This window comes from Pseudonocardia sp. ICBG601 (genome assembly GCF_020496245.1).
The window spans coordinates 344,803-460,145 of record NZ_JAHLJA010000002.1; the positions used below are offsets into that span (position 1 = coordinate 344,803).

Here is a 115,343-nt window from a genome sequence, read left to right on the forward strand (position 1 = left end):
ACGGACGACGGCGGTGTGCCGGAGCGGCCCTCCGGCATCCGGGCCGGATGAACCGGTCCCGGCCCGTGCCGGAGCGGCGGTCAGTGGAGGGCGGCGTCCAGGTCCCGCGGCAGCGACCGGGCCGGGGCGGCCAGCCCGGTGAGCGCGGCGGGGGAGAGCAGCTCGTCGACCCGCGTGGCGTCGAGCAGCCCCCGGGCCACCGCGATGTCGCCGACCGGGCGTCCGGTGGCCAGCGACTCCTTCGCGATCTCCGCACTCGTGGCGTACCCCAGCGCGGGGGACAGCGCCGTGACGATCCCGACCGACCCGCGCACGCCCTGCTCCAGGTGCTCACGGTTCGCGGTGATCCCGTCGACGCAGCGGTCCGCCAGCGTCCGCGCCGCGGCCTCCAGGTGCGAGGTCGACCGCATCAGCCCGTAGACGATGATCGGTTCGAAGGCGTTGAGCTGGAGCTGCCCGGCCTCGGCGGCCATGGTGACGGTCAGGTCGTTGCCGATGACCTCGAACGCCACCTGGTTGACCATCTCGGGGATGACCGGGTTGACCTTCCCCGGCATGATCGACGACCCGGCCTGGGCCGGCGGCAGGTTGATCTCGGCGAACCCGACCGACGGGCCCGACGAGGTCAGGCGCAGGTCGTTGCAGACCTTGGACAGCTTCACCGCGACCCGCTTCAGGACGCCGGAGACCTGCACGAACGCCCCGCAGTCCTGGGTCGCCTCGATGGGGTCGCCCGCCGGGACGACCTCCTCGCCGGTGATGTCGCGCAGGTGCGCGCAGGCCACCCGGGCGTAGTCGGGGTGGCCGTTGATGCCGGTCCCGATCGCCGTGCCGCCGAGGTTGCTCTCGCACAGCAGGGCGGCCGCCTCACGCAGCCGCGCACAGTCCTCGCGCAGCATCGTGGTGTAGGTGTGGAACTCCTGGCCCAGCGTCATCGGGACCGCGTCCTGGAGCTGGGTGCGCCCCATCTTGACGACGTCGTGGAACTCCTCGGACTTGCGCGCGAACGCCGCGGCGAGGTGTTCCAGACCGGCGACCAGCTCGTGCAGGTGGGTCAGGATGCAGAGCCGGATCGCCGTCGGATAGACGTCGTTGGTCGACTGGCCCAGGTTGACGTGCGTCAGCGGGTCCAGCTCGGCGTAGTCGCCCCGGGCGTGCCCGAGCAGCTCCAGGGCCCGGTTCGCGACGACCTCGTTGGCGTTCATGTTGGTCGAGGTCCCCGCCCCGCCCTGGATCGGGTCGATCGGGAACTGGTCGGCCAGTGCGCCCGCGCGCAGCTCCCGGCAGGCCGCGACGATCGCGTCGGCCCGGCGCCCGTCCAGCCGCCCGAGGTCCCGGTTGGCCAGGGCGGCCGCCTCCTTCACCGCGGCCAGGGCCTGCACCAGCCGGGGGAAACCACCGACCGTCTCGCCGGTCACGGCGAAGTTGGCGACCGCCCGTGCGGTGTGCACCCCCCAGTAGGCGTCCGCGGGCACCTCGACCGTGCCGAGGGAATCCCCCTCCGTACGCGTCATCGCGTTCATGGCTGCTCCCCACTCTTGACAACGGCTGCCAGACTACTCAATGTTGGATGCGAAGCGCAAAGCTCAGAGTGCAATATACTGCACGCAAACAACAGCGAGGAGTCACAATGGCCGTGTCCCCGACGCCGTCGACGCCCCAGGAACCACCGCAGCCCCGTGCCGGCCGCGGCTCCGTGGCCGCGCGCGTGCACTGGCGGTTCTGGCGCTACCCGATCGGTGTCCAGTCGCTGATCGCGGTCGCCCTCGGAGCGGCGATCGGCTGGGCGTTCCCCGTCGTCGGCGAGGGGTTGAAGATCCTCGGTGACGCGTTCCTGAACGCGGTCCAGATGGTCGTCGTCCCCCTGGTGTTCCCGCTGATCGTGCTGGGCATCTCGCGGATGGAGTCGGTCAAGAAGGTCGGCCGCATCGCCGGCAAGTCGATCCTCTACTTCGAGATCGTCACCACGGTCATCCTGCTGCTCGCGGTCGGCCTGGCGAAGGCGTTCGACCTCGGCGTCGGCGCCCCTACCTCGGGTGGCGACGCGGCCGCGGTGGGCAACCTCCAGCAGGGCGTGGACTTCCACGAGCTGCTCCTGCACGCGATCCCCAAGAACGTGTTCCAGGCGTTCGCCGAGGGCAACCTGCTCGGCGTCATCGTGTTCGCGACGCTGGTGGGCATCGCACTGGCCGCGCTCGGGGAGAAGGGACAGCCGGTCAACGACGTCCTCGACTCCTTCGCCGGGGCCATGTTCAAGGTCGTCGGCTACGTCATCGCGTTCGCGCCGCTGGGCGTGCTCGGGTTCATCGCCTACGACGTCGCGCACTACGGCTTCGGCAACCTGGTGAGCCTGCTCGGCTTCGTGGGCGTGGTCTACCTGGGGCTGATCCTCGTCCTCGGTGTCGTCTTCCCGGTCATCGCGGCGATCTACGGCGTCCGCTACGTCGCGATGCTGCGCTCGATCGGCGACCTGGCCGGGCTGGCGTTCGTCACCCGCAGCTCGGAGGCGGTGCTGGCGCCGCTGCTGGGCCGGCTCGAGAAGTTCGGGGTGAGCCGCTCGACCTCGTCGTTCGTGGTCCCGCTGGGCTACTCCTTCAACACCGACGGGTCGGTGCTCTACCAGGCCGTCGCCCTCGTGTTCATCGCGAACGCCTTCGGTCTCGACACCTCCTGGGGCAGCCTGCTGCTGATGGTCGGCGTGCTCGTCGTGCTGTCGAAGGGCATGGCCGGGGTCGCCTCCGCGTCGGTGGTCGTGCTGCTCGCCGCGAGCACGACGATCGGGCTGCCGCCCGAGGGCGTGGCGCTCCTGCTGGGCGTCGACTTCATCGTCGACATGGCCCGTACCGGGGTGAACGTCGTCGGCAACTCGCTGGCCGCCGCCGTCATCGACAAGTCGGAGATCCGGGGCGCCCGCCGCCGCGGTGAGCCGCTGCCCGCCGACCTCGACGCGGCCGCCGCGGCCGACGCCGACCCGGCCGACGGGTCCCCGGGGGTCGCTGCCGGCGGACCCGCACCGTCGGCACCGGCCGGGGCCGACGAAGGGCGCCCGTCGCCGGTCACGGCGGACCGTGCGGGGGCACCCGCCCCGGACGAGCGGGTCGACGCGACCCAGGGGGCGCAGCGCTGATGATCGCCCCGGAACGCGCCCCGCGCGCGACCGGGCCGGGGACCGCCCCGGCTCCGGTCGCGGCGCGGGGCCCGGCCGGGCCCGGCGCGCCGGACGTCCCGGTGATCGGGATCCTGGGCGGCATGGGCCCCGCGGCCACCGCGGACTTCTACACCAAGCTCGTGGACGCGACCCCCGCGTCGCGGGACCAGGAGCACCGTCGGGTCGTCATCTGGTCCGACCCGACGGTGCCCGACCGGACCGAGAGCCTGCAGGGGCGTGGCCCCGACCCGCTGCCCTGGCTGCGCGCGGGTGCGGAGAAGCTGCAGGAGGCAGGCGCGACGCACATCGCCATCCCCTGCAACACCGCCCACGCGTTCGTGCCGGCGCTGCTGCAGTACGTCGACGTCCCGGTCGTCCACATGATCGACGAGGTCGCCCGGTCCCTCGCCGGCGCGGCGCCACCCGTCCGGTGCGCGGGCCTGCTCGCGACCGACGGGACCGTCGGGACCGGGCTCTACCAGGACTGGCTGCACCGCAGGGGGGTCGAGGTGATCGTGCCCGACGCCCGCGACCAGCGGGCCGTGATGACGGCGATCCTGTCGATCAAGGCCGGTCGTCGCGGTGCGGCCGAGACCGCGGCCCTGGCCGCGGTCGCCGACCGGCTCGCCCGGGCCGGTGCGGAGGCGGTCGTGGCCGGGTGCACGGAGATCCCGCTGTGCCTGGCCACGACCGACGTCACGGTGCCGCTGCTGGACCCGGCACGGATCCTGGCCCGGGCGATGGTGGCGCTGACGGCACCGATTTAACGTGCCGTTGATATACTGTGTGCTGCATGCAGATCGTTCCCGTCCCGCGTCGCCTGCTCAGTGACGAGGTGTTCGCGCGGCTGCGCGACGCCATCGTCCACTTCGAGCTGGCGCCGGGGGAGAAGGTCCGCGACACCGAGCTCGCCGAGCGGTTCGGCCTGAGCCGGACCCCGGTGCGGGAGGCGCTCAACCGGTTGGCGGACACCGGGCTGGTCGAGGCCAAGCCCGGTGTCTACACCCGCATCACCCCGCTGGACCGGACCGACGCCGAGCGCGCGCTGGCGGTGCTGAGGTCGCTGGACACCCTGGCCGTCGGCACGGCGGTACCCCGGATGACCGCGGCCGACCTCGAGGAGATGCGTGCGGCCAACCGCGACTTCGAGCGCGCGGTGGACACCGACGACACCGACGCCGCCCTCGACGCCGACGACCGCTTCCACGGCGTGCCGCTGCGCGTCGCGGACAACCCGACGCTGACCCGGATCGTCGAGCAGCTGCACCCGCAGATCCACCGGATCCTCTACCGGAAGTTCTCCACGCTGCTGGGCGGCCGGAACACCATCGAGCACCACGACGCGTTCGTGGACCTCTGCGCCTCCGGCGACGGCGCGGCCGCCGCGGCCTCGTCGGGGCAGCACTGGGAGCGGCTCGGCGGCCACATCACGGAGCTGTTCGCGACCAACCAGCTCGGCTGACCCGGGTGCCGGCGCGGTACCCGCCACGCCGGCACCGTGCCGGTCACCCGCCGTCGGTGCGGGGTGTCTGCACCAGGCGCACCGACCGCCTGCGGTCGACGAACTGACCCCGCCCGGGCGGCAGGGTGCGCGGCCGCACCGTCCCCAGGAAGCGCCCCTCCTCGCGCGGGCAGGACAGCAGCAGCGCGGGCGAACCCAGCTCCCACATCCGCCGGATCCCGGCGTTCATCATCGACCGCGACGCGCCACCGGTGCTGCGGGCGATCACCAGGTGCAGGCCGATGTCGGCGCCCTGGGCGAGCAGCGGCACCAGCGGCTCGAGCGCGCCGGCGCCCATCCCGCCCTCCATCAGCTCGAAGTCGTCGACCAGCACGTAGTAGCGCGGGCCGGTCCACCAGTCCCGGCGCGGCAGCCGGTCCGGGGTGATGTCCGGTCCGGGGACCCGGGCCCGCAGCGTCTCCCCGACCGTCCGCAGCGCCGTGGTCAGGGCGTCGACGCCGACCGAGTAGTCCTGCTGGTACTCCTGCCCCACCGCGTCGTAGAGCTCGCGGCGCACGTCGCCGAACACGATCCGGACGTCGTCGGGGGTGTGGTGGGCGGCGACGCTGCGCGCGATGTGGCGCAGCAGACCCGTCTTCCCGGTCTCGGTGTCGCCGTAGACCAGCAGGTGCGGGCTGGTGTCGAGGTCCCACCACTGCACGCCGAGCCGGGTCTCCTCGACGCCCAGCGCCATCCGCATCTCGGCGGTGGCGCTGACCGCCGTCGGTGCGGGCAGGTCCGCGGGCGCGAGCCGCCCGGGCAGCAGCCGTACCGGCGGGGCGACCGGTGCCCGGGGCGTGGTGAGGGCCTCGGTGAGCTCGACGGTCGCCTCGGACAGGTCGTCCGTGGCACCGGACCCGTCGATACGGGGCAGCGCGGCCAGGAAGTGCAGGCGGTCGCGGGTGAGACCGCGCCCCGGCCGTCCCTCCGGGACGGTCGCCGCCACCCGGCTCCCGACCTCGGAGTCGACCGGGTCACCCAGACGCAGCTCGAAGCGCGTGCCGAGGACGTCGCGCAGCCAGGGGCGCATCTCCGCCCACCGGTTGGAGGCGATGATCAGGTGGATGCCGAAGCCGAGCCCGCGCGCGGCCAGCTCCTGGAACCGCTCCTCCAGCTCGTCGTAGTCCTGACGGACCGTGTACCAGCCGTCGACGACGAGCATGACGTCGCCGTAGGGGTCCTCGTCGAGGAAGCGGCCAGCGCGCCGGGCCCGCCGGTAGGTCGCCATGGAGTCGATGTTGTGCTCGGCGAACAGGGCCTCCCGCCGGGCCAGCAGGTTGGTCACCTCCAGCACCGTGCGGGTGACCCGGTCCCGGTCGAGCCGGTTCGCGACCGAGCCCATGTGCGGCAGCCCGGACAGCGACGACAGCGTGCCGCCGAAGTCGAGGCAGTAGAACTGCACCTGCGCGGCGGAGTGGGTCAGCGCCAGCGACGAGATCACCGTGCGCAGCAGGGTGGACTTGCCGGTCTGCGGCCCGCCGACGACGCCGACGTTGCCGCCGGCCCCGGACAGGTCGGCGGTCAGCAGCTCGCGCCGCTGCTGGGCCGGCAGGTCGATCAGCCCGACCGGGGCGCGCAGGGTGCCCGAGTCCAGGGCGCCGACGGCGCGCAGCCCCAGCTCCGGGTCGTCGACCAGCGGGGGGAGCAGCTGGTCCAGCGCGACCGGGACGACGAGCGGCGGCAGCCACACCTGGTGGGCCCGTGGCCCGATCCCGGTCAGCCGCCCCAGCAGCACGTCGATCATGGCGCGGGTCTCGGTGGGCTCCTCGGGCTCCGGTTCGTCGGCCTCCGGGAGGGCCGGCGGCGGGAGGTACTCGGTGCCGAAGGCCACCACCTGCTGCTCGACGTCGTCGCGGCGCCGGCGCCGCCGGGCCGGGCGGTAGGTCGCCGAGGAGTAGGCGCCCTTGAACCGCAGCAGGGTCTGGGTGTCCGGACGCAGGTAGCCGTTGCCGGGTGCGGAGGGCAGCTCGTAGGCGTCCGGGACACCGATGATGCTGCGGCTGTCCCCGGCGGAGAAGGTGCGCAGGCCGATCCGGTAGGACAGGTGCGTCTCGACCTTGGAGATCCTTCCCTCGTCGAGGCGCTGGCTGGCCAGCAGCAGGTGCACCCCGAGGCTGCGGCCCAGCCGTCCGATCATGGCGAACACGTCGACGAACTCCGGCTTGGAGGACAGCATCTCGCTGAACTCGTCGACGACGACGAGCAGCGCGGGCATCGGCTCCAGCGGCGCCCCGGCGGCGCGGGCGGCCTCGTAGTCGCGACGCGAGGCGTACTCGAACCGGCGCAGGTGCTCCTGGCGGCGGTTCAGCTCACCGGTCAGCGCGTCCTGCATCCGGTCGACGAGCTCCAGCTCGTCCTCCAGGTTCGTGATCACCGCGGAGGTGTGGGGCAGCGCGTCGAACCCGAGGAACGCGGCACCGCCCTTGAAGTCGACGAGCACGAAGTTGAGGTCCTCGGAGGTGTGCGTCGTCGCCAGTGCGAGCACCAGCGTCCGCAGCAGCTCGGACTTGCCCGACCCGGTCGCGCCGATGCACATGCCGTGCGGGCCCATGCCGTCCTCGGCGGACTCCTTGAGGTCCAGCTCGAGCGGTGCCCCGGCGGCGGAGATGCCGATCGGCACCCGCAGCCGTCGCTTGGCGCCCGCCCGGCCGCTGCGGTAGCGGACCGGGTCGAAGGTCCGGACGTCGCCGAGCCCGAGCAGCGCGGCGAGGTCGTAGTCCGAGGCCAGCGGCTCCTCGGTCGTCCCGGTCGCGGTCCCGATCCGGAACCGGGCCACGGTGCGGGCCAGCGCCGCGGCCCCGGCCGGTCCCAGCCGGTCCGGGCGGCAGAGCGGCCGCGGCCGCGGGCGGCCCAGCCGGTCGAAGACCACGGTGCGGACCTCGTCCGGGTCGACCTCCAGGAACAGCGCGTCGGCGCGCTGGGTCCACGGCAGCGAGCCGCCGACGTCCAGGAGCACCGTGTTGCGGTAGCCCTCCAGCACGCAGCGGTGCTCCGGGTGCACGCCGACCCCGTCGAGGACCAGCACGACCAGCGGCTCGGTCGCGGTGACCGGGGACCCCGCCTCGAACCGCGGGCGGCCGGCGAACGCCGGACCGCCGAGCAGGTCCTCCGCCTCGGCCAGGCTGTCGGTCACGATCCGCCGCGCACCGGCGGCGTCGGGGGCGTCGGGGTCCTGGCCGTGCGGCAGCCACTTGCACCAGTCCCAGCGGTGCCGGTTCTCGTCGCTGCAGGCCACCGCGACCCGCAGGTCGGCGGGTCCGTGCGCGGTGACGAGCTGGGCCAGCATCGCGCGGGCCAGGCCGAGGACGGCCTCGTCGTCGCCGGTCATCTGGATCTGGGCGAACCCGCGGACGTAGACGGCGATCGGGGCGTTGGGGACGGTCGAGTAGGCGCGCAGGAAGCGGCGGAGCGCGTGCGCCGACAGCGGTTCCAGGTCCTCCACGGGCTTGGTCTCCGGCGGCTTGAGCGCCAGCGACGAGCGCCGGGTCCCCAGCCCGATCCGGATCTCGCCGAAGTCGTCGTGCGAGGGACGGCGCTCCCACAGCCGGTAGCCCAGCGCGATCGACCACAGCGAGCGCGGATCGGGGTGCAGCCACTTCGCGGCCGTCTGCTGGGCGGCCAGCGAGCGGCGGACCCGGCCACGCAGCTGGGTGAGGTAGCGGACGTAGTCGCGGCGCAGCCCGTGCAGCTTCTGCTTGTGGTTGACGGAGTTGCGCAGCAACCCGACCAGCATCATGCCCATGGCGGAGAGCACCATCAGGCCGCCGCCGACGTAGATCAGCGGACCGCCGCCGGGGCGGACGAACATCATCACCATGGCCAGCGAGCCGAGACCCATCGGCGCGTACATGAGCGCCGAGCTCATGCCCCCGCCCGACTCCTCGGGAACCGCGGGCGGCTCCTGGATCTCGACGGTCTCGTCGGGCACGGGGGGCTTCTGACGGCGCGCCCGTCGGGCGAACAGTTCGGTGCTCACGCGCTTCCCCTTCGTGGGTGATCTCCCCTGGAAAGCCCGGGCGGGGCCGCGGCGCCGCACGTGTGCGTGGGGGCGGACCTAGCGTTCCGGGCGGTTCGCGGTGGTCGACACCCTGGCAGGAGAGGACCCGAGGAACCGTGACGCAAGAGCAGATCCAGCATCGCACACGCAGCTCGGCCCGGCTACGTTTCGTCCTCGGTGAGAAGTCCGCGGACATCACGGTGCCGGCCGAGGTCCCGCTCGCCGACCTGCTGCCCGCGGTGCTGCCGCACTTCGGTGGCGAGGCGATCGAGCAGGGCGCCGAGCATGAGGGCTGGGTCCTGCAACGGCTGGGTGACCCGCCGTTCGACGAGGAACGCACGACCGGCGAGCTGGGCCTGCGCGACGGGGAGGTGGTGCACGTCCGGCCACGGGCCGACGGGCTGGCCCCCATCGACTACGACGACGTCGTGGACGGCGTGGGCGAGCAGGTCCGCACCCATCCCTGGTCGTGGAACGACAGCCGGACCCGGGCGATGCTCAGACTCCTGGCGGCACTCGCCCTGCTGACCGGGGTCCCGCTGGTCCTGCAGGTCACCGTCCCGGCGCTGGCGCTCGCGCTGGCCGGGGCCATCGCGGTGGTACTGCTGGGAGCGGCGGGGCTGGTCGCGCGCAGTGGCGTCGGGACGGTGCCCGCGGCCGGGCTGGCGGGCGTCGCCGTCTGCTACGCCGCCACCGCCGGTGTGCTGCTGATCCGCCTCATCGAGCCGGGCGCGCCGGTGATGACCGTGGTCGCCTGCGCGGCCGCGCTGGGCCTGATGGCGCTCGCCATCGGGACGGCGCTCGTCGCGGACGGCGCGCTGCTGTTCGTCGGGGCCGCGACGGCGGGCCTGGTCACGGCCGCGGCGGGCCTGGCCGGGGCGCTGGGCGGGGTGTCCGCGCCCAAGGCCGCGGCGATCGCGGTGGTGCTGTCGCTGGTGGCCGGGGTGTTCGTCCCCTCCACCGCCTTCCGGCTGTCCGGCCTGCAGCTGCCGCTGCTGCCCGGGGAGCCCGAGCAGCTCTCCGACGACGTCGAGCCGGTGCCCTACGCGCTCGTCGTCGAGCGGGGGACCGCGACGGTCGGGTACACCGCGGCCCTGCACGTCGGGCTGGGGGCGGCGCAGCTCGTGCTGCTGCCCCTGGTGCTCGTCGAGGCCACCGTCTGGGCGGTGGTGTTCGTGCTCGTCGTCGCGGCGCTGATGGCGCTGCGCGCACGGCACCTGGACTCCGTGGTGGCCCGGTGGGCGGTGCTCGCACCGGTGGTCACCGCGCTGGTGGTGTGCGCGGTCGGGGTCGCCCCGGTCCTGTCGCCGACCGCGCGGGTGCTGGGGCTGTGGCTGCCGGTGCTCGCCGCGGGCGCCCTGCTCGCCGTGGCGGCCGAGCGGCTGCCCGGCCACCGTCTGCGGCCGTACTGGGGGCGGGCCGTCGAGATCGTCGAGTCGCTGACGGCGGTCGCGGTGCTCCCGCTGCTGCTGCAGGTGCTGGGCGTGTTCGCCTGGATGCGCGGACTGGCGGGCTGAGCAGGTGCAGTCGCGTCGGGACCAGGTCCAGGCCTACTTCTACGTCGTCGGGCGGATGACCTCCGCGGTCACCCACGGACGGCCGGACGTCGTCCGCCCGCCGGGGCGGCGGCTCAGCACCGGGTTCGCCATCGGGGTGCTGGTCGCCGCGGTCCTCTGCGCCGGGTTCGGCGTGTACGGGCTGTTCAAGCCGGGTGGGAACACCTCGTGGCGGACGGCGGGCGCGATCGTCACGGAGAAGACCTCCGGGGCCCGGTTCGTCTACCTGAACGGGACGCTGCACCCGGTGCTCAATCTGGCCTCGGCACGGCTGGCGACCGGGTCGACCGCGGCACCGACGTCGGTGTCGGCGGCGTCGCTGGCCGGGACCCCGGTGGGGGCGCCGATCGGCATCCCCGACGCGCCGGACTCGGTGCCCGCCGCGGCGTCGCTGAACCGGTCCCCGTGGACGGTGTGCGCGAGCCCGCCGGCCGCGGGCACGGTCGGACCGCCGACGCTGTCGCTGCTGCTCGGCGCCCCGGCCGGTCCCGAGCCGGCGGACGACGAGGGGCTGCTCGTCGCCACCCCCGACGGCCAGGAGAGCCTGGTCTGGCAGGGCCGGCGCTACCGGCTCGGCGGGGCGGGCGTCGCCGCCGCCCTCGGCTACGACGACGTCGCCCCGGCACCCGTGCAGCCCGGCTGGCTGGCCGCGGTCCCGGCCGGACCGGACCTGGGCGTCCCGGCGGTGGGCACCCCCGGCGCGCCGGGGCCCACCATCGCCGGGAAGCCCAGCCGGGTCGGGCAGGTGTACCAGGTCAGCAACCCCGCGCTCGCCTCCGACGACCTCTATCTCGTCCGTGCCGACGGCGTCGCCCCGCTCAGCCGCACGATGGCCGCGCTGGCGATGTCGGGTGGCGGCAGCACGGTCCGCGTGGGGCCCGCGGACATCGCGGCGGTGCCGCGGTCGGCCGGCCCGGAGCTGGGTCGTGACCTGCCCCCGGTGCCGCCGCGGCTGGTGGTGACCCATCAGGAGGACGTCCCCTGTGTCCGGGTCGACGTCGCCGATCCCGACGCCCCGGTGCGGATCGGGACGCTGCCGGCGGCGGCCGTCGCGGCGGCCACCGTCCCGGCCGGGACGCACACCCCGGGGCTGCAGGCCGACCGGATCGGCATCCCGGCCGCGTCCGGGGTGCTCGCCCGGGTGGCGGCCGCGCCGGGAGCCGCGCCCGGGGCGGCGTTCCTCGTCACCGACATCGGGGTGCGGTTCCCCGTCGCCGACGACGAGGCGCTGACCGCGCTCGGGATGCAGGGCGGCAGCGCCGTCGCGGTGCCCGAGCAGCTGCTGGAGCTGCTGCCGACGGGCGCGGTGCTCGACCGGGAGCCGGCGTTGCAGACCCGGTCACCGCAGTCGTGACCGCCCGCATGCGACTTGGCGGGGGAAATCCCCACCGATCCGGCGAACGGACGTAAGCCGTTACGTCGTCGGTGATCGGGACCGATTCACTTCAGGCGTCGGGAACCCGATCGACCGAACGCACCAGGAGGCTCGGCCGGACTGGGCCGGGCCCCGACCCGGAGGACGAACATGGCGCTGACCAAGGCGGACATGCCGCGGATCGAATCGACCGCGGCGCAGCACGACGAGACCGGCAACGGCGTACAGCAGCTCATCCGTACCGCCGCGTCCGAGGTCGAGGGTCAGTTCGACCCGACGTCGAGCGAGCTGGCGAAGGCGACCCACGCGGCCTGGCTCGACCTGCAGGAGTTCGGCAAGAAGGCGCAGGCGGACCTGCAGCACATGGGTGAGGCCATGCGCCGGGCCGCCACCGAGAACATGCAGACCGACGTCGAGAGCGCCGGCGGCGTTCCGCAGGCCAACTGAGCCCGACCCCTCTGACCAGGTAAGGAGTCCCTCACATGGACACCATGTTCTACCAGTACGAGCAGATCGAGGAAGCGCTCGCGGCGATGAAGCGCTCGGCGCAGACGCTGCAGGACGAGACCTCGCAGCTGCGCAGCGCGGTGCAGCAGCTGTTCGGCGCGGACTTCGTCGGTGCCTCGGCGGACCAGTACAACACCACCGCCAACGAGCTGCAGCAGCAGCTGCAGGCCAAGAACCAGTACATCGACGACCTGCACCGTCAGGTCATGGACTCGATGGAGCGCATGCGCGCGTCCGACCGCGCGGGCGTCAACGCGTTCTGATGCCCCGGCCGGTGTCGCCCCGACGGGGTGACACCGGCCTTCGGCCGTTGCGGAGAACGGAGCAGGGATGGGCGAGCACACGAAGGTCGACCGGACCGCCATCGACGAGGCGGCGGGCAAGCTCGGCAAGCTGATGGACGACATCAAGGCGTTCACCGATCTCGACCCGCACTGGCCGGACGCGGGCAAGTTCTCCGTGGCCCAGTACGTCGAGCGGCGGGTCGACGACCGGCGCAACGCCGTGATCGACCACGCGAAGCGGCTGAAGACGATCCTGGACGCGATGGAACCCTCGCTGAAGGACGTGTCGAAGCTGCTCACGGACGTCGACTCCGACAGCGCCGCCGCGGTCGGCAAGCGCATCGACCAGCTCCGCGCCGACGCGGACAAGGAGATCGTCGACCGCGCCAACGAGATCGAGCACCAGCAGCACAACTTCACCACCGACGACGAGTCGGAGGCGAGCAACACCTCCGACGGCGACGGGTACGACGACACCCAGGGCCAGATCATCACCGGTGTGCCCAAGGGCGAGGAGGGCGTGGGCAGCGTCCCGCAGGACGAGGTGCTCAACGCCCCCAGCCAGACCGAGGACACCGACCAGGACACCACCGACGAGGAGTTCCTGGACGAGTTCGAGGACGACCGGCCCGACTCCTGAGCCCGGTCGCCGCCCGCGCCGGCTCCACCCTTCCCGAGAGGACACCCAGGACCATGGCCGATCAGACCCGCGTCGACGTCGGCGCCGTCACCGCATCCGCCGACGCCGTCGGTGCCCTGCTGCCCCCGAGCTCCGGCTCCCGGGACCGGCTCGGCGCGGACTGGTCGCCCTCCGGGCCGTTCGCGGCGGCGCAGCAGCTCGACGGGGTGTCCGATGCGCGCGCCCAGGAGCTGCTGAGCTACGTCACCGCGCTCCGCACCGAGCTCGGGGAGTTCGGTGGTTCCCTCGCCGACAGCGCCCGCGACCTGGTCGACACCGACGTCGTCTCCGGCACGCGGGTGATCGACCTGCCCCGCGACGAGGGCCTCGATGCCTGACGCCGACGACTCGGACGCGTTCGGCCTCGCCGGACAGGACACCGCGCCGCCCCCGGCGTTCGACGCCGCGGGTTTCAAGACCTGGACGACGCTGCAGTTCCAGGTCGAGGGCATCGCGCCCCAGGAGGGGCAGTCCAAGCAGGTCGCCGCGTGGAAGAAGTTCGGCGACCAGTTCGAGACCGCGACCGAGCGCCTCCAGTCCATCAACGACGACGTCGCCAAGCTGGTCAAGGAGGTCGACGAGGCACTCGAGGGGCAGGCCGGTACGGCCTTCCAGGACTACGCCAACGGCGTGCTGAAGGAGAGCAAGGCCTTCGCCGCGGTCCTGGCGGACAAGAAGTACGCCGACACCGTCCGCGGGATCGGGACCGACATCGCCACCTTCCGGGACAAGTGGTGGGAGACGGTCGAACAGAGCTGGGAGGACCGTCGCGCGGCCCAGGACAAGGTGCGCGCGAAGGCGGTCTCGGCCGTGTCGCTCGCGGCGGCGGCGGGGGACTCGTCCCTGATCGCCGACGTCGTGCAGACCTACAAGAACGTGGTCCGCCGGATCGAGAACGAGTACGAGGACGAGCTCGTCACGGCACTCCAGAAGCTGCTCGGCGGGCTGGCGGACGACTACTCGACGGCGGCCGGGGACATGGCTGCGCTGGAGATCGTGCGCGGCGAGAAGGCGCGCGGGTCGAAGGAGGCCGTCGCCAAGCTCGACAAGAAGGGTGACGACGACTCCGACGACGACTCCGACGGCTCCGGGTCCGACGACGACGATGACGACTCCGAGGGCTCCGGGTCCGGGGACGACGATGACGACACCGACTCGGACTCGGACTCCGACTCCGACGGGGCCCCGCCCACCGTCGAGGAGCTGGAGCAGCAGATCGAGGACCTCGAGGAACGCGTCGAGGAGCTGGAGACCGGTGGGACCGGCGGCGGCGACGGTGCCGGTGACGGCATCGGTGGTGCCGGTGACGGCCTCGGCGACGACGAGGGCTCGGGTTCCGGCTCGGGTTCCGGTTCCGGTTCCGGCTCGGATGAGGGTTCGGGTTCCGGCGGCAGCGGTGGCGCCCACGGTGGGGGCAACGCCGGTGGCGGCGCCCGCGACAAGGCGCTGGACGACGCCCGGAACGCGGCCGGCCAGGCCATCGACGACCTGGCGGGCGGTGGCGGTACCGGCGGCGGCACCGGCGGTGGCGACCCCGGCTCCGGCTCCGGCGAGACCGGGGGCTCGGGCGGGGGCGTCCCGGCCCCCGAGATCCCCGACCTGTCGACGGGCGGCGAGGACACCGGTGGCTCCGGGGGGTCGACCGCGGACCCGCAGCGCCAGGCAGCGCTCGACCAGGCGAAGAAGGCCGCCGGCGACGCCATCGACGGCCTCCGCGGCGAGACGTCCGACCCCACACGCGACAAGGCGCTCGAGGACGCCAGGAACGCCGCGAACCAGGCGATCGACGATCTGTCGGGCAGCGGCTCCGGCGGCACCGGCGACGGCTCGACGGGCGCGGGCGGAGGTCTGACCGGCTCGCCGGGCGGCGGCTCGCCGGGGTCGGGCTCGGGCTCGGGCGGCGGTGCGAAGTCGCCGGGGTCGGGTGGCGGCAGCGGACCCGGCTCCGAGGGCGCCAAGCGCGACCAGGCGCTGGAGGACGCGAAGAAGGCCGCGAACGAGGCCATCGAGGACCTCCAGGACCCGGTCTCCGAGGGTGGCTCCGGGGACGGCAGCGGTTCCGGGGACGGCAGTGGCTCCGGTGGGGGTCCGGGCTCCGGGGACGAGGGCGGCAACCCCGCGCACGACCAGGCGATGCGGGACGCGAAGGAGGCCGCCGACAAGGCGATCGACGAGCTGCGTACCGACGACCCGGTCCGCAACGACGCCCTCGACCAGGCCAAGGAGGCCGCGAACCAGGCGATCGAGGACCTCGCCGCCGAGGGGGCCGACACGGACGGCACGGCACTGCGGCCCGACGACCGCGGTCTGCTCGACCAGGCGCACGGGGCGGCCAACAAGGCACTCGCCGAGCTGGGCCCGGACGCCACGCCCGAGCAGGCGAGGGCGGCCGTCGAGAAGGCCATCGACGACCTCGGAAACCCCACCGGCGACCCGCACCGCCAGGCGGTACTCGACGAGCTGAAGAAGACCGCGACCGATGCCCTGGGCGACGAGCCGCCCGGTCGCGTCTCGGACGCGATGGACAAGGCCTTCGAGGAGCTCGGCCAGGACGCGGCGGACAAGACCGGCCTCGGGGACGACCCGGGGGCCCGGACCGCGACCGAGGGCGACGGCACCGGCGGTGGGTCGTCGGCGTCCCCGCCGGACCTGCCGTCGGCCGAGGAGCTGATGGGTGAGTCCGGTGGCGCGGGCGGCGGCGCGGACGACGGTGCCGGTGGTGCCGGGGGCGGCCCGGAGGACGGCGCGGGTGGCGGCGGCCCGGTGTCGCCGCCGGACCTGCCGTCGGCCGAGGAGCTGATGGGCGAGTCCGGTGGCGCGGGCGGCGGCGCCGACGACGGTGCCGGTGGCGCCGGCGGCGGCCTCGGCGGTGGTGCCGGTGGCGGCCCGGGTGCGCTCGACCCGAGCCTGGCCCGGTTCGACACCGACGTCGCCGCCGAACGCGGCTTCGGTGTGCCGCCCGGCGGCGTCCCGAACGGGCAGGTGCTCCCCGCGGCCAACGCCGCGGCCGGCGGACCGATGGGCGGCGGTATGCCGATGGGTGGCATGCCGATGGGCGGTGCGGGGATGTCCCCGCAGGGCATGGGACAGGAGCGTGAGCGCGAGCCGCACACCTGGCTGCAGGCCGAGGGCGGGATCTGGGACGAGGACACCGACCATCTCGCCCCCGGTGTGATCGGACGGACCTGACCGTGACCACCCCCGTGCCCCCGGTGGACACCGGGTTCGACGCGATCGTCGCGCAGCTGCTCGCGGCCGACCCCGACGTGCTGTACCGGCGGGCGGACGCCGTCGACGCCGTCGTCGTCGAGCTGGAGACGGCCCGCGACGGGCTGCGCCGCGAGACCCGCCGCGTCCAGGAGGCGATGCTCGGCGCGACCGCGGACGGGTTCGCCGCCGAGTCCGCGTCGAAGGTGGCCGCACTGGAACGGTCGCTGGAGGCCGTCCGGACCTGGCCGCTCGCCCTGCGCGGCGCCGGCGACGAGCTCGGGCGCGCCCGCAGCGCGGCGATGTCGCTGCGCGAGCAGCGCGCCGCCTGGGCCGGTCACCCGCAGGCCGCCGAGGTCGAGGCGACGTTCGCCGCGGCGGCGCGCGCGGAGCTGGCCCGGGTGGAGACGGCCTTCGCCTCGTCGGGCGGTGCGCAGCAGCCGATCGCGGCGGTACCGGGGTCGTCGCCGGCCGGTGGGCCGACGGTGACCGCGGTGTCGACCACCGCGCCGCCGCAGCCGGAGGTGGTCACCGCGGTGCGGCCGGGGTCGGCGGGCCCGACGGCCGGGATCCCGGGGCTGACCGCACCCGGCCCGGAGGCGGCGGGCATCCGCGCGGCCGCGCTCCCGGAGGCACCCGCCCCGGTGACGGACGGGTCGCCCACGGCGCCGGGGGACGCGGCGTTCGCCCCGACGGCGTTCGCGCTCGGTGGCCAGACCCTCGGTGCCCCCGCGGCCGCCCCCTCCGGGACGCTGCAGTCCGCGCCGGTGACCCCCGCGCCGTCGACTGCCGCGCGAGCCACGGCCGTGGCCCCGTCGGGGGTGCTGGGGCGCCCGTCGGACAGCAGCCGGACCGGCACACCGGCGACGGTCACCGCGCCGGTCGGCACCCGGGCCGCCCTCTCCCCGGAGTCGCCCGGGGCCGACCCGGACCGGTCCGCCGATGGCGGTGGAACGCTCCCCGGGGGGCTGGTCGGGATGGCGGCGGGCGGCGTGCTCGGACGCGGTACGACCGAGGGCAGGACCCCGGCCGGGACCGGGCCGTCCCCCGCCACGGAGCGGACGGACGCGACCCGTCGCGGGGCAGGGCGCACCACCGGTCCGGACGCGGTCGGGGCGGTGTCGCTGCCGGAGGTCGAGGCGCTGCAGGCCACCACCTCCGGTGGCGGCCCGTCCACGCCGTCCGACCGGGTCCGCGCGGGTGCGGGCCCGCTGCCGTCGTCGGTGGGCCTGCCGTCCTCGCCGCCCGTGTCGTCGGGCGGACCGGCGGTGCGGGTGCCGACGCTGCCGGTCACCGGTGACGCGGCGGCGATCGCGACGCTGCCGGTCACGACACCCACCCCGGACCCCCGCAGCGCCGGACGCCTCCCGCTGTCCCCGGGCGCCGGGGAGGCGGGGATGCCCGGCGGGGCGCCGATGGGCGGGCCGTTCATGCCGATGGGGGCCGGGATGGCCGCCGGGATGAACCAGAACGACGACCGCGCCCGCGAGACCTCGCTGACCGCTGATCCCAGCAACTGGCAGGACGACGGGGTGCCGGGAGTGCTGGGCCGCAGCTGAGGCCCGGCCTCCACCCCGCCCGACCACACGAGGAGGAGACACCCATGAGCGACGCCACGGACCACGAGGGGTACTACGCCCGGCGGCTCGACGAGGCCTTCGAGCAGGTCGAGCAGGAACGCGCCCGGGTCGGGGAGGTCAGCCGGGTCTGGAAGGAGGAGCAGACGACGGTCGTCGCGAAGGACCGCTCGTTCACCATGACCTTCGACGGCCGTGGCGATCTCGCCGACCTCAGCTTCCACGGCACCCGGTACCGCTCGCTGGCGCCCACCGAGCTCGCGCACCTGATCGTCGGGACGCTGCAGGCGGGTCGGCTGCAGGCACTGGAGCGCACCGCCGCGATCGTGCAGGAGGGCGGTGGCGCGGAGGGGCTGGACCTGGTGGGACTGGCCACCGGGAAGGTCGACCCCTCCGAGATGATCGAGTCGCTGATGGGCTCGATGTTCGCCGAGATGGGCGTCGAGGACCCGACCCGGGGTGAGCGTCGTGGCCGATGAGACCTACGTCGACCTCCCCGGCGTCCGGCGCAACGCCGAGGGGGTGCGCCGCATCCGGAGCGACCTGGCAGGGCCGTTGGAGCGTCTGAACGCGCTCAGCGCGGAGTACGAGGGCTGCTGGGGCACCGACGACATCGGCAAGGCCTTCGGGGAGAAGTACTCCCCGGACTCGACCGAGGCCCGCGCCGGTGTCGGCGAGACGACCGAGGGGCTCGACATCTACGCCGACAACCTCGAGATCTCGGCGGACAACCTGTCGCGGCTCGACGAGGACAACGCCTCCCACGTCCCTCCCGCGTAGCGCACGCCGTCCGTCCCCGCACGACACCAACCCGATCCGGCCGCACCGCCGGGTCCGACCCTCACACGATCGGTGGAACGAGGAAGGAGGGAACCCTGCGATGCCAGGTGGGTCGACCGAGCTGCCCGACTCCCTCCAGAAGTTCTTCAAGGTCACCCTCGGGATGGAGTGGCCGGAGGGCAACGAGGGCAACCTGCGGGCGCTGAGCGGCGCCTGGGCCGACCTCGCCGCGGCACTGGAGCAGGCCGCGATCGACGCTCGGCGGTCCGGGGCCGACCTCGACGACGTCCTGCGCGGCGACACCGGGGCCGCGAACGCGAAGCTCCTCGGCGAGGACTACGCCGCCAGCCTCACCGAGCTGGCCCAGGGTGCCGACGAGTTCCGCAAGGCGACGAAGAACGCCGCGGCGGACATCCAAAAGGGCAAGATCATGTTGATCGTGATGGCCGCGATGACCCTCGCGGCCGTCATCGAGCTGCTCGTGTCGCTGTTCGGGGCGATCTTCGTCCCGGCCGTCCTCGCCGCGGCCCGGGTCGGTCTGTGGGCGCTGCTGCGGCAGATGGTCAAGCAGATGATCCAGGCGGTCGCGCGGCTCGGGCTGAACAAGGCGACCGCCCAGACGCTGCTGCGGGGCATCTCGAAGGCGCTCGCGGAGGCGACCAAGCGGGCGGCGCTCTACGGTGCGGCCGGCGCCGGGCTCATGGCCGGCCTCGACGGCCTCATCCAGGTCGGGCAGAACGAGTCGGGTGGCCGCGAGGGCTACGACCTCGACTCCATCGGGCACAGCGCGATCGGTGGTGCGATCGGCGGAGCCGGTGCGGGGCTCGCGCGCGCGGCGGCCGGGGGCGTGCGCAGCTGGAGCAACAGCGCGATGCGCAACCTCAACCGGGCCCGTCCGCCCGGAGCCCCGCCCCAGCAGCTCGCCCGCCACGTGCGCGCGTTCGGCATCCTCGGCTACGCCGGTGCGCAGATCATGACCGCGCCGGCGTCCGGCGCGGTCATCAACGCGGTGTTCGGCGAGGACTCCAACCCGTTCTTCGGTGCGATCGGCGCACTCGGCGGGATGCGCAGCCGGCCCGGCGGCGACTTCGGCCTCGCCGCGAGCAAGGTCCCCTTCCTCAACCGGGCGTCCCTGCTGGACCACATGAAGAAGGAGGGACTGCGCCCCTCGGCGACCCCGCCGCCCTGGATGGCCTCCGCCGGTCCCGACGACGTCCTCCGGATCCCCACGACGTCCGACGGGCCGGGGCCGACCACCGGTACGCGCCCGTCCGGCGACGACCCGGCGACGACCCGGGGCGACGACGGGGACTCGTCGGCGCCGTCGCGGTCGTCGGGGCAGGGAACGGAGAGCCGGCCGCCGCTGGTCATCCCGTCGTCGCCGACGGTGAGCTCGTCGTCGACGGCGACGCCGGAGTCCGTGCCGGCGACGGTGACCGGCGGATCGTCCGGCACCGCGTCCGGCCCGACGTGGGGCTCGGCCGCCGGCGCCCGGCCGGAACCGGTGTCGGAGCCTCCGGCCTCCTCCGTCACGCCCGTCGCCGGCGACACGACGAACCTGTCGACCCCGGACGGAGCGCCGGTCCCGGGCAACGGCAACACCAGCGGCAACACCAGCGGCGGCACGGGTGGCGACACGGGGGGCGGCGCTGCGGGCGGCCGCGATGCGCCGGGGAACAGCGCGCCGAGCAGCAACGTGCCGGGTAGCAATGCGCCGGGCAGCAACGTGCCGGGTGAGAGCGCGCCGGTCAGCAACTCGCCGGGCAACAACGCACCGGGTAGCAACGCGCCGGGTAGCAACGCGCCGGGTAGCAACGTGCCGGGTAGCAACGTGCCGGGTGAGAGCGCGCCGGGCAGCAACTCGCCGGGCAACAACGCACCGGGCAACAACGCACCGGGCAACAACGCACCGAGCAACAACGCACCGAGCAACAACGCGCCGGGCAACAACGCGCCGGGCAGCAACGCGCCGGGCAGCAACTCGCCGGGCAACGACGCACCGAGCAACAGCGCGCCGGGCAGCCCCGCCACGGTCGACTCCGCGCCGGGGGACAGGGCGCCGGGCACCGGGGCTCCGGAGAACAGCGCGCCGGGCAGCACGGCTCCCGGAAGCACCGCACCGGGCAACACCGCCACGGGTGGCGACGCACCGGGCAGCATCGCACCGGGAAGCGACGCGCCGCCCAGCGCCGTGCCCGGTCACGGCGCGCCGGTCGGTGCAGCGCCGGCCGGCACCGCCGCGGGCACCCCTGCCGGGGGCACCCCTGCGTCGGGCAACACCGCGTCGGGCAACACCGCGTCGGGCAACACCGCGTCGGGCAGCCCTGCGTCGGGCAGCCCTGCGTCGGGCAGCCCTGCGTCGGGCAGCCCTGCGTCGGGCAGCCCTGCGTCGGGCAATGCCGCGTCCGGCAACACCGCGTCGGGCAACACCGCGTCCGGTGGCAGCTCGACCGCGCCCCGGCCGACGTCGGACACCGCGGTCAGGAGCACCGGCGGGGAGGCACCGAACCCGGCGGCGCCGGTCAGCGAGGGCCGGGACCAGGGCTCCACGCCTCAGCGGGGCACCGTCGAGGGGGAGGGCACCGGCGGCCGCGGGACCGACGCTCCGGGCCCGGCGGCGGTGCAGTCCGACGGCGCCGCCCCGCCCGGACGGGCCACGACCGGCGACGGTCCCTCCACACCGGACGGATCCCGCGACACCGTCGGGACCCGTCCGACCGAACCCACCGCATCCACCGGGACCGTGCGCGACGCGACCACCGACTCCGCAGGCGGTCCGGTCCGCGAGCCGGTCCGGGGCGAGCAGGCGCCCACGGTGGGCGGCGACGCGCGCACCCCGGAGCTCTCCCCGTCCCGCGTCGCCGACGACACCGACGGTCGTGGGACGGGTGGCCCGGTCGCCACCCCGCAGCCGCCCGCCGCGTCGTCGACCACCCAGCCGGCCACGTCCGGGGCCGGTCGCGACACCGCCACGACCTCCGGCGGAGGGCGCACCGACGCCACCCCGTCCGGCCAGGGCTCGGGGGCGAACACCCCCCGATCCGCCCAGCAGGCGCCGTCGACCGGCACGTCGGCGGGGGAGGGGCGCACCGTCGGCGGCGAGTCCGCCACCCGCGCGACCGGTGGTGGGCGCGACGCCGCCCCGACCGCCGCCGACGGCGCCCGTTCCGCGGACACCTCCCGCTCCGGGGGATCCCCGCTCGCCCCGGCCGCCGGGGACCGGGCCACCTGGGAGACGTCGGGGTCCCCGTTCACCGACCTCGACCGCACCCCGCCCACCGCACCCGTCGAGCCCACGGTCCTGCCCGCGGCCGTGTCGTCCACGCCCGCGACCGGTACGCCCCCGCCGGTGTCCACCTCGGTCACGGCGGGGTCGACCCCGGCAGCCCCGGCCCCGACGCCCTCGTCCGCGGCCCCGACGCCCCCGGCCCCGCCGTCCTCGACCCCGGCTCCGACCCAGACCCCGACGGCGTCCCCGACGTCCGCCCCGCCCCGCACCGGAACCGACGGTGCCCCGCCGCCCGCGCCGCGCACCGACGGCGCCCCGCCGGCCCCCGCACGCACCGACGGCACCACACCGGCGCGCACCGACGGCAGCACGCCGGCCCCTGCGCGCACCGACGGCAGCACGCCGGCCCCGGCACGCACCGCCGGGTCCGGCGGGCCGGACACGACCCGGACCGGCGACCCGGCGTCCGGCGAACACCGCCCGGCCACCGCCCGCGGTGCCCGCACCCCGGAGGGGGATCCTCGCGTCCCGGAGTCCCGCCCGGCCGAGTCCGGCGGGCGCTCGCGCACCCGCGACCGCGAGGACGGCACCGTCGTCCTGCCGGTGCCGACCCCGGATCCCGCCGAGTCCGGTCCGCCCGCCCCGCGCCGCGGCGACGACGGGGGGCGGTCCGCCGCACCCGGGTCCGAACAGAGCGCGCCGGTCACACCGGTCCGGTTCCGCGAGTCCACCACCTCGATCGACGAGGACGCCCGCGGCCCGATCCGCGACGCCACCGACGCGTTCGTCCGCGACGTCCTGGCCACGCCGCCGGACCGCCGGGCCCCCGCCATGACGATCACCGGCCACGGCAACGGGACCATGCGCCGCACACCGTGGTCGATCGACGGCACCGGCACCGGCCGGGCCCGGGCCGACGCGGTGCGGGCCGTCGTCCTCGAGCGGCTCGACGAGCTCGCCCGCGAGGGCGGCCTGGGGGGCCGGGACACCTCGGAGTTCCGGGTGCTGGCGCGGACGGACGCGACGCCGCTGACCCCCGGCGCGCTGCGCGACACGAACCGGATCGCGATCATCGACTACACCACCGACGACGTCACCGGCCCCCGGTCGGAGAGCACGGTGACCTTCTCCTCGGGCCAGCACCGTCCCGGCCCGGGTGCCGACGCCGACATCGTCGCGCTCGCGGGTCAGGTCCGCGAACGCCTCCGCGACGGCGGCCCGGTGCGCGTGGAGATCGTCGGCGACGGCACCGGCCGTCCCGCGCAGCGGCTGGCGCACCGCGGCGGCGCGCTGATCGAGTCCTCCGGCCGGGTCGCGAAGACCAGGCTCGGCAGCGCCGAGAAGTGGACCCGCGACCTGCTCCGGCACCCCGCCGACGACCCCCGTCCGCCGGGGCGGTGGGTGGTCCGGCCACCGTCGGCCGGCCCCGAGGCACTCCTGGAGCAACGGCGCACCGCCGGCCGGGAGCGGGCCGACGCCGTCGCGAACCGGCTCCGCGAGCTGCTCGGCGACCACGCCGACGGGGTGCGCATCGCGACCCGGGCCGCCGTCGACCGCGCTCCGGACGGGCCGGTCGGTGCCCCGTCCCGGTCGGTGCGTGCCGTCGTCGAACAGGACGCGCAGCGCCCGCCGGAGGCGGTCGGCCGCGGCGGGCCCGCCGAGGACGGCGTGCTGCGGAACGACGGCGACGGCGCCCGTGACGGTGACGGCGGCGGCCCCCGCGACAGCGGCGACAGCGCCCGGAGCGACGCGGCCCCCGCCGGCGCGCCCGTCCGCATCCCGTTCGCCGAGGGCGCCCACCGGATCGCCCACCGCGACCGCGCAGCGGTCGAACGCGCCACCGACGCGTGGATCGACGACGTCGTCGCCGCGCGTGCGGCCGGCGGCCCGACGCCCGCCCTGGTGGTCACCGGGCACGGCAACGGGTCGCGCGACCTCGTCCGCCCCTGGGCCGACCGCACCGGCGCCGAGGTCACCGGCCGCGACCGCGCCCGCTCCGTGCACGACGTCGCCGAGCAGCGCCTGGCCGAGCGGCTGCGCACCGACCGGGCGGGCGGCCTCACCCGCGAGGACTTCCGCATCGTCTCCGGCGGCAGCGCGCGCCCGCCCGTCCCGGACGCGTCCGTGGAGCAGCGCCGCGTCGCCGTCGTCGAGCAGCGGACCGACGACGTCGCCCGTACCGACTCGGTGCACGACGTGGCCTTCGACTCCCACGTCACCCGCCTCGACGACGACGCCCGCCGCGACCTCACGACCTTCGCGGGGGAGGTCCGTGAACGCGCCCGTCTGGCCGTCGCGGCCGGGAACCCCCCGCCCCGGGTGCTGCTCGTCGGCGACGGCATGGGGCACCGCGCCGACCGGGCCCGCGGCACCGCGGAGTCCCTCGTCGGCCGGGCCGACACCGACCGGGCCGGCCGGCCGCGCAACGACGTGGCTCAGCGGCTGGCGACGGGCCGTGCGCGGGCGCTGGCCGCGGCCGTGTTCCTGCGCGGGCAGCTCGCGGACGTCCCCGGGGTCCGGATCGTGCACCGCGCCGCGGTCGACGCACCGGACGGTGTCGTGCCCCGGCCGGGCCGCGGCGTGCAGGCGCACGTCGACGCGCCGGTGCCGCGCACCGTCATGGGCGACCCGCAGGGCCGTCACCTGCAGGACGTGCCCCGCCGGGTCCACGTCCCGCTGCTGGGCGGACGGTTCACCGCCGACGTCCGACGCGCCCTGGAGATGTGGATCGCCCGGACCGGCGACCCCTCCGCCGTGCACGTGTGGGCCGACGCCCCCGCCCGCGGCCACGGTGGGCTCTCGGCCGTGTCCCGGCGCCGCCTGACCGACCTCGGGGTCACCGTCCGCGACGTCTCCACCGACCTCCCGTCCGGTACCCGCGCGACCGACCGGATCCTCAACCACCGGCTCCGCACCGGTTCCTTCAACGGGGTCGGCACGGACGTCGCGCTGTCGGTCGTCCACTCCGAGGGCGGCGTCTGGGCCGACCCGGCCGTGCGCGCCACCGGCGACGGCCCACCCGCCCCGCTCCCCGCGACCATGCCCCGCATGCCCGGCGGCGTCACCGACGGCGAGCCGCTGTTCCCGCTGCTCACCGGCCGCGTGGACGGGCTCGACGGTCCCGGTACCGGGCTGCTCGTCGCCCCACCCGGCTCGGCGCTGCTGCAGACCCTGCTCAACTCCGACCGGCTCGGCGAGGACGGGTTCCTCACGGGCCGTCTGCAGGAGCACCTCGACTCCCGCCCGGTGGACCTGACCGCGCGGGCCGACCGCGGCACCGAGGCCGACCTGCGCACCGACCTCGGCTCCGGCCGGTTCCGTGGCGACGACCACGTGCTGTCGCCGTGGACCGGCCGCGACGTGCCCGCCCCGGCCGCCGCGCCCCGCTCGCTGCTGCGGGTGCAGTCGGTGGGCCCCGAACAGCGGCGCGCCGTCGCGGACCTCATCGCGTCGATGGTCCCGGGCGCATCGGCACGGCGGTCGGGGACGGCGACGTCGTCGCAGCTCGACGCGATGCTCACGCACCGGCCGTCGGCGCTGCACCAGGGACTGCCCTTCGAGGTCGAGGTCGGCGGCCGCCGCTACGAGGCCGTCGTCGCCGTGGACCACGACCCCGGCCGCCGGGGCCACGGCCCCGACCCCGCCGCGACCGACGGCACCGAGCAGATCCGGCGCGGCACCGACAACCTCGTCGAGGGCCGCTACGACGACAGCAGCCGCGCCGTCCCGATCGCCGGCTCCGGCGGCTCGCTCGCCGGGTACGGCGGTGCCGTGGTCACCGTGACCGGGGGCGACACCGTCGGGCACCGGACCCGCAAGACGGTCAACAACGACGTCGGCTACGACGCCAAGCACACCCCGGCCGCCGACGTCCCGGTCCGCTTCACCGTCACCCTGCGCGACGAGTCCGGCGCCGTCGTCGGGCCCGGACCACGCGTCCTGGACGGCACCGCCACCGGATGGTTCGACCAGCCGACCCCGAACGCCGGCGCCCGCCCCGCCGTCGAGCTCGGTCCCGGCGCCGGGCCCGCGCTGTCCAACGCCGCGGTCCTCGACGTCCGTGGACCCGGCCCGGACGCGGTCCTGGCCGCGCTGGCCGACCAGCTCCCGCCCGGGCTGCTGCAACCGGGGTCCCCGGGCCGCAACCGGCTGCTGCACTTCCTGTCCGACAACCACCTCGCCCACCACTACGAACGGTTCACCACCGGCTGGGTGCGCTCGGACGAGCTGCGCAACCCCGGCGGGCCACCGGTGTATGTCGAGTCCCGGCTGGTGCCGAAGAAGGGGTCGTGGCTGGCCGAGCTCGACGGCAAGACCACCAAGCAGCAGCGCATCGACTGGGGCGTCGAGGGCAGCAGAAGCTCCCGTCTCGGTGTCTCCGGGGAGATCCGCGGGGGCTGGCGGTTCTTCCCGAAGGTGGCCTTCCTGCACCTCGGCCCGTACCTCGGGGTGGGCTGGAACCGCAGCCGCGGCTGGGCGGCCACCCACATCGGGGCGTCGCGGCGCAACGTCGACCAGAGCTCCCTGGGCGCCTACGAGGTCGAGTTCGTGCGCGAGACCAGGGTGCGGTGGGGGTCGACCAGCCCCGTCGCACCCCCGGCCCGGACGCCGGTGGAGCTGGTCCTCGCCGACTCCCCGCACAACGCCCGCGACGCGGGACTGCCCGTCACCGACACCGTCCGCGACGCCCGCAACACCGATCGCCGGACCGACACCCTCCCGCCCTACCTGGCCGCGGGCCTGGGCATCGGCCGGGGACACATGCACTCCCTCGGCGACGCACCGACCCGGCTGCGCGAGCGGATCGACCAGATCATCGCCTCGGTCGGCGGCCCGTTCGCCGACCTCGCCGACGGCGACGGGAGCCACCGCGCGTCGACCAGCAGCTCGACGGTCCGCGACCTCGGTGAGACCTGGCGGATGCTCGACCACAACACCACCCAGACGCTGCTGGGCACCAGCGCCGACTCTCTCTACGACGGCGGCGTCGACCTCGTGCTGGCGCGCAACCGGTTCCGCCGTACCGAGTACCTGCACCTGAGGATCACCGCCGAGATGCTCGACGTCGGCGACGAGGGCCCGCTCGACGGGATCAGCGTCAAGACCAGCGCCGGCAACCGCACCGAGTCCGTCAGCGGTGCCGCCACCGGGATCGAGGGGACGCTGGGGCTGCGGGCCGGGCTCGGGTTCGAGGCCGGCGCGGTCTACCCGGGCCTGGGGGCACGGGCCTCGGCCGGTCTCGGCCACAGCGACGGCGGCGCCGGCGGCACCATCACCGGCCGGCGCGCGGTCGCCGGTCCCGCCGGGACCTCGCACCGGGTCACCGGCGAGAACCTCTACACCATCACCGCGGAGCGGTTCAGCGAGACCAACGCGTTCGGGCGGCTCACCGGCATCGGTGCGCCCGGTCGGCACGTGAGCCCCCGGACCCCGGTGGTGCTGCCCGACGGCCCGCCGATCCGGGAGCCGTTCGCGCTGGACGTGCCGGCCGACGAGATGCTCACCCCGGGTACGCCGCCGGAGGCCCAGGGCATCCGCAGCCGGCCGCGGATCACCATGGACAGCCCGGTCGGTGCCCGGCGCCGGGACTTCGCACAGACCCTGCTGGCCGACAGCACCTTCACCTGGGTCGGTGGGGTCAGGGAGCGCCGCACCGCCGCCGAGGCCGCGCTCACCGCCGCCGCCGGGGGAGACGCGGTACTGGGCCGGCGCGGGACCGAGGACGGCCGCGCGCTCGAGGCCGTCCTGGCCCCGCAGCGGGTGTCCAACGACCGCGGGGTCACCGAACGCGGGCTCGCCACACCCGAGCAGGTGCACAAGCGCCGCTGGCGGGACCGGCGCGGCACCGTCGTGTCCACCCTGGGCCTCTACGACCTGCGGGTCGTCGACGTGCGGCACGCGCCGCCGACCGGCCGCGCCCGCAGCGAGGTCGTCTACGGCGGCTACGTCGCGTCCGGCTCGTCGTCGAACGCCCGGGGCGCCCAGGGACGGGCCGGGTTCGAGGTCAACGACTCGTCGCTGACCGCCCAGGAGCTGGAGCAGTCCTCGCGCCACCCCACCGGGTCGGGCGGGATCCACGGCGGCTACCAGGCCGGCGCCCGCGACACCGGGGCCCAGGGGACCCTCGGTGCGCGCGAGACGTTCAACGACGGGTCCGGTGGCCGGTCGTTCGTCGTGAAGGCCCGTGGCGTGGTCACCCACCGGGCGACGTCGTGGGAGAGCAACCAGCTCCTCGACACCGTGCACACCCCCACCCGCCGGACCGCCATCCGCTACGTCGACCTGCCCGACCACGTGTTCCTGTCCGTCGGCGAGGAGCAGATGCGGGTGTGGGGCCTGCTCCCGCAGGAGGAGAACCGCCCGCACCAGGCACCGGTGGACCTGCAGGTGCCGCCGACGCTGCGCGGCGACGACCCCGTCGCCGGTCTGGGCTGGCCCACCGACGAGGGGCTGCGCGCCCCGCTGGCCGACATCAACGACCAGCTCCCCGGGCACTTCGCCGGCCGGCTCGACGCCGACGAGGTCGCGCTGCTGACCGAGCGGCTCACCGATCCGCAGCGGGGCATCTCCGCGGCCGACCTGAAGGGGCTGCACAGCAGTCTCGGCGGGGACGGGGTGCCGTTCAGCGCCTCCCGGCGGGGCTTCCTCGTCCACCACGACCTGTCCGGGCACCTGTCGTTCGTGCCGGACACCACCCCGGGTGCGACGCGCGTCGAGCAGGTCGTCCACGACGGGCACGCGCCCAAGGTGGAGCAGTACTTCGCCGACCAGCGCTCGTCGACGTCGGTACGCAGCTCCGGACCGGTCGCCCAGTTCGGCGGCACCCTCGGCGGCCGTGGCGGCAGCGGTGGCGAGGACCCGTACTACGGCGGCGGCTCCGGTGGGCTCGCCGCGTCCTCGTCGCGGACCGACGTGCACACCGACACCACGGCCGACACCGTCCGGACCTGGCGCTTCCTCGGCTACGACGGGCCCACCGCGATCATCGGGCAGACCGGTCGTCTCTCGCTGACCGTCACCCGCGACGGCGAGACCATCCCGGGCCCGACGTCGGCGCCGTTCACGCTCCGCCACCGGGTGCCCGCGGCGTTCCTGTCGTCCCTGCCGGACCTGCCGCAGCCGCCCCCGGACCAGACCCGCCGGGCCGGACCCGGTGGTGACGCGCTGCGGATCGACCCGGACACGGCGATGGGCATCATCCGCACCGACGCCGTGGCGATCAGCCGCGCGGTGCAGGACCACCTCGCGACGGTGGACGTGCCGGACGCGTTCCGCCGGCCCGGCGAAGCGGGCCGTCACCAGCTCGACGTGCTGTTCTCGCCCGAACACCTCGACTCGTGGATCCCGCCGATGCTGAAGGGCTCGGCGGCGCTCCCGCCGGTCGTGCACCCCACCCAGGTGGGCGTGACGCTGACCCCGCGGATCACGGCGACCCCGGTGTCGCTGCACACCGACGGGGTGTCCTCGGCGATGAACCTCGGCGCCGAGTCCAACTTCCACATCGGGACCCAGACCGCGTCGTCGCAGACCCACTCCGGTGACGTCGTCGGCTCGGTCGTCGGGGAGGGCCGCGACGTCGGCAGCAGCCGCGGCGACGCGCGCGCCGACGGCGCGGCCGGAGCCTCCACGAGCAACCGCGGCGGCCAGGCACCGTTGATCGGGCGCGAGCACGAGACGAAGCTCGGCGACCCCGTCCGGCTGCTCGGCGGCCGGTTCGACTACCGGATCGAGCTGGAGCTGAACCGGCCGGGCCGGGCCCCGGAGACGTTCACGGTGCCGACGGTGACCGGCACCGGGATGCGGCTGTTCCTGCCCGAACGCCACGCCGCGGACCTGCTCGGACCGATGCCCGAGACGGTGCGCACCGCGATGGAGCAGGAGAAGACCCGCGCCGGCGAGTGGCGGGCCGCCGACACCGCGCTGGTGGAGCTGCAGCGCCGGAACGACCAGCTGTGGCTCGACGCGGGCCCCGGCGGCCGCGCCACCCTGGCTCGGGACCGGGCCGCCGAGATCGCGGCGATCGACGCCGACCGACGGACCGCCGCCACCCGGTTCGACGAGGCGGCCCGGGCCTGGGCGCAGGCCAAGACCGACCTCGACCGCCGCGTCCGCGAGTGGGTGAGCCCCGGTGCCGGTCGCGACGACGTCGTCCCGCCCCCGCCCGTGCGTCCCGCCCCGCCGCCCGCACCGCCCGCACCGCCTGCCCCGGCGCCGCCGCAGCGTCCGGCCGCGGCCGCACCGGCCCCGTCGCCGGTCCCCGAGGGGATGCCCCCGGCGGTGCCGCACCCGTCGGTGCCCGAGGCGCCCACCGACGCCCAGGCCGCGGCGATCGGCCAGGCCCTGCAGGTCTACGACCGGCCGTCCGGCCCGGACGAGGTGCGCGAGGCGTACGCGCAGTGGCGCGGGCGCGGCGAGCCGATGCCGCGCGGGGGCGACTGGTCGCTGGCCGCGGCCGTCGCGAACCCGGACCTGGTCGGTGACGGGCCGGGTGCCCGTGCGATCGGCGTCGAGGCGGAGTTCCTCCGCCACCGGTTGGTGAACCTCGCGGAGTTCGTCGCCCCCGGTGACGAGCTCGCCGGGTCCACGGCCCTCACGGCGGTGGCCGAGATCGGCCCGTCGGGCATGACGCTGGAGCTGGTCACCCAGCCGGCCGGCCTCCTCGACGGCGACGTCGGCCGGGTGCCGCTCGAGGAGAGTGCGGCGGCGCTGGACCGGGTGCTGCAGCGGCTGGCCGCCCTGACCGGTCCCGCGCCGCTCTCCACCATCTTCCCGTCGCCGGAGTACCGGCTCTCCTCCGACGCCGACGGGGTCCGGGTCGAGCCCCTGACCGGGTCCGGCGGGGTCACGGTGTCGCCCCACTACACCGCCGGGACCGCCGTCGCCGGACTCGCGGACCTGCTGACCTGGCTGTCCGGCCGGTCGGCGGCGGTCAACGTGTTCCCGGCCCACGCGGCCCGCCTGCACCTGGCGGACGGGCTGGAGCTGGGCCGCCGTGTGGCCGAGGAGATGGTGACCGACCCGGCGTTCGCCGACCGGCCGCCGCACACCCTGGCCGCGACCCGGACGGCCGTGCACGGCACGGTCGCCGCCCTCTACCTGCAGTTCGCGGCCATGTCCCAGCGCCTGCACGCCGACGGCGGAGTCGCGCTGACCAAGAACTTCTCCGCGTTCAACCTGCGGCACTTCCCCGACCACGTCGTCGAGGGCACCGGCCCGGAGGGCGCCGCCTGGCTGCACCGCAACACGGGCCCGGTGATGGAGCGGTTCGCCTCGACGTTCCGTGCCCTCGACCCGCAGGGACACCGTCGGGACCCCGACCCCGGCCTGCTCGACCGCAGGCTCCCCCCGCGCCGCATGAACGACTCCGACCCCAGCACCGCGACCCTGCGCGACTGGCTGTACGGCGGGCTCAGCGACGACCCGCAGCGCCGCCGGGTGGGCCCCGACGAGGCGCTGGGGATCAGCACCACGCTGCCGGAGCTCGACCACAACCGCGCCGCGGACGGCACGCCCCGGCTGACCCCGCCCGCCGCCGTGGGGGAGATGCGCCACGAGGGGCCGCGCACCCAGCGCGACGGCGGGTCGCCGTTCGCCGGTCCCCAGGACCTGCAGACCGGCATCCGCGAGATCGGTACGGCGAGCCGGGAGGCCTACAGCGCGGCCGAGGCGCTGCTCGCCCAGGCGTCGATCGCGGCGACGCCGTTCGCCGCCCCGGGGACGTGGGCCCCCGCCCTGCGCGGTGAGAGCCTCGGCGCCGGCCTCGACGCGGGGCTGGCCGCCCACGAGACCTGGCGGGGGACCCCCCGGGTCGCGTACGGCTCCGCGGCGACCCCGCTCGCGGCCGCCGTCGCCGACGTCGAGAACGCCTTCGGCGCTCCGCTCGCCCCGGTCGGGGAGGGACCGGAGGCGTTCGGCACGGTCGTCGACCGGATCCGGCGGGCCGGCCACGGGGCCGACGCGATCGTCCACGCCTACCCGGAGGCCGCCGAGCCCGGCCGCTCCTACGGTCGCGGCGACTGGGTCGGGCCGGTGCGTCGCGTCTGGAACCTGGTCAACCACGAGGGCACCGTCTGGCTCGTCGACCCGCGGACCGGCACGGCCACCGTCGCCGGTCCGGACCCGATCCCGCGGATCGGCCGGGTGTTCGCCGTGGGCGCCGATCCCGGCGCGGCCCCGATCCGGTTCACCCCCGACGCCGCGGCCCGGACCACTCCGGACGACCCGGGCGCGGGGGCCCGCCCCGAGACAGGCCCGCCCGGCGACGGGCCGACCACCACGGCCGGTCCGGATACCGGGCCGCCCGCCCCCTCCCGGTCGTGGCGCCCCGGCCCGCTGTGGCGCACGGACGCGACGCCGGCCGCCCCGCAGCTCCGGGACCCGCTGCAGCCCGCGCAGTGGGACGCCCGCCGTGGCGACGCGACGCCCGGGACCGCGCACACCGAGCAGATCCGCGTCCTGCAGCAGCCGGACGGCACCCTGACCCCGCAGGGCAACCCGGTGACCGTCGACGTGCGCCGCATCGAGGTCGAGCCGGGACGGTGGGTGCGCGAGCTGACCCTGCCGCTGCACCTCGTCGGGGACCCGGCACACGTCGCCCGCGCCACGGAGCTGGCCACGCAGGCGCTGCGCGACCACGTCGACGGCCGCTACACGCTGCCCGGCGGCGACCAGCTGCACCTGCGCATCGAGCCGACGACGCGGGCCGACGCCAACCGCGTCCTCGTGACCTCCGAGCCGGGGTACACCGGGGCGAACTCGACGTCGCTGCACTGGCGGATGGAGCACCTCGAGCGCGGCGACGACCCCGCGCAGGCGGTCGGCCGCACGTTCCACGAGCTGCTGCACCGGGTCGGCCTGCCCGACCGCTACCGGGTCCCCGGCGCGGTCCTCGGCGGGGTCGTCGACGGGACCGGTGTGATGGGCACGGACTGGCGGAGCACGCTGCTCACCGGCGCCGACCTGGCCCGGATCGACGAGGTCGCACGCCAGGCCCCCACCCACGACCTGCCGCTGCCGGCGCCGCGGGACGCCACCCCACCCGCCCCGCCCGCCGCGGAGGGCCCGCCGGTGCGCGGCGCCGACGGCGACCCGATCGCCCCGGACTCCTTCGACTGGGGCACGACCCGCTCCGGCACCGACGCCCCGGGAGACACCGGGGATCCGCTCGGGCCGGAGAGCACGCACGGCTCGTCCGACACCGGGAGCACCCACGGTCCCGGCGACGCGACCCGGCTCACCGTCGCGTTCGACGAGGGTGTCCACCGTGTGGACGCGACCGGGCGGGCCGCCGTGCAGGCCGCCACCGACCGGTGGATCGACGACGTCGTCGCGGCCCGCGCCGAGGGCCGCCCCACCCCGGCCCTGACGGTGACCGGGCACGGCAACGGCTCCCGCTCGGCGTCGCGGGCGTGGGCCGACCGCACCGGCGCCGAGCGGACCGGGCTCGACCGGGCCCGCGACGTCGAGTCGATCGCCCGGGCCCGGCTGCGCGCACGGGTCGTCAACGGCGCGACCGGCGGGCTCGCGGAACGGGAGTTCCGGATCGTCGCCGCCGGGACCGTGCGACCGCCGTCGCCCGGGGCGTCCCCGGCCGAGCACCGTGTCGCGGTGCTGGGGCGCGACACCGCCGACGTCACCGCCGTGGACTCGGTGCACGACGTGCCGTTCCGCAGCCACACCACCCGCCTGGACGCCGCCGCCCGCCGTGAGCTGCAGGGCATCGCCGAGCAGGTCCGTGAACGGGCCCGCCTCGCCCGCGACCAGGGGCTGCCGCCGCCGCGGGTCCGGCTCGTCGGCGACGGCATCGGCCACCGCGCCGACCGGCTCCGCGGTGACGCGCGCAGGCTGCTGGGCGACGCCGACACCGACCGGGCCGGTCGCGCGCGCGACGACGTCGACCACCGCCGCACCACCGGGCACGGTCGTGCCACCGCGGCCGCGGTCTACCTGCGCGGCCTGCTCGCCGACGTCGAGGGCGGGGTCCGGGTCACCGCCCGCTCCGCCGTCGACGCGCCCGACGGCGTCGTCCCACCCCCGTCGCGCGGGGTGCAGGCGCTCGTCGACCAGCCCGTCCGGCGCACCGTGATGGGCGACCAGGACGGGCGCCACCTCGCCGACGTCCCGCGCCGGGTGCACCTCCCGATGCTGGACGGGCGGCTGGACGCACAGATCCTGCAGTCGCTGGACGTGTGGGCGGAGCGGACCGGCGACCCCGCCACCGTGCACGTCTGGACCGACGCGGGCCGGCTCACCGACACCGCCCGGGCCGGCCTGGACCGGCGTGGGTTCACCATCCGCGACGTCGCCACCGAGTTCCCCGCGGGCACCCGACCCTCCGACCGCATCCTCAGCCGGTTGATCGCCGGCGACCTCGACCGGGCCCGTGCGGACGTCGCCGTCGCCGTCCTGCACCGCGACGGCGGCATCTGGGCCGAGCCCGGAGTGCTCCCGGGCGCCCTCGGCCCGCTTCCGGACACGATGCCGCGGATGCCGCGCGGCCTCGTCGACGGCGAACCGCTGTTCCCGCTGCTCACCCGACCCGACGGCGACGGCTCCGCCCCGCCGCCCACCGGGCTCGTGGTCGCCCCGCCCGGGTCGCCGTTCCTCGGTGCGCTGCTGGACTCCCCGCGTCTGGCCGAGGACGGTTTCGTCGCCGGTCGGCTGCACGAGTACCTGGAGACCCGGGGCCTGGTCGACCTCGACGCGCCCCGCGACCCGAACGCGGTGCGCGCGCTGCGCGACGACCTGGAGTCGGGCCGCTACCGCTTCGACGACGACGTCCTGGCCCCCTGGACCGGTCCCGACGCCGGTCCCCGGCGCGGCGACGGGCCCGCGGGGGCCGGTACGTCGACCCGCGCCGGCGGTCCCGGCCCGGACCGGCTGCTGCGCGTCCGGACCGTCGGCGCCGACCAGCGCCGCGCCGTCGCCGAGCTGATCGACGAGATGGTCCCCGGCCGCCACCGTCGCCGGGACCGGGCGGTGGCCGAGCAGCTCGACGAGATGCTGCAGGCCCGTCCGGAGGCGCTGCACAGCGGCCTGCCGTTCGACGTCCGGGTCGGCGGCCGGGTCTACGAGGCCGTCGTCGCGATCGGCGAGGACCCGACCCGTCCGGGTCCGGCCCGCGGTGCGGACGCCCCCGCGGCCACCGACGGCACCGAGCAGATCCGCCGGGGCACCGCCAACCACGTCGAGGGCCTCGCCCACACCTCCGGCCTGTCGGTCCCGGTCGTCGGCACCGGCGGTTCCATCACCGGCTTCGCCGGCGGCGGGATCACCCTCGGCGGCAGCGACACCGTGCACCACCGCACGCGCAAGACCGTGAACGTCGACGTCGGCTACGACGGCAAGCACGCCCCGGCCGGCGACGTCCCGGTGCGCTTCACCGTGACGCTGCGCGACGACTCCGGCGCCCTCGTCGGACCGGGCCCGCGCACCCTCGCCGGCACCGCGAGCGGCTGGTTCGACACCGCCGACCGCAGGCCCGGCGGGCGCGTCCCCGCCCCGCTGGACGGGACCGCGGGCCCCGCGCTGTCCAACGCCGCGGTCCTCGACATCCGCACCCCCGGCGTCGACGCCGCACTGGCCGCGCTGGCCGGTCAGCTCCCGCCGGCGCTGGTCAGGCCCGGGACCCCGGGACACAACCGGCTCGCGCACTTCCTGTCCGACAACACCCTCACCCACCACTTCCAGCGGCTGACCGGCGGCTGGATGAAGTCCGACGAGCTGGCCGTCGGCGGTGGCCGGTCGGCGTTCGTGATGGCCCGGCTGGTCCCCAGGGCCGGCTCGTGGCGCGGTCCGGTCGCCGGGAAGACGACGCTGTCCCAGCGCATCGACTGGGGTGTGGAGTCCGGCCGCAGCCGGGGACGCGGTGTGTCCGGTGAGCTGCGTGGCGGCTGGCGGGTCGCTCCGAAGTTCCTGTTCATGAACCTGGGGCCCTACGTCGGCGCGGGCTGGAACCACCGCCGCGGGTGGGCCGCCAACCACATCAGCGCCTCCCGGCGCAACGTCGACCAGACCCGGCTGCAGGCCTTCGACGTCGATTTCGACCTGGAGATGAAGGTCGCCTGGGGCTCGACGAGCGAGACCGCCCCGCCGGTGCGGGTCCCGGTCGAGACCCTGCTCGCCGACGACCCGCACAACGCCCGCGACGCCGGTCTCCCGGTCCCCGACGAGATCCGCGACGCCCCCCGTTCGGCCCGCACCGACACCCTGCCGCCCTACATCGCGGCGGGCCGCGGCATCGGTCGCGCCCACGTGCACTCGCTGGGCGACGCCCCGGCCCGGCTGCGGGAGCGCATCGAGCGGATCGCCGCCTCCGAGGAGGGCGGCATGGCCTCGCTGGTCGACCACGACGGGTCGCAGCGCACGGCGTCGAAGGCCGGCACGGTCGAGGGCTTCAGCGAGAGCTGGCGGATGCTCGACCACCAGACGACCCACGCCGTCCTCGGTGCGACGGCCGACCAGCTCTACGACGGCGGCGTGCACCTGCTGTACTCCCGGGACGGGGTACGGCACACCGAGTACCTGCACGTCCGCGTCGACGCGGTGATGTCCGACGTCGTCGACGAGGGCCCGCGGGCGGGCGTCGCCGTGAAGACCAGCGCGGGCCACCGCAAGGAGTCCACGGCGAGCTCGGGCAGCGCGTTCGACGCCGGGTTCGGCGGCCGGTTCGGCCTGAGCTTCGACGTCGGCCCGATGTACCTGGGCGGGACGGCCCGTGCCGGGTACGCCCACGGCGGCGACGCCGGGGGCGCGGTCGGCACCGTCACCGGCCGGCGCAGCGTCGGCGGCCCCGGCGGCGACGCGCACCGGGTCACCGGCGTCAACACCTACCGCGTGACGGCGGAGAGGTTCGCGGTCACCAACGCGTTCGGCCGGGTCACCGGCGTCGGCACGCCGGGCCTGCAGGCCGTCGAGCGGACCCCGGTGCGCGACGTCGCCGAGCCGCCCGTCGCCGAGCCGTTCGCCCTCGACGTGCCGAAGGACGAGATGCTGCGGCCGGGCGCGCCGCCGCACCTGCGGCGCATCCCGATGCCGGGCGCCCCGACGGCCACCCCGATCCGGCCGAACCGGACCAATCTCGCCCCGACCCTGCGGCCCGACACGATCATCACCTGGGTCGGCGGGGCGGGCGCCCGGCGCGCGGCCATGGAGGCGGCGTTCGACGCGACGACCGGTGCCGGGGTGCTCGCCCGGTCCGGCACCGATGACGGCCGCGCCCTCGACATGACCTTCGGCCCGGAGCGGGTCGCCAACGACCGCACCGTCACGCAGAAGGGGATCGGGACACCGGTCTTCGTGCACAAGGGGCGCCTGTTCGACCGGCGCGGCACGGGCGAGGGCGAGCTGATGCTGTACCGCCCGCGGATCCTGTCGGTGGACCACGCGCCGCCGGTGGACCGTTCCCGCAGCGAGGTCGTCTACAGCGGTGGCCTGGCCTCGGGCAGCAGCAACCGCACGCACACCGTCACCGGCCGCACCGGCGTCGAGATCAGCGACAAGGCGCTGACGGCGCAGGACATCGCCGCGGCCGACGGGCACCCGACCGGCTCGGGCGGCGCGCACGCCGGCTACAGGGCGTCGCACCGGGCCGGGCGGTCGCGCGGCACGGCGGGGGCCAGCGAGACCTTCCACGACCTGGGCAGCAGCCGCTCCTACGTGGTCGTCATGGACGGGGTCTTCAAGGCGACGGCCCGCACGACGGTGACCAACCAGCTCCTGGACCTGGTGCGCACGCCGGCCGAACGGACCGCGACCCGCTACGTCGAGCTGCGCCGGCAGGTCTACGTCTCCGCCGGTGAGGCGCAGCTGCGGGACTGGGGGCTGCTGCCCCCGGAGCTCCCTCGCCCCGACACGTCCGACGTGCCCCTGCTGGTGCCGTCGCGGCTGCGCGGGACCTCGCCGGTGGTGGGCCTGGGCTGGGCCATGGACGAGGACATCGCCCGCCCCCTCGCCGACCTCGCCGCGAAGATCCCCGGGCACTTCGACGGCAGGCTCCCGGCGGCCGACGTCCGCACCCTGACCGAGCGGTTCACCGACCCGCAGCGCGGGTTCACCGCCACGGACCTGAAGGGCATGCAGGACAGCCTGGGCGGCAACGGCCTGACCTTCACCGGCTCCCGCGGCGGCGTGGTCGGCCACCACGACCTGACCGGGACCCTGCGGTTCGTGCCCGACCCGGCACCGGACGCGGCGCGGGTGGAGCGGGTCGTCCACGACGGGCACGCACCGAAGGTCGAGCAGTACGTCAGCGACCAGCGGATGAGCGTGACCGCGGTGTCGTCCGGGCCGAGCGCCGACATCGGCGGCAGCGCGGGGGGCCGGGAGGGCTCCGTCGACGGGAGCGCGCACTACGGCGGTGGGCTCGCCGCCGCGGGCGCGTCCTGGTCCTCGACGACCCACCGCCCCGACGCGACGGCCCACACCTACCGCGGCTGGCGCTGGCTAGGGTCCGACGGCCCGACCGCGATCCTCGGCCGCGACGGGCATCTGGAGCTGTCGGTGTCCCGGAACGGGACGACCACCCCGTCGCTGGCCTCGGTGCCGTTCACCCTGCGCCGGCGGGTCCCGGTGTCGTTCCTGTCGACCCGGCCCGACCCGGCGGTCCCGCCGCCGGACCAGATGCGTCCGGCGGCCGACGGGCGCCCCGCGGCGACGGTCGACCCGGAGACCGTCCTCGGCAACATCCGGGGCGACGCGCAGCGCGCCCGGACCGCGTTGCAGCAGGCGCTGCAGGCCGCGGACGTCCCCCGGGCCTGGACGACCCCGGGGGAGCCCGGCCACCACGCCCTCGACGCGATGTTCACCCCCGAGTACCTCGACACCTGGATCCCGCTGCTGCTCGACGGCCCGACCGACCTGCCGCCGGTCGCGCACCCGAGCCTGCCCGGGTACGTGCTGACGCCGCGGCTGCGCATCGTGCCCGAGTCGCTGTACACCGAGGCCGTGTCGGCCCAGCTCGGGGTCGGTGCGGAGTCCAACTCCATGACCTCGACGGTCGCCGGTCCCTACAGCGACGTGTCCGGTGGCGTCGGCGCCGGACTGCTCGGGGACGGCCGCACCGTCGGCGAGTCCCGCGGGGACCTGCGCGGCGACGCCCAGGGGCAGGCGTCGGCGAGCAACCGGTCGATGCAGCTGCCCCTGACCGGACGCGAGCACGAGACCAAGCTCGGCGGCTCGGTCCGGATCCTCGGTGGCTCCTACCGCTACGACGTCGAGGCGGTCCTCACCCGGCCCGGTCGCGACGACCTGCACGTCGCGGGCACGACGCGCGGCGGGGACCTGCGCCTGTTCATCGCCGAACGCGACGCCGAGACGCTGCTGGGCCCGATGCCGGCCGATGTCCGTTCCGCGATGACCGAGGAGAAGGCCCGCGCGGACGACTGGCGCGCCGCCGACAAGGAGCTCGTCGCGGTCCAGCACCGCTACGACGCGCTCTGGCTCGACACCCCCGCGGCGGACCGCCCCCGCCTGGAGGGCCTGCGCGGCGAGCAGACCGGTGACATCGCGACCGACCTCCGTGTGGCCGGCGAGAAGTACGCCGACGCCGCCCGCGGGTGGGCCGAGGCCAAGACCGAGCTGGACCGGCGCACCGCGGAGTGGGTGCAGCGGCGTCCGGTGGCGTCCGCACCGCTGCCGCCCCGGGTGCCGCGGCTGGCCACGATCCCCGAGGGCGAGGAGCCCCCGGCGACCCCGCCGTCGCCGCCGCGCCCCGCCGACACCTCCTCGGAGCGGGCCCCGCGCTCGTCGACGGTCACCGGGCCGCGCACGACCACCGGGCCGGCCACGGACCCCGGAGCGAAGGCTTCCGGGGCGAAGGACGCCGGTGCGAAGGACGCCGAGGCGAAGGACCCCGGTGCGAAGGACCCCGGCAGGAAGGACGCAGGCGGGAAGGACGCAGGCGGGAAGGACGCCGGCACCGCGCGCGACACCCCGGCGCCGATCCGGCCGGGGAGGAGCACGGCCCCGGCTGGCCCCGGGACGGTCGTGCACCCGCCCCTCCCGGCGCCGGAGATGCCGACGCGACCGCAGATGGACGCCCTCCGTGTCGCCCTGGACAACCGCGGGCTGCGCTCCAGCCGCGACGACTCGTTCGAGGTCTACCAGCGCTGGCGCGAGCAGGGCCGCCCGGTGCCGGGGTCACCGACCGAGCTGGCCCGCGCCGCGGTCGAGCACGCCCACCGGAACGGGTACACCGCCGAGGGACGTCTCACGACCGCGGTCACCGGCCGGGACGGGGCCCCGCGGCCGTTCGTGTCGCCGGACCGCTGGGCACACCTGCTGCAGGGCGACACCGCGGACTCCGCCGTGGCCGTCGTGGAGACCTGGCACGGAGCTCCCCGGCTGCCCGACGCGGGCTACCGCCGCCCGGCGGACGAGGTCGTCGCCGAGGGGCTCGGCACCGAGCTGGTCGCCGTCGGCGACGGCGCGGGCGCGTGGGCCGCGGTGTCCACGGCCGTCCGGGACGCGGGGCACGGTTCCTCGGCCGTCGTGGAGGCCGTCCGGGACACCGGCCGGCGGGGGCCGCGCGTCGCTCCCGCCACCTGGGTGCTGCTCCAGGACGGGGACATCCAGTGGCTGGTCGACCCGCGTGCGGGCACCGCGACGCGGGTCGGGCCCGACGGTCCGCCCGCCGTCCGCGGGGTGCGCGCCGCCGCGGTCACCGGCGGCCGGGCGCCGCTGCCGCTGCCCACCCACCCGGCCGGGCCGGAGACCCCGCCGCGCCCGGAGCCGACCCCTCGCCCGGAGCCCGCGCCGCGTGCGGAGCCGACCCCTCGCCCGGAGCCCGCGCCGCGTGCGGAGCCGACCCCACGCCCGGAGCCCGCGCCGCGTGCGGAGCCGACCCCACGCCCGGAACCTGCGCCGCGGACGGAGCCGACGTCGCGGACGGAGCCGACGTCGCGGACGGAGCCGCATCCGATGGAGGAGTCCGTCCCGGACGCCGGCGGACCCGCTCTCACCCCGCTGCGGCTCGCGGAGATCCGGTCCGCGCTCCGGGACCTGCGCGACGACGCCGGGCTGCCCCGCACCCCGCGGGACGCGGCCGACCTCGACGCCCGCCGCGCGTTCGACCGCTGGTCCGCGCTCGGCCGCGAGATGCCGGCCGACGCGCGCCGGCTCGCCCGTGAGGTCGCCGAGGTCGCCCTGACCGGCGGTGTCCTGCCGCTGCGCGGCGGCGCCCCCGACGGTCCGGCCCACCGGTCCGGCCCCGTCGCCGACACCCCCGCGACGCGGCCGGGCGGCGCTCCCGTCCCGCGGCCGTCCGTCCCCCGGCCGGACGGTGTCCTGCGCGCCGCGGTGACCCGGGTCCGGCGGCTCATGACCGGCCCCGGCACACCGCTGCCGACACCGGTCTCCGCCGGGCGTGCGCTGCCGGTCTCCCTGCTGCGCAACCACCGCTTCGCGCTGCACCGGGACTGGGCACGCATGCTCACCGGCACCTCGTTCGACGTCCACCTCGCCTTCCACGACATGTGGCAGGGCAGGCCCCGGGCCGCGGGACCGGACGTCCCGGTGGCCGACCGGTTCGAGGCCGTCACCCGTGCCCACGGTCGCCCGCCGGTGCGGGTGGGCACCGGCCCGGACGCACTGCTGTCGGTGGCGGCGACCGTCCGGTCGGCGGGACACGGGGCCGAGGCCCTGGTCCTCGCCTCGGGCGGCCCGCTGTACGACGGCTCCGCACACACCCTGGTCAACGTGCGGGGCACGGTCTGGCTGGTGGACCCGGCCGCGGGGTCCGCGGTGGACCCGGCGTCGTCGTCGGTGCCGGTCGGCGCGTGGGTGGCGGCCGTCGGCACGGACGCCGACGGCGCGGCCCTGCCGTTCGAGGTGGCCCCGCCCGGCCCGCCTCCGGTCCTGGGCACCGCCCGGGGCCCGCTGGGCGCGTCCCGCGACGGCGTCCCCCTCCGCGTGTCCACCGGGCCCTCGGCCGTGCCCGGCTACCTGCCCGCAGCGCGGGTCGCGTCCTCCCCGCTCGACCCGTCGAGCGCGGCCTGGCGCCGGCAACGCGAGCAGGCCGTACCCGCCGAGGCGGGCGCGGACGTGGTGCAGCCGTGGGTGGACGCCGACGGCCGGCCGCCCGCCCGCGGGACCCGGGCCACCTTCGACGTCCGCCGGTTCGAGGTCGAACCCGGGCGCTGGGTGCGGGAGCTGACGCTGGCGATCCGGTTCACCGGCACCCCGCGGGCCGTAGAGGCCGCCTCGGCACTCGCCCGGGAGACGGCCGAGGAGATCAGCGCCCGGAACTACCTGTTCCCGGACGGCGACCAGCTGCACGTCTCGGTCGAGCTGGCCGACCACCGCATCACCCCGCACACGGTCGCGGTGGTGGACGACTCCTACGTGCACGGCACCGACCACTCGCACAGCTCACGCTGGAACCTGGTCCAGATCCGGGACAACCTCGCCGCGGGCCTGCGCTCCACCGCCATGCACGAGATGGCGCACCGGCTCGGCACCGTGGACCGCTACACCCGCGATGCGTCGGACTCCGCGGTCGCCTCCGTGCAGGACTGGACCGGCATCATGGGGGCGCTGGAGAACCGCAGCCGCCTGCTCAGCAACACCGACATCGAGCGCATCGACCTGGCGTCCCGGCACGCGGTGGTCCACAGCCTGCGGCTGCCCACCGCCGACGCCGGCACCGCCGCCGCGGGCCCCGGCCGGCGGGCCGCGCCCACCGGGGTGCCGGAGATCGTCGTGCAGCCCGCGCCCGACGCCGGGTTCCGGCCCTCCACGGTCCCGTCGGGACAGATGCTCGCCGCCATCGACCGGGCCCTCGCCGGGCGCGGACTCGCCGCCTCCCGCTCGGCGGTCCTGGCCGCCTATGCCCGGTGGAACGAACGGACCTCCGGCCTGTCCTACACGACCGACCAGCTGGCGGCGCACACCGTCGACCTGATCGAGCGTTCCGGCGAGGCCAGGACGCTGCCGGCTGCACCCCCGGCCGCCGCTGCGGCGGACCCGTTCGCACTGCTCAGCCCGCAGACCGGACCCCGGCCCGGGGCCGGGATCACCGCGCTGCTGGGCGGCCCCCCGGCCACCCGGCAGGCCCCGGCCGGGCTGGACGCCCTGCTCCTCGGGCGCCCGGCGCCCGGCGCCGACGGTCCTGCCCCGACCGCCGGCCTCGACGGGCTGCTGCTCGGTGATCCGTCGTCGCGGTCCGGTGCGGACGGCGCCGCGCCGGAGCAGCCGCGGGCCGACCGTCGTCCGTCCGGAGGGGAGTGGACCGGGTCGGCCGCGGACGCGGTGGAGTTCCGCCGCCTGTGGCGCGGCGACCCGGCACCGGCCGGCTCCCCGGTCGGCGACCCCGTCGAGCAGGCCTTCGGCGCCCACCCCGCCGACGTGGGTGCCGGCCGGGCCGCCATGGTGCGGGTCGTCCGCGCCGTGGCCGACGCGGGTCCCGGCGCGGACGCGCTGCTGCAGGGGATGCCCGAGCCCCTCCCGGCGGGCACCCGGTCCCGGCGCGGCGACTGGGTCGGCCCGGTCCGCCGCACCTGGCTCCTGGTCAACGACGCGGGCTCGGTACGGCTGGTCGACCTGGCCGCGGGGACGGACGTCGAGGCGACCCCGGGCGGGATCGAGCGGCTGGGCCGGCTGCGGGCCGTCGCCGCCCACCCCGACGGCAGCCCGCTGGACCTCCCGCCGGTCGACACCGGCCGTCCGCGGCTGGACGTCACCGACGAGCCCGGCGCCCGGTTCGCCCTGCGGTCCGACGCGCACCGGCTCCTCGCGCCCGGCCTCGACGGCCACCTCGCACTGCACGACATGTGGTGGGGACGGCCCCGCCCGGCCGACCCCGACCTCCCGGCCGGCGAACACGCCGCCGCGGTCGAACGCACCTACGGCCACCCGCCCACCGAGGTCGGGACCGGGCAGGCGGCGCTCGACCGGGCCGTCGAGACGGTCCGCCGGTCCGGCGACGGCGCCGACGCGCTGCTGCTGGTCCGTGCCCCCGGCGACACCACCGAGACCCCGGTCAGCGTCGTCCGGGCCGACGGGCAGACGCTCGTCGTGCTCCCCGACGGGCCCCGCGCCGCCTGGGCGGGGGAGGCCACCGTGCCGGACGGCGCCGTCGTCCGTGCCGTCGGTGTCGGCGCCGACGGCGGCCGGCTGCCGTTCCCGGCCCCCGAGCGGCCGGCACCGGCCCCGCTCCCGGGCCCGGCCGCGCCGCCCCCGCCTGCGGGCCCCGCGCCGGCCCCGCGCCGTGGCCCGGACCCGCTGCTGCTGGCCTGGGACGGGCAGCTCCGTCCGGGGCGCCTCGACACCGGCCCGACCTGGTACCCCGGGACGCTGCCGCGCGCCACGCCGCTCACCGACCCGCTGCAGCCGGGTCCCGCCTGGGAACGTGCGCTCGCCGCTCCCGGCCGGACGGCGCTCCCGGAGACGCCGCGGGCCGCCGAGGTCGACGGGGCGATGGGCGCCGTCGGCGGCGATCTGCTGTTCGAGGTCCGCCGGTTCGAGGCGGAGCCGGGCCGCCGGGTCACCCACGTGACGCTGCCGATCGTGTTCGACGGCCCGCCCGAGGCCCGGCGGCAGGCCCGCGCACTCGCCGAGGCGGCCGTCGCCCGCGTCAACGGCACCTACGCCTTCTCCGACGGGGACCAGTTCCACCTCGCCGTCGACCCCGATCCGCGGCCGGGCCCCCGGTACCGCATCCGGGTCACCGACGAGGAGCTGGGCGACGGGTTCGACGGGGTCTCCGACCACCGGCACTGGCGGGTCGACCGGATCCTCGACGAGCTCGCCACGACCGGGGCCGACGTCGCCCTGCACGAGCTGCTGCACCTGGTCGGCCTGAAGGACCGCTACGGCGGCGACGCGACCCTGGCGCTGGTCGGCGGCGTCGTCGACACCGACGGTGTCATGGGCGTCCTCGAGACCCGGCGCGACGTGCTCACCCAGGCCGACCTGGACGAGATCGAGACCACGGTCCGCCAGGTCGTCGTCGACGAGCAGCGGCTGCCCGGGGCCCCGGCCGGGATCGACGCCTCGGCCCGCACGACGATCACCCCGGGCGTCGACCAGCGGGAGGCGATCGACACCGAGCTCGCCTCCCGCCGGCTGACCGCGAGCGACGAGGACGTCCGCTCGGTCTACACACGGTGGCGTCGGACCACCACGCCGCTGGCCGTCGACGTCGTCGAGGCCGCCCGTGCCGTGGTCGCGCTCGGGGTGGCGCGCGGAGCGTTCCGGGCCGTCGACGACGCCGTCGCGGGGCAGAGTCCGACCGTGCCGTCGCTCGTCGTCCTCGACCCCGGCACGATCGGCTCCGCCGCGACGAGATCGTCGGCCCCGCGGACGGTGGACGACCTGGCCTGGACCTATTCCGGATCGAACCCCACCTACGCAGCCGAGTTGCACGAGGCCTGGCACGGGCGGTCGCCCGCTCCCCGCGAGGAGCCGTCCGGGCCCGTCGGCACCCGTCGGATGCTGGAGCAGACCTTCGGCACCCCGATGACCCCGATCGGGACCGGTCCGGCCGCGCTCGGCACGGTCATCGACACCGTCCGGGCGGCCGGGCCGGGCGCCGACGCGGTGGTCTGGGGCTCGTTCGAGCGCGACCCCGCGATCCCCCCGACCGGGGAGGGGCACCTCCGGCTGGTCGGGCCGACCTACTGGAACCTGCTCAACGACGGCGGCGCGGTGCAGCTCGTCGAGCTGCGTACCGCTGACGTCGTCCCGGCCACCGCCGACCACCTGAGCCACCTGGGCCGGGTCGAGGCGGTCGGGACCGGCGCCGACGGCGTGGCGCTGGTCTTCCCCCGGGAGGACCGCCCGTTCGTTGCGCGGATCCCGTTCTCCGACGACCCGACGGCCGTGTTCAGCCTGCACGAGCCGACCTGGCGGCAGCTGCGGGGATCCGGGCTCGACGGGCACCTGGCGGTGCACGATCTCTGGTGGGGCCGCCCTCGCGCCACGCCGGACGCCGTCGCGACGCCCGAGCCGGCCGCCGCACCCGACCCGGTCGGCACCGCGGACCCGGCCGGGAGCGGGAGGAACCGGGAGGACGCCCGGGAGCAGATCGAGCGGACGTTCGGGTTCCCGCCGGTCGACATCGGCGCCGGCCCGGACGCGTGGGCCCGGTTCGCCGACGCGCTGCACACCGGTGGCCATGGCGGCTCCGGCCTGGTCCGGATCGAGCACCCGGGCGACGGTCGCGTCGAGACGCTCTCCGTGGTGCAGGTCGAGGGTGACGTTCTCGTACTGACCCCGTCCGACGGCGGCGTCGTACTCGCCGAGCACGTCGTCGTCTCCGAGGATGCGCACCTCACCGCGGTGGGCGTCACCGGCGCGGGCGACCGTGTGCGGACCGTCCCGGTCGGCGAGCCGGCACCGTTCGTGCCCGGGCCACCGGCGCCCGAGGCGCCGCCGCTGCCGCCCGCCGACGCGCGTCCGGCCGCCCTCCCCGGCGGTGCGGAGCCGCGCCACCGCGTCGGCCCCCGATGGCACGGGGGCCGTGAGCCGGCGGCGGACTCCGAGCAGCTGCACCGCCGCGACGTCGTCTGGGACGCCCAGCGGGCCGCGGCCCCGGTGACCGTCGTACGGCCCGACGCGGTCACGGTGCTCCCACCCGACGGACAGGGCACCGGGATCTCCCGGTACGCCGACCTCGCGCCGGTGGAGGTGCGCCGCTACGAGGTGTTCCCCGGGCACTTCGTCCGTGAGCTGACCGCCGCGGTGCGCCTGGTGGGTGACCCGGCCGCGGTCGCCGAGGCCACCGCGCTGGCCGTCGAACAGCTGGAGCTGCTCAACCACCGCTACCGGCTTCCCGGCGGGGACCAGCTGCACCTGAGCCTCGATCTCTCGCCCACCCGCCCCGAGCACCAGGTCGTCGTGGTGGAGGACGTGCCGTGGGTGCGCGGGCAGTCGGCCACGTCCCATCAGGGGCGCTGGCAGCTGGACCAGATCCGCAGCCTGAAGGCGACGGGGTCCGCCGTCGCGGCGCACGAGCTCTCCCACGTGTTCGGCCTGCCGGACAGGTACGGCCCGCACGGGAACGACGCCGCCGTCGGGGGGACCACCGCGTACGAGGCCCTGATGGGGCCCGACGGCATCCTGGTGTACACCGAGGCCGACCTGGCCCGCCTCGACGCCCTGTTCGGCGGGTCGCAGCTGCCGAGCAGGCCGCTGCCGTCGGTCACCGCGCCGACGGCCGGGGATCGGCTGGTGCCCGGCCACCACCAGTGGGCCGCGATCCAGAACGTGCTGAGGGACCTGGGTCTCCCCGTCGTCCGGGACCACCTCCCGGAGCCGATCGCCCCGGACGGGCCGACCGGGTCCGGCGATGCCGCGGCGACCGCGCGTGACCGCGCGGCGTACCACGGGGACGAGGCCTACCGCACGGCGCTGCTGGACGCCTACGACGCGTGGCGGCGGCGGACCTCCCCGCTGCCCTTCGACGTCGACACGCTCGCCCGTGCGACCGTCGCACTGGCCGAGATGCGCAACCTGGTGCGCGACCTGCTCCCGTTCACCACCGACCGGACGGACCGGTTCGCGCTGCACCGTGGGGCGTGGGAGGAGCTGGCGGACACCGGTCTCGACGGGCATCTGGCGCTGCACGACCTGTGGCGGGGACGCCCGCGGGAGGTCGTCGCCGAGCCCGCGGCGGATGCGGTCGAGCAGACCTTCGGCGCCCCGCCGGCGGAGATCGGTACCGGCGTCGCCGCCTGGGTGCAGGTCTACAACGGCCTGTTCCACGGCGGGGACGGCAGCTCGGCGCTGGTCCGGATGCACGACCCGGCCACGGGACGGACCGAGACGGTGTCGATGATCCACAGCCGGGGGGCGGTGGTCGTGTTGACCCCGTCCGACGGCGGCGTCGTCGCCGCGGTGCGGCGGGAGCCGGGCGCCGGCGTGGTCGTCTCGGCCGTGGGGACGGACCGCGACGGGAACCCGCTCCGGCTGCACGGTCCCGCCCCGGACGACACCGTGGCCACACCGGGCGGTCCGACCACGGGTGCCGACGAGGTCGTCGTGGCCCCCGCCGCCCCGCCGGCGCACGAGAGCTGGGTCTCCGAGGCGGTCCCGAGCTGGGACGTCGACGGTGACGCGCCCGCCCCCGTGCCCGGCCGTCCACCCGCAGACACCACGAACCGCCCCCGAACGGAGCACCGTCCATGAGCACCGCCCCCGACCACACGCCCGCCCCCGAGGGCGGGCCCGCCGAGCCCGAGGTCCCCGGCACGGCCGAGGACCGGATCGCCTACCTCGTCGACCCCGCCTGGCGGCCGACCCCGGAGCAGTCCCAGCCCGACCCGACCCGGATCGTGGGGGCCTGGATCCTGCGCGCCGACGGCGGGGTCGAGGGGTTCCAGACCAACCCCGACTACGTCCCCGCGGACCCCGGGTCGCCGACCGACCCCGTCGACGCCGTCCTGCAGATCCTGGCCCTGGACCGGGCGGACGGCCTGCGTCCCGAGGAGGAGACCCTCGAGCTGCTCGACACCGTCCTGCTCGAGGCCCGTCTCGGGGTGGCCCTCGACGAGACCGGCGTCGCCGTGGTCCGGCCGGCGCCCGGCGGCGGCGTGGTCCCCGTCGTCACCGCCGCCGCGCACCGCGACCGGGTCACCGGCGTCGCGTCCTGGCGCGAGACCACCGCCGCGGAGCTGGCCGCCGCCCTGCCCGCCGAGGGCGTCGACGTCGTGGTCAACCCCGACTCGCCCGCCCCGGCGCTGATCCCGGCCGCGACGCTGCGCTCGCTCACCGGCGGGGCCCCCACCGGGTGACCGGTTCGCGGGGGATGTCCCCCGTGGGGCGCGCGCGGGGTCCCGTCGCCGCTCCGTGGTGCCGGGGTCCGCACTAGACAGGGGAGGACCGCCGGAACCGACTCTGCCGAAGGGGTGCGATGGAGCCGCGACGCCGTACGGGACCGGTGCCGCGATGAGCGCGGCCCTGGCCGTCTCGCCGATGGGCGGGTCCGGACACCGCAGCCTGGCCGAGGCCGTGGCCGCGGCTCCGGAGGGCGCCGTCATCAGCGTCGCCCCCGGCACCTACACCGAGCCCCTCGTGCTGCGCCGGGCGGTCACCGTCACCGCGGAGGAGGGCCCCGGCACCGTCCGGATCGCCCCGCGCGAGGGTGTCGCGGTGGTGCTGGCCGGGCCGCCGTCGGCGACCGCGCAGCTGTCCGGGATCACCGTGCAGGGCGCGCCGGGCGTCGTCGCCGCGGTGCTGGTGACGAGCGGGGCGCTGCGGCTCACCGAGTGCACCGTCGCCGGCGCGGGCTGGTCGGCGGTCCTCGCCCGCGACGACGGCGCGGTACACGCCGGTGACTGCGCGCTGTCCGCCCCGGCGGGCGCGGGGGTCGTCGTCAGCTCCCCGGTGGGCAGCTCCGTGTCGCTGTGCCGCATCACCGACATCGGCACCACGGCGGTCGTGGTGGCCGGGGACGGCGTGCTGGACCTGACCGCGACCCGGATCGACGGCCCCGCCGGCAACGGCGTGTTCGTCCACGAGCGGGGCCGGCTCACGCTGTCCCGGACCTCGGTGGCCGGGGCGGGCAAGCCGGCCGTCGCCGTCGAGCAGGACGGCGCCCTCACCGCCTCCGACCTGCAGGTCACCGACGCCGCCGGGGTCGGCCTCTACCTCGCGAGCAGCGCCTCCGTGCAGGTCGACGGGGCCGGGATCGGACCCTGCGGCGCTGTCGGTGTGCACGTCGACCAGGCCTGCCGCCCGCAGCTGCGCTCGGTCACCGTGCGCGGCGCCACCGGGGCGGGTCTGCTGTGGACCGGCAGGGCCTCGGGCACCGCCACCGGCTGCACCGTCGGGTCCACCGCGGGCGACGGGCTGCGGGTGACCGGGCGCAGCACCCCCGAGCTCGACGCCGTCGAGACCGCTGCCGACAGCGGCGCCGGCGTCGTCGTCGACGACGGCGCGGACCCGTTCCTGCGCCGGCTGCGCGTCCTGGACGCCGGGACCTGCGCACTGGTCGTCTCCGGCGGGGCCCGCGGTCGTCTGGAGAACGTGGAGATCGAGCGGGCCGGCGCCGACGGCGTGCGGGTCACCGACGGGGCCCGCCCGCAGATCGACGGGCTCACCCTGCGCGGTGCCGCCGGGTCCGGTGTGGCCGTCACCGGCGCGGCGTTGTCGCTGGCCGACTGCGACCTGTCGGCGGTCGGCGGCGACGGCGTCGCCGCCGGTACCGGCGCGGACCTGACCCTGCAGCACTGTCGCGTCGCGGGCGCCCCCGGAGCGGGGTTCCGGCTGGGCGCGGGCTCGGGCGGCACGCTGGAGGAGTGCGCCGCCGGCGACGGCGGTGCTGACGGTGTCGTCGTCGCCACGGCCGAACCGGTCCGCCTCACCGGCTGCACCGCGCAGGGCAACGCCGGTGCCGGTCTGCGGGTGACGGCCCCCGCCGCGTCGCTCACCGTCGAACGTCTGACCAGCCTCGCCAACGGGATCCCGGACGCGCCGGGGCCCCGGTCCGGTGGTCCGGCCGCGGCGGCCGACGGCGGCCCGCAGGAGGCCGTCGCGTCCGCGCCGGGTGCGGCACCGTCCCGGCGCCCGACCAACGACCCGCTCGACGCCCTGCACGCACTCGTCGGGCTGGAGGGGGTGAAGGCCGACGTCACCTCGCTGGTGAACCTCAACAAGATGGCCAAGCGCCGCGTCGACGCCGGGCTGTCCGCCCCGCCGATGGCCCGCCACCTGGTGTTCGCCGGCGCACCGGGCACCGGCAAGACGACCGTCGCCCGGCTCTACGGCGAGGTACTCGCCCGCCTCGGGGTGCTGCGGTCCGGGCACCTGGTCGAGGTGGCGCGCGCCGACCTGGTCGCCCAGATCATCGGCGGCACCGCGATCAAGACCACCGAGGCGTTCACGAGCGCGCTGGGCGGGGTCCTGTTCATCGACGAGGCGTACACGCTGTCCAGCGGCCGGGGCGGGACCGGCCCCGACTTCGGGCGCGAGGCGATCGACACCCTGGTCAAGCTGATGGAGGACCACCGGGACGACGTCGTCGTCATCGCGGCCGGCTACTCGAAGGAGATGCAGCAGTTCCTGGAGGCCAACCCGGGCATGGAGTCCCGCTTCAGCCGGACCATCGAGTTCGCGAACTACGACGCCCCCGAGCTGGTCACGATCGTGCGCAGCCAGTGCGAGCGCCACGACTACCGGCTCGCCCCGGAGGCCGAGCAGGCCCTGCTCACCTACTTCGAGCGGATCCCGAAGGACGGCACGTTCGGCAACGGACGTACCGCGCGCCGGGTGTTCGAGCGGATGGCCGACCGGCAGGCGTCCCGGCTCAGCGCCGGCGGTGCCGTCGACCCCGCCGACCTGACCCTGCTGACCGTGGATGATCTCGAGCTCGCCGTCTGAGGCCGCGGCGCGCACGGGCCGCGCCCGGTCATCCGGAGGACCGCACGCCCTGCATCGCCGCCATCAGCTCGGTGCGCGACCGGTAGCCGGCGCGGGCGAACAGCCGCCCCAGACGGCCCTCCACGCTCTTCTCGCTGACCTGCAGGATCGTGGCGATCGTGCGGTTGCCGAAGCCCTGCCCGACCAGCAGGCCGAGCAGCCGCTCGTTCTCCGCGACGACCGTGGTGCGGCCGGGGACGGTCATCCCGGCGCGGGTCATCAGACCGCGGACCCAGCTCCGGCACAGCAGGGCGCCGAGCTCCCCGTAGAGGTCGTAGCACTCCCACAGGTCGTCGGGCCCCACGAGGTCCTGCTCACCCAGCATGCCGATGACCGTCGCCAGCTCGAGGGGGAGGCCGCGCTCCCGGGCGATCCGCAGGCAGCTCTCGACGGTCGCCCGGTCGCGGTCGACGAGGGAGCGGACGACCAGGAGGTACAGCTCCGTCCGCGAGGTGGCCAGCATCCCGTGCAGCCGTTCCAGCGACCGGCCCGCGCGCCGCGCGCCCTCGAGATCGCCGCGGGCCATGGCGATGCGCGCCACCTGGAGGTGGGTCGCGTCGGTGCCGATGAGGACGCCGCGCTCCTCCGCGTCGGCCACCGAGCTCTGCAGCCGGTCCACCGCCTCGTCGAGATCCCCGACGGCGACGTCGGCGACGGCGCGCGGGGCGGCGAGCAGGTGCCGCAGCGAGGACTTCGCCGCGATCGCCTCGTCGAGGAACTCCCGGGCCCGGGTGACCTCGCCCCGGGCGAGCAGCAGGAAGGCGTGGTGCTGCTGCATCATCTCCAGGCCCGCGTCGTGCCCGACGACGAACCCGCCGACGCGGTAGCGGCGGGCCAGGTCCTTGGCCTCGGCGGTCCGGCCCTCCAGGAACGCCAGCGAGGCCCGGTCGGACAGGCTCAGCATCTCCGGGGTCAGCCCCTCGTCCGCCATGAGCCGGCGCGCCCGGTCGACCTCGCTGAGCAGCAGCAGCAGCGTGACCAGTCCCTGGGTGAAGGCCAGCCGGCGACGGGCGGAGTTGTCCTCCGGCCACGACCCGCGATCGGCGAGCAGCGCCTCGAACGTCCTCGGACGCCCCGCCCCCAGCTCGGCCATCATCGAGAGCGTGTCCCCGAGGTAGGAGTTCGCCCCCGGTCCGCGCCACGCCCACCGCGTGTCGTCGAGCAGCTCCAGGGCGTCCCGCCACCGGCCGAGCATGAACAGGGCCAGCGCACGCCACGAGGACCGGGCGGCCACGTCACCGGGGAGCTCGCGGCGGCCGTGGGCGATGGCGCGGAGCCCGTCGAGGTCGCCGAGGCTGCGCATCGAGCCGAGCATCGTCGCACCGGCGTCGACGACCCAGTGCTCGGGCAGGACGTCGCCGAGCTCGTCCAGGACGGACTCGATGGTCGTGACGGCGGTGGCGTAGTCACCGGTGCGGTAGCAGCTGGTGGCGTACATCCAGCGGGCCAGCGCCTCGTCGGCGCGGTCGGACGACAGGTCCGCGGCGGTCAGCCACCAGGCCCTGGTCCGGTGCGGGTCGTCGGCCGCGCGGACGGTGGCCCGCTGGATCAGCTCGGACCGGGCGCGGGCGGTGTCCAGCAGCGCGCCCGCCTCGGCGATCCGGTCGGTGAGGTAGTCGGGGTCCTCGGCGTGGGCGACACCCGTCCACAGCGCGACGACGGCGGTGACGGCCACCCAGCGCCGCTCGTAGGGCCGCAGGCAGGCGGCGAGCTCGACAGCCACCTGGGGGACCGGGAAACGCCAGCCGTCGTCGGCCCCGCCACGGTGCAGCACCCCGGCGTCGACGAGCTCGTCGAGGTGGTCACGGGCCTGCTCGACGTCGATGTCGAGGCTCGCGGCGAGCAGCCGGGGCAGCGCGGGCCCGAGGGGTGCGAGCAGGGCGACGGCGGTCGCGACCGGCCACATGGCGGGCCCCAGACGGCGGACCGGACGCAGCAGCGGTCCGTCCGGCCGGGGCCCGGGCTCCGGTCCCGGGCCGAGGTAGGCGTGCCGGTCGGAGATCACCACCCGGCCGCCCGCCGACAGGCTCCCCAGCAGGTCCAGCACCGCCTCCGGCACCCCCCGCGTCCGCTCGAGCACGAGGTCGACCAGCTCCGGTGCCGGACGGCTGCGCAGCTGCTCGCCCAGCAGCACCGCGGTCTGCGCCCGGTCGAGCGGCCGCAGCCGGTGCGAGTCGAGGACGCCGTCGCGGCGCAGGGCACGGACCACCGCGACGAAGGGGCGCAGGAATCCGGGAACGGGCGTCTGGACGGTGAACACCGCCCGGACACCGGCGTCGGTCAGGGACGGCACCAGCGCGGCGAGCACCGCGATCGAGTCGGGGTCGCTGCGTTGCAGGTCGTCGACGAGCAGCGTGAGCCGGTGCCGGTCGAGCACCATCGCGATCGGTGCCGCCACCCGGGCGGCGAGGGCGGGGGAGTGACGCGCGCCGTCGACCGGGTGCAGCAGTGTCGGGGGGACCCGGGCGAGCACCGCGGTGCTCCCGTCGATCACCGGGCCGTCGGGGGTGTAGCGCAGGCGCAGGACGTCGCCGCCCTGCTCCCCGACGCGGACGGCCAGCCGGTCGAGCACGGTCGTGCGCCCGATACCCGGCGGCCCGTGCACGAGAGCCGAGCGGGTTCCGTCGTCCGGAAGGTCCGGGACGGGCAAGGGTGCCTCCACAGGGAGGTCGTCGACGACGGTGCGAGGAACTCCTCGCACCACGGGACGACGAGCGGACTTCGGGTGGGGACGACGCCGGCCCCCCGGGTACCGGTCCTGGCGGTGCGGACCGGACCCTGCTGTCGATCGTACCGTTTCGCGGCACATGTCATGATCTTCGTAGCTCGCGAGGCCGCACGACCGGGACGGTGACATGAGCAGGGAACAGATCGAGTTCTGTGGTCGGGACGAGGTGCTGGACGCCCTGCGAGGCACCCCCGAGGCGTCGTTGACGGTCCTGCGTGGACCGACGTCCAGCGGACGTACCGCGCTGCTCACCCGGATCGGTGACGAGCTGCGCGAGTCGGGTTCCACGGTCCTGTTCGTGGACGCGGTCCAGGACCATGCGCGCTGGGACCGGTTCGGCGTCCGTCCGCTGCTGGCCGCGGTCGGCCGGTCCTTCGAGCAGCTCGACCCCGGCCCCGAGCTGCCCGGAGCGATGAGGTCGGTGCGCCGCCTGGCCACCGCCGAGACCTACGAGTCGATCGCCGGCCGCTCCCGGTTGCGCGCCGAGACCGGTCGTCTCCTCGCCGCGGTCGGGACCCGGGGCCCGGTCACCCTCGCCGTCGACGACGCCGACCACGTCGCGGCTCCGCTGTTCGTGCTGGCGGAGGCCCGGCGCGCCGGGCACCGTGTGCTCGCCGCGATGCGGTCGGTGCAGCTCCCGACCGAGCAGCTCGCCGAGGTCGGCGACGCCGCCGACGAGATCATCGACCTCCCGATGCTGTCGGACGAGGCATCGGTGGAGATCCTGCGACGGGCGGCCGGCGGCCCGGTCGACCCGGGACTCGTCGACGCCCTGCGGGAGTCCCTGGGGCTGCTGTTCGGGTGCCCGGGGACCCTGATCTTCACCCTGGCCGCGTTGCGTGACGAGGGCCGTGTCGTGCGCGTGGACCGCACCCTCTGCCTCCGCGACGACCGGGTGGCGATCGGGCTCCCGACCGGGCACTTCCTGGTGGAGACGGTGCGCGCCGCAGGCCGTGCCGGGGAGGACCTCGTCGCCCTCGCGGCAGGCCCGACGGGGCTCCGGATCGCCGACCTCGACGCCGTCGCCGGGGCGACCGGACGGACCGCGGTGGGGTGTGGCGCCGTCGTCGACGCCCTCGCCGCGGAGTCCGCGTTCGAGTGCGACTTCCGGGGCCGTCTGACCCCGCTGTGCCGGGCACTGGGGACGACGGTGCGGGCCGGGCTGGGGGAGGACGCACTGCGCGACCTGCACGTGCGGATCGGTCGCCGGGTGCAGTCGACGGTCGGGATCAGCAGCCGTGACGACCTGTCCGCACTCGCCGGCCACGTCGCCGCGGCCGGGACGGCGTGGCCGGTCCAGCGGCGGCTGACGGTGGTGCTGCACGACGAGGCCGTCCGCATCGCCGACAGCGACCCCGACCTCGCGATCAGCCACCTCCGTAGTGCGTGGCGGCACGCCGGGCCCGGACACGGCCGGCGTCGTGTGCAGGCCGAGCTGATCCGCGCGACCCGGGCCGCCGGCCGCTTCGACGAGCTGGCCGACTTCGTCGCCGACGCCGTCGACGAGGGTGGGTACCGGACGACGGGGTCACGCGCCGAGCTGGCCGCGGCCGCCGCGCTCGCCGCCCTGCAGCTCGGCCGCCGGGTGAGCACGCCGGTCCGCTCGGCCCTGGCGGGGATCGGGGACCCCTACTGTCCGCTGCAGCTCTGCGAACGGTGGTGGCGCGGTGAGAACCTCTCGATCGGTGAGCTGGTGCAGGGCTTCGCGCCGCTCGCGCCGGGCGGGCCGGTCCGCACGCTGCGGGACCTGTCCGCGGACTCGCTGCGGGTGCCCGCGGACGTCCGGCACGCCTTCTCCCGGCGACGGCTGGTGCCGATGCTCCGGTGGCTGCTGGGTCCCTACTACCGGCCCCCGGCCGACGGTCCGTTCGCCGCGTTCGAGCGGATGATGATCGCCTACGGCGACGGGCGCTGGAACCGGGCGTTGTCGGCCGCCCGGTCGCTGCAGACCCAGGAGTCCGCGGACCTGGTCTCCCGGCCGTGGGCGGCGCTGGCCGCCGCGGCCGTCCACCGTTTCCGGGGCCGGGAACGGCGCGCCCGCGCGTGGGCACAGACGATTCCCGAGACCGACTACACCGACACCGACACCGCCGTGCCCGCGCTGCGCGAGTGGGCCGAGGCGCGGCTGGCCCACACCGGGGAGAACCCGCTGGAGGCGCTGCCCGCGACCTGGGCGGTGTACTGCGGCGAGCTGCGACGCGGTTCCCGGGGGCCGCACGCCGGGGAGGTCCTGAACTGGCTGGCGATGCTCGCCCGCAGCAGCGGCGACGACGGGTGGCGACGCCGGATCGCCGAGGCGGTCGAGGAGGCGCTGGCCGACGAACCGGAGTCGGTGGGCCCGGAGTACGGCGAGCTCATCGAGGCGATGCTCCGCGACGACCCCGCTGCCGCCCGCCGGGGCGTCGCGTGGTGGCGCGAACGGGCCAGCCTGCCGGACCTGGCACAGGCGTGCCTGCAGGCCGCCGACGTCGTCGGGCCCGAGGAGGCCGAGCCCCTGCTGCACGAGGCCCTCGCCATCGCCGACGACCTGAAGGCGACCCGGATCAGGCGCTCGGTGCGCCGGGCGATGTCGCGGTACGGGATCGCCGTGCGGACCCCGGAGCTCGGCGAGCAGCGGCTCTCCGAGCTGGAGATGCGACTGGTGGGGCTCATCACCGAGGGCCGGTCGAACCGGCAGATCGCGGCCCGGATCACGATGAGCGAGAAGACCGTCGAGAACCACCTCACCCGGCTGTTCGGCAAGACCGGCTGCCGCAACCGGCGTGAGCTGGTCGTCGCGCACCTCGCGGGCCGCCTCACCGGACTGGGTCCCGAGCCGTGGGAACCCGCCGCCGGAGCCCGTTAGAGTCCGCTCCGTGACCGAATTCGTGAGCCTGTCCGTGGACGAGGGCGTCGGGACGATCCGGATCGACCGCCCGCCGATGAACGCCCTGAACCGCCAGATCCAGGGTGAGCTGCTGGAGGTGGCCGACGAGGCCGCCACCCGCGCCGACGTGCGTGCGGTCGTCGTCCACGGCGGGGAGAAGACCTTCGCCGCGGGTGCGGACGTCAAGGAGATGGCGTCGATGTCCTACGCGGACATGACGGTGGTGGCCCGCAAGCTGTCCGCCGGCCTGGGCGCGATCTCGACGATCCCGAAGCCGACCGTCGCCGCGGTGACCGGCTACGCCCTCGGCGGTGGCCTGGAGGTCGTGCTCGGCGCCGACCGCCGCATCGCGGGCGACAACGTCAAGCTCGGCTTCCCGGAGATCCTGCTCGGCATCTTCCCCGGCGGTGGCGGCACCCAGCGCGCCGCGCGGCTGATCGGGCCGTCGCGCACGAAGGACCTGATCTACACCGGCCGGATGGTCAAGGCCGACGAGGCCCTGGCGATCGGGCTCGTCGACGAGGTCGTCCCGGCCGACGAGGTCTACACCCGGGCCGTCGCCTGGGCGAAGCAGTTCACCGCGGGCCCCGCCCTCGCCTACGCCGCCGCGAAGGCGGCCATCGACAACGGCCTCGACACCGACCTGCGCACCGGCCTGGACATCGAGTCCGCGCTGTTCGCGGGCGTGTTCGCCACCGACGACGCGAAGGCGGGCACCGCCAGCTTCGTCGAGAACGGCCCCGGCAAGGCCACCTTCACCGGCCGCTGAGCCGCCGCCGAGCCACCCCGCCCCCGCCCGGACGCGCGACGCGCCCGGGCGGGGAGCAGGTCGGCGGCCGTGTTCTGCAAAACTCCTACTCATGAGTTCGGACCCGGCGCCCACCCCGCACGCCACCGCCGAGCAGGTCGAGGCGGCCTGGCACGACCCGAAGCTCGCCAACGTGCTCTACCACGACTGGGAGGCGGGCACCTACGACGAGAAGTGGTCGATCAGCTACGACGAGCGCTGCATCGACTACGCCGCGGGCCGCTTCCGCGCCGCGGCCCCGTGGGACGGCCGGCCCTACCTGCGCGCCCTGGAGCTGGGCAGCGGCACCGGGTTCTTCCTGCTCAACCTCATGCAGGCCGGCGTCGCCGAGCGGGGCGTCGTCACCGACCTGTCCCCGGGCATGGTCGCCGCCGCCACCCGCAACGCCGAGCACCTCGGGCTCGAGGTGGAGGGCGCCGTCGTCGACGGCGAGCACATCCCGTTCCCCGACGACAGCTTCGACCTCGTCGTCGGGCACGCGGTGCTGCACCACATCCCCGACGTCGAGGCCGCGTTCCGCGAGGTCCTGCGGGTGCTGGAGCCGGGCGGGCGGTTCGTGTTCGCGGGCGAGCCCACCACCGTCGGCGACGCCTACGCCCGCAAGCTCGGGCAGCTCACCTGGAAGGCCACCACCACGCTGACGAAGCTCGGCCCGCTGCAGGGCTGGCGCCGCCCCCAGCACGAGCTCGACGAGTCCTCCCGCGCCGCCGCGCTGGAGTCGGTCGTCGACATCCACACCTTCGACCCGGCCGACCTGGAGCGCACCGCGACCCGGGCCGGGGCCGAGGGGGTGCGGGCCTCCACCGAGGAGTTCGCCGCCGCGATGCTGGGCTGGCCGGTCCGGACCTTCGAGGCGGCCGTCCCGCCCGGCAAGCTCGGCTGGAACTGGGCGATGTTCGCCTACCACGGCTGGCAGCGGCTGTCCTGGCTCGACGAGCACGTCCTGAACCGGGTCGTGCCGCGCAGCTGGTTCTACAACGCCCTGATCACCGGTACCAAGCCGAGATGAGCGATCGGCCCCGGCGCGGCGCGCTGTCGGTCAGCATGGACGACGTGGAGCACCCGCTGGAGCCGTTCTGGCGCGGCGTCATCGCCTACCGCCTGCTGACGTTGCTGACCGTCGTCGGTGTGACGCTCTACCACCTGCGCACCAGCTACGAGCGCCCGCTGGCCGCGGTCGGCGTGCTCGTCGTGATGGCGGTGTGGACGGCCGTGACGTCGTGGGGCTACCTCGGCGGGCTGCCCGGCGCCCCGGACCGCCGCGGCCTGCTCGCGCTCGCCGACCTCGGCGTCTGCGTCGCGATCATGGCGACGACGCCGCTGGTCGTGCGGGTCGCCCACCTCGACGAGGGCGGCCCCGGCATGGGGTCGATCTGGACCTCCGGCGCGGTGCTGGCCTGCGCGGTCGCGTTCCGGATCACCGGCGGGGTGCTCGCCGCCGCCGTGATCTCGGCGGCCCTGGTGCTGTCCAAGCAGCGGTTCGGGGTGCTGGAGCTGGGCGACATGCAGCTGCTCCTGCTGGCCGGGCTGACCGTCGGGTTCGCCGCGCACGTGCTCGACCGCACCGCCGCCCGGCTGCGCCGCCTCGTGGCCGAACAGGCCGCCACCGCCGAACGCGAGCGGCTCACCCGGGCCGTGCACGACGGCGTCCTGCAGGTGCTGGCGCACGTCCAGCGCCGCGGCGCGGAGCTGGGCGGCGGGGCGACCGAGCTCGGCGTGCTCGCCGGGGAGCAGGAGACCGCGCTGCGTGCGCTGCTGTCCGGGCCGGGGACCACCGACGCGTCCGGGCTCCGCGACCTCGCCGCCGCGCTGCGGATCCTCGCCTCGGACCGGGTCACCGTCTCGGCCCCCGGACGCCCGGTCGAGCTGGGCGGGCCGGTCGTCGACGAGGTGGAAGGCGCGGTGCGGGCCGCGCTCGCGAACGTCTCGCTGCACGCCGGCCCGGACGCGCGCGCGTGGGTGCTGGTCGAGGAGCTGCCCGGGACGGTCGAGGTCAGCGTCCGCGACGACGGCCCCGGCATCCCCGAGGGCCGCCTCGCCGAGGCCGAGGCGCAGGGCCGGATGGGGGTGTCCCGCTCCATCCGTGGCCGCGTCGGCGACGTCGGCGGGACACTGACGCTGGACACCGGACCGGACATCGGGACCGAATGGGTCATCCGGGTCCCCAGGGAGGACACATGAGCATCCGGGTGATGGTCGTCGACGACCACCCGATCTGGCGCGAGGGCGTGGCCCGCGACCTCGCCGAGCGCGGCCTCGACGTCGTCGCGACGGCCCCGGACGCGCCCGCGGCCGTCCGGATCGCGACGGCCGTGCGGCCGGACGTGATCCTCATGGACCTCAACCTGGGCGCGACCTCCGGCGTGGACGCGATCGCCGCGATCGGGCAGCAGAGCCCGGACAGCCGCGTGCTGGTGCTGTCGGCCTCCGGCGAGCACGCCGACGTCCTGGAGGCGGTCAAGGCCGGTGCGCTCGGCTACCTGGTGAAGTCCGCCGGGGTCGACGAGCTGCTCGAGGCGATCCGGCGCACCGCCGACGGCGTCGCCGTGTTCACCCCGGGGCTGGCCGGGCTGGTGCTGGGGGAGTACCGGCGGCTCGCCGACGCCCCGCGCCCCGCCGACGGCGCGCCCGCCGTCCCGGCGCTCACCGAGCGCGAGACCGAGGTGCTGCGCCTGGTCGCGAAGGGCATGACGGCCAAGCAGATCGCGGCGAAGCTCGTCGTCTCGCACCGGACCGTCGAGAGCCACGTGCAGAACACCCTGCGCAAGCTGCAGCTGCACAACCGCAGCCAGCTCGTCCGCTACGCCATCGAGCAGGGCCTCGCGGACTGAACGAGCGGGACGGTCCGTTCCCTGCGGTGAGCGGAGGCAAACCCGTAACGGGGGCCACCCCCATCACGAACAGGTCACGGGACCGGGCACACTCGGCTCCGCCCCCGCCGCTCGACCTCCGGAGAGCCCGTGACCGACCCGAGCGCCCTGATTGGGTACCTGCTCCAGAGCCCCTGGCTGGTGCCCCTGCTCGCCGTCGCCGTGATGTGCGACGGGCCGTTCCCGTTCCTGCCGAGCGAGCCGGTGCTGTTCAGCGCCACGGCCGCCGCACTGGCGGACGGCGACCGGTGGCGGATCGCGGCCCTGTTCGGCGCCGCGGTGGTCGGGTCCCTGCTCGGCGACGCGGTGCTCTACGGCGCCGGACGCAGCTCCAACTCGGTCGTCCGGGGCGCCCGTCGCGGCGACGGGATCGGCGCCTGGGTCCGCCGCCACCTGCACCGCCGGCCGGTCGCCGCGCTGGTCGCGACCCGGCTGCTGCCCGGCGGACGGCTGGCGAGCGTGTCCGCGGCCGGCCGGGTCCGGCTGCCGCTGCGCGCGTTCCTGCCCGCGACCGTCGCGAGCGCGCTGGTGTGGAGCACCTGGATGACCGGCATCGGCGTATTGGTCGGGCCGATCACGCACGGCGACCCGCTGATGTCGGTGCTCGCCGGGGTCGTCCTCGCGGCGCTCGTCGCCTCCGCGGCGGCAGCGGCCAAGGCGCTGCTGCGGCTGCGCCGCCCCGTCGTCGCGGTCTGACGCCCGCCCGACCCGTCGCGTCGAACCGGCGGGTTCCGCGCCGTTCGGACGGCCTACTGTGCTGCGGCACATGGCAAGCTGGGCCGTCCGGACGAACGGGGCGGGGAGAACTGAGGACGTGCACGACGACGGCGACCGGGTCTCGGCGGTGGCGGTGGGGCGGCCGGTGGTGCCGCCGGGGGTCGAGGTCGTGGCCCACGTGCCGCCCGCGCCCGCCGAGGGGGCCGCGGCCGCGGTCGACCGCGCCCGGCCCGGTCTGGTCCTGGTCGACCTGACCGGCCCCGAGGGTGTGGCGCCCGCGGTGATCGCCGCCGTGCTCGCCCGGGTGCCGGACGCGGCGGTGCTCGCCGTCGCCGGTGCGGTCGCCGACCACGCCCGGGTGCTCGACGCGGTACGGGCGGGCGCGACCGGCGTCGCGACCAGTGCCGACCCCCGGGAGCTGGCCGCCGTCGCCGCCGCAGCCGCCGCCGGGCGTCCCGCGTTCTCCCCGGGGCTGGCCGACGTCGTCCTGGAGTCGGTCGCGGCCCCCACGCACGCGGTACCGGAGCTCAGCCCGCGCGAGTCCGAGGTGCTGCGGCTGGTGGTCGAGGGGCTCACCGCCAAACAGATCGCGGCCCGGCTCGTGCTGTCCCCGCGCACGGTCGAGAACCACGTGCAGCGGCTGCTGCGCAAGTTCGAGGTGCCCGGCCGCGCGGCCCTCGTCCGGCACGCCATCGAGTACGGACTCGCCTGAACCGTCGTTTGTGCGTTTCCACGTACTTCCGTACTTTGGGGGCATGGGCGAGATCGAGGAGCGGCTGCGCGCCGTCGAACAGGCCGTCGCGGACCTGCAGGACGCACTCCGCCCGACCGGCGGGGACACCCCGGCGGCGGCGCCCGCGGACGGCGCCCTCTGGGCGCTGACCGAGCTGGAGGCCCGCAGCCCCGGCGCGGTGCTGATGGCCGGCAGCGTCGGGCTCCCCGGCGACGAGGGCACCGTCCGCTGGCAGTACGCCCGCCCGAGCGAGGTCCTGCTCGACGCCGACTGGTCCGAGCTGAGCGCGACCCTCGACGCGCTCGCCCACCCCGCGCGGCTCGCGATCCTGCAGCACGTGCTGGGTGGCGTGCACAGCACCGCCGAGCTGCTGGAACAGCCCTCGGTGGGCACGACCGGGCAGCTGCACCACCACCTGCGCCAGCTCGTCGCCGCCGGCTGGCTGGCCTCGACCCGGCGCGGCCACTACGAGGTCCCGGCCGCCCGGGTCGTCCCGCTGCTCGTCACCGTCCTGGCCGCGCACCGATGAGGGGAACCGTCATGACCACCTCCGTCACCGGGCACCGGATCGGGATCGTCGCGGCCGTCGTCGCCGTGCTGGCCGTGCTCGTCGGGGCACTCGCCGGCCCGGATCGCCAGCGGCTCGGCCCGCAGGGCGCCGGGGACCCGGCCCTGGCCGACCGGGTCCGGGCCGCCGCCGGCCCGCTCGGCGGCCTGCGGTCGCTCGCCGTCGCCGAGGTCACGCCGACGGCGGTCACCACCGCCGCACTCGGCCCCGCCGCCCCCGGGGCGCCGTTCGAGATCGGGTCGGTCACCAAGACCTTCACCGCCGCGCTGTTCGCCGACGCCGTGACCCGCGGCGAGGTCCGCCCGGACGAGCGCCTCGACCGCGTGCTCGGGGAGCTGGCGGGCACCTCGGCGGGCGGAGTGACCCTCGGGTCGATCGCCCAGCACCGCTCCGGCCTGCCGCCGTTGGGCGCCACCGCCGCCACGGGCGCCCTGGCCGCGCGGGCGGTCAACGGCAACCCCTACCTGTCGACGACGACCGCGCAGCTGATCGACGACGCCCGCAGCGCCCCCGTCGAGCCGCAGCAGCCCCCCACCTACTCGAACTTCGGGGTCGCCCTGCTCGGGACGGCGCTCGTCCGCGCGGCGGGCGCCACGGACTACCCGGCCCTGGTCCGGGACCGGATCACCGGTCCGCTCGGCATGACCGCGACGACCTTCGCCGCCACCGACGCGCAGATCCCGCCGGACGCGGTGCCCGGCCACCTCGACAACGGCCGCCCGGCACCGCGCTGGTCCGGCGAGGGCTACCTGCCCGCCGGGAGCTCCACGTTCTCCACCGCCGACGACCTGGCGCGCTGGGCGCAGGCCCAGCTCACCGGCGTCGCACCGGGGACCGCGGCGCTGACCCCGACCGCGCAGGACGACCCCGACACCTCGATCGGCTGGATCTGGGTCACCAGCACGGCCACCGGCGGGGACGGCGCCCGGCACCCGTTCGTCTGGCACAACGGCGGGACCGGCGGGTTCCGCAGCATGCTCGCCCTCGACCGCGAGACCGGGCGGGCCGTGGTCGTCCTCGGCGACACCACGGCCGGGGTCGAGCCGGTCGCCGCGGCACTGCTGTTCGGCACGCCGCCGTCCGAGGACGCCCCGCACCCGCTGGTCTGGGTGCCGGTCGGCATCGCCGCGCTGTTCTCGCTGCTCGCGCTGCGTCGCGCGGTCCGGGCGGGCGCGCGCCTGCCGATCGCCGACGGCCTGCTGACGGCGGCGTTCGGGCTGGTGCTGCTGTGGAACCGCGGCCCGTGGGCGACGGTCGGCGGCTGGGTCTGGGGCCTGGCGCTCGCCCCGGCCGCGGCGGCCCTGGTGGTCGCGGTGCTGCGCGGCCGGGAGCTCCCGACGGTCCCGCCGCGGCGCGCCGTCACGGCCTGGGGTGGGCTCGTGGTCTCCGTCCTGCTGCTCGCCGCGGCGGTGTGGGCGGGCTGAGCCCGCTACGGGTGCGCGGTGAGCCGGGCCAGCGCCGCGTCGAGGACGGCCGGCACGTCGGGCGCGGACAGCACGTCCACCGGGCGGGTGCCGGGTCCGGCGGGCACGGTCGCCCCGCGGGCCGGGCCGAACCCGGTGTCCACGGTCAGCGCCGTCGGCGTCGGGGTCAGCGAGCCGGGTGCGACGCACTCCAGCAGCGCCGTCGCGTCGTGCAGGGCGACGGCGTCGCGGCCGTAGCGTTCCTGGTAGAACCGCATGTAGGGGGCGATCATCGCGGCCAGCTCGGCGCCGACCGGGTCGGCGTCGCCCAGTGCGGCGACCCACTCCGGGCCCGCGGCACAGCCCAGCGTGGTCTCCAGCGGCACCAGCGCGACCGGCACGGAGCCCTCGCCGGGGTCCTGGGCCAGGACGCGGTGCGCGGCCTCCGGGTCGGCGTGGACGTTGAACTCGGCGGCACCGGTGACGTTCCCGCCGCCGATCGCCCCGCCCATGACGACGACCCGCTCGATCCGCCCCACCAGGTCCGGGCGGGCGGCCAGCAGGATCGCGGTGTCGGTGAGCGGGCCGATCGAGGCGATCGTGACCGGCTCGGTCGCCTCCTCCAGTACCCGCGCCATCAGGGCGACCCCGGCCCCGGCCACCGGCGCGACCGGCTCCGGCAGCGCCGCGGCGCGCCCGCCGAGCCCGTCGGAGCCGTGCACGTGCCCGGCCCGCTGCTCGCGCCGGTGCACCAGCGGCCGGGCGGCGCCGCCCCCCAGCGGGACGTCCGGGCGTCCGGCGAGGGCGAGCAGCCGTCCGGCGTTGGGCAGGGTGGCGTCCAGGCCGACGTTGCCGAACGTGGCGACGACGGCCCGGACGTCCACCTCGGGACTACGCAGGGCCAGCACGAGCGCGACGGCGTCGTCGACACCGGGGTCGGTCGAGATGATCAACGGGCGGGGCACACCGGCGAGCCTACGACCGGCCCGCCGGGGGGATCACTCGCTGCGGGTGGGCTCGTCCTCGTTCTCGGCCTCGACCTCGCGGGCGGCCGCTCCGGTCGCTCCGGAGTCGTCGGTCGTCGCGTCGGGGCGGGGGTTGCCCGCCTTGTCGGTGTCGGCGCGGGAGGTGCCGCCGCCTCCGGAGGTCAGTTCGTCGGTACCGACGTCGGTGCCGTCGTCGGGCTGGCGGTGGTCGCTCACGGGCGGACCTCTCGGATGGGGGACGTGGTCCCCGGGAGGTACCCGGCGCCGCAAGGGTGCACACGCCTAGGGTCTGACGGGTGCGACGTCCGCCGATCCCCGACGCCGACCCGGAGCAGGCGAAGCTGTTCAGCCTCACCTCGCTGCGCTGGATCCTGCGCCACCGCGCGTACAGCCCCTGGTACCTGCGGCGGTACTGGCGGCTGGCGAAGCTGCGGCTGCGGCACCCGCACGTCGTGCTGCGCGGGATGGTGTTCCTCGGCAAGGACGTGACGATCGAGGCCCGCCCCGGGTTCGGCCGGCTCGAGATCGGCCGCTGGGTGCACATCGGCGACGGCACCGCGCTGCGCTGCCACGAGGGCTCGATGCGGATCGGTGACAAGGTCGTGTTCGGCCGGGACAACACCGTCAACTGCTACCTCGACGTCGAGATCGGCGCGACGACGCTCGTCGCCGACTGGGTCTACGTCACCGACTTCGACCACCGCACCGAGGACGTCCGGCGCCCGATCAAGGACCAGGGCATCGTGAAGTCACCGGTCCGGATCGGCGAGGGCTGCTGGCTCGGGGTGAAGACCTCGGTGCTGCGCGGCACCCGGATCGGCCCGGGCAGCGTGCTCGGGGCGCACGCGGTCGCGCGGGGGGACATCCCCGCGGAGTCGATCGCCGTCGGGACCCCGGCCCGGGTGGTGCGCGACCGGCGGGCCGACTACGAGGCCGCCGCCGCCGAGCGCGCCGCGGTCGCGGACATGGCCCGTAAGGCCGACCGGGCCCTGCAGGCCCGGCTCGACCGGGCCTGAGCGCCCCGCGGGTTCAGGCGTCGAACAGGTTCCCGGTGGGGATCTTCGGGCGGGGGAGCTCCCGCGGCCCTGCCGCGGTGGCGCCGGCGTAGATGCGGGCGGTGTGCCCGGCGATGACCGGCCAGGCGAAGTCGGTGCGCAGCCGGGCCCGGGCCGCGCGGGCCCGGCGGCGGGCGGCGGCCGGGTCGGCCAGCGCGCGGTCGACGGCGTCGGCGATCCCGGGGACGTCGCCGGGGGCGAACCCGAGGCCGGTCTCGCCGTCGCGGACCAGCTCGCCGAGCCCGCCCGCGGTCGAGGCGACGAGCGTCGCTCCCACCGCGGCGGCCTCCAGTGCGACGATCCCGAACGGCTCGTAGCGGCTCGGCAGCACGACGGCGTCCGCGCCGCGCAGCAGGGCGGTCAGCTCGCCGTCGGGCAGGTGGCCGAGGAAGATCACCGAGCGCGTCACCCGGTGCCGCGCCGCGCGCTCGGCCAGCATCTCCTGCTGCGTCCCGCTCCCGGCGACGAGCAGCCGGGTCCCGCGGTGCCGCCGCCGGATCCGGGGCAGCGCCGCGATCAGGTCCTGGACGCCCTTCTCGTACTCCAGACGTCCGAAGTAGACGATCCGCGGCCCGTCGCCGGCGTGCGCGGGGGCGGCGGCGCGGGACCGCCAGCGACGCGGGTCGATGCCGTTGTGCACCACGTGGACGGCGGCCGGGTCGAGGTCGTGCAGTGCCGACACCTCGGTGCGCATCGCGCCGGAGCAGGTGATGACCTCGTCCGCGCGCTGCGCGAGCCACCACTCGGTGGAGTGCACCTGCCGGTTCAGCGGCCCCGGCAGCCAGCCGGAGTGCCGTCCCGCTTCGGTGGCGTGCACGGTCGCGACCAGCGGGACCCCGAGGACGTCGGCGAGCGCGATCGACGGGTGCGCGACGAGCCAGTCGTGGGCGTGCACGACGTCCGGCCGCCAGCCCGGCAGCAGTGCGGTCAGCGCGTGGCGCAGCATCGCGTGCCCCATCGCGAGCGTCCACGCGACCAGGTCGGTGGCGAACTCCAGCTCCGGCGGGTCCTCGGCCACCCGCAGCACCCGCACCCCGTCGACGGTCTCGGCGCGGGTCGGGTGGGTCTCGGCGTCGGTGCCGGTGGGGGCCCGGGACAGCACGACGACCTCGTGCCCGGCCGCGACGAGCTCGCGGGACAGCGCGTGCACGTGCCGGCCCAGCCCGCCGACGACGACCGGCGGGAACTCCCAGCTGACCATCAGCACCCGCATCGCTAGATCCTGACAAATGCCGGACCGGCGGTAACCCCCGGGGCACCGTGCCCATCGTGCCTATCGCACCGACCTCCGCCCAGCCGCGCCCGCTCGACCCGCCGCGGCACCCGGTCGCGTCGCGCCGGCGTCCCGCGCCGAACCGTCGACGCGCGGGGGTTGGGAGAACGCGCGTCCGATCGGGAGCGCGTTCTCCGGACGCGGACGCGTCCATCGGCCGGTCGGTGGGACGTGGCACGGGGGTCGGGTGGGGGCCCGTTGCGCGGCACCCCGCCCCGTCGCGTGGCACCCCGCCCGGCGGTCGCCGCGCCCGGCGACAGGTAGCCACATCGTGCGATCGGGTGCCACGTCCGGCGGTGTCGCGCCGCCCCGGCGCGGCCGGGAGGCCACGCCGGTGGGAGCGGAGGCCCGTTGCGCGGCACCCCGCCCCGTTGCGCGGCACCCCGCGCGGCGGTCGCCGCGCCGGGCGACAGGTCGCCACACCGTGCGATCGCCGCGCCGCACCCGGCAGAACAGGATCGGTGGCCCGGGCCCGGGGCCCCGAGGCGTCCGGGGCCGGTGCCCCACCGACCCCGACCCCGACCCCACCGAATCCGCTTACCGGGTGAGCGAGTTCGCGGTCAGACCCGTCCCAGGTCCCGGGCGTCCACGTGTCCGAAGGTCGGCAGCGGCGCGTCCGCCCAGGCCTCGACCCGGCGCTGTGCGGCCCGCCGCCGCCCGGCGCGCAGCAGCCCGGACAGCTCCGCCACCCGTCCGGCGTGCAGGTCGGCGCGGGAGCGGGCGTACCCGGCGGCGGAGTCCTTGCTGACCATGAACGCCCAGTCGCTGGACAGGGCGTGCAGCGCCTGGTCGGCGAGCAGGTCGGCCAGCGGGTCCCGGACGGGTCCGGGCAGCGGGGCGGCGAGCAGGTCGGACTGGACCTCGGCGTTCCGCGCGACCAGGTCGGCGACCTGCGGCCCGGACCAGACCCGCCAGTCCTTGCCCGAGCCCCAGGACGACTCCCGCAGGTCGACCGGGTCGCCGACCAGACCGTCGTCGACCGCGTCGCCGAGGGTGCGCACGGCGACCCCGGCCTCGGGCAGCCTGCGGAGCACGGCGGCCAGCCAGGCAGGTCCCTCGTGCCACCAGTGCCCGAACAGCTCGGTGTCGAACGCGGCGACGGTCAGCGCCGGGCGGCCGCGCTCGGCACGCAGCGCGGTCAGGCGCGCGACGACGGTGTCGACGAAGTCGTCGGCGTCGCGGGAGACGGCGCGGGCGGCGAGCGCGGGGTCGTAGGGCTTCTTCCGCTCGGTCGGTACCCGCCGTCCGGTGACCCGCGCCGGCTTGAGGCCGGACTCGTGGTCCCAGGTGTGGAAGTCGCGGTACTCGGCCGAGCCGGGGTAGCCCTTGCGGGGCGACCACACCCGGTAGGTGATCTCCAGGTCGCGGCCGACGCACACGACGTCGGAGGTCCCGACCGGCCGGGCGAACGCGGTGTCGCCGCGCAGCGCGGGGCCGTCGACGAGGAAGCGGCGCACCCCGGCGGCGGCGTAGTCGTGCTCCATCCCGGGCGCGAAGCCGCACTCGGGCGCCCAGATCCCGGCCGGCCGAGCGCCCAGGCGCAGGGCGTGGTCGTCGAGCCCGGCGCGTAGCGAGAACGCCCGCACCCGTGGGTCGAGCAGCGGCTGGAACGGGTGCGCGGCCGGCCCGCCCAGCAGCTCGACGGCGCCGGAGTCGCGCAGACCGCGCAGCGCGGGCGACCCGCCGTGGCGCCAGTGCCGCTCGAACTCGGCCGTCGCCGCCGTCGACACCCGGTGCTCGTGCGCGGCCAGGTCCGGCAGCCGGCCCGCCGCCGAGTGCGCGCGCAGCGTCCAGCCGCCGAGCCAGTCGTGCACCCCGCGCAGGCAGTGCGGGTCGTCGAGCTGCGCGGCCAGCACCGGCGTCACCCCGAGGGTGGCCAGCCCGGTGCGGCCCTCCTCGGCCAGCTCCCGCAGCGTCGCGACGACGGGCAGGTAGGAGTGCGCCCAGGACTGGTAGAGCCACTCCTCGCCGACCGGCCACCGGCCGTGCCGGGCCAGCAGCGGCAGGTGCGAGTGCAGGACGAGGCAGAACGTCCCGACGGGCGCGCCGCTCACGGCCGGGTCGCCGTGACCAGCAGGTCGAGCGAGGCGTCGAGGTCGGCGTGGTCGCCGGTGCGCAGCACGAAGTCCGAGCACCGCACACCGGCGACGTCGACGGCCAGCGCGTGCGGCCACGGCTCCCCGGACAGCGCCAGCCGGGTCTGCGCCTCGATCAGGCCACCGTGGCGGGCGTCGAGCTCGCGCAGCCGCGGACCGTGGTGCAGCCCCTGCACGACGACACGGCCGAACCCGGCGTCGTCGACCAGCCCGGCCAGCTCGCGCGGGTCGAGCTCGCGGGTGTGGAACGGGTTGAGCGGGGTGTCACGGCCGGGGGAGAAGGTGATCCGGTTCGGCGTCGACACCATCAGCCGCCCGCCGGGGCGCAGCACCCGCCTGCACTCGCGCAGGAACCGCTCCTGCTCCCACAGGTGCTCGATGACCTGCAACGACACGACGACGTCGACGCTCCCGTCGGGCACCGGCAGCGCCACCAGGTTCGCCCGGGCCACGCCCACCCGCGGGTAGCGGGCCCGGACGTGGGCCACGGTCGTCTCGTCGTAGTCCAGCGCCAGCACCGAGCGGGCCGCCCCGGCGAGCAGGTCGGCGCCGTAGCCCTCGCCGCAGCCGGCCTCCAGCACGGCGACGCCCGAGCAGTCGGCGGCGATGGCCGCGTAGACCACCTCGTGGCGGCGGAACCAGTAGTTCTCGTGGCTGATGCCCGGGACGGTGCGCTCTCCGGTGAGGGGCAGGCTGCTGGTCACCCACCGACTTCACCACGCCCGTCGGGGGGAGTTCGCACCGGTCCCCTCGCGTGCGCTACCGCTCGTCGACGCGGGGCAACGCAGTGTCACCACGGACGTCTGATGATGTGGAGCCCGACTGACATCCCGCCAGGCACGACGGAGGGGGACACATGACCGACATCGCGACCGACGAGGACACGGTGACGCTGACCATCACCGGCCGTAGCGGATCCTGGCTGGTGTCGGGTGTGCTCGGCCGGGAACCGCTGCCGCTCAGGGGGTTGGACGACGGCGCGCTCGCCGAGATGCTGTGGGCGATGCTGCCGGTGGCACCGTCGGCCGCGCACGGTCCCGCGTGCCCGGCGCCCGCGCCCGGCCGCCGTCACCCGGGCTGAGCCGCAGTCCGGTCGCGCACGTCCGGTTCGCGGTCGGCGCACGGTTCGTGCCGGTCGGCGTGCGGTCGGTCCCCGGACGGGTATCAACTGCCCACCGACGGGTATCCGCCGTTCCCCGGGCCCGTGCGGGCCAGGGGTGACGCCGACGGCGTCGTGCCGAGAGGAGCCCAGGATGAACGATCCGGCGGACGAGAACGAGACGCTGTCGCTCACCATCACCGGGCGGTCCGGGTCCTGGGTGGTGTCGGGTGTGCTCGGCGACGAGCCGGTCGAGCCGCGCGCGATGGACGACGAGGCCCTCGGCGAGGTGCTGTCGATGGTCGTGCCCGAGGAGGACCGCGTCCACGCCGAGCCCCCGCCCGGCCGCCGCGTGAGCTGAGCGAGGGCGGGCGGAACTACAGCCGTCCCCGCAGCAGCGACGCCGCCAGCAACGCCACCTCGACCTGCAGCCGGTCCTCCCCGACCGGGCGCCCGAGCAGCTCCTCGGCCTTGCGCACCCGGTAGTGCACCGTGTTCTTGTGCAGGTGCAGCCGGGCCGCGGCCTGGATGTAGCTGCCCCCGGCGGCCAGGAACACCCGCAGCGTCTCGCGCAGCTGGTCGGTGCCGGGCTCGTCGGCTGTCAGGCCGGACAGGGTCCGGGCGACCCAGCGGCGCAGGTCCTCGGACCGGTCGGTGAGCAGCGCGGCGACGGCGACGTCGTCGAACCGGACGACCGCGGGCCGGTCCTCGGCGGTCTCGGCGACCGCACGGGCCCGCTGCGCCTCGGCGAGCGAGCCGCGGAACCCGTCGATCCCGGCGGCCGACCCGCCGACGGCGATCCGCACCCCGGCCGGGAGTCGGTCGCGGAGCAGGCCGACGTCCAGCCGCACCTCGTCGGGCCCGGACAGCCACGCCCACAGCGTGCGGCTGTCCGCGAGCACCGTCAGCGGGGTCCGCCCGGACGCCTCGTAGAGCAGCCGGGCCCCGGCCTGCAGCGCGTGCCCGTCGGCGGGGCCGTCGCCGGACGCGGGGGTCCACACCAGCGCCGCGGTGTGCCGGCCGGTCACCGGGATCCCCAGCAGCTCCGAGGCGGCCGCGTCGGTCAGCGGGTCGGTGTCGAGCACCATCCGGACCCGGGTCGCCAGCCCCGCCCCGGACCGGGTGCTCCACCGTCGTCGCTCGGCCTCGTAGATGTCGATGAGCCCGGCGATGACCTCGTCGATGTAGCGGTTCGTGCGCTCGCTCAGCACCGACACCGCGTCGAGCACGTCCGGGTCCCCGTGGTGCGGCCCGGCCCGCAGCGCGTCCAGCGCCCACTGCGCGAACATCTGCTCGCCGAGCCGGTAGGCCCGCAGCAGCGCCTCCAGCGACAGGTCGTGCTGGGCGAACCGGCGGGCGTACTCGGCGGCCGCGGGCGGCACCGTGATGCGGTCCATCGGGATCGAGTGGACGAGCATGTCCATGATCGCGACGAGGTTCGCCGAGGTGCTCGCGACCATCAGCCTGCGCAGCGTCTCGTCGTGCCGGAACTCGGGGATGACCTCGACGAACCAGTCGGTCATCGCGGTCGTCAGCTCGGGCAGCCGGGCCTCGACGTCGCGGGCGACGGCCGCCACGACCTCGTCGACGTGGGCGGACACCCGCGCGACGCTAGCGGGTCGGCCGGTCCCCGGGCCGGCGGGTACGACGCGTTGTGTCCCCGGCACAACGGGCCCGCCACGATTCGTGATCGACGTACATGGTGTCGGTCACACCGCGGACCTACGTTTCCCCCACACCGGTTCCGACGACGCCGAGGGGGAGTCCGATGCACATCGCCGTGCTGCCGCGGGAACGGGCGCGCACCGCGCCGGAGGCGCCCTGTCTCGCCGACGAGCACCGCGCGCTCGACAACGCCGGGTTCGCCGCCGCCGTCGCCGCGGCGGCGGGCGCGCTGCACGCTGCGGGGACCGGGGCGGGCGACGTCGTCGCCGTCGTGCTGCCCAACCGCGTCGAGCTCGTGGTGACGTTGTTCGCGGCCTGGCGGCTCGGCGCGGCCGTCACCCCGGTGAACCCCGCGCTGACCGCCGACGAGGCGGGCCACCAGATCACCGACTCGGGGGCGGTCGTCGTCGTGGGGGAGCGGGCGGCCTCGCCGCTGGTGACCCTGGACGTCGCCGAGCTGGCCGGGGACCCGGCCGCCGCACCCGACCCGGTCACCGACGACGACGCGACCGCCCTGCTGATCTACACCAGCGGCACCACCGGGCGCCCCAAGGGCGTCGTGCTCGACCACGCGAACGTCCGCGCGATGTGCGGGATGGTCATCGCCGGGATCGGTCTCGGCGCCGACGACCACAGCCTGCTCGTGCTGCCGCTGTTCCACGTCAACGGCATCACCGTCTCGGTGCTGTCGCCGCTGCTCGCCGGGGGCCGCACCACCATCGCCGGCCGGTTCCGCGCCGAGACCTTCCTCGACACCGTCGCCCGGGTCCGGCCCACCTACTTCTCCGCCGTCCCGGCGATCTACGCCATGCTCACCGCGCTGCCCGCGCGCGAGGCCGACACCTCTTCGCTGCGCCGGGTGATCTGCGGGGCCGCGCCGATGCCCGCCGAGCTCGTCGCCCGCTTCGAGGAGCGCTTCCAGGTGCCGCTGGTGGAGGGCTACGGCCTGTCCGAGGGCACCTGCGCCTCGACGATCAACCCGTGGGACGGCCTCCGCAAGCCCGGCACCGTCGGGCTGCCGCTGCCCGGTCAGCGGGTCGCGCTGATGGACCCCGAGGGCCGGCTCGTCGACGACGGCCCCGGCGAGGTCGTCGTCTCCGGGCCCAACGTGATGCGCGGCTACCTGAACCTGCCCGAGGCCACCGCCGAGACGATCCGCGACGGCTGGCTGCACACCGGCGACGTCGGCCGCTTCGACGACGACGGCTACCTCGTCCTGGTCGACCGGATCAAGGACATGATCATCCGGGGCGGGGAGAACCTCTACCCCCAGGAGATCGAGAACGCGCTGTACGCCCACCCCGCCGTGCACGAGGCCGCTGTGGTCGGCGTGCCCGACCCGGTCCTCGGCGAGGTCCCGGTCGCCCACGTCGTCCTGCGCCCCGGCGTCGCCGCGACGCCGGAGGACCTCGCGGCGCACTGCGCGCAGCGGCTCGCCCGCATCAAGGTCCCCACCCGGATCGCGCTCGTCGGCACCCTGCCGCGCAACGCCGTCGGCAAGGTCGACAAACCCGCGCTGCGGCGCGCGCCCGTCCCCGCCGGCTGACCCCGGCACCCACCGACCTCCCGCGGACCCGCACGGTCCGGCGGGGGAGCCGTCCTGCCCGGACACCGCCCGCGGACGGCCACCGAACGTTTCCACCGGAGAGGACCGAACGATGGGGTTCAAGACGGGGGACTTCCCCCCGGTCGATCTCGACACCTTCCTCGACAGGCCGTTGTTCGAGCGGACCAAGGCGCTCGCCCTGCACTGGACGCAGTACGGCTTCGGGTCGCCGAAGATGATCCCGACGACCTACGTTGTGAAGCTGCTGGTCCTCTACGGCGTCATCGGGACCGCGCTGATCACCTGGACCTCCGGCGTCGGCCCGTTCTGGGAGGTGTCGGGCTGGTGGGACCAGCCGGTCGTCTACCAGAAGCTGGTGCTCTGGACGGTGCTGCTGGAGGTCGTCGGCGTCGCCGGGTCCTGGGGGCCGATCGCGGGCAAGTTCAGGCCGATGACCGGCGGCATCCTGTTCTGGGCCCGCCCCGGCACCATCCGGCTCCGCCCGTGGAAGGCCGTCCCCGGTACCGACGGCGACACCCGCACCGTGCTCGACGTCGTGCTCTACCTGGGCCTGGTCGCCTCGCTGCTGACCGCGGTGGTGCTGCCCGGCGTGCCGAGCGCGTCGCTGTCGGCGGTGCTGCCCGACAACACCTCCGGGCTGGTCGCGCCCTGGCTGATGATCGCGCCGATCGTGCTGCTGGTCCTGTGCGGCCTGCGCGACAAGACGATCTTCCTGGCCGCCCGCGGCGAGCAGTACCTGCCCGCGATGGTGTTCTTCGGGACCCTGCCGTTCGTCGACATGATCGTCGCGGCGAAGCTGCTGATCTGCATGGTGTGGATCGGCGCGGGCGTGTCGAAGTTCGGCAGGCACTTCACCAACGTCATCCCGCCGATGGTGTCCAACAGCCCCTGCATCCCCTCGAAGTGGATCAAGCGGGCGCACTACCGGGACGCCTCGGGCGACCTGCGGCCGTCGCGGCTCGCGACGTTCATGGCCCACGTCGGCGGCACGACGGTGGAGATCATCACCCCGCTGGTGCTGCTGTTCTCGACCGACCACCGGCTGACCCTGGCCGGGGTGGTGCTGATGGTGGTGTTCCACCTGTTCATCACCTCGACGTTCCCGCTCGCGGTGCCGCTGGAGTGGAACATCCTGTTCGGCTACCTGGCGATCTTCCTGTTCCTCGGCTTCCCCAACGGCGACGGCTTCGGCGTCGGCGACATGTCCTCCCCGGTGCTGACCGTCGCGATCGTGGCCTGCCTGGCGTTCTTCCCGGTGCTGGGCAACCTGCGACCCGACCTGGTGTCGTTCCTGCCGTCGATGCGCCAGTACGCTGGCAACTGGGCCTCGGCGCTGTGGACCTTCACCCCCGGCGCGGAGGAGAAGCTGAACCGGCTGCCGCACCGGCCCACCACCAACCAGGTCGACCAGCTGCAGGCACTGGGCTACCCGCCGGCGGTCGCCGAGGTCACCATGCAGCAGACGATCGCCTGGCGGTCGATGCACTCCCAGGGCCGCGGCCTGTTCTCGGTCCTGGCCGCCCGGCTCGACGACCTGGACTCCCGCACCGTCCGCGAGGCCGAGTTCGGCTGCAACTCCGTCATCGGGTTCAACTTCGGCGACGGCCACCTGCACGACGCCCAGCTCATCGCCGCCCTGCAGAAGCGGATCGGGTTCGCGCCCGGCGAGTTCGTCGTCTGCTGGGTGGAGTCCCAGGCCATCCACTCGTCGGTCCAGCACTACCAGCTGATCGACGCCGCCCTCGGCGTGGTCGAGCGCGGGTACTGGAAGGTCGCCGACGCCGTCGCCGAGCAGCCGTGGCTGCCGAACGGGCCGATCCCGCTGACCGTCACCTGGCGCGCCCCGCAGCGGGCGACGGCCGGCGACGGCGTCGAGGCCCCGGCCCCCTGAGACCCGGCGGGACGGGCGGAGACACCGCAGCCCGCCCGTCCCGCCGGACCGACACCGCACGACGAGAGGGACACGACATGGGAGACGCACTGGACGGCCGCGTCGCGCTCGTCACCGGCGCGGGCAAGGGCCTCGGCCGGGCGATCGCCCGGCGCTTCGCCGAGGAGGGGGCGACCGTCGTCGTCTCCGACATCGACGGCGACGCCGCACGGCGCACCGCGGAGGAGATCCCGGACGCCACGCACCTGTCCTGCGACGTCCGCGACGAGGAGCAGGTCCAGGAGCTCGTCGCGCACACCGTCGAACGGCACGGCGGGCTGCACGTCCTCGTGCCCAACGCCGGGGTCGGGCGTCCGCAGCCGCTGCTGGAGATGAGCCTCGCCGACTGGCGGGAGGTCACCTCGGTCAACCTCGACGGCGTCTTCCTGTCGATCCGCTACGCCGCGCCCGCGATCATCGCCTCCGGCGGCGGCACGATCGTCACGCTCGCCTCGGTCACGGCGACGGCGGGCTCCCCGCTGATCGGGCACTACGCGGCGGCCAAGGCCGGCGTGGTCAACCTGACCAGGACCGCGGCGACCGAGCTGCGGCCGTACGGTGTGCGGGTCAACGCGTTGCTGCCGGGCTTCGTCGACACCGACCTGGTGACGTCGGCCCGGCCCGGCTTCGAGGCCGCGCTCGGCCTGCCCGCCGGTGGCTTCGACGGGCTGATCGAGCAGAAGCAGGGCGGCTACGGCACCCCCGACGACGTCGCGGAGGCCGCGCTCTTCTTCGCGAGCGACCGGTCCCGCTTCTGCACCGGCAGCGGGCTCGTCCTCGACGGCGGCCTCGACGCGTCGCTGCTCTGACCCGGTACCCCAGGAGGACGCCATGACCACCGCGACCGTCGTCGGATCCGGGCCGAACGGGCTCGTGGCCGCGGCCGTGCTGGCCCGCGCCGGGGTGGCGGTGACCGTGCTGGAGGCCGCCGACGAGATCGGCGGCGGCACCCGCACGGTGGAGGCGATCGTCCCGGGGCTGCTGGTCGACCACTGCTCGGCGGTGCACCCGATGGCCGTCGGCTCGCCGGTGCTCGAGGAGCTGGGCCTGGACCGGTACGGGCTGCGGTGGCGGCTGCCGGAGGTCGACTGCGCCCACCCCCTCGACGGCGGGGACGCCGGCGTCCTGGTCCGCTCGGTCGCCGATACCGCGGCCGGCCTCGGGGCCGACGGCGCGCTGTGGCGGGCGCTGTTCACCGGGCCGGTGCGCGACTACGACACCTTCTCCCCGGACTTCCTCGGCCCGCTGGTGCGGATCCCGCGCCACCCGCTGCTGCTGGCCCGGTTCGGTGCGCCCACCGTGCTCCCGGCGGAGGTGCTGGCCAGGGCGTTCCGCACCGAGCGCGGGCGGGCGCTGTTCCTGGGGTCGGCGTCGCACGCGTTCCGGCCGCTGAACCGGCCGCTGTCCTCGGCGATCGGGCTCGGCCTGTTCACCGCCGGGCACCGGCACGGCTGGGGCGTCGCCGAGGGCGGGTCGCGGGCGATCTCCGACGCGCTCGCCGCGGTGCTCGCCGAGCACGGGGCGAAGGTCGAGACCGGGGTGCACGTGCGGTCGGCGGACGAGCTGCCGCCGTCGGACGTCGTGGTGTGGGACGTCGGCCCGGACCGGCTGCCCGCCCTGCTGGGGGACCGGCTGCCGGCGCGGGTCGCGCGGGCCTACCGGCGCTTCCGCCACGGCCCGGCCGCGTTCAAGGTCGACTACGCGGTGGCGGGCGGCGTGCCCTGGACGCACCCCGACGCGCGACGGGCCGGGACGCTGCACGTCGTCGGGTCGGCGGCGGAGAACGCACTCGTCGAGCGCGAGGTGCACGCGGGCCGGATGCCGGAGCGGCCGTTCGTCCTGGTCGGGCAGCAGTACCTGGCCGACCCGTCCCGGTCGGCGGGCGACGTCCACCCCGTGTGGGCCTACGCGCACGTCCCCCGCGGGTACACCGGCGACGCCACCGAGGCGGTCACCGCGCAGATCGAACGGTTCGCGCCCGGGTTCCGGGAGCGGGTCGTGGGCACGATGGTCACCGACCCGGCCGCGTTCGCGGGCAACCCGAACTTCGTCGGCGGCAACATCCTGACCGGGTCCAAGGACCTGCGGCAGCTGCTGCTCGGGCCGCGGACGACGCTGCAGCCCTACGACACGGGGGCGCCCGGCCACTTCCTCTGCTCTGCCGCGACGCCGCCCGGCCCGGGTGCGCACGGGATGTGCGGCGCGCACGCCGCGCGTCGCGCGCTCGCCCACCTGGGCCGCTGAGGGCGGGTCAGACGGGTTCGGGCTCCCCGCTCACGGCCACCACCCCGCCGATGTCCTGGCGCAGCCACGCCAGCAGCGTCGCGTCCTCCAGGGTCAGCGGGACCTCCGGTCCGCCCCACCCCAGACGGGTGGTCGGCCGGTGGACCAGCGCGTCCTCCAGCATCGCGGCCAGACCGTCGGTGGCCCGGACGGTGCGACCGCCGTGCTCCACGGTCCGGCTGCCCGGTACGTCCTCGTCGGCGTGCGGCCCCGTGCTGAGCACGTAGCCGGTCCCCAGACGGTCGTCGAACCCCGTCACCTGCACGACGGCTCCCTCCTGCCGAGTGCGCGAGGTGCCGACGGTAGCGAAACCGGACCCCCGATCAGGGGTTGCGGCGTGTGACCTCGTGCGCGCACCAGGTGAGGAGGCCCGCGCGTGAGTACGGTCACGACCTGCCCCGGTTTGCCGGGACGCTACTCGTTGGTAACAATGAACGTCACAGTGGCACGGCGTGCCGTTACGGCACGAGCAATGGCAGAGTCACCGGCTACGACGGGCGCGACGCCGCGGCCCACCCCCGCTCTGATCGAGAGCGCGCGGCGCAGCACCGTCACGGTGACGCGAGACGGTCCGGACCCGGGACGACCGGGACCGGAACGCGACGAAGGACGACGCGGTGTGCGCGTGGGCGCAGGCCGCCGCGGCAGGAGGTCGAAGAGGTCCTATGAAGATCGTGACCCTGGTGAAGCAGGTGGCCGACACCTACTCGGAGCGGAAGCTGTCCGACTCCGACCACACCCTCGACCGTGAGGGTGCCGAGGCGGTGATCGACGAGATCAACGAGCGCGCGGTGGAGCAGGCTCTGCTGCTGAAGGAGGCGCACGACGGCTCCGAGGTCGTCGTCGTGAGCATGGGCCCGGACCGGGCCACCGACGCGATCCGCAAGGCGCTGTCGATGGGCGCGGACTCCGCGGTGCACCTGTCCGACGAGGCCATCCACGGCTCGTGCGCGGTGCAGACCGCGAAGGCGCTGACCAAGCTGATCGGCACCGTCGACGGCTGGGACATGGTCATCGCGGGCAACTCGGCGTCCGACGGCCAGATCGGTGCGGTCCCGGCGATGATCGCCGAGCTGCTCGGTGTGCCGTCGCTGACCCACGCCAACGAGCTCTCGGTCGAGGGCACCACGGTGAAGGCCAAGCGGGAGACCGACGAGGGCGTCACCCACCTGACCGCGGAGCTGCCGGTCGTGGTGTCGATCGGGGAGAAGTCCAACGAGCCGCGCTACCCCTCGTTCAAGGGGATCATGGCGGCGAAGAAGAAGCCGGTGGAGACCCTCGACCTGGCCGGCGCCGGGATCGACGCCTCCGAGGTCGGTCTGGCGAACGCCCTGACCACGGTCGTCTCCGCCTCGCCGAAGCCGCCGAAGCAGGCCGGCGAGAAGGTCACCGACGAGGGCGACGGCGGCGCGAAGATCGCCGAGTTCCTGGTCGGCCAGAAGCTGATCTGACCCCGGTTCTTCCTGGCTTCCCTCTTCGTTTGGAGATAGAGAATCATGGCTGAGGTTCTGGTCCTCGTCGACCACGTCGACGGTGACATCAAGAAGACCACCTACGAGCTGCTGACCGCCGCCCGCGCGCTGGGCGAGCCGTCGGCGGTCGTCGTCGGTGCCGCGGGCACCGCGGACAAGCTGGCCGACGGCCTGACCGAGCACGGCGCCGAGAAGATCTACGTCGCCGAGACCGACTCCACCGACTTCCTCTCCCCGGAGACGACGGTCCTGGAGTCGCTCATCGGGTCGGCGTCCCCGGCCGCGGTGCTGCTCGCGGCCACCGGCAACGGCAAGGAGGTCGCCGGTCGGCTCGCCGTCCGGACGAACTCCGGGCTGCTGTCCGACGTCGTCGGCGTCTCGGCGGACGGTGTGTCGCACTCGATCTTCGGTGGTGCCTACACCGCCGAGGCCAAGTCGAACACCGAGCACCCGGTCATCACCGTGCGCCCGGGCTCGATCGAGATCGAGGCGGCCGCCGGTGCGGGTGCCCGCGAGAGCGTCGAGGTCCCGGCCCCGTCCGGGCGTGCCGCGACCGTGACCGGCCGCGAGCCGATCCAGGGCGGGTCCCGTCCGGAGCTGACCGAGGCGACCGTGATCGTCTCCGGTGGGCGCGGCGTGGGCTCGGCCGACGACTTCACCGTCGTCGAGGGCCTGGCGGACTCCCTCGGTGCCGCCGTCGGTGCTTCGCGTGCCGCGGTCGACTCCGGCTACTACCCGCCGCAGTTCCAGGTCGGCCAGACCGGTAAGTCGGTCTCGCCGCAGCTCTACATCGCCCTCGGCATCTCCGGCGCGATCCAGCACCGCGCCGGCATGCAGACGTCGAAGACGATCGTCGCGGTGAACAAGGACGAGGAGGCGCCGATCTTCGAGATCGCCGACTTCGGCATCGTCGGCGACCTGTTCAAGGTCGCGCCGCAGCTGCAGGAGGAAGTGGCCAAGCGCAAGGGCTGACCCCTTCCGGTCCTCCACCGCGTCGACGCCCGGGTGCTGCGTGCACCCGGGCGTCGTCGTGTGTGCGGGGCCTGTTCACCCGCTCCTGCCTGCGACGACACCTGTCCGGGTCCGTTCACCCCGATGCCACCGACGGGTCGTCGCGGAACCGTCCGGGTGTCGCACCCGGCCGGTACCAAGCCGGGTGTGAACCAGGTGATCGTCTCGACCCCGGAGACCGCGGCCCGGCGGTACTCCCTGCTCCTCACGACCGACGACGGCGACGTCGCCGCGGCGCAGGCGCTGCGGCACCGGGTGTTCGCGGGTGAGCTGGGCGCCCGGCTCGACAGCCCCGTGCCCGGCCGCGACGTCGACCGCTTCGACGCCCACTGCGACCACCTCGTGGTCCGCGAGGACGCCACCGGCGAGATCGTCGGCACCTACCGGATGCTCCCGCCGCAGCGGGCGCGCGCCGCGGGCGGCCTCTACGCCGACGGCGAGTTCGACCTCACCAACCTCGACCCGCTGCGCCCCGGGATCGTCGAGACCGGGCGCTCCTGCGTGCACCCCGACCACCGCGGCGGCGCCGTCGTCGGGCTGGTGTGGGCCGGGCTCGCCCGCTACATGCTGCTCACCGGGCACCGCTGGCTGATCGGCTGCGCCAGCGTCTCCCTCGCCGACGGCGGCACCCAGGCCGCCGCGGTCTGGGACCGGGTCCGCGCGAAGCACCTCGCGCCCGAGGAGTACCGCACCGTCCCGCACCGCCCCTGGGACCCGACCGGTGCGCCCGCGGGCCGGGGCGGCGGCATCCCGCCGCTGCTGCGTGGCTACCTGCGCCTGAACACCTGGGTGTGCGGGCCGCCCGCGCACGACCCGGACTTCGGCGTCGCGGACTTCCCGGTGCTGCTGGGGATGGACCACATCGACCAGCGCTACCTGCGCTTCTTCCTGGGCGAGGACGCCGCCGGGGTGACGGGCGCATGACCCTCGCCGCCGGGCCGGAGGGCGACGCCGGCGCGCCCCTCCGCCCGCGCCGCCGGTTCCGTCCGCGCGGCCGTGCCTCCGCCGTCCCGTCCGCCGGGGCCGCGGTGCTGTCGTCCGCTCCGCCGGCTGCCCCGGCTGCCCCGGCTGCCCCGGCTGCCCCGGTGGTCCCGGCGACGGGGGACCCCCGTGGTGCCGTGCACCACCCGGCCCGCGCCGCCCTGCGGACCCCGGTGCACCCGCTCGTCGACCACCCCACGCACCCGCCGGCACCGCCCGCGTCGCGGCGTCCCGGCGGGCCGTGGGCGGCCTGGTCGCCGTGCACCCCGCAGGAGTGCCTGCCCCCGCGTGCGACGACCGGCACGCTGCGCCTGGCCCGCCGTACCGCGGCACTGCTCTCGGTGCTGGCGGTGGCCGTGACCGTCGTCCCGGCCGCCGCGCTGCTCGGCGCCCGCGTGCTGGACCCGGTCCTGCGGGCGTTGCACCGCGCGGTGCTCCGCGCCGCCGGGGTCCGGCTCGTCGTGCGCGGCGGGCCGCTCGCGCCCACGGACGGGCGGGGCGCGCTGGTCGTGGCCGACCACACGTCGTGGATCGACATCCCGGCGCTCGGTGCGATCGGACCGGTCACCATGCTCGCCAAGCGGGAGGTCCGGGACTGGCCGCTGATCGGCGCGCTCGCCGCCCGCATCGGCACCCTGTTCGTGCACCGCGAGGGCCTGTCCCGGCTGCCCGGCACCGTCGCCACCTGCGCCGACGCGCTGCGGGACGGCACGCTGGTCGGTGTCTTCCCCGAGGCGACGACGTGGTGCGGCGCGATCTCCGGGGACTACCGGCGCGCGCCGTTCCAGGCCGCGATCGACGCGGGCGCCCCGGTCCGGCCGGTCACCGTCGCGATCACCACCCCGGACGGGCGGCCGACGACGGCCGCCGCGTTCGTCGGCGAGCAGACCCTCGGCGACACCGTCGGCCGGGTGCTGCGGCTGCCCGGCCTGGTCTGCGAGGTCACCGTGGGCGAGCTCGTCGAGCCGGGCCCGCACACCGACCGGCGCGCGCTGGCCGCCCGCGCCCGCGACCGGGTCCGTCACCCGCGCCCGGCCACGACCGCCACGGCCGTGTGAGACGGACGGTCGTCCACGACGGGTTCGGCACGCACCGCTGTCAGGACGGGGTCTACCCTGGAGGCCGATGACGTACCTGGACCACGCGGCGACCACACCGATGCTGCCCGCTGCCGTCGCCGCCATGAGCGACGCGCTCGGCCGCACCGGCAACGCGTCGTCGCTGCACTCGTCGGGCCGCCGCGCCCGGCGCGCGGTCGAGGAGGGGCGCGAGCGGATCGCCGAGGCGGTCGGCGCGCGCCCGTCCGAGGTCGTGTTCACGACCGGCGGCACCGAGAGCGACAACCTCGCGGTCAAGGGCCTGTTCTGGGCCCGCCGGGCCGCGGACCCGCGCCGCACCCGGGTGCTGGTCTCGGCCGTCGAGCACCACGCGGTCGTCGACGCGGCGGAGTGGCTGGCCACCCACGAGGGCGCCCGGCTGCGGCTGCTCGAGGTGGACGCGACCGGCCGCGTCCACCCGGAGACGCTGCGCGCCGCGCTCGCCGAGGACCCGGACGGGAACGCCCTGGTCTCGGTCATGTGGGCCAACAACGAGGTCGGCACCGTCAACCCGGTGCGCGAGCTCGCCGCCGTCGCCCACGAGTTCGGGGTGCCGTTCCACACCGACGCCGTGCAGGCCGTCGGCATCCTCGACGTCGACTTCGCCGCGAGCGGCGCCGACGCTCTCACCCTCACCGGGCACAAGCTCGGCGGCCCCTACGGCGCGGGCGCGCTGCTGCTCGGCCGCGAGGTCACCTGCACCCCGCTGCTGCACGGCGGCGGCCAGGAGCGCGACGTCCGCTCCGGCACCCTGGACGTGCCCTCGCTGGCCGGGCTGGCGACGGCCGTCGTCGAGTCGGTGGCCGCCGCGCCGCGCCGCCGCGTGCACCTGGCCGGGCTGCGCGACGAGCTGGTCCGCGTCGTGCGCACCGAGGTGCCCGACGCGGTCCTGAACGGCGACACCACCGACTCCCGGGTCGACGGCGGTCCCGGCAGGCTGCCCGGCAACGCGCACCTGTCGTTCCCCGGCTGCGAGGGCGACAGCCTGCTCATGCTGCTCGACGCCAACGGCATCGACTGCTCCACCGGCTCGGCCTGCACCGCAGGCGTCGCCCAGCCCAGCCACGTGCTGCTGGCGATGGGCGCCGACGAGTGCACCGCCCGCGGGTCGCTGCGCTTCTCCCTGGGGCACACCAGCACCTCCGCCGACGTGGCCGCGGTCGCCGGGGCCATCGGGTCGGTCGTGGAGCGCGCCCGCAACGCGAGCCGTCGCACCCCCGCGTCGGTCACGGGCTGAGCCGTGCGGGTCCTCGCTGCGATGAGCGGCGGCGTCGACTCCGCGGTGGCCGCCGCGCGGGCGGTCGCCGCCGGGCACGACGTCGTCGGCGTGCACCTCGCGCTGTCCCGCACCCGCGACGCGATGCGGTCCGGGTCGCGCGGCTGCTGCTCCAAGGAGGACGCGGGCGACGCCGCCCGCGCCGCGGACGTCCTCGGCATCCCGTACTACGTCTGGGACCTGTCCGAGGAGTTCACCCGCGACGTCGTGGACGACTTCGTCGCCGCCTACGCCGCGGGGGAGACCCCGAACCCCTGCCTGCGCTGCAACGAGAAGATCAAGTTCGCGGCCGTGCTGGACCGGGCGCTCGCCCTCGGCTTCGACGCCGTCTGCACCGGCCACTACGCCCGGCTCGACCCGGCCGGGCCGGTGCTGCGCCGCTCGGCCGACGCGGGCAAGGACCAGTCCTACGTGCTGGCCGTGCTGCGCGCCGACCAGCTGCGGCACGCGATGTTCCCGGTCGGCGACACCCCCAAGCCGGAGATCCGGGCCGAGGCCGCCCGGCTCGGGCTGCGCGTCGCCGGGAAGCCCGACAGCCACGACATCTGCTTCATCCCCACGGGCGACACCCGCGGCTTCCTGGCCGACCGCCTGGGCACCACCCCCGGCGCGCTCGTCGACGCCGCCTCCGGCGAGACCCTCGGCACCCACGACGGCGTGCACGGCTTCACCGTCGGGCAGCGCAAGGGCCTCGGGATCGACCGGCCGGCCGCCGACGGCCGCCCCCGCTACGTGCTCGGCATCGAGCCGGTCAGCGGCACCGTGCGGGTCGGCCCGGAGGCCGCGCTCGACGTCACCGCGATCACCGCGCGCACCCCCGTGTGGACCTCGGGCGCGGCGCCGGACGCACCGTTCGGCTGCGTCGTGCAGGTCCGCGCGCACGGCGGCACCGCACCCGCCACGGTCACCCCGCTCGACTCCGCCGTGCAGGTGGAGCTGTCCGAGCCGCTGCGCGGTGTCGCCCCGGGGCAGGCCGTCGCCTTCTACCGCCCCGACGACGACGGCGACGTCGTCCTGGGGTCGGCGACGATCACCGGGACGGCCTGACCGAGGTCGCCCGGCGGCGTCCGGCCGGTGGCGCCTGACCGACCGGGCCCGCCGTCGCCCGTGCGCCGAGATGCACCCCAGCGGGCCGCGCGGAGCCGTTCCAGCCCGCTGACCTGCATCTCGGTGAACCCGGCCTGTCGCACCAACCCCAGCGAGAGCACCGCTCTTGCTTTCGTGCGTCAAACGGTGAACACTGCTCTCATGACGAACCAGCGCTCTCAGATCCACTACCTCGCCCCCGGCCGCATCACCCGCCGGGTGATGAACCCCCTGGTCGCCGGGCTGACCCGGCTCGGCCTCCCGCTCGCCGGCTCCGCGGTGCTCGGCGTCCGCGGCCGCCGCTCCGGCGAGGTCCGCACCACGCCGGTCAACCCGCTGCGCCACGACGGAGCCCGCTACCTCGTCGCCGCGCGCGGCGAGACCCAGTGGGTGCGCAACCTCCGCGTCGCGGGGGAGGCGGAGCTGACCGTCGGCCGTCGCACCGAGCGGGTGGCCGCGACCGAGCTGACCGAGCCGGCCGCCGTCGTCCCGGTGCTGCGGGAGTACCTGCGTCGCTGGGCCTGGGAGGTCGGGGCGTTCTTCGACGGGGTCGACGCCTCCTCGTCCGACGCCGAGATCGCCGCCGTCGCCCACCGCCACCCGATCTTCATCCTGGCCGCATGATCCTTCTCCGTGGAGCCGGGAGCGCCCTCGCGGGCGCCGTGGGCTCCGGGGAGAGGGATCATCGGAGCGAAGGACACGGTGATCGGTGAGAGGCTGTCGCCATGAGCGACCGTGACTACCGAGCACCCGGCCTGCTGGTGCGCCGTGTCCTCAACCCGCTGGTCGGGGCCCTGGCCCAGCGCGGCATCACCCCGGGTGACACGGCCGTGCTCGCTGTCCGCGGCCGGCGCAGCGGCACGGTCCGCACCGTCCCGTTGACCCCGGTCCTGCTCGACGGGACCCGCCACCTCATCTCGCCGCGCGGTGAGACCGACTGGGTCCGCAACCTGCGCGCGGCCGGCGGGAGCGCCGAGCTGCGCGGTCGTGGGGGAGCGGAGCCGGTGTCCGCCACCGAGCTCGACGCCGCGGCGGCCGTCCCCGTACTGCGCGCCTACCTGCGCGGACTCGGCCGGGCCGCCGGGATGCTGTTCGACGACGTCGGTCCCGCCTCCACCGACGCCGAGCTCGCCGCCGCCGCACCCCGCCACCCGGTGTTCGCCCTGGGGTGACCGCCAGGATCCGATGCCGAGCTCGCCGCACCCACCACCACCGGTGTCCGCCCTGCGGTGATCACCAGGATTGGAGCGCCGGGCGCAGCCGACCCGCCGCCGCACTCCACTCCCGGCGATCACGCCCGCCGACGCCGGACCGGGGGCGCACGCACCCGGACGGGACGGCGGAGGACACTGGGGGTGTGACCGTCCCGGACCCCACCGACCCGCTGGCCGCCGCGCTCGCCGCCGCCGGACTCGGCGACGTGCGTCCCGGTGAGACCCTCCCGCCCCCGCCGCGCATCGAGGTCGTCGACGACGCCCCCGCCGAGCCCGCCGCGGCCCACGTCCTGTGGCCCGCGGGCGTCGGCACCGGCGTCGGCTCGCTGCCCGGCACCGACGCCCGCGAGGCGTGTGCGCTGGTCACCGGCGAGAGCCCGGAGTTCCCGGCGCTGCCCGAGCTGCCCGCCCGCGGTGTCGGCGCGGACATGGTCGGCCGCACGGCCGGGCTGCTGGTGGACCTCGCCGTCGAGGTCGTGCCGACCGGCTGGCGGGTCACCGCCCACCCCGGGCGCGACCTGCGCCGGGCCCGCGACCTGATGTCCGGCGACCTGGACGCCTTCGACGACGCCTGCGACCGCATCCGCCCGTCCTGGGTGAAGGTCCAGGTCACCGGCCCGTGGACGCTCGCCGCCTCGGTCGAGCTCGCCGCCGGGCACCGGGTGCTCACCGACCGGGGCGCCGTCCGCGAGTTCGCCGCCAGCCTGACCGAGGGGCTGCGCGCCCACGTCGCCGAGGTGGCGCAGCGGACCGGGGCGACGGTCGTCGTCCAGCTCGACGAGCCCGGCCTGCCCGCCGTGCTCGCCGGGTCGCTGCCGACCGCGTCCGGCTACGGCACCGTCCGCTCGATCGCCGCGCCGGACGCCCAGGACCTGCTCCGGGACCTGATCGCCGGCATCGACGCCCCGGTCGTCGTGCACTGCTGCGCGGACCGCCCGCCGATCCGGCTGCTCGCCGGGACCGGTGCGGCCGCGGTCGGGATCGACGCGACCCGGCCGGCGTTCGCCGGGGCCACCGCCGAGCCGCGCGCCCTCGACGCGATCGGCGAGACCTGGGACAGCGGTGTCCCGCTGTTCCTCGGGCTGCTGCCCGGCACCGCGCCTGCCCGCGAACCGGCGATCGGCGACCTCGCCCGCATCGGCTACGACCTCGCCGACCGGCTGGGCTTCGACCGGCCGCGGCTGGCCCGGCTCGCCGTCCCGACGCCCGCCTGCGGGCTCGCCGGAGCGACCCCGGCCTGGGCGCACCGCGCGCTCGCCCTGTCCCGCGAGCTGGGGAAGGCCTTCGCCGACCCCGACGAGGTCCCGCCCGCCGACGAGCGCTGACCCCTCGCACGCGCTGCGCGCCCTGCGATGCACCGACCCCCGCCAGCTGATCCACTCCGCGCGCGGTGATCCGCTCCGCGCGCGCGTCCGGACGCGCGCGCCCAACGGATCACCGCGCGCCCAACGGATCACCGCGCGCCCAACGGATCACCGCGCGCCCAACGGATCACCGCGCGTCAGATGGATCACTGGGCGGCGGAGGGATCACGGTGCGGCGGGTGGATCGCCGTGAAGCGGCCGGAGGGCGGTGCGGAGAGGATCACCGCCCTCCGCGCGCTGATCCAATCCTCGCGCGCTGATCCGCTCCGCGCGCGTGTCCGGACGCGCGCGGCGGACGGATCACTGCGCGGCGGACGGATCACTGCGCGGCGGACGGATCACTGCGCGGCGGACGGATCACCGCGCGGCGGACGGATCACCGCACGGCGGGCGGATCACCGCGCGGTGAGGAGGGACCCGCGCCGGTCAGCGCTGCCCGTTCACCTGCTCCGGGCGCACCGCGAGCACCAGCAGCCCACCCGCGACGAGCACCCCGCCGAACAGGTACAGGCTGCTCGCGGTCGACCCGGTGGCGTCGGAGACGAGTCCCACCAGCGAGGTGCTCACGGCTCCGGCGACGTTGCCGATCGAGTTCACCAGGGCGATCCCGGCGGCCGCCCCGACGCCGGACAGCAGCGCGGCGGGCAGGCTCCAGAACGCGGCCTGTGCGCTGGAGATCGCCGCCGCGGCGACCGTCAGCGCGACGAGGGCGAGCACCGTGCTCGACTGGGTCAGCCCGACCGCGACGAGCCCGAGCCCGCCGACGACGGTCGGCACCGCGGTGTGCCACCGTCGCTCGCCGGTGCGGTCGCCGTGCGTGGCGACCGCGACCATCGCCACCACTGCGACCAGGTAGGGCACGGCGGACAGCAGCCCGACCGCCAGGGTGGACTCCACACCGCTGCGGGAGATGATCGTCGGGAGCCAGAAGCTGATCGTGTAGATCCCCAGCGCGACGGCGAAGTAGATCCCGCCGAGCAGCCACACCGCGGGGCTGCGCAGGGTCCCGCGCACGGAGGCGTGCGCGCCGTACTTCGCGTCGTCGTCGGCGGCGACGGCGGCCGTCACCAGGTCGCGCTCGGCGGGGGTCAGCCAGGTCGCGTCGGCCACCCGGTCGTCCAGGCGGCGGAGCACGACCAGGCCGAGCAGCACCGCCGGGACCGCCTCCACGACGAACATCCACTGCCAGCCGCGCAGGTCGCCGACGCCGTCGAAGACCTGCATCAGCCAGCCGGACAGCGGTCCGCCGACGATCGTCGCGACCGGGATCGCGGCCAGGAAGAGCGCGGTGATCCGCCCGCGTCGGTGGGCCGGGAACCAGTAGGTCAGGTACAGCAGGATGCCGGGGATGAACCCGGCCTCGGCCACCCCGAGCAGGAACCGCAGCAGGTAGAAGGTCGCGGGCGAGCTCGCCAGCGCCATCAGCCCGGACACCAGTCCCCAGCTGACCATGATCCGGGCGATCCACCGCCGGGCGCCGACCTTGTGCAGGACGATGTTGCTGGGCACCTCGAACAGGATGTAGCCGAGGAAGAACACCCCGGCCCCGATGCCGTAGACGGCGTCGGAGAACCAGAGCTCGTCGTCCATCTGCAGCCGTGCGAAGCCGACGTTGACCCGGTCCAGGTACGAGACGGCGTAGCAGACGAACAACAGCGGGACGAGGCGCAGTGCGACTTTTCGGTACACCCTGTCGCTTTCAGGGCGCTCCGTGGTGCGGGCGGGATCGGGCTGTGCTGCCATGACAGGACTCCTCGACGCTGAGGGGTGCGGCGCCCGACACCTTCCGGCATTCTGAATTCAGAAGTCAACCGGAAGGCCGGAATCGTGTGCCCGGCGGCGGGTCAGGAGGCTGCGGTGTCGGCGTCGCCGTCGCGCTCGGCGGCCAGTGCCTCGAGGATGAGCTGCTCGCCGTGCTCGGCGTGCCGGCGGGCGAGCGACTCGGCCCGCTCCGCGTCGCCGGCGACGACCGCGGCGAAGATCGCGGAATGGTCCTCCCAGACCCAGCGCGGCGCGCTGCCGCGGAACAGCAGCTCGCCCATCACCCGCTGCACGTTGCGCCAGATCACCGCGGCGCTCTCCACGAGCAGCGGGTTGCCCGAGTGCTCGGTGACGAACCGGTGGAAGTCGATGTCGGCCGCGACCATGCCGGCGTAGTTCTTCTCCTCCTCGGCCTGCTGACCCGCCGCGACCAGCGAGAACCCGCGCGAGGCCTGCTCCGCGGTGAGCCGTCCGGCGGCGCTGCGGGCGGCGTAGCCGTCGAGCACGGCGCGCAGCCCGTAGAGGTGGCGGACGAACTCGGCGTCGACCGGGGCGACCTCCAGGCCGCGCCGGCCGAAGTCGCGCAGCATCCCCTGGTTGCGCAGCAGCAGCAGGGCCTGCTGCACGGGCTGGCGGGAGACCGAGAACCGCTCGGCGAGCTGCTCCTGGCGCAGCGGCGAGCCGGGGGTCAGCCGGCCGGTGCAGATGTCGTCGACGATCGCGTCGTAGACCTGTTGCACCCGCGACGGCGGGGCCGGGATGGCGGTCATCGAGCGCGTCCTTTCGCAGTGCCGGATGTCGAGTCCGACAACGGATCCGAGTCTACCCAGGGGCGTTCTGGCCATTCCTTCCGGTTGACTTCTGAATTCAGTATGCCCACAGTCGGTGTCGTACGTCACCCGGCCGATGTCGCCCGAGGAGGCCCGCTCGATGCCCGAGCACGCTGTGTCGGAGAGAGCGCCCATGACCGTCGCCGAACTGGTGGCCCGGTTCCTCCACGAACGCGGGGTGCGCCGCGTCTTCGGACTGCAGGGCGGCCACATCCAGCCGATCTGGGACCGGCTGGCGCGGCTCGGGGTCGACATCGTCGACGTCCGCGACGAGGCCGCCGCCGTCCACATGGCCCACGCGCACTCCGAGCTGACCGGCGAGACGGGCATCGCGCTCGCCACCGCCGGCCCCGGCGTCACCAACACCGTCACCGCCGTCGCGAACGCCTCGGTCTCGCGGATCCCGCTGATCCTGATCGGCGGCTGCCCGCCGCGGCCGCAGGCGAACAAGCACCCGCTGCAGGACATCGCGCACACCGCGATCCTCGCGCCCGTCACCCGGCAGAGCCGCACCCTGCGCGTCGCCGACGAGGTGCTCCGCGAGTTCGACGAGGGCTGGTCGCGCGCCCTCGGCGACGCCGGCGAGCCCGGCCCGGTCTACCTCGAGATCCCGACCGACGTGCTGCGCGAGACGGTGCCCCCGGCCGTCGTGCTCGACGACCACCTGCGCCCGCCCCCGGTGCGCCGCTCGCGCCCGCACCCCGCCGACGTCCTGGCCGCCACCGAGCTGATCGGTGCCGCACGACGCCCGCTGGTGATCACCGGCCGGGGCGCGCGCACCGCGCCCGAGGCCCTGGTCCGGTTCCTCGACGCGACCGGCGCCGCCTACCTCGACACCCAGGAGGGCCGCGGCCTCGTCGCGCAGGACCACCCGGCCGTCGTCGGGGCGCTGCGCAGCCGGGCCATGCGCGAGGCGGACCTGGTGATCACCGTCGGGCGCCAGCTCGACTACCAGCTCGGCTTCGGCTCGCCCGCCGCCTTCCCCGCCGCGCGCTGGCTGCGCCTCTCCGACACCGCGAGCGAGCTGTTCGACAACCGGCGCGGCGAGGTCGAGATCCTCGCCGACGTCGGGTCCACGCTCGACGAGCTGGCCGAGACCGCCGCCGGCGACGGCGCCTGGCGCGACGAGCTGCGCACCGCCCACCTGGAGCGCTCGTCCGGCTACCGCGAGAAGCTCGCGTCCACCCCGCCCGGCGGCGACGGCCGGATGCACCCGAACCACATCTTCGCCGCGCTGCACGACATCGACCTCGACGGCGCCACCGTCGTCGCCGACGGCGGGGACCTGCTGTCCTTCGCCCGGCTCGGCGTCCCGCCGCAGGCCCGCTACCTCGACGCGGGCGCGTTCGGCTGCCTCGGCGTCGGCGTCCCGTTCGCCATCGCCGCGGCGCTGGCCCGCCCCGGGTTCCCGGCGATCACCGTCACCGGCGACGGCGCGTTCGGGATCAACGCGATGGAGGTCAACACCGCCGTCCGGCACGGCGCCCCGATCGTCGTGATCGTCTCGAACAACGCCGCCTGGAACATCGAGCGCTACGACCAGGAGGAGAACTACGGCCTGGTCGTCGGCACCGACCTGGAGCACAACGACTACGCGAAGCTCGCCGAGGGCCTCGGCGCGCACGGCGAGCGGGTCACCGAGCCCGGGCAGCTGGCCGACGCGCTCAAGCGCGCGCTGGCGAACGCCCCGGCCGTGATCGACGTCGTCACCAGCCGCGACGCGCCGTCGCCGGACGCCGGCAAGGGACTGGGCTGGGTCCCCGACTACCAGGCACTCACCCCGTGGAACGACGCCGAGATCGAGCGGAGGAAGTCCTGATGGGACAGATGGAGGAGTGGCACTTCCCGGCGGGCTACGACCAGAGCTACCTGCCCGACCCGGACAGCCCGTACTGGTTCCCGTACCGGGAGACGATGGACCCGGCCGAGCGCGACGCCGCGGTGCTGGTCCGGCTGCAGGAGGTCCTGCGCTACGCCTACGACAGCTCGCCGTTCTACCGGCGCAAGTACGACGAGGCCGGGCTCGACGTCGGCGACATCACCACCTGGGAGGCGTTCGAGCAGGTCCCGGTGGTGACCAAGCAGGAGCTGCGCGCCTCGCAGGAGAACGCGCCGCCCTTCGGCGACTACGTCTGCGTCGACGACGCCGACCTGCACCACATCCACGGCACCTCGGGCACCACCGGCACGCCGACCGCGTTCGCGATGGGCCGCCGGGACTGGGAGGTCATCGCCGACAACCACGCCCGGATCCTGTGGGGGATGGGCGTGCGCCCCGGCGACACCGTCTTCGTGTCCGCGCTGTTCTCGCTCTACCTCGGTTCGTGGGGCGCGATGAGCGGCGCGGAGCGGCTGCGCTGCAAGGTCTTCCCCTACGGCGCCGGCGCGTCCGGGATGACCGCGCGGGCCGTGCAGTGGCTCGCCCGCACGACGCCCAAGGCGTTCTACTCGACGCCGTCCTACGCGCTGCGCCTCGCCGAGGTCGCCGAGCAGGAGAAGGTCGACCCGCGCGAGTTCGGCATCGACGTCATGTTCTTCTCCGGCGAGCCGGGCGCCTCGGTGCCCACCGTGCGCAAGGCCATCGAGGACGCCTTCGGCACCCGGGTCGTCGACTGCGGGACGATGGCCGAGATGACGCCGTTCATGTCGGCGTCGGCCACCCAGGGCAGCCCGGACGGGATGCTGCTGTGGCAGGACATCGTCTGGCACGAGGTCTGCGACCCGGACAGCTTCCGCACCGTCCCGTACGGCTCCGAGGGCACCCCCGTCTACACGCACCTGGAGCGGACCTCGCAGCCGATGATCCGGCTCGCGTCCAACGACCTCACCCGCTGGGAGATGGGCACCAACGGCTGCGGGCGCACCTACCCGCGGCTGCCCGCCGGGGTCTACGGCCGGATCGACGACATGATCCACATCCGGGGCGAGAACGTGTACCCCACCGAGATCGACAACGTGCTGCGCGAGATCGAGGGCTACGGCGGCGAGCACCGCGTGCTCGTCACCCGCACCGGCTCGATGGACGAGATCGTCGTCCGCGCCGAGTGCGCGCCCGAGCACGCCGCCGCGTTCGAGAGCGCCGCCGGCAACGGGCTGCACCGCGTCGTCGGGCTGCGGGTCGGGGTCGAGGTCGTCGACCCGGACACCTTCGAGCGCAGCGAGCACAAGGCCCGCCGCGTGATCGACGAGCGCGAGCACACCAAGCGTCCCTGACCGGGCGCTCACCAGGACCCACGAGTGGCAAGGAGGCCACCGAGCATGTCCGTCACCACCCAGGCACTGACCCTCGACGCCGACGCGCGCACCGCCGAGCACGTGGCGATGTTCGTCGACGGCGAGTTCGTCCCGGCCGCCGCCGGCGCGACCTTCCCGACCGTCGACCCCAACACCGGGCGCACCATCGCCGAGGTACCGCGGGCCGACGGCACCGACGTCGACCGCGCCGTCGCCGCCGCCAAGCGGGTCGCCGTCGAGTGGCAGTTCACCGACGCGATGGCCCGCGCCGCGCTGCTGCGCAACCTGGCCGCGCTGGTCACCGAGCACGCCGACGAGCTGGCGCGGCTGGAGGCGCTGGACTCCGGGCACTACCTCGCCAAGGCCCAGGAGCTGATGGGCGCGATCCCGCTCTGGCTCGACTACTGGGCGAGCCTGGCCGACAAGGTCGGCGGGCGCACCATCGAGGTCCCGGGCAACAAGCTGTCCTTCACGCTGCTCGAGCCGCTCGGGGTCACCGCGCACATCGTGCCGTGGAACTACCCGCTGCTGATCATGGTGCGGTCCTGCGCCCCGGCGCTCGCGCTCGGCAACACCTGCGTGGTCAAGCCCGCGGAGGACACCTCGCTCTCGGCGCTGAAGTTCGCCGAGCTGGTGAAGGAGGCCGGCTTCCCGGACGGCGTGTTCAACGTCGTCACCGGGTTCGGCACCGAGGCCGGCGCCTCGCTGGCCGCGCACCCCGACGTCGCGGGCATCACCTTCACCGGCTCCACCGAGACCGGCAAGACCGTCGCCAAGCTGGCCGCCGACCACGTCGCCCAGGTCAACCTGGAGCTCGGCGGCAAGTCCCCGACCATCGTGTTCCCCGACGCCGACCTCGACGACGCCGTCGAGGCCGCCGTGCAGGGCTTCTGCTCGCACACCGGGCAGGTCTGCGTCGCCGGGACCCGGCTGTTCGTGCACGCCGACGTCCGGTCGGCGTTCCTGGAGAAGCTGACCGCGCGCCTGGAGCAGACGCAGGTGGGCGACGGGTTCGCCGACGGCACCCAGATGGGCCCGCTGGTCTCCCAGAAGCAGTACGACCGGGTCCGGGACTACATCGAGATCGGCAAGTCCGAGGGCACCCTGCACTACGGCGGCGGCCGTCCTGCCGGCGCGCCCGAGGGCGGCTACTTCGTCGAGCCGACGGTGTTCGTCGACGTCGCCCACGACGCCCGGATCGCCCGCGAGGAGATCTTCGGCCCGGTCGCGTCGGTGCACTCCTGGACGAGCGAGGACGAGCTGGTCGAGGCCGTCAACGACTCCATCTACGGCCTGTTCGCGGTGCTGCTGGGCAGCGACATCAAGAAGCTGCTGTCCACCGCGCGGCGGCTGCAGGTCGGCGGCGTGATGATCAACGACTGGTTCGGCGAGCTCCCGATGACCCCGCACGGCGGGCACAAGCAGTCCGGGACCGGACGCGAGGAGGGCCTCGAGGCCGTCCACGGCTACACCCAGGTCAAGCACGTCAGCGTCAACCTCGACCCGTCGCTGCGTGCCGGCAGCGACTGGGCCGGCGCCCCGCTGTAGGAGAGGAGACCCACGATGAACGACGCACCCGCACCCTTCGGAGCGCCTGCGGAGACCGCGAACCCGGGGGAGGCCGGCGGCTTCTTCGAGACCGGCCGCCCGCGGATCGGCGGCCTGCTGCACCCGGTCCGGTTCAGCGACGAGCAGGCGGCCGTCATCAACGCCGTCGCCGACACCATGATCCCGCCGGACCCGCGGTGGCCGACCGCGAGCGAGGTCGACCTGGTGACCTTCGTCGGTCGCTACGTCACGCCGTCGGGCTACAAGAACAAGCACTTCCCGTTCGCCGAGGAGGACGACGTCAAGGCCGGTCTCGACCGCCTCGGCCGGTCCTTCGTGGACGGTGACACCGCCGCCCGCACGCAGGCGGTCGAAGCGCTGGAGAAGGCCGAGGACCCGCTGTTCGAACAGCTGCGCGCGCTCGTCTACTACGGCTACTACTCCCGGCCCGTCGTCACCCTCGCGATCAACCGGAACCTGCCGGCGGGGCGCGACTACCACGGCCCGCCGCTGCCCTACGGCTACCTGCAGACCACCGAGCCCTGGGACGAGGAGCTGCTCACGCAGGCCCAGGAGACCGGCTCCTACCTCGAGACCGACGACGTCGTGCGCGTCGACCTGTCCCAGCTGTCCTGGACCAAGTGAGGAGTACGTCATGCCCGCATACGAGGAGACGGACGTCCTGATCATCGGGGCCGGCCCGGGCGGTGCCGGGATCGCGCTCAAGCTCGCGAAGGCCGGGGTGAAGGTGACCTGCCTGGAGCAGGGGCCGTGGGTCACCCCGAGCGACCACCCGCACTACCACGACGAGTGGGAGCTGGAGAAGCAGCGCGGCTGGGCCTACGACCCGAACGTGCGCCAGCTGCCCGAGGACTACCCGGTCACCGGCGTCACGACGCCGTACATGATGAACAACGTCGGCGGCTCGACCATGCACTACGCCGGCCACTGGCCGCGCTACAAGCCGGTCGACTTCCGCAAGGGCACCGAGCACGGGCTCGAGGGCACGATCGACTGGCCGATCAGCTACGAGGACCTCGCCCCGTTCTACGACGAGAACGACGAGATCTACGGCATCTCCGGCCGCATCGGTGACCCGTCCTACCCGGACCGCAAGCAGGCCGTCCGTGACCCGGAGGTGCTGCCCGGCAAGCTCGGGCTCAAGTACGCGAAGGCCTCGCGCGACCTGGGCTGGCACTGGTGGCCGTCGGACAACGCGATCATCACGCGGGACCGGGAGAACCGGCAGGCCGACCAGGCTATGGGCAACGAGCTGTCCGGCTCGCCGACCGGGTCGCTGTCCACCCCGGCCAACGCGCACTGGCCCTACGCGATCCGGCACGGCGCGGACCTGCGCACGATGGCCCGCGTCGAGCAGATCAACGCCGCGAACGGGAAGGCCACCGGGGCGACCTACATCGACCGCAGCACCGGCGACCGGCACGAGATCCGGGCGAAGATCGTGGTGCTGGCGGCCAACGGGATCGGGTCGCCGCGGCTGCTGCTGCAGAGCGCGCAGAAGGGGCACCCGGACGGGCTGGCGAACTCCAACGGGATCGTCGGCAAGTACCTGATGCACCACGTGTTCGCGTTCTGCGACTCGTGGTTCGACGAACCGATCGAGGGTTACAAGGGCAGTTTCGGTGCGCCCCTGTACAGCCACGAGTTCTACCACACGGACGTGAGCAGGGGATTCGTCAACGGGTTCGGGATGCAGGTGGCGCGCAGCTTCGGGCCGGCCTACGCCGCGATGGGCACGCACACCGGTTACACCGCGCCGTGGGGGGACAGGCACCGCGAGTTCTTCGACGGGCACTTCGCCAACCACCTGATGGTCTTCATGTTCGGCGAGGACCTGCCGGTGGAGACGAACACGGTGACGCTGAACCACGACGTGACCGACAGCTCGGGCCTGCCGGCCGCGCATGTGAACTACGAGCTGCATGCCAACGACATCGCGCTCGCGAAGTACGGGATCGACAAGATCTTCGAGGCCACACGGGCGGTCGGGGCGGTCGAGACCAACGACACCGGGGTGCTCTACCCGCCGCCGGCCTGGCACCTCATGGGCACCTGCCGGATGGGCAACAACCCCGGCGACTCGGTGCTCAACAAGTGGTGCCAGACCTGGGACGTGCCGAACCTGTTCGTCTGCGACGGCAGCACCCTCACCACGGGGGCTGCGGTCAACCCGACCAGCACCATCGGCGCGCTGTCCCAGCGCACGGGCGAGTACATCCTGCGCAACTGGGACGCGCTCGTCGCGCAGACGACGACGCCGTCCAACGCGGACGCGCCGGACATGTGAGACCGGGGGCCGGGCCGGCGCAGCGTGGCGCCGGCCCGGTCGCCGCTCAGTTCAGCTTGCGGGTGCCCTCGGGCAGGCCCCCGCCGGCGTAGACGTCGGTGGCGAGGTCCTCCAGCGCGGTCAGCGCGACGTTCTGGCTCCACGGCCCGTACGACACCCGGGCGACGCCCAGCTCCTGCGCGCGCTTCAGCGGAATCGAGCCGGGGATGCCGATCAGGTTGACCTTGCGCTCGCCGAGCGCCTCGACCAGGCGTCCGACCTGGGTCTCGTCGAGCTTGCCGGGCACGAAGAAGTTCGACGCGCCGGCGTCGAGATAGGCCTTCCCGCGCTCGATCGCGTCGGCCAGTACGGCCTCGGGGTCCTTGTCGCCCGCCTTGAGGAACGCGTCGGTCCGGGCGTTCAGCACGAAGTCCACGCCCGCCGACTCCGCCGCGGCGACGGCCGCCTCGACCGCCTTCACGGCGTCGGCGAGCGGCTTGACCTGGTCCTCCAGGTTCGCCCCGACGATGCCGACGTCGATCGCGCGGGCCACGGTGCCGCCCGGGTCGCCGTAGCCGGCCTCCAGGTCCGCGGTGACCGGCAGGTCGCCCGCGACCTTCGCGATCAGCCCGACCTCGGCGATCATGAGGTCGCGCGGGATGTTCTCGCCGTCCTCGTAGCCGCGGGAGGCGGCGATGCCGTGGCTGGCGGTGGCCAGGGCCTTCGTGCCCGGCGTCTCGGCGACGACCTTCGCGGTGATCGCGTCCCAGACGTTGACGACGAGCAGCAGCTCGGACGCGGCGTGCAGCTCCTGCAGCTTCGTGGCCTTCTCGGCGGTGGAGGTCATGCGGCCACCGTAGGACGGTTCCGGGGCCGCCGCCGCGTACCCAGAACTGAGGATCTGTCGTGCTCTGACAGCGGCGGGGCCGTCCGACCCCGATTCTGGTGCCGTGCTCCGAGACCGGTCCGACACCCGACACCCGACCACCCCGCGGGGTGGCCTCGGGTCGTCCGCGCTCGTGCTGGGCGCGCTGGGCTCGGTGTTCGTCGCCGTCGCGATCGCGCTGTCCGCGGTGTCGCCGCTGACCGTCGCCGGTCTCGCACTCGCCTCCGCCGGGGTGGTCCTGACCGTCGGCGGTCTGGTGCTCGGCACGCTGGGCGCGGTCCGCGCCTGCCCGGGCCGGTCCCGCACCGCGATCTCCGCCGCAGGACTGTCGGTGGCCGGGCTGGCCGGCGGGCTGATCTGGCTGGCCGCGTTCGTGATCCTCGCCGTCACCGGGCCGGGGCCCGCCCCGCTCGACGGCACCGACACCACACCGGCCTGTGCGCCGGACGTCTGCCACACGCCCTGACCTGCGGGGCCGGCCGACCGGCCCGATCATGGCGGGATGCGGGACATCGACGTCGGCGTCGTGGCCGACACCGTGCGACGCCTGTGCGTCGAGGCCAACCACGAGCTGCGCGGGGACCACCTGGCCGCGCTGCGCCGCGCGCGGGACGTCGAGGAGTCCCCGACCGGGCGCGAGGTGCTCGACCGGCTGCTCGCCAACGCCGAGGTGTCCGCGCGCGAGCGCATCGCGTTCTGTCAGGACACCGGCTACGCGGTCTGCTTCCTGGAGATTGGGCAGGACGTGCACTTCTCCGGGGGTTCGCTGGCGGCGGCGATCGACCGCGGCGTCGCCGAGGGCTACCGCGAGGGGTACCTGCGCGCCTCGCTGGTCCGGTCGCCGGTGGACCGCACCAACACCGGTGACAACACCCCGGCGATGGTGCACTACGACCTCGTCGAGGGCGACGGCGTCCGGCTGACCCTGCTGGTCAAGGGCGCGGGCTGCGACAACATGAGCGCGCTGCGGATGCTCACGCCGGCCGCGGGCGTCGGCGGCATGACCGACTTCGTGGTCGAGACGGTCGAGCGGGCCGGACCGTCGGCGTCGCCTCCGGTGACGATCGGGATCGGCATGGGCGGCACGTTCGACCGGGCCGCGGTCCTCGCCAAGCGGGCGCTGACCCGCGACCCGACCGGGTCGCCGTCGCCGGATCCGGCGATCGCCGACCTGGAACGGGAGATCCTCGACGCCGTCAACGCCACCGGGATCGGCCCGGCCGGCTTCGGCGGCACGGTGACCGCGCTGTCGGTGCACATCGAGGCGTACCCGACGCACATCGCGGCGTTCCCGGTCGCGATCAACCTCGACTGCCACTCGCACCGCGTCCGGGAGGTGACCCTGTGAAGCACCTCGACCTGCCGCTGGACCACGACGTGCTCGGCGACCTGCGGGCCGGGGACTCCGTGCTGCTCACCGGCGAGATGCTGACCGCGCGCGACGCCGCGCACGCCCGGTTCGCCGAGGCGATCCGGGCGGGGGAGCCGCTCCCGGTCGACGTCGACGGCGCCACGATCTACTTCGTCGGCCCCACCCCGGCCCGCCCCGGCCACCCGATCGGCTCCGCAGGACCGACGACGGCGTCGCGCTGCGACCCGTACTCACCGCTGCTGATCGAGCGGGGTCTGCGCGGCATGATCGGCAAGGGACGGCGCTCGGCCGAGGTGAAGGCCTCGATGCGCGAGCACGGTTGCGTCTACTTCGGAGCGGTCGAGGGGACCGCGGCGCTGCTGTCGCAGTGCGTCACCGCGGCCGAGGTGATCGCCTACGACGACCTGGGGACCGAGGCGGTCCGGCGGCTGGAGGTCCGCGACTTCCCGGTGCTCGTGGTCGACGACCTGCACGGCGGGGACCTCTACGACGACGGACCGGCCCGCTGGCGGCGCGACCGCTAAAGATGCGGCACCCCGTCACGAACGGGACGATCAGGATCATGACCGGACGCCTCGAGGGCAAGCGGGTGCTCGTCACCCACGCCGACCGCTACATCGGACCCCCGGTGGTGGAGCTGTTCCGCGCCGAGGGCGCGGACGTCGTCGCCGACACCACCGACTACACGACCGGCCCGGACGTGGCGCCCCGCGTCGTCGCCGACGCCGGTGAGATCGACGTGCTCGTCGCCAACTTCGCCGGACCGCCCGCCCGGATGCCCGTCACCGACATGATCGGCGACGTCCGCGAGTTCACCGACGCCGAGTTCCAGGACTACCTCGACGAGCTCGTCTGGCCGCTGCTGCGGATCGTGCGGGCGGCGCTGCCCGCGATGACCGCGCGACGGTCGGGCAAGATCGTCGCCGCGACGAGCGCGACCCCGCTGCGGGCCATCCCGGGGCTGGCCGTCTACTCCGCTGCGCGCGGCGCTCAGAACGCGTTCCTGCAGGTCGTCGGAGCCGAGGCCGCGCCCTTCAACGTGCAGGTGAACGGGCTGGGCCCGGCGCACGTGCGCAACAACATGTACTACACCGACGAGATGCTCGACGACGACGAGGTCCGCGGGTCGTTCGAGGCACAGATCCCGGCCGGGCGCCTCGGGGAGGGGCGCGAGGCCGCAGAGCTCGCGCTGGCGCTGGCGTCGGCGGCCAGCGACTTCATGGCCGGGCAGATCGTGCCGGTGTCGGGGGGATGGACGACCTGATCCCGGGTATATCGGTGGTGTGCCACCGATCCCCTACACCGACGCCGTCGAACAGCTCCAGCCGGACGAGGACGAGCACATCCGGCGCTGCATCGACTCCCTGCTCCGCACCAACGCGATGACCTTCGACCTGCACCGCCACGGGTACCGCGCGACGCACGCCAAGAGCCACGGCGTGCTCCGCGGGACCCTGCAGGTACACCGCGACCTGCCGGCCGAGCTGGCCCAGGGCCTGTTCGCGACCCCCGGCGAGTACGACGCCGTCGCCCGGATCGCGACCGAGACCGGCCAGCTCGACGACGACCGGCAGCCCAACGCGCGCGGGTTCTCCCTCAAGGTCTTCGACGTCCGGGGCGAGACCCTGCACCCGTCCGACCCGGACCACCGGGTGCACGACCTGCTGTTCAACACCCTGCCCGTGCTGCCACCGGGCACGGCGAAGAAGTTCATGGAGATCACCGAGATCCGCGAGCGACACTTCTCCGAGCCCGAGAAGATCGACGAGGAGGTCGCACAGCGACCCGACGCCCATGAGCTCGGCGCCTTCGGTCGGCTCGCGAACATCCACCCGCTGGCGCACGCGTACTACACCCAGGGCGTGTTCCGCCACGGCGACTACGTCGCCAAGATCGGTCTGTACCCGGGCACGCCGGAGCAGGAGGGTCTCGCGTCCCGTGAGATCGGCGACGACGACTCCCGCGGCGTGCTCCAGAGCCTGGTCGAGGAGTGGACCTCCACCCGCGACACCGTGTTCGACGTCCGGGTGCAGCTGCGCACCGACGCCGACGCGATGCCCGTGGAGGACGCCGCGGTCGACTGGCCGCAGGACCTGTCGCCCTACGTCACCGTCGCGACGCTGAGGTTCCGGCCGCAGCACGCGTACTCGCCGCAACGCCGGGTGTTCGCCGACGACCGGCTCGCGTTCCGGCCGTGGCACGGACTCGCCGCGCACCGCCCGCTGGGATCGGTCAACCGGCTCCGCCGTCGCGCCTACCAGGAGCTCGGTGCGCAGCGGGGCGACATGAACGCGGTCGCGGTGACCGAGATGCGGTCCGCCTCGGAACTGCCCGACTGATGGCCGCCGTGTTCGTCGTCGGCGCGGGGCCGGGCATCGGCCGCTCGGTCGCCCGCCGCTTCGCCGGGTCCGGGCATCCGGTCGGGGTGCTCGCCCGCTCGTCGCCCACCGTGGACGCCCTGCTCACGGACCTGTCCGACGGCGCGGTCGGTGTCACCGCCGACGTCGCCGACGAGGCAGCACTGCGCGCCGCGCTCGACGAGCTGGTCGCGCGGCTCGGGGTGCCCGAGGTCGTCGTCTACAACGCCGGAGTGATCCGCACCGACACCGTCACCGGGCTCGACGCGGCGACGCTGCTCCACACGTACGCGGTCAACGTCGGCGGCGCGGTGACCACCGCCGCGGCCCTGCTCCCAGCGATGGCCGACGGCGACGGCGGCAGCTACCTGATGACGGCCGGCATGCCGCACCCGCTGCCGCAGCTGACGAGCCTGTCGCTGGGCAAGGCCGGGCTGCGTGCGCTGGCCGAGCTGCTCGATGCCGAGTTCGGCCCGCGGGGCGTGCGGTCGGCGACCGTCACCGTGTGCGGCCCGGTCGCGCCGGGCACCGCCTACGACCCGGACGACATCGCCGAGCACTACGCCCGGCTGCACCGGCTGCCCGCCGGGGCCTGGCCGCTCGACACCCGCTTCGGCGACCCCGCCGACGCCGCGGGCTGACCTGCCGCACCCCGCCCGCCCGGCCGCGACGTAGACCGGTAGTGCACGATTGATCATCGGGCGGAACGGGAACCCCGGACATGCACGTCCCGCCATGCGATCCGGAGGTCGTCCCGTGCCCGAGTTCCCCGCCATCCACCACCTCGCCCTGTCGGTCACCGACCTGGACGCCAGCGAGCCCTGGTACACGAAGCTGATCGGCGCCGAGCCGGCGATGACCCTGTCGGACGGCCCGTTCCACCGGCGTGTGTTCGCGCTCCCGTCGGGCCAGCTGCTCGGCCTGACCCGGCACGACTCGGTCGACACCGGCGACACGTTCGCGCCGAACCGGCCGGGTATGGACCACGTCGGGTTCGGTGTCGCCGACCGCGGCGAGATCGAGCAGTGGCGTGACCACCTCGACTCCGTCGGCATCGCCCACGACGGGATCGTCGAGGCCGACTACGGGCTCGCGCTGTCCTTCAAGGACCCGGACGGCAACGCCCTGGAGTTCTTCGTCCTCGCCTCCTGACCCGTACCGGTCAGCGGAGCAGGCCGAGCAGTCCAGGGCCGTCGCGCCGGTCGTCGCGACCCTCCGGGCCGGTGAACCCGCTCCCGGTCAGGTCGGCGCCGTCCGTCTGCTCCGGGTCGGTCCCGCCCGGCTCGACGAGCACGCGCAGCCGGGCGAGATCGGACCGGAGGGTGCGGGCGAGCATCCACCGCAGCGGCCCCGGCACCAGGCGCAGCACGCCGGGTGGCCGGACCCGCAGCGTCAGCCGGACCCGGCAGGCGTCGCCGCCGAGGGGGACGACCTCGCGCGTCCCGTCGGCGTCGACGCCCGCCGTCGTGCGCCACGCGAACCGGCGCCCGGCGACGACCTCGGTGACCAGGCCGTCGTTGCGCGTGGTGCGACCGGCCGTGCGCAGCACCTCGTGGGTCGTCGTGCCCGCGCGGACCGGGCCCTCGGGGGTGGGGGTCATCCGCCGCACTCCCGTGCGCCACTGCACGTCGCGGGCGTAGTCGGCGAGAACGGCCCAGGTCTCGGCGGCCGGGGCGTCGACGATGGTCTCGGCGGCGATGGTGAGATTATTCATGCCATGAACAGTACGATATCGAAATATTAAGCTCCAGTGTTTTCGACGTCGACCTACCATCGGCCGGTGCCCGATCACGACGCCGTCGACGACCTGGTGGACCAGTGGCGCCGGGAGCGCCCGGACCTGGACGGCGACGGCCTGGCCGCGATGGCGACGATCGGGCGGCTCGGCCGCATCGCGGCGCTCGCCGCGCCACGCGTCGAGCGGGTGTTCGCCGGGCACGGCCTGCGCACCGGCGAGTTCGACGTGCTCGCCGCACTGCGGCGGGCCGGAACGCCGTACACGCTGACCCCGTCGCAGCTCAGCCGGACCCTGATGCTGTCCCCGGCCGCGATGACGCACCGCCTCGACCGCCTCGACGACCTCGGCCACGTCGAGCGACGGCTCGACCCGGAGAACCGGCGCAGCATCCTGGTCACGCTCACCGACGGCGGGCGGGACCTGGTGGACCGCCTGGTCACCGAGCACGTGGCGAACGAGCGGGACATGCTCGCCGCCCTCGGCCCGGCGGACCGCGTCGCTTTCGACGACCTGCTGCGTGCGCTTCTCGCGGGGCTCGAGACCGGCTGAGCGGCTCAGACCCGGTTGCCGGTCCGCGCCGACGCCCGGGCCAGCGCGATCGTGGCGACCACCAGCACCACCACCAGCACACCGACGAGCAGCCACCCGGCCCCGCCGGTGTCGAGCCGCTCGTCCAGCACGGTCACACCGACCACGGCCGCCACGACCGGCTCCCCGACGACCACCGCCGGCAGCGACGCCCCCAGCGCGCCGGCCTGGAAGGCGGACTGCTGCAGCAGCGTCCCCCCGACGACGGCGACGACCAGCACCCACGTCTCCCACGAGGTCAGCAGCGCGACCAGCCCGTCGGACAGCGTGTCCACCACGCCGAGGGTGAGCGCCGCGACGACGCCGTAGGCGATACCGGTCGCGGCGGCGAGCAGCAGCGCCCGCGGCGTCCCGGTCGTCACCCGGGCCGCGAGCAGACAGGCGGCGAACAGCACCAGCAGCACCGACCCCGTCGGCGCCCACGCCGCGAGCCCGGCCCGGTCCACCCCCGCGGTCGGCTCACCGACGGTCACGAACAGCACCAGCGCCACGACCAACACCGTCGCCCAGGTCAGCTCGGCGCGCGACGGTCGTCGCCCGGCCCAGCGCGCGGCCAGCGGCAGCGCGAACACCAGCTGGGTCACGATGATCGGCTGCACCAGCAGCAGCGACCCGAACCCGAGCGCGACGGCCTGCATCGCGAACGCCGCCGTGTCACCCAGCGACCCGGCCAGCCAGCGCGGGTCGCGGACCAGCCGCGCCAGCATCCGCAGCCCCCGGTCGTGCGGGTCCGCCGCCGCCGAGGTCTGCTGGGCGACGGCGGCGAGCGCGAAGAGCAGCGCCGACAGCAGCGCGGCGCCGATCGCGGCGACGGTGTTCAGCGGATCAGGAGATCGAGGACCCGGCGGGCATGGCCTCGAACCGCATGTCCGGGAACTTGCGCTGGATGATGTCCATCCGCCACTTGTTGGTGAACAGCGCGAGGTGCTCGCCGTCGGCGTCGCGGCGCAGGACCTCGCACTCGGACTGCCCGGCCAGCTTCTCGACCGCCTCGGCGTCGACCAGGCGCGCGATCTGGTACGGCAGCCGGTCGAGGGTGACCGGGGCGTTGAACTCGGTCTCCAGGCGCGTGGTGACGACGTCGAACTGCAGTGGCCCGACCGCCGCCAGCACCGGCGCCTGGTCACCGCGCAGGTCCGAGCGCAGGATCTGGATGACCGCCTCGTTGCCGAGCTGCTCGATCCCCTTGCGGAACTGCTTGTACTTGCCCGCGTCCTTCGCGCGGATCACCGCGAAGTGCTCGGGGGCGAACGCCGGGATCGAGGGGAACTCGACCGGGTCGGCGGCGAAGAGGGTGTCGCCGGGGCGCAGGGCGGTGGCGTTGACCAGGCCGACGATGTCGCCGGGGAAGGCCTCCTCGACGGTCCTGCGCTCGGCGCCGAACACCGACTGGGCGTACTTGGTGGCGAAGGGCTTTCCGGTCGCGGCGTGGGTGAGCACCATGCCGCGCTCGAACCGGCCCGAGCAGATCCGCAGGAACGCCATCCGGTCGCGGTGCGCCTTGTCCATGCCGGCCTGGACCTTGAAGATCAGTCCGGAGGTGGGCGCCTCGAGCGGGCGGTCGTCGCCCTTCACGTCTGGGCGGGGGGCGGGCGGCGGGGCCAGGTCGACCAGCGAGTCGAGCAGCCGGGCGACGCCGATGTTCGACAGCGCCGACCCGAACAGCACCGGGGTGGCCTTGCCGGAGCGGAAGCCCTCCTCGTCGAACCCGGCGCCGATCTCGTCGAGCAGGCCCAGCTCGTCCTGCGCGTTCTGCCAGTACTCCGGCTCCTGCGCGGCGATCGTCTCGGCGTCGACGACCTGCGCGGTGGCCTTGGTCGCGCCGCCCGCGGCGCGGGTGAATGCGGTGTACTCGCCGGTGGTGCGCTCGATGAGCCCCTTGAACTGGCCGGCGATGCCCAGCGGCCAGGTCAGCGGCATCGGGCGCAGTCCGATGGTCTGCTCGACCTCGTCGAGCAGCTCCAGGGCCTCGCGGCCGGGCCGGTCCCACTTGTTGACGAAGGTGACGATCGGGACGCCGCGCGAGCGGCAGACGTCGAAGAGCTTGAGGGTCTGCGGCTCGAGGCCCTTCGCGGCGTCGAGCAGCATCACCGCGGCGTCGACGGCGGCGAGCACCCGGTAGGTGTCCTCGGAGAAGTCACCGTGGCCGGGGGTGTCGAGCAGGTTGATCACGCAGTCGCGGTAGGCGAACTGCAGCACCGCCGAGGACACCGAGATGCCGCGGGCGCGCTCCATCTCCATCCAGTCCGAGGTGACGCCCTTGCGGCCGGACTTGCCGTGCACCGCACCGGCGGAGTCGATGACCTCCGCGTGCAGCGCCAGCGCCTCGGTCAGCGTCGACTTGCCCGCGTCGGGGTGGGAGATCACCGCGAACGTCCGCCGGCGGGCGGTCTCGCCGACGACGCGTGCGTCGGTGGCGGATCCGGGCTGCCGGGCGTCGCTCTCGGTGGTGCTCACACCCGCATTCTAGGCGCCGCCACCGACAGTCCCCGACGACGGCGCCCGGCTCAGGTCGACCACGCAGAACACGTTGCCGTCGGGGTCGGCGAGGACGACGAAGTCGGGCTCGGCGGGGTAGCCGTCCCAGGCCGGCCGGGTCGCGCCCAGCGATCTCAGCCGCGCCACCTCGGCGTCCTGCTCGCCGGTGGTGTCGACCAGGAGGTCCAGGTGGAGCCGGGGCCGCGGCTCGGGCGGCGACGCGCTGTGCATCAGGCCGAGCACCCGGTCGCCGCCGGGGCCGGTCAGGGTGCGCCAGGACGGGCTCGACCACTCGTCGGAGACGCGCAGGTGCAGCGCGGCGGTCCAGAACGCGGCGGCACGGTCGAGGTCGGCGACGCCGACGACCGGGAACCCGAGCCGCAGCACGGCTCAGGCCCCCGCTTCCAGCAGGGCCCGCATGTCGGGCAGGTCGAAGTGCTCGACGGTCGCCCACGCCGACGGGCTGCCGTGGTGCGGGTCGGCGCCCGCGGCGAGCAGTGCGGTCACCGACGGCGCCGACCGGGCGAACAGCGCGGCGGCGAGCGCGGTCTGGCCGCGGTCGTTGGTGTGGTCCGGCTCCGCGCCGCGGGCCAGCAGGTCGGCGACGACGGCGTCGTGGCCGTAGTAGGCGGCGAGGATCAGCAGGGTGTCGCCCTTGGGATCGGTCAGGCCGACCGGGACGCCGGCGTCGAGGTAGGCGCCCAGGTGCTCCGCCGCGCCCTCGCGGGCGAGGTCGAACATCCGGTGCGCGAGTTCCACGGCCGCCTGGTCCACCCCCACCACGGTAGGGGCACCGCGGCCGCCGCGCCGGGCCGCCGGACCCGGCCCGCCACCCGTCCGGGAGCCCTCGGCGACGGGTGGCTGTCGGGGGTCGCCGCTAACCTGCGCGTCGTGAGTTCCCAGTCCGACGCCCCGCAGGCCCGCGAGCGCCACGCGCAGCTGGCGGCCGAGGTGGCCGACCACCAGTTCCGGTACTACGTGCTGGACGCGCCGGTCGTCTCCGACGGCCAGTTCGACGAGCTGTGGCACGAGCTGCTCGCCCTGGAGGAGGCACACCCCGAGCTGGTCACGCCGGACTCGCCGAGCCAGCGCGTCGGCGGCACGTTCTCCACCGACTTCACCGCGTACGACCACCTCGAGCGGATGCTGTCGCTGGACAACGCCTTCTCGCCCGACGACCTGCGCACCTGGCAGGAGCGGGTGACGAAGGAGGTCGGCGAGGACCTCCACTACCTGTGCGAGCTCAAGATCGACGGGCTCGCGGTGAACCTGCTCTACACCGACGGGCGGCTCACCCGCGCCCTGACCCGCGGCGACGGGCGCACCGGCGAGGACATCACGCTCAACATGCGCACCCTCGCCGAGGTGCCCGAGCAGCTCACCGGCACCGACGAGTTCCCGGTGCCGGGGCTCGTCGAGGTCCGGGGCGAGGTCTACTTCCGGCTGGAGGACTTCGAGCGGCTCAACGCCTCGCTGGTCGAGGCGGGCAAGGAGCCGTTCGCGAACCCCCGCAACACCGCGGCCGGCTCGCTGCGCCAGAAGGACCCGCGGGTCACCGGCTCGCGCAACCTGCGGCTGATCTGCCACGGCCTGGGCAGGCGGGAGGGGTTCACCCCCGACACCCAGTCCCACGCCTACGACGCGCTGGTCGCCTGGGGCCTCCCGGTCTCCCCGCGCACGACCGTGCTGCAGGGCATCGGACGAGTGATCGAGTACGTCGAGCACTGGGGCGAGCACCGGCACGACGTCGAGCACGAGATCGACGGCGTGGTCGTGAAGGTCGACGAGGTGGCGCTCCAGCGCAGGCTCGGCGCGACCTCCCGGTTCCCGCGCTGGGCGATCGCCTACAAGTACCCGCCGGAGCAGGCCACCACGCGGCTGCTCGACATCCGGGTCAACGTCGGGCGTACCGGCCGGGTCACCCCGTTCGCGGTGATGGAGCCGGTGAAGGTCGCCGGGTCCACGGTCGAGATGGCGACCCTGCACAACGCCGACGAGGTGCGCCGCAAGGGCGTGCTGATCGGCGACCGGGTGGTCATCCGCAAGGCGGGCGACGTGATCCCCGAGGTGCTGGGACCGGTGGCCGACGTGCGCGACGGCTCCGAGCGCGAGTTCGTGATGCCGACGCACTGTCCCGAGTGTGGCACCGCGCTGGTGCAGCAGAAGGCGGGCGACGTCGACCGGCGCTGCCCGAACGCCCGCTCCTGCCCGGCGCAGCTGCGGGAGCGGCTGTTCCACGTCGCGGGCCGCGGCGCGTTCGACATCGAGGGGCTCGGCTACGAGGCCGCCGTGGCGCTGCTGACCTCGGGCGTGCTGACCGACGAGGGCGACGTGTTCGCCCTGACCGAGGACGACCTGCTGCGGACCGAGCTGTTCCGCAACCAGAAGGGCGAACTGACGGTCAACGGCCGCAAGCTGCTCACGAACCTGGAGGCGGCGAAGGACCGGCCGCTGTGGCGGGTGCTGGTGGGACTGTCGATCCGCCACGTCGGGCCGACCGCCGCGCAGGCGCTGGGCCGTGAGTTCGGTTCGATGGAGGCCCTGGAACGCGCCGCGGCGCAGGCGAAGATGGACACCGAGGCGGCCGGGGTCGCGATCGTCTCCGACGGGACGGCGGGTGAGGACGACGCCGCGGCCGAGGCCGCGGCGCCGACGGCCGAGGGCGCCGCCGCCGAGGCGGCCGGCGACGTCGAGACCGCGGAGGCGGAGGCTGCGGCCACCGCCAAGGCGGCGGACTCCCCGCAGGCCGCGGACTCCCCGCAAGCCGTGGACGACGCCGCGGGCGCGGACGGCGCCGAGGGCGTGGACGGCGCGGAGAACGCCGACGAGAACGCCGACGAGGCGGACGCCGCGGCCGTCGAGGCCGCGAAGCAGGAGCGGGCGGCCGCGCGCGCCCGGGCGAAGGCCGTGGCCGAGGCGCTCGCCCCGATCGCCGGGGTCGACGGCGTCGGCCCGACCATCGCGGCGGCGGTGCGGGACTGGTTCTCCGTCGACTGGCACCGCGAGGTCGTGCAGAAGTGGCGGGCGGCGGGCGTCGCGATGGAGGACGAGGTCGACGACTCGGTGCCCCGCTTCCTGGAGGGCCTCTCGATCGTGATCACCGGCTCGATGGAGAACTGGTCCCGCGACGAGGCCAAGGAGGCGATCATGGCCCGCGGCGGGCGCGCGGCCGGGTCGGTGTCGAAGAAGACGGCGTTCGTCGTCGCGGGGGAGGCACCCGGCTCGAAGTACGACAAGGCCGTCGAGCTCGGGGTGCCTGTGCTGGACGAGGCCGGGTTCTCGGTCCTGCTCGACCGCGGTCCCGACGCGGCGCGCGAGCAGGCCGCCGACGCCTGACCGCCGGTCCGGGCACCCGGCCGGTCCGTCCCGTCCGGCGACTCGGCGTGCGCCACGCCGACGGTGAGCGACCGCTCACCGGGCGTGTTCGACGTCCGGCGCGGCCCGGCGGCCGGACGTCGACGTCCCCCGGGCGCGCCCGCGCCCGGCCGCGGGCCGCGGTCGATCACCGCCTACTCTCGGTTGCACGGCGGGGTCCTCCCGGCGGGAGGACGACCACTCGGATCGGGGAACACACGGTGTTGCAGGCGGCGCTCAACGGCTCACGACCGGCGGACGCGCACCCGGCGCTGCCGACCCTGGCCCGCCATCTCGCCCGCGACGCCCGGGCCGTCGCCCGGCTCGGCGTCACCTCGGTGCACGTGCACCCGCGCGACGACAGCGGTGCCGAGTCGATCGAGCCCGCCGTGGTCGGCGACGTCGTGTCGCTGATCCGCCAGGAGGCCCCGGGCATCGAGATCGGCGTCCCGACCGGGCGCTGGATCCAGCCCGACCCGAAGGACCGCGTCGAGACCGTCCTGTCCTGGGGCCGGCTCGGCTCCGGCAAGCCCGACGTGTGCGGCGTCAACGTGCACGAGCTCGGCTGGACCGAGGTCTGCCACGCCGCGTGGTCGGTCGGCATCGCCGTCGAGCTCGGCGTCTGGACCAGCGGCGACGCCGTCACCCTCCGCCAGAACGGGCTGCCCCCGGGTACTCGGCGGGTGATCGCGGAGTCGACGGTGATCGACCCGGAGACCGCCGTCGCCGAGGGCATCCGGATCCTGCGCGCGCTCGGTCAGCCCCCCGTCCCCGTGCTGCTGCACGGCGAGGAGGAGGGCGCCTGGCCGGTGCTGGAGTACGCGACCCGGGTCAACATCGACACCCGGATCGGCTTCGAGGACGTCCTGGTGCGCCCCGACGGCTGGCTCGCGACCGGCAACGACGACCTCGTCCGCACCGCCCTGTCGATCCGGGTCTGACCGGGCCGCCCGCCGCGGTCACGGCGGGCGGCAGCGGCGGTCAGGCCTTCAGCACCGTCGCGACGATCCCCGCGAGGTGCGCCAGCCGCGCGAGCTCCGACGGCCGGAACACCGGCCCGCCCGGCCGCCCGACCACCAGCGTCTTCGGCGGCACCCCGGTCCCGAACGGCGCGGCGGCCAGCTCGGTGTCCATCGCCCGCCAGGGCTCGGGGACCCAGTGGCTCTCGTCGAGGGCGATCGCCCGGTCCAGCGGCAGCCAGGGCAGGTCCCCGGACCGGGTCTCGGGCGCCGCGGAGCTCTCCGCGATCCGGTAGGAGCGGCCGTGCTCGCTGACCGCGACCAGCGCCCAGCCGGCGCGGAACAGCCGCGGCACCTCGGCGGCGAGCAGGTCGAGCCCGTGGGCGTGGTCGCCGGCGATCTCGTCGAGCAGCTCCAGCTCGCGGTGGGTGTCCAGCTGCCCGGTGTGCGGGCGCACCGACTCCACCGACACCCCGGGCACCGACTCGGCGGCGGTGATGAGCACGTCCGGCGGCCGGTTGGTCGGCAGCTCGACGGCGATGTCGTCGACCGCCTGGCCGTCGCCGCGCTCCACGACGTCCACGCTGAGGATGTCCGCCCCGGCCCCGCCGAGGGCGGAGGCGACGGCGCCGAGATTGCCGGGCTTGTCCGGGAGGACGACCCGGAGCAGGAACGACACGGAGTGGATCCTCTCCCTCGACAGCGGGCGCCTCGTCGGCACGCGTGTGCACCGCACCGGAGCGGCGGGGAGCGGTTCCGGGCGGGAACGATGATCCTGCCACCCGCGGGCCCGTCGGTCACCCGCCACCCGCAGCGGGCTGTGCGCGCCCGGTCACCGGGGGGCGATCGGCCGGTGGACCGGCGGGAATAGACTCGGGCAGGTAGACCGGCGCGCGCGGGAGCGACCGGGTCGTGTCGGCAGCCGGACCGGCGGTCGCACCGTCGTCGCCGCTGCCACGGCACCGTCGCGACCGTCCACCCGCCGTCGTCATCATCGGACACCATCCCGAGGAGGGGCATGACCGCCGATTCCGCGGAGCGGACGGGCGGGGTCATCACCCGGGACGAGGTCGCACACCTCGCCCGGCTGGCCCGCCTGGCCGTCACCGACTCCGAGCTGGACACCTTCGCGTCGCAGCTCGACGTGATCATCGGGTCGGTGGCCCGGGTCGGGGAGGTCGCCGCCGACGACATCCCGCCGACCTCGCACGCCGTCCCGCTGGAGAACGTCTTCCGCCCGGACGAGCGCCGCCCCGGCCTCGACCAGGCGCAGGCGCTCGCCGGCGCCCCGGCCGCCGAGGACGGGCGCTTCCGCGTCCCGCGGATCCTGGGGGAGGAGCAGTGAGCGACCTGATCCGGCTGACCGCCGCCGAGCTCGCCGAGAAGATCCACTCCCGTGAGGTCTCCGCCGTGGAGGCCGCGCAGGCCCACCTCGACCGGATCGCCGCCGTCGACGGCGAGGTGCACGCGTTCCTGCACGTCGGCGCCGAGTCCGCGCTGGCGAGCGCCGCGCTGGTCGACGAGCGGATCGCCGCGGGCGAGGCACCGGAGTCCCCGCTGGCCGGGGTGCCGCTGGCGCTCAAGGACGTGTTCACCACCTCGGACATGCCCACCACCTGCGGCTCGCGGATCCTCGAGGGCTGGCAGCCGCCCTACGACGCGACGGTCACCGCGCGCCTGCGCGCCGCCGGGATCACGATCCTGGGCAAGACCAACATGGACGAGTTCGCGATGGGCTCGTCCACCGAGCACTCCGCGTACGGCGTCACCCGCAACCCGTGGGACACCACCCGGGTGCCGGGCGGCTCCGGCGGCGGTTCGGCGGCGGCGCTGGCCGCGTTCGAGGCGCCGCTGGCGATCGGCACCGACACCGGTGGCTCGATCCGCCAGCCCGCCGCGTTCACCGGCACCGTCGGCGTCAAGCCCACCTACGGCCAGGTCTCCCGCTACGGGCTGGTCGCCTGCGCGTCGTCGCTGGACCAGGGCGGGCCGTGCGCGCGCACCGTGCTGGACGCGGCGCTGCTGCACGAGGTCATCGGCGGTCACGACCCGCGCGACTCGACCTCGATCGACCGGCCGGTCCCGGCCGTGGTCGAGGCCGCGCGCCAGGGTGCGACCGGTGACCTGTCGGGGCTGAAGGTCGGCGTCGTGCGCGAGCTGGGGGGCGAGGGCTACCAGCCCGGCGTCCGGTCGGCGTTCGACGCGTCGCTGCGCAGCCTGGAGAAGCTGGGCGCGGAGATCGTCGAGGTCTCCTGCCCGCACTTCGAGTACGGCATGGCCGCGTACTACCTGATCCTGCCGAGCGAGGTGTCGTCGAACCTCGCCCGGTTCGACGCCATGCGCTACGGCCTGCGCGCGGCCGAGGGCCGCTCCGCGGAGGAGGTCATGGCCAACACCCGCGAGCAGGGCTTCGGGCCCGAGGTCAAGCGGCGGATCATGCTCGGCACCTACGCGCTGTCCAGCGGCTACTACGACGCCTACTACGGCCAGGCGCAGAAGGTCCGCACGCTGATCAGCCGGGACTTCGACGCGGCCTTCGCCCAGGCCGACGTGCTCGTGTCGCCGACCGCGCCGACCGTGCCGTTCCCGATCGGGGACAAGGTCGACGACCCGCTGGCCATGTACCTGAACGACCTGGCCACCATCCCGACCAACCTGGCCGGGGTGGCCGGCATGTCGGTGCCCAACGGGATCTCCGAGGGGCTCCCGACCGGTCTGCAGATCATGGCCCCCGCGCTCGGCGAGGCCGTCATGTACCGCGTCGGGGCGGCGTTCGAGGCCGCCCGCGACGCCGACGAGGGCGGTCCGCTGATCGCCCGTGTCCCGGAGGTTGCAGGGGTGAGGGCATGACCACGTCCGTGGAGCTCGTCGACTTCGACGACGTCGTCGCCCGGTACGACCCGGTGCTGGGCATCGAGGTGCACGTCGAGCTGTCGACGAACACCAAGATGTTCTGCGGCTGCCCGACGGAGTTCGGCGCCGAGCCGAACACCCAGGTCTGCCCGGTCTGCCTGGGCCTGCCCGGCGCGCTGCCGGTGGTCAACCGGGCCGCGGTGGAGTCGGCGATCCGGATCGGCCTGGCGCTGAACTGCTCGATCGCGCCGTGGGGCCGGTTCGCCCGGAAGAACTACTTCTACCCGGACATGCCGAAGAACTTCCAGACCTCCCAGTACGACGAGCCGATCGCCGTCGACGGGTTCCTGGACCTGACCCTGGACGACGGCGAGGTCGTCCGGATCGGCATCGAGCGCGCGCACATGGAGGAGGACACCGGCAAGTCGCTGCACGTGGGCGGCTCCGACGGTCGCATCCACGGCGCGGACCACTCGCTGCTCGACTACAACCGGGCGGGCGTCCCGCTGATCGAGATCGTCACGAAGATGATCCCGGACACCGGGGCCCGCGCCCCGGAGGTGGCCCGCGCCTACGTCACCGCGCTGCGCGACCTGATCCAGTCCCTGGGCGTCTCCGACGTCCGGATGGACCAGGGCTCGATGCGTGCCGACGTGAACCTGTCGCTGTCGCCGAAGGGCGGCGCGCTGGGCACCCGCACCGAGACGAAGAACGTCAACTCGCTGCGGTCGGTCGAGCGTGCGGTCCGGCACGAGATGGGCCGGCAGGCGGGCGTCCTCGACGCCGGCGGCGAGATCGTCCAGGAGACCCGGCACTTCGACGAGTCCACCGGCCACACCCGCGCCGGGCGGCGCAAGGAGACCTCGGAGGACTACCGGTACTTCCCGGAGCCCGACCTGGTCCCGATCGCGCCGTCGGCCGAGTGGGTCGAGGAGCTGCGCGGCACCCTGCCCGAGCTGCCGTGGGAGCGCCGCAAGCGCATCCAGACCGAGTGGGGCATCTCCGACGAGGAGATCCGCGACCTGGTCAACGGCGGCGCGCTGGAGCTGGTCGAGGCCACCGTCGCGGCGGGTGCGCCGTCGCAGGAGGCCCGCTCGTGGTGGGTGTCCTACCTCGCCCAGCAGGCCAACACCCGCTCCGTCGAGCTCGCCGACCTCGCGATCACGCCGGAGCAGGTCGCCCGGGTGATCGAGCTCGTCGCCACCGGGGAGCTGACCAACAAGCTCGCCCGCCAGGTCGTCGACGGCGTGCTCGACGGCGAGGGCGGCCCGGACGAGGTCGTCGCGGCCCGCGGGCTGAAGGTCGTCTCCGACGAGGGCGCGCTGATCGCCGCCGTCGACGCGGCGCTGGCCGAGCAGCCCGACGTCGCGGAGAAGATCCGTGGCGGCAAGGTCCAGGCGGCCGGGGCGATCGTCGGTGCGGTCATGAAGGCGACGAAGGGCCAGGCCGACGCCAAGCGGGTCCGCGAGCTGATCGTCGAGCGGGTCGGGGCCTGACCTGACCGGGGCCCGGGCCCGCCGGGGCGCGAACCTGCCCCGGATCGGCGACTTCAACCAGGCGGTCGTGCTGGACGCGCTGCGGCGCGCCCGGCACGACCTGTCCCGGGCGGAGCTGTCCACGGCCACCGGGCTGTCCGCACAGTCGATCACCAACATCGTCCGCAGGCTGGTCGAACGCGGCCTGGTCGACGAGCGGGAACCGGTCGGGTCGCAGGGGCGCGGCCGGCCGGCCGCGTCGCTGCGGCTGGACCCGGCG

General features: G+C 75.3%; 80 protein-coding genes (2 of these 80 only partly in view). 61 read left to right on the plus strand and 19 right to left on the minus strand.

The features are described 5' to 3' along the window. Window positions 1-51 carry the 3' end of a type VII secretion-associated serine protease mycosin gene (mycP, locus tag KPL57_RS01670; protein ID WP_226350120.1) on the plus strand. The gene continues 1,245 nt to the left of window position 1, outside the view, so only the last 51 of its 1,296 coding nucleotides appear in the window; its start codon lies beyond the left edge, outside the window; it ends in the stop codon at window positions 49-51. A 29-nt stretch (window positions 52-80) separates the two neighbouring features. Here mycP and KPL57_RS01675 read toward each other — a convergent pair whose 3' ends face one another. Further along, window positions 81-1,514 carry an aspartate ammonia-lyase gene (locus tag KPL57_RS01675; RefSeq protein ID WP_226350630.1) on the minus strand — a complete coding sequence of 478 codons (1,434 nt, stop codon included), beginning with the start codon at window positions 1,512-1,514 and terminating at the stop codon, window positions 81-83. Between the two features lie 116 nt (window positions 1,515-1,630). Here KPL57_RS01675 and KPL57_RS01680 point away from each other — a divergent pair, with 116 nt between their 5' ends. The 3 genes from KPL57_RS01680 to KPL57_RS01690 are packed head-to-tail and all read left to right on the plus strand — an operon-like array spanning window position 1,631 to window position 4,610. Continuing rightward, entirely contained in the window at window positions 1,631-3,127 is a 1,497-nt protein-coding gene (locus tag KPL57_RS01680; RefSeq protein ID WP_226350121.1) for a dicarboxylate/amino acid:cation symporter, read from the plus strand. Further along, the gene (locus tag KPL57_RS01685; protein ID WP_226350122.1) at window positions 3,127-3,915 is read left to right on the plus strand and encodes an aspartate/glutamate racemase family protein; all 789 of its coding nucleotides are present in this window, start codon (window positions 3,127-3,129) and stop codon (window positions 3,913-3,915) included. The genes KPL57_RS01680 and KPL57_RS01685 overlap by 1 nt, the downstream gene beginning before the upstream one ends. 26 nt (window positions 3,916-3,941) lie before the next feature. Further along, window positions 3,942-4,610 (plus strand): GntR family transcriptional regulator, encoded by a 669-nt coding sequence (locus KPL57_RS01690; protein ID WP_226350123.1) that lies wholly within the window; start codon window positions 3,942-3,944, stop codon window positions 4,608-4,610. A gap of 43 nt (window positions 4,611-4,653) precedes the next feature. On the opposite strand, the gene eccCa is transcribed toward KPL57_RS01690, so the two are convergent. Then, complete coding sequence (gene eccCa / locus KPL57_RS01695; protein ID WP_226350124.1) at window positions 4,654-8,625, minus strand: type VII secretion protein EccCa; 3,972 nt, start codon at window positions 8,623-8,625, stop codon at window positions 4,654-4,656. Between the two features lie 137 nt (window positions 8,626-8,762). On the opposite strand from eccCa, the gene eccD reads away from it, so the two are divergent. The 13 genes from eccD (at window position 8,763) to KPL57_RS01770 (ending at window position 51,156) form a co-directional block, all read left to right on the plus strand. After that, complete coding sequence (gene eccD, locus KPL57_RS01700) at window positions 8,763-10,163, plus strand: type VII secretion integral membrane protein EccD (protein ID WP_226350125.1); 1,401 nt, start codon at window positions 8,763-8,765, stop codon at window positions 10,161-10,163. Between the two features lie 4 nt (window positions 10,164-10,167). Then, window positions 10,168-11,556, plus strand: a complete 1,389-nt coding sequence (eccB, locus tag KPL57_RS01705; RefSeq protein WP_226350126.1) for a type VII secretion protein EccB — start codon at window positions 10,168-10,170, stop codon at window positions 11,554-11,556. Window positions 11,557-11,727: 171 nt separating this feature from the next. Beyond that, window positions 11,728-12,024, plus strand: coding sequence for a type VII secretion target (locus tag KPL57_RS01710; RefSeq protein ID WP_226350127.1), 297 nt, complete (start codon window positions 11,728-11,730; stop codon window positions 12,022-12,024). Window positions 12,025-12,059: 35 nt separating this feature from the next. Continuing rightward, on the plus strand, window positions 12,060-12,347 hold the full coding sequence (locus tag KPL57_RS01715) for a WXG100 family type VII secretion target (protein ID WP_208823481.1): 288 nt from the start codon (window positions 12,060-12,062) through the stop codon (window positions 12,345-12,347). Window positions 12,348-12,414: 67 nt separating this feature from the next. Continuing rightward, window positions 12,415-13,008: a hypothetical protein gene (locus KPL57_RS01720; RefSeq protein ID WP_226350128.1), complete on the plus strand. Its 594-nt coding sequence runs from the start codon at window positions 12,415-12,417 to the stop codon at window positions 13,006-13,008. Between the two features lie 53 nt (window positions 13,009-13,061). Then, a complete protein-coding gene (locus tag KPL57_RS01725) occupies window positions 13,062-13,385 on the plus strand; it encodes a hypothetical protein (RefSeq protein ID WP_226350129.1) in 324 nt (107 codons plus the stop codon). Then, the gene (locus KPL57_RS01730) at window positions 13,378-16,236 is read left to right on the plus strand and encodes a hypothetical protein (RefSeq protein ID WP_226350659.1); all 2,859 of its coding nucleotides are present in this window, start codon (window positions 13,378-13,380) and stop codon (window positions 16,234-16,236) included. The genes KPL57_RS01725 and KPL57_RS01730 overlap by 8 nt, the downstream gene beginning before the upstream one ends. 2 nt (window positions 16,237-16,238) lie before the next feature. Next, the gene (locus KPL57_RS01735) at window positions 16,239-17,813 is read left to right on the plus strand and encodes a hypothetical protein (RefSeq protein ID WP_226350130.1); all 1,575 of its coding nucleotides are present in this window, start codon (window positions 16,239-16,241) and stop codon (window positions 17,811-17,813) included. 44 nt (window positions 17,814-17,857) lie between these two features. Next, window positions 17,858-18,310 (plus strand): YbaB/EbfC family DNA-binding protein, encoded by a 453-nt coding sequence (locus KPL57_RS01740; RefSeq protein WP_226350131.1) that lies wholly within the window; start codon window positions 17,858-17,860, stop codon window positions 18,308-18,310. Then, complete coding sequence (locus KPL57_RS01745) at window positions 18,300-18,611, plus strand: WXG100 family type VII secretion target (protein WP_226350132.1); 312 nt, start codon at window positions 18,300-18,302, stop codon at window positions 18,609-18,611. The genes KPL57_RS01740 and KPL57_RS01745 overlap by 11 nt, the downstream gene beginning before the upstream one ends. Window positions 18,612-18,711: 100 nt before the next feature. After that, entirely contained in the window at window positions 18,712-47,964 is a 29,253-nt protein-coding gene (locus KPL57_RS01760) for a toxin glutamine deamidase domain-containing protein (protein WP_264197569.1), read from the plus strand. Beyond that, a complete protein-coding gene (locus KPL57_RS01765; protein WP_226350136.1) occupies window positions 47,961-48,569 on the plus strand; it encodes a type VII secretion system-associated protein in 609 nt (202 codons plus the stop codon). The genes KPL57_RS01760 and KPL57_RS01765 overlap by 4 nt, the downstream gene beginning before the upstream one ends. 154 nt (window positions 48,570-48,723) lie before the next feature. Next, the gene (locus KPL57_RS01770; protein WP_226350137.1) at window positions 48,724-51,156 is read left to right on the plus strand and encodes a right-handed parallel beta-helix repeat-containing protein; all 2,433 of its coding nucleotides are present in this window, start codon (window positions 48,724-48,726) and stop codon (window positions 51,154-51,156) included. A 28-nt stretch (window positions 51,157-51,184) separates the two neighbouring features. Here the strand turns inward: KPL57_RS01770 and KPL57_RS01775 are convergent, their stop codons facing one another. After that, window positions 51,185-53,857: an ATP-binding protein gene (locus KPL57_RS01775; protein WP_226350138.1), complete on the minus strand. Its 2,673-nt coding sequence runs from the start codon at window positions 53,855-53,857 to the stop codon at window positions 51,185-51,187. 193 nt (window positions 53,858-54,050) lie between these two features. Here KPL57_RS01775 and KPL57_RS01780 point away from each other — a divergent pair, with 193 nt between their 5' ends. The 9 genes from KPL57_RS01780 (at window position 54,051) to KPL57_RS01820 (ending at window position 63,909) form a co-directional block, all read left to right on the plus strand. Beyond that, window positions 54,051-56,768 carry a LuxR C-terminal-related transcriptional regulator gene (locus KPL57_RS01780; RefSeq protein ID WP_226350139.1) on the plus strand — a complete coding sequence of 906 codons (2,718 nt, stop codon included), beginning with the start codon at window positions 54,051-54,053 and terminating at the stop codon, window positions 56,766-56,768. A 10-nt stretch (window positions 56,769-56,778) separates the two neighbouring features. After that, a complete protein-coding gene (locus tag KPL57_RS01785) occupies window positions 56,779-57,558 on the plus strand; it encodes an enoyl-CoA hydratase/isomerase family protein (protein ID WP_226350140.1) in 780 nt (259 codons plus the stop codon). A gap of 91 nt (window positions 57,559-57,649) precedes the next feature. Next, entirely contained in the window at window positions 57,650-58,606 is a 957-nt protein-coding gene (locus KPL57_RS01790; RefSeq protein WP_226350141.1) for a class I SAM-dependent methyltransferase, read from the plus strand. Beyond that, window positions 58,603-59,778, plus strand: coding sequence for a MacS family sensor histidine kinase (gene macS / locus KPL57_RS01795; protein ID WP_226350142.1), 1,176 nt, complete (start codon window positions 58,603-58,605; stop codon window positions 59,776-59,778). The genes KPL57_RS01790 and macS overlap by 4 nt, the downstream gene beginning before the upstream one ends. Beyond that, on the plus strand, window positions 59,775-60,428 hold the full coding sequence (locus tag KPL57_RS01800; protein WP_226350143.1) for a response regulator transcription factor: 654 nt from the start codon (window positions 59,775-59,777) through the stop codon (window positions 60,426-60,428). The genes macS and KPL57_RS01800 overlap by 4 nt, the downstream gene beginning before the upstream one ends. 129 nt (window positions 60,429-60,557) lie before the next feature. Beyond that, entirely contained in the window at window positions 60,558-61,163 is a 606-nt protein-coding gene (locus KPL57_RS01805) for a DedA family protein (protein ID WP_226350144.1), read from the plus strand. Window positions 61,164-61,233: 70 nt separating this feature from the next. After that, the gene (locus KPL57_RS01810) at window positions 61,234-61,896 is read left to right on the plus strand and encodes a response regulator transcription factor (RefSeq protein WP_226350145.1); all 663 of its coding nucleotides are present in this window, start codon (window positions 61,234-61,236) and stop codon (window positions 61,894-61,896) included. Window positions 61,897-61,939: 43 nt separating this feature from the next. Continuing rightward, on the plus strand, window positions 61,940-62,446 hold the full coding sequence (locus tag KPL57_RS01815) for a helix-turn-helix transcriptional regulator (protein ID WP_226350146.1): 507 nt from the start codon (window positions 61,940-61,942) through the stop codon (window positions 62,444-62,446). An 11-nt stretch (window positions 62,447-62,457) separates the two neighbouring features. Then, window positions 62,458-63,909, plus strand: coding sequence for a serine hydrolase (locus KPL57_RS01820; protein WP_226350147.1), 1,452 nt, complete (start codon window positions 62,458-62,460; stop codon window positions 63,907-63,909). A 5-nt stretch (window positions 63,910-63,914) separates the two neighbouring features. On the opposite strand, the gene KPL57_RS01825 is transcribed toward KPL57_RS01820, so the two are convergent. Then, the gene (locus KPL57_RS01825; RefSeq protein ID WP_226350148.1) at window positions 63,915-64,853 is read right to left on the minus strand and encodes a nucleoside hydrolase; all 939 of its coding nucleotides are present in this window, start codon (window positions 64,851-64,853) and stop codon (window positions 63,915-63,917) included. A 33-nt stretch (window positions 64,854-64,886) separates the two neighbouring features. Continuing rightward, the gene (locus KPL57_RS01830) at window positions 64,887-65,090 is read right to left on the minus strand and encodes a hypothetical protein (RefSeq protein WP_226350149.1); all 204 of its coding nucleotides are present in this window, start codon (window positions 65,088-65,090) and stop codon (window positions 64,887-64,889) included. Between the two features lie 80 nt (window positions 65,091-65,170). Here KPL57_RS01830 and KPL57_RS01835 point away from each other — a divergent pair, with 80 nt between their 5' ends. Continuing rightward, window positions 65,171-65,890, plus strand: coding sequence for an acyltransferase (locus tag KPL57_RS01835; protein WP_224401605.1), 720 nt, complete (start codon window positions 65,171-65,173; stop codon window positions 65,888-65,890). A gap of 13 nt (window positions 65,891-65,903) precedes the next feature. Here the strand turns inward: KPL57_RS01835 and KPL57_RS01840 are convergent, their stop codons facing one another. The 3 genes from KPL57_RS01840 to KPL57_RS01850 form a co-directional block, all read right to left on the minus strand. Beyond that, on the minus strand, window positions 65,904-67,142 hold the full coding sequence (locus tag KPL57_RS01840; RefSeq protein WP_226350150.1) for a glycosyltransferase family 4 protein: 1,239 nt from the start codon (window positions 67,140-67,142) through the stop codon (window positions 65,904-65,906). Window positions 67,143-67,762: 620 nt separating this feature from the next. Further along, entirely contained in the window at window positions 67,763-69,256 is a 1,494-nt protein-coding gene (locus KPL57_RS01845) for a 1,4-alpha-glucan branching protein domain-containing protein (protein ID WP_226350151.1), read from the minus strand. Beyond that, a complete protein-coding gene (locus KPL57_RS01850) occupies window positions 69,253-70,002 on the minus strand; it encodes a bifunctional 2-polyprenyl-6-hydroxyphenol methylase/3-demethylubiquinol 3-O-methyltransferase UbiG (RefSeq protein WP_226350152.1) in 750 nt (249 codons plus the stop codon). The genes KPL57_RS01845 and KPL57_RS01850 overlap by 4 nt, the downstream gene beginning before the upstream one ends. A 152-nt stretch (window positions 70,003-70,154) precedes the next feature. On the opposite strand from KPL57_RS01850, the gene KPL57_RS01855 reads away from it, so the two are divergent. Both KPL57_RS01855 and KPL57_RS01860 read left to right on the plus strand, forming a co-directional pair. Next, window positions 70,155-70,379 (plus strand): hypothetical protein, encoded by a 225-nt coding sequence (locus KPL57_RS01855; RefSeq protein ID WP_226350153.1) that lies wholly within the window; start codon window positions 70,155-70,157, stop codon window positions 70,377-70,379. 172 nt (window positions 70,380-70,551) lie between these two features. Then, complete coding sequence (locus KPL57_RS01860) at window positions 70,552-70,758, plus strand: hypothetical protein (RefSeq protein ID WP_062397236.1); 207 nt, start codon at window positions 70,552-70,554, stop codon at window positions 70,756-70,758. Window positions 70,759-70,774: 16 nt separating this feature from the next. Here the strand turns inward: KPL57_RS01860 and KPL57_RS01865 are convergent, their stop codons facing one another. Then, a complete protein-coding gene (locus tag KPL57_RS01865; protein ID WP_226350154.1) occupies window positions 70,775-71,998 on the minus strand; it encodes a CdaR family transcriptional regulator in 1,224 nt (407 codons plus the stop codon). A 167-nt stretch (window positions 71,999-72,165) separates the two neighbouring features. On the opposite strand from KPL57_RS01865, the gene KPL57_RS01870 reads away from it, so the two are divergent. The 4 genes from KPL57_RS01870 to KPL57_RS01885 all read left to right on the plus strand — a co-directional run bounded on the left by KPL57_RS01870 (window position 72,166) and on the right by KPL57_RS01885 (window position 77,803). After that, window positions 72,166-73,608: a class I adenylate-forming enzyme family protein gene (locus KPL57_RS01870; RefSeq protein ID WP_226350155.1), complete on the plus strand. Its 1,443-nt coding sequence runs from the start codon at window positions 72,166-72,168 to the stop codon at window positions 73,606-73,608. A gap of 112 nt (window positions 73,609-73,720) precedes the next feature. Then, entirely contained in the window at window positions 73,721-75,520 is a 1,800-nt protein-coding gene (locus tag KPL57_RS01875; RefSeq protein ID WP_226350156.1) for a DUF3556 domain-containing protein, read from the plus strand. A 77-nt stretch (window positions 75,521-75,597) separates the two neighbouring features. After that, window positions 75,598-76,368, plus strand: a complete 771-nt coding sequence (locus KPL57_RS01880) for an SDR family NAD(P)-dependent oxidoreductase (RefSeq protein ID WP_226350157.1) — start codon at window positions 75,598-75,600, stop codon at window positions 76,366-76,368. Between the two features lie 22 nt (window positions 76,369-76,390). After that, window positions 76,391-77,803, plus strand: a complete 1,413-nt coding sequence (locus tag KPL57_RS01885; protein ID WP_226350158.1) for an NAD(P)/FAD-dependent oxidoreductase — start codon at window positions 76,391-76,393, stop codon at window positions 77,801-77,803. A gap of 7 nt (window positions 77,804-77,810) precedes the next feature. On the opposite strand, the gene KPL57_RS01890 is transcribed toward KPL57_RS01885, so the two are convergent. Continuing rightward, window positions 77,811-78,107 carry a hypothetical protein gene (locus KPL57_RS01890; protein WP_062397226.1) on the minus strand — a complete coding sequence of 99 codons (297 nt, stop codon included), beginning with the start codon at window positions 78,105-78,107 and terminating at the stop codon, window positions 77,811-77,813. Between the two features lie 400 nt (window positions 78,108-78,507). On the opposite strand from KPL57_RS01890, the gene KPL57_RS01895 reads away from it, so the two are divergent. From KPL57_RS01895 to KPL57_RS01935, 9 genes are all read left to right on the plus strand, one after another. Continuing rightward, on the plus strand, window positions 78,508-79,293 hold the full coding sequence (locus KPL57_RS01895; RefSeq protein WP_226350159.1) for an electron transfer flavoprotein subunit beta/FixA family protein: 786 nt from the start codon (window positions 78,508-78,510) through the stop codon (window positions 79,291-79,293). Window positions 79,294-79,338: 45 nt separating this feature from the next. Then, window positions 79,339-80,286, plus strand: coding sequence for an electron transfer flavoprotein subunit alpha/FixB family protein (locus KPL57_RS01900; RefSeq protein ID WP_226350160.1), 948 nt, complete (start codon window positions 79,339-79,341; stop codon window positions 80,284-80,286). 195 nt (window positions 80,287-80,481) lie between these two features. Beyond that, window positions 80,482-81,249: a GNAT family N-acetyltransferase gene (locus KPL57_RS01905; RefSeq protein ID WP_226350631.1), complete on the plus strand. Its 768-nt coding sequence runs from the start codon at window positions 80,482-80,484 to the stop codon at window positions 81,247-81,249. Next, entirely contained in the window at window positions 81,246-82,364 is a 1,119-nt protein-coding gene (locus KPL57_RS01910) for a 1-acyl-sn-glycerol-3-phosphate acyltransferase (RefSeq protein WP_226350161.1), read from the plus strand. Before KPL57_RS01905 ends, KPL57_RS01910 begins: the two co-directional genes overlap by 4 nt. A 67-nt stretch (window positions 82,365-82,431) precedes the next feature. Then, the gene (locus KPL57_RS01915) at window positions 82,432-83,640 is read left to right on the plus strand and encodes a cysteine desulfurase family protein (protein WP_226350162.1); all 1,209 of its coding nucleotides are present in this window, start codon (window positions 82,432-82,434) and stop codon (window positions 83,638-83,640) included. A 3-nt stretch (window positions 83,641-83,643) separates the two neighbouring features. Next, complete coding sequence (mnmA, locus tag KPL57_RS01920; protein WP_226350163.1) at window positions 83,644-84,726, plus strand: tRNA 2-thiouridine(34) synthase MnmA; 1,083 nt, start codon at window positions 83,644-83,646, stop codon at window positions 84,724-84,726. 201 nt (window positions 84,727-84,927) lie between these two features. After that, window positions 84,928-85,389, plus strand: coding sequence for a nitroreductase family deazaflavin-dependent oxidoreductase (locus tag KPL57_RS01925; protein ID WP_226350164.1), 462 nt, complete (start codon window positions 84,928-84,930; stop codon window positions 85,387-85,389). A 101-nt stretch (window positions 85,390-85,490) separates the two neighbouring features. Continuing rightward, entirely contained in the window at window positions 85,491-85,937 is a 447-nt protein-coding gene (locus KPL57_RS01930) for a nitroreductase/quinone reductase family protein (RefSeq protein WP_226350165.1), read from the plus strand. 332 nt (window positions 85,938-86,269) lie between these two features. Then, window positions 86,270-87,304 (plus strand): methionine synthase, encoded by a 1,035-nt coding sequence (locus tag KPL57_RS01935; RefSeq protein WP_226350632.1) that lies wholly within the window; start codon window positions 86,270-86,272, stop codon window positions 87,302-87,304. 465 nt (window positions 87,305-87,769) lie between these two features. Here KPL57_RS01935 and KPL57_RS01940 read toward each other — a convergent pair whose 3' ends face one another. Together KPL57_RS01940 and KPL57_RS01945 are read right to left on the minus strand one after the other, a co-directional pair. Next, entirely contained in the window at window positions 87,770-89,032 is a 1,263-nt protein-coding gene (locus tag KPL57_RS01940) for an MFS transporter (RefSeq protein WP_226350166.1), read from the minus strand. Window positions 89,033-89,187: 155 nt separating this feature from the next. Continuing rightward, window positions 89,188-89,874 carry a GntR family transcriptional regulator gene (locus KPL57_RS01945; protein WP_226350167.1) on the minus strand — a complete coding sequence of 229 codons (687 nt, stop codon included), beginning with the start codon at window positions 89,872-89,874 and terminating at the stop codon, window positions 89,188-89,190. Between the two features lie 193 nt (window positions 89,875-90,067). Here KPL57_RS01945 and KPL57_RS01950 point away from each other — a divergent pair, with 193 nt between their 5' ends. Genes KPL57_RS01950 through KPL57_RS01970 form a run of 5 tightly spaced genes read left to right on the plus strand, consistent with a single transcriptional unit; the run spans window position 90,068 to window position 97,024 of the window. Beyond that, window positions 90,068-91,753 (plus strand): thiamine pyrophosphate-binding protein, encoded by a 1,686-nt coding sequence (locus KPL57_RS01950; protein ID WP_226350168.1) that lies wholly within the window; start codon window positions 90,068-90,070, stop codon window positions 91,751-91,753. Then, window positions 91,753-93,147, plus strand: a complete 1,395-nt coding sequence (locus KPL57_RS01955) for a phenylacetate--CoA ligase family protein (RefSeq protein ID WP_226350169.1) — start codon at window positions 91,753-91,755, stop codon at window positions 93,145-93,147. Before KPL57_RS01950 ends, KPL57_RS01955 begins: the two co-directional genes overlap by 1 nt. Window positions 93,148-93,192: 45 nt before the next feature. Next, window positions 93,193-94,716: an aldehyde dehydrogenase gene (locus tag KPL57_RS01960; RefSeq protein ID WP_226350170.1), complete on the plus strand. Its 1,524-nt coding sequence runs from the start codon at window positions 93,193-93,195 to the stop codon at window positions 94,714-94,716. Between the two features lie 15 nt (window positions 94,717-94,731). Beyond that, window positions 94,732-95,361: a gluconate 2-dehydrogenase subunit 3 family protein gene (locus KPL57_RS01965; RefSeq protein WP_226350171.1), complete on the plus strand. Its 630-nt coding sequence runs from the start codon at window positions 94,732-94,734 to the stop codon at window positions 95,359-95,361. Between the two features lie 10 nt (window positions 95,362-95,371). Further along, window positions 95,372-97,024, plus strand: coding sequence for a GMC family oxidoreductase (locus KPL57_RS01970; protein WP_226350172.1), 1,653 nt, complete (start codon window positions 95,372-95,374; stop codon window positions 97,022-97,024). 46 nt (window positions 97,025-97,070) lie between these two features. Here KPL57_RS01970 and KPL57_RS01975 read toward each other — a convergent pair whose 3' ends face one another. Beyond that, entirely contained in the window at window positions 97,071-97,850 is a 780-nt protein-coding gene (locus tag KPL57_RS01975; RefSeq protein ID WP_226350173.1) for an isocitrate lyase/phosphoenolpyruvate mutase family protein, read from the minus strand. A gap of 103 nt (window positions 97,851-97,953) precedes the next feature. Here KPL57_RS01975 and KPL57_RS01980 point away from each other — a divergent pair, with 103 nt between their 5' ends. The 7 genes from KPL57_RS01980 (at window position 97,954) to KPL57_RS02010 (ending at window position 102,770) form a co-directional block, all read left to right on the plus strand. Beyond that, window positions 97,954-98,355, plus strand: coding sequence for a hypothetical protein (locus KPL57_RS01980; RefSeq protein WP_226350174.1), 402 nt, complete (start codon window positions 97,954-97,956; stop codon window positions 98,353-98,355). A gap of 36 nt (window positions 98,356-98,391) precedes the next feature. Continuing rightward, window positions 98,392-99,237 carry a fumarate hydratase gene (locus tag KPL57_RS01985; protein ID WP_226350175.1) on the plus strand — a complete coding sequence of 282 codons (846 nt, stop codon included), beginning with the start codon at window positions 98,392-98,394 and terminating at the stop codon, window positions 99,235-99,237. Further along, window positions 99,234-99,785, plus strand: a complete 552-nt coding sequence (locus KPL57_RS01990; RefSeq protein WP_226350176.1) for a FumA C-terminus/TtdB family hydratase beta subunit — start codon at window positions 99,234-99,236, stop codon at window positions 99,783-99,785. Before KPL57_RS01985 ends, KPL57_RS01990 begins: the two co-directional genes overlap by 4 nt. Window positions 99,786-99,823: 38 nt before the next feature. Next, entirely contained in the window at window positions 99,824-100,525 is a 702-nt protein-coding gene (locus tag KPL57_RS01995) for an SDR family NAD(P)-dependent oxidoreductase (protein WP_226350177.1), read from the plus strand. 19 nt (window positions 100,526-100,544) lie between these two features. Beyond that, entirely contained in the window at window positions 100,545-101,600 is a 1,056-nt protein-coding gene (locus tag KPL57_RS02000) for a catalase family protein (protein ID WP_226350178.1), read from the plus strand. Then, window positions 101,600-102,259 (plus strand): SDR family oxidoreductase, encoded by a 660-nt coding sequence (locus KPL57_RS02005; RefSeq protein WP_226350179.1) that lies wholly within the window; start codon window positions 101,600-101,602, stop codon window positions 102,257-102,259. The genes KPL57_RS02000 and KPL57_RS02005 overlap by 1 nt, the downstream gene beginning before the upstream one ends. Window positions 102,260-102,374: 115 nt before the next feature. Further along, a complete protein-coding gene (locus tag KPL57_RS02010; RefSeq protein ID WP_226350180.1) occupies window positions 102,375-102,770 on the plus strand; it encodes a VOC family protein in 396 nt (131 codons plus the stop codon). Between the two features lie 10 nt (window positions 102,771-102,780). Here KPL57_RS02010 and KPL57_RS02015 read toward each other — a convergent pair whose 3' ends face one another. Further along, window positions 102,781-103,332 (minus strand): SRPBCC family protein, encoded by a 552-nt coding sequence (locus tag KPL57_RS02015; RefSeq protein ID WP_226350181.1) that lies wholly within the window; start codon window positions 103,330-103,332, stop codon window positions 102,781-102,783. 66 nt (window positions 103,333-103,398) lie between these two features. Between KPL57_RS02015 and KPL57_RS02020 the strand changes: the two genes are divergently transcribed. Beyond that, window positions 103,399-103,905, plus strand: coding sequence for a MarR family winged helix-turn-helix transcriptional regulator (locus tag KPL57_RS02020; protein ID WP_226350182.1), 507 nt, complete (start codon window positions 103,399-103,401; stop codon window positions 103,903-103,905). Window positions 103,906-103,910: 5 nt separating this feature from the next. On the opposite strand, the gene KPL57_RS02025 is transcribed toward KPL57_RS02020, so the two are convergent. The 4 genes from KPL57_RS02025 to KPL57_RS02040 are packed head-to-tail and all read right to left on the minus strand — an operon-like array spanning window position 103,911 to window position 107,196. Then, the gene (locus KPL57_RS02025) at window positions 103,911-104,765 is read right to left on the minus strand and encodes a DMT family transporter (protein ID WP_226350633.1); all 855 of its coding nucleotides are present in this window, start codon (window positions 104,763-104,765) and stop codon (window positions 103,911-103,913) included. Between the two features lie 4 nt (window positions 104,766-104,769). Continuing rightward, the gene (locus KPL57_RS02030) at window positions 104,770-106,401 is read right to left on the minus strand and encodes a peptide chain release factor 3 (RefSeq protein WP_226350183.1); all 1,632 of its coding nucleotides are present in this window, start codon (window positions 106,399-106,401) and stop codon (window positions 104,770-104,772) included. 9 nt (window positions 106,402-106,410) lie between these two features. Then, the gene (locus KPL57_RS02035; protein WP_226350184.1) at window positions 106,411-106,809 is read right to left on the minus strand and encodes a VOC family protein; all 399 of its coding nucleotides are present in this window, start codon (window positions 106,807-106,809) and stop codon (window positions 106,411-106,413) included. 3 nt (window positions 106,810-106,812) lie between these two features. Then, window positions 106,813-107,196: an ankyrin repeat domain-containing protein gene (locus KPL57_RS02040; RefSeq protein WP_226350185.1), complete on the minus strand. Its 384-nt coding sequence runs from the start codon at window positions 107,194-107,196 to the stop codon at window positions 106,813-106,815. 108 nt (window positions 107,197-107,304) lie between these two features. On the opposite strand from KPL57_RS02040, the gene ligA reads away from it, so the two are divergent. After that, complete coding sequence (gene ligA / locus KPL57_RS02045) at window positions 107,305-109,758, plus strand: NAD-dependent DNA ligase LigA (RefSeq protein WP_264197652.1); 2,454 nt, start codon at window positions 107,305-107,307, stop codon at window positions 109,756-109,758. A 239-nt stretch (window positions 109,759-109,997) separates the two neighbouring features. After that, window positions 109,998-110,717 carry a 3-keto-5-aminohexanoate cleavage protein gene (locus KPL57_RS02050; protein ID WP_062397181.1) on the plus strand — a complete coding sequence of 240 codons (720 nt, stop codon included), beginning with the start codon at window positions 109,998-110,000 and terminating at the stop codon, window positions 110,715-110,717. 40 nt (window positions 110,718-110,757) lie between these two features. On the opposite strand, the gene KPL57_RS02055 is transcribed toward KPL57_RS02050, so the two are convergent. Further along, the gene (locus KPL57_RS02055; RefSeq protein WP_073578441.1) at window positions 110,758-111,414 is read right to left on the minus strand and encodes an amino acid-binding protein; all 657 of its coding nucleotides are present in this window, start codon (window positions 111,412-111,414) and stop codon (window positions 110,758-110,760) included. A 339-nt stretch (window positions 111,415-111,753) separates the two neighbouring features. On the opposite strand from KPL57_RS02055, the gene gatC reads away from it, so the two are divergent. The 4 genes from gatC to KPL57_RS02075 form a co-directional block, all read left to right on the plus strand. Continuing rightward, entirely contained in the window at window positions 111,754-112,080 is a 327-nt protein-coding gene (gene gatC / locus KPL57_RS02060) for an Asp-tRNA(Asn)/Glu-tRNA(Gln) amidotransferase subunit GatC (RefSeq protein WP_226350187.1), read from the plus strand. Continuing rightward, window positions 112,077-113,585, plus strand: coding sequence for an Asp-tRNA(Asn)/Glu-tRNA(Gln) amidotransferase subunit GatA (gene gatA / locus KPL57_RS02065; RefSeq protein ID WP_226350188.1), 1,509 nt, complete (start codon window positions 112,077-112,079; stop codon window positions 113,583-113,585). Before gatC ends, gatA begins: the two co-directional genes overlap by 4 nt. Continuing rightward, window positions 113,582-115,084: an Asp-tRNA(Asn)/Glu-tRNA(Gln) amidotransferase subunit GatB gene (gene gatB, locus KPL57_RS02070; protein WP_226350189.1), complete on the plus strand. Its 1,503-nt coding sequence runs from the start codon at window positions 113,582-113,584 to the stop codon at window positions 115,082-115,084. The genes gatA and gatB overlap by 4 nt, the downstream gene beginning before the upstream one ends. 67 nt (window positions 115,085-115,151) lie before the next feature. Further along, window positions 115,152-115,343: the start of an ROK family transcriptional regulator gene (locus KPL57_RS02075; RefSeq protein WP_226350190.1), read on the plus strand. Its footprint extends 972 nt past the window's final position; only the first 192 of its 1,164 coding nucleotides appear in the window; it begins with the start codon at window positions 115,152-115,154; its stop codon lies off the right edge, out of view.

What these genes read in the sequence shown, in the direction of transcription:
- KPL57_RS01675 (WP_226350630.1), bottom strand. Translation starts at nt 1,514, where the DNA reads ATGACGCGTACGGAGGGGGATTCCCTCGGCACGGTCGAGGTGCCCGCG.
- KPL57_RS01680 (WP_226350121.1), top strand. Translation starts at nt 1,631, where the DNA reads ATGGCCGTGTCCCCGACGCCGTCGACGCCCCAGGAACCACCGCAGCCC.
- KPL57_RS01685 (WP_226350122.1), top strand. Translation starts at nt 3,127, where the DNA reads ATGATCGCCCCGGAACGCGCCCCGCGCGCGACCGGGCCGGGGACCGCC.
- KPL57_RS01690 (WP_226350123.1), top strand. Translation starts at nt 3,942, where the DNA reads ATGCAGATCGTTCCCGTCCCGCGTCGCCTGCTCAGTGACGAGGTGTTC.
- KPL57_RS01710 (WP_226350127.1), top strand. Translation starts at nt 11,728, where the DNA reads ATGGCGCTGACCAAGGCGGACATGCCGCGGATCGAATCGACCGCGGCG.
- KPL57_RS01715 (WP_208823481.1), top strand. Translation starts at nt 12,060, where the DNA reads ATGGACACCATGTTCTACCAGTACGAGCAGATCGAGGAAGCGCTCGCG.
- KPL57_RS01720 (WP_226350128.1), top strand. Translation starts at nt 12,415, where the DNA reads ATGGGCGAGCACACGAAGGTCGACCGGACCGCCATCGACGAGGCGGCG.
- KPL57_RS01725 (WP_226350129.1), top strand. Translation starts at nt 13,062, where the DNA reads ATGGCCGATCAGACCCGCGTCGACGTCGGCGCCGTCACCGCATCCGCC.
- KPL57_RS01730 (WP_226350659.1), top strand. Translation starts at nt 13,378, where the DNA reads ATGCCTGACGCCGACGACTCGGACGCGTTCGGCCTCGCCGGACAGGAC.
- KPL57_RS01740 (WP_226350131.1), top strand. Translation starts at nt 17,858, where the DNA reads ATGAGCGACGCCACGGACCACGAGGGGTACTACGCCCGGCGGCTCGAC.
- KPL57_RS01760 (WP_264197569.1), top strand. Translation starts at nt 18,712, where the DNA reads ATGCCAGGTGGGTCGACCGAGCTGCCCGACTCCCTCCAGAAGTTCTTC.
- KPL57_RS01765 (WP_226350136.1), top strand. Translation starts at nt 47,961, where the DNA reads ATGAGCACCGCCCCCGACCACACGCCCGCCCCCGAGGGCGGGCCCGCC.
- KPL57_RS01770 (WP_226350137.1), top strand. Translation starts at nt 48,724, where the DNA reads ATGAGCGCGGCCCTGGCCGTCTCGCCGATGGGCGGGTCCGGACACCGC.
- KPL57_RS01780 (WP_226350139.1), top strand. Translation starts at nt 54,051, where the DNA reads ATGAGCAGGGAACAGATCGAGTTCTGTGGTCGGGACGAGGTGCTGGAC.
- KPL57_RS01790 (WP_226350141.1), top strand. Translation starts at nt 57,650, where the DNA reads ATGAGTTCGGACCCGGCGCCCACCCCGCACGCCACCGCCGAGCAGGTC.
- macS (WP_226350142.1), top strand. Translation starts at nt 58,603, where the DNA reads ATGAGCGATCGGCCCCGGCGCGGCGCGCTGTCGGTCAGCATGGACGAC.
- KPL57_RS01800 (WP_226350143.1), top strand. Translation starts at nt 59,775, where the DNA reads ATGAGCATCCGGGTGATGGTCGTCGACGACCACCCGATCTGGCGCGAG.
- KPL57_RS01810 (WP_226350145.1), top strand. Translation starts at nt 61,234, where the DNA reads ATGGCAAGCTGGGCCGTCCGGACGAACGGGGCGGGGAGAACTGAGGAC.
- KPL57_RS01815 (WP_226350146.1), top strand. Translation starts at nt 61,940, where the DNA reads ATGGGCGAGATCGAGGAGCGGCTGCGCGCCGTCGAACAGGCCGTCGCG.
- KPL57_RS01820 (WP_226350147.1), top strand. Translation starts at nt 62,458, where the DNA reads ATGACCACCTCCGTCACCGGGCACCGGATCGGGATCGTCGCGGCCGTC.
- KPL57_RS01840 (WP_226350150.1), bottom strand. Translation starts at nt 67,142, where the DNA reads ATGCGGGTGCTGATGGTCAGCTGGGAGTTCCCGCCGGTCGTCGTCGGC.
- KPL57_RS01855 (WP_226350153.1), top strand. Translation starts at nt 70,155, where the DNA reads ATGACCGACATCGCGACCGACGAGGACACGGTGACGCTGACCATCACC.
- KPL57_RS01860 (WP_062397236.1), top strand. Translation starts at nt 70,552, where the DNA reads ATGAACGATCCGGCGGACGAGAACGAGACGCTGTCGCTCACCATCACC.
- KPL57_RS01870 (WP_226350155.1), top strand. Translation starts at nt 72,166, where the DNA reads ATGCACATCGCCGTGCTGCCGCGGGAACGGGCGCGCACCGCGCCGGAG.
- KPL57_RS01875 (WP_226350156.1), top strand. Translation starts at nt 73,721, where the DNA reads ATGGGGTTCAAGACGGGGGACTTCCCCCCGGTCGATCTCGACACCTTC.
- KPL57_RS01880 (WP_226350157.1), top strand. Translation starts at nt 75,598, where the DNA reads ATGGGAGACGCACTGGACGGCCGCGTCGCGCTCGTCACCGGCGCGGGC.
- KPL57_RS01885 (WP_226350158.1), top strand. Translation starts at nt 76,391, where the DNA reads ATGACCACCGCGACCGTCGTCGGATCCGGGCCGAACGGGCTCGTGGCC.
- KPL57_RS01895 (WP_226350159.1), top strand. Translation starts at nt 78,508, where the DNA reads ATGAAGATCGTGACCCTGGTGAAGCAGGTGGCCGACACCTACTCGGAG.
- KPL57_RS01900 (WP_226350160.1), top strand. Translation starts at nt 79,339, where the DNA reads ATGGCTGAGGTTCTGGTCCTCGTCGACCACGTCGACGGTGACATCAAG.
- KPL57_RS01910 (WP_226350161.1), top strand. Translation starts at nt 81,246, where the DNA reads ATGACCCTCGCCGCCGGGCCGGAGGGCGACGCCGGCGCGCCCCTCCGC.
- KPL57_RS01915 (WP_226350162.1), top strand. Translation starts at nt 82,432, where the DNA reads ATGACGTACCTGGACCACGCGGCGACCACACCGATGCTGCCCGCTGCC.
- KPL57_RS01925 (WP_226350164.1), top strand. Translation starts at nt 84,928, where the DNA reads ATGACGAACCAGCGCTCTCAGATCCACTACCTCGCCCCCGGCCGCATC.
- KPL57_RS01930 (WP_226350165.1), top strand. Translation starts at nt 85,491, where the DNA reads ATGAGCGACCGTGACTACCGAGCACCCGGCCTGCTGGTGCGCCGTGTC.
- KPL57_RS01945 (WP_226350167.1), bottom strand. Translation starts at nt 89,874, where the DNA reads ATGACCGCCATCCCGGCCCCGCCGTCGCGGGTGCAACAGGTCTACGAC.
- KPL57_RS01950 (WP_226350168.1), top strand. Translation starts at nt 90,068, where the DNA reads ATGACCGTCGCCGAACTGGTGGCCCGGTTCCTCCACGAACGCGGGGTG.
- KPL57_RS01955 (WP_226350169.1), top strand. Translation starts at nt 91,753, where the DNA reads ATGGGACAGATGGAGGAGTGGCACTTCCCGGCGGGCTACGACCAGAGC.
- KPL57_RS01960 (WP_226350170.1), top strand. Translation starts at nt 93,193, where the DNA reads ATGTCCGTCACCACCCAGGCACTGACCCTCGACGCCGACGCGCGCACC.
- KPL57_RS01965 (WP_226350171.1), top strand. Translation starts at nt 94,732, where the DNA reads ATGAACGACGCACCCGCACCCTTCGGAGCGCCTGCGGAGACCGCGAAC.
- KPL57_RS01970 (WP_226350172.1), top strand. Translation starts at nt 95,372, where the DNA reads ATGCCCGCATACGAGGAGACGGACGTCCTGATCATCGGGGCCGGCCCG.
- KPL57_RS01975 (WP_226350173.1), bottom strand. Translation starts at nt 97,850, where the DNA reads ATGACCTCCACCGCCGAGAAGGCCACGAAGCTGCAGGAGCTGCACGCC.
- KPL57_RS01985 (WP_226350175.1), top strand. Translation starts at nt 98,392, where the DNA reads ATGCGGGACATCGACGTCGGCGTCGTGGCCGACACCGTGCGACGCCTG.
- KPL57_RS01995 (WP_226350177.1), top strand. Translation starts at nt 99,824, where the DNA reads ATGACCGGACGCCTCGAGGGCAAGCGGGTGCTCGTCACCCACGCCGAC.
- KPL57_RS02005 (WP_226350179.1), top strand. Translation starts at nt 101,600, where the DNA reads ATGGCCGCCGTGTTCGTCGTCGGCGCGGGGCCGGGCATCGGCCGCTCG.
- KPL57_RS02015 (WP_226350181.1), bottom strand. Translation starts at nt 103,332, where the DNA reads ATGAATAATCTCACCATCGCCGCCGAGACCATCGTCGACGCCCCGGCC.
- gatC (WP_226350187.1), top strand. Translation starts at nt 111,754, where the DNA reads ATGACCGCCGATTCCGCGGAGCGGACGGGCGGGGTCATCACCCGGGAC.
- gatB (WP_226350189.1), top strand. Translation starts at nt 113,582, where the DNA reads ATGACCACGTCCGTGGAGCTCGTCGACTTCGACGACGTCGTCGCCCGG.